At 67.4% G+C, this 111,638-nt stretch carries 105 protein-coding genes, 1 tRNA gene, 1 other RNA gene and 1 pseudogene (1 of these 108 running past the window's edge); 67 read left to right on the forward strand and 41 right to left on the reverse strand.

The window, feature by feature from the left end:
• Positions 1-422 precede the first annotated feature (422 nt).
• A complete protein-coding gene (locus D578_RS0109585) occupies positions 423-1,268 on the reverse strand; it encodes an SDR family oxidoreductase (protein ID WP_018949746.1) in 846 nt (281 codons plus the stop codon).
• Between the two features lie 130 nt (positions 1,269-1,398).
• On the opposite strand from D578_RS0109585, the gene D578_RS14920 reads away from it, so the two are divergent.
• On the forward strand, positions 1,399-1,806 hold the full coding sequence (locus D578_RS14920; RefSeq protein ID WP_042798426.1) for a YchJ family protein: 408 nt from the start codon (positions 1,399-1,401) through the stop codon (positions 1,804-1,806).
• Positions 1,803-2,408 (forward strand): DNA-J related domain-containing protein, encoded by a 606-nt coding sequence (locus D578_RS0109595; protein WP_018949748.1) that lies wholly within the window; start codon positions 1,803-1,805, stop codon positions 2,406-2,408. The genes D578_RS14920 and D578_RS0109595 overlap by 4 nt, the downstream gene beginning before the upstream one ends.
• Before the next feature lie 19 nt (positions 2,409-2,427).
• On the opposite strand, the gene D578_RS0109600 is transcribed toward D578_RS0109595, so the two are convergent.
• The 3 genes from D578_RS0109600 to queG all read right to left on the reverse strand — a co-directional run bounded on the left by D578_RS0109600 (position 2,428) and on the right by queG (position 7,087).
• Positions 2,428-3,219, reverse strand: coding sequence for a ferredoxin--NADP reductase (locus D578_RS0109600; RefSeq protein WP_018168056.1), 792 nt, complete (start codon positions 3,217-3,219; stop codon positions 2,428-2,430).
• A 110-nt stretch (positions 3,220-3,329) separates the two neighbouring features.
• Positions 3,330-5,774, reverse strand: a complete 2,445-nt coding sequence (locus tag D578_RS0109605; protein ID WP_018949749.1) for an EAL domain-containing protein — start codon at positions 5,772-5,774, stop codon at positions 3,330-3,332.
• A gap of 143 nt (positions 5,775-5,917) precedes the next feature.
• Entirely contained in the window at positions 5,918-7,087 is a 1,170-nt protein-coding gene (queG, locus tag D578_RS0109610; RefSeq protein WP_018949750.1) for a tRNA epoxyqueuosine(34) reductase QueG, read from the reverse strand.
• Positions 7,088-7,105: 18 nt separating this feature from the next.
• Here queG and D578_RS0109615 point away from each other — a divergent pair, with 18 nt between their 5' ends.
• The 7 genes from D578_RS0109615 to hflX all read left to right on the forward strand — a co-directional run bounded on the left by D578_RS0109615 (position 7,106) and on the right by hflX (position 15,295).
• Entirely contained in the window at positions 7,106-8,590 is a 1,485-nt protein-coding gene (locus D578_RS0109615; protein ID WP_018949751.1) for a bifunctional ADP-dependent NAD(P)H-hydrate dehydratase/NAD(P)H-hydrate epimerase, read from the forward strand.
• Positions 8,587-9,072: a tRNA (adenosine(37)-N6)-threonylcarbamoyltransferase complex ATPase subunit type 1 TsaE gene (tsaE, locus tag D578_RS0109620; RefSeq protein ID WP_018949752.1), complete on the forward strand. Its 486-nt coding sequence runs from the start codon at positions 8,587-8,589 to the stop codon at positions 9,070-9,072. The genes D578_RS0109615 and tsaE overlap by 4 nt, the downstream gene beginning before the upstream one ends.
• Before the next feature lie 191 nt (positions 9,073-9,263).
• Positions 9,264-10,568, forward strand: a complete 1,305-nt coding sequence (locus tag D578_RS0109625) for an N-acetylmuramoyl-L-alanine amidase (RefSeq protein WP_051076338.1) — start codon at positions 9,264-9,266, stop codon at positions 10,566-10,568.
• Positions 10,569-10,689: 121 nt separating this feature from the next.
• Complete coding sequence (mutL, locus tag D578_RS0109630) at positions 10,690-12,573, forward strand: DNA mismatch repair endonuclease MutL (protein WP_018949754.1); 1,884 nt, start codon at positions 10,690-10,692, stop codon at positions 12,571-12,573.
• A complete protein-coding gene (miaA, locus tag D578_RS0109635; protein ID WP_018949755.1) occupies positions 12,573-13,541 on the forward strand; it encodes a tRNA (adenosine(37)-N6)-dimethylallyltransferase MiaA in 969 nt (322 codons plus the stop codon). The genes mutL and miaA overlap by 1 nt, the downstream gene beginning before the upstream one ends.
• 128 nt (positions 13,542-13,669) lie before the next feature.
• Complete coding sequence (gene hfq, locus D578_RS0109640; protein WP_018949756.1) at positions 13,670-13,930, forward strand: RNA chaperone Hfq; 261 nt, start codon at positions 13,670-13,672, stop codon at positions 13,928-13,930.
• A gap of 24 nt (positions 13,931-13,954) precedes the next feature.
• Positions 13,955-15,295: a ribosome rescue GTPase HflX gene (gene hflX / locus D578_RS0109645; protein ID WP_026289286.1), complete on the forward strand. Its 1,341-nt coding sequence runs from the start codon at positions 13,955-13,957 to the stop codon at positions 15,293-15,295.
• A gap of 86 nt (positions 15,296-15,381) precedes the next feature.
• Here hflX and D578_RS0109650 read toward each other — a convergent pair whose 3' ends face one another.
• Positions 15,382-16,962 (reverse strand): LysM peptidoglycan-binding domain-containing protein, encoded by a 1,581-nt coding sequence (locus D578_RS0109650; RefSeq protein WP_018949758.1) that lies wholly within the window; start codon positions 16,960-16,962, stop codon positions 15,382-15,384.
• On the opposite strand from D578_RS0109650, the gene D578_RS0109655 reads away from it, so the two are divergent.
• The 4 genes and pseudogenes from D578_RS0109655 (at position 16,961) to D578_RS16310 (ending at position 19,583) form a co-directional block, all read left to right on the forward strand.
• Positions 16,961-17,722, forward strand: coding sequence for a hypothetical protein (locus tag D578_RS0109655; protein WP_018949759.1), 762 nt, complete (start codon positions 16,961-16,963; stop codon positions 17,720-17,722). The genes D578_RS0109650 and D578_RS0109655 overlap by 2 nt on opposite strands.
• On the forward strand, positions 17,715-18,176 hold the full coding sequence (rnhA, locus tag D578_RS0109660) for a ribonuclease HI (RefSeq protein ID WP_018949760.1): 462 nt from the start codon (positions 17,715-17,717) through the stop codon (positions 18,174-18,176). Before D578_RS0109655 ends, rnhA begins: the two co-directional genes overlap by 8 nt.
• Positions 18,177-18,187: 11 nt before the next feature.
• Positions 18,188-18,901, forward strand: coding sequence for a DNA polymerase III subunit epsilon (gene dnaQ, locus D578_RS0109665; RefSeq protein ID WP_018949761.1), 714 nt, complete (start codon positions 18,188-18,190; stop codon positions 18,899-18,901).
• 399 nt (positions 18,902-19,300) lie between these two features.
• Positions 19,301-19,583: pseudogene (locus D578_RS16310) on the forward strand (hypothetical protein).
• A 366-nt stretch (positions 19,584-19,949) separates the two neighbouring features.
• Here D578_RS16310 and smpB read toward each other — a convergent pair.
• Complete coding sequence (gene smpB, locus D578_RS0109670) at positions 19,950-20,429, reverse strand: SsrA-binding protein SmpB (RefSeq protein ID WP_026289287.1); 480 nt, start codon at positions 20,427-20,429, stop codon at positions 19,950-19,952.
• 196 nt (positions 20,430-20,625) lie between these two features.
• Between smpB and D578_RS0109675 the strand changes: the two genes are divergently transcribed.
• From D578_RS0109675 to D578_RS0109685, 3 genes are read left to right on the forward strand one after another with little or no spacing between them, the layout of a single operon-like run.
• Positions 20,626-21,984 carry a sodium-dependent transporter gene (locus D578_RS0109675; RefSeq protein ID WP_018949763.1) on the forward strand — a complete coding sequence of 453 codons (1,359 nt, stop codon included), beginning with the start codon at positions 20,626-20,628 and terminating at the stop codon, positions 21,982-21,984.
• A complete protein-coding gene (locus D578_RS0109680; protein ID WP_018949764.1) occupies positions 21,984-22,424 on the forward strand; it encodes a type II toxin-antitoxin system RatA family toxin in 441 nt (146 codons plus the stop codon). The genes D578_RS0109675 and D578_RS0109680 overlap by 1 nt, the downstream gene beginning before the upstream one ends.
• A gap of 28 nt (positions 22,425-22,452) precedes the next feature.
• Positions 22,453-22,806 (forward strand): RnfH family protein, encoded by a 354-nt coding sequence (locus tag D578_RS0109685; protein ID WP_051076339.1) that lies wholly within the window; start codon positions 22,453-22,455, stop codon positions 22,804-22,806.
• A gap of 36 nt (positions 22,807-22,842) precedes the next feature.
• On the opposite strand, the gene D578_RS0109690 is transcribed toward D578_RS0109685, so the two are convergent.
• Entirely contained in the window at positions 22,843-23,205 is a 363-nt protein-coding gene (locus tag D578_RS0109690; RefSeq protein ID WP_018949766.1) for an outer membrane protein assembly factor BamE, read from the reverse strand.
• A 98-nt stretch (positions 23,206-23,303) separates the two neighbouring features.
• Here D578_RS0109690 and fur point away from each other — a divergent pair, with 98 nt between their 5' ends.
• Complete coding sequence (gene fur / locus D578_RS0109695; protein ID WP_018949767.1) at positions 23,304-23,729, forward strand: ferric iron uptake transcriptional regulator; 426 nt, start codon at positions 23,304-23,306, stop codon at positions 23,727-23,729.
• A gap of 296 nt (positions 23,730-24,025) precedes the next feature.
• Here the strand turns inward: fur and D578_RS16170 are convergent, their stop codons facing one another.
• Positions 24,026-24,232, reverse strand: a complete 207-nt coding sequence (locus D578_RS16170; protein WP_018949768.1) for a hypothetical protein — start codon at positions 24,230-24,232, stop codon at positions 24,026-24,028.
• A 387-nt stretch (positions 24,233-24,619) separates the two neighbouring features.
• Positions 24,620-25,309: a glutathione S-transferase family protein gene (locus tag D578_RS0109705; RefSeq protein ID WP_018949769.1), complete on the reverse strand. Its 690-nt coding sequence runs from the start codon at positions 25,307-25,309 to the stop codon at positions 24,620-24,622.
• A gap of 106 nt (positions 25,310-25,415) precedes the next feature.
• On the opposite strand from D578_RS0109705, the gene D578_RS0109710 reads away from it, so the two are divergent.
• From D578_RS0109710 to D578_RS0109765, 12 genes are all read left to right on the forward strand, one after another.
• Positions 25,416-25,856 carry an RNA-binding S4 domain-containing protein gene (locus tag D578_RS0109710; protein WP_018949770.1) on the forward strand — a complete coding sequence of 147 codons (441 nt, stop codon included), beginning with the start codon at positions 25,416-25,418 and terminating at the stop codon, positions 25,854-25,856.
• A complete protein-coding gene (locus D578_RS0109715; protein ID WP_018949771.1) occupies positions 25,853-26,323 on the forward strand; it encodes an NUDIX hydrolase in 471 nt (156 codons plus the stop codon). The genes D578_RS0109710 and D578_RS0109715 overlap by 4 nt, the downstream gene beginning before the upstream one ends.
• Before the next feature lie 52 nt (positions 26,324-26,375).
• Positions 26,376-27,812, forward strand: coding sequence for a polynucleotide adenylyltransferase PcnB (gene pcnB, locus D578_RS0109720; RefSeq protein ID WP_018949772.1), 1,437 nt, complete (start codon positions 26,376-26,378; stop codon positions 27,810-27,812).
• On the forward strand, positions 27,809-28,351 hold the full coding sequence (gene folK / locus D578_RS0109725) for a 2-amino-4-hydroxy-6-hydroxymethyldihydropteridine diphosphokinase (RefSeq protein ID WP_018949773.1): 543 nt from the start codon (positions 27,809-27,811) through the stop codon (positions 28,349-28,351). Before pcnB ends, folK begins: the two co-directional genes overlap by 4 nt.
• Entirely contained in the window at positions 28,348-28,998 is a 651-nt protein-coding gene (locus D578_RS0109730; protein WP_018949774.1) for a deoxynucleoside kinase, read from the forward strand. The genes folK and D578_RS0109730 overlap by 4 nt, the downstream gene beginning before the upstream one ends.
• Positions 28,999-29,032: 34 nt before the next feature.
• Positions 29,033-29,827 carry a 3-methyl-2-oxobutanoate hydroxymethyltransferase gene (panB, locus tag D578_RS0109735; protein WP_018949775.1) on the forward strand — a complete coding sequence of 265 codons (795 nt, stop codon included), beginning with the start codon at positions 29,033-29,035 and terminating at the stop codon, positions 29,825-29,827.
• Between the two features lie 155 nt (positions 29,828-29,982).
• Positions 29,983-30,861, forward strand: a complete 879-nt coding sequence (gene panC, locus D578_RS0109740; protein ID WP_018949776.1) for a pantoate--beta-alanine ligase — start codon at positions 29,983-29,985, stop codon at positions 30,859-30,861.
• A 329-nt stretch (positions 30,862-31,190) separates the two neighbouring features.
• On the forward strand, positions 31,191-31,571 hold the full coding sequence (gene panD, locus D578_RS0109745; protein WP_018144141.1) for an aspartate 1-decarboxylase: 381 nt from the start codon (positions 31,191-31,193) through the stop codon (positions 31,569-31,571).
• A gap of 68 nt (positions 31,572-31,639) precedes the next feature.
• A complete protein-coding gene (gene sucC, locus D578_RS0109750) occupies positions 31,640-32,800 on the forward strand; it encodes an ADP-forming succinate--CoA ligase subunit beta (protein ID WP_018949777.1) in 1,161 nt (386 codons plus the stop codon).
• Positions 32,797-33,672: a succinate--CoA ligase subunit alpha gene (sucD, locus tag D578_RS0109755; RefSeq protein ID WP_018949778.1), complete on the forward strand. Its 876-nt coding sequence runs from the start codon at positions 32,797-32,799 to the stop codon at positions 33,670-33,672. Before sucC ends, sucD begins: the two co-directional genes overlap by 4 nt.
• 7 nt (positions 33,673-33,679) lie before the next feature.
• Entirely contained in the window at positions 33,680-35,374 is a 1,695-nt protein-coding gene (locus D578_RS0109760) for an NAD+ synthase (RefSeq protein ID WP_018949779.1), read from the forward strand.
• Between the two features lie 352 nt (positions 35,375-35,726).
• On the forward strand, positions 35,727-36,065 hold the full coding sequence (locus D578_RS0109765; protein ID WP_018949780.1) for a P-II family nitrogen regulator: 339 nt from the start codon (positions 35,727-35,729) through the stop codon (positions 36,063-36,065).
• A gap of 265 nt (positions 36,066-36,330) precedes the next feature.
• On the opposite strand, the gene D578_RS0109770 is transcribed toward D578_RS0109765, so the two are convergent.
• Positions 36,331-37,173, reverse strand: coding sequence for an outer membrane protein assembly factor BamD (locus D578_RS0109770; RefSeq protein WP_018949781.1), 843 nt, complete (start codon positions 37,171-37,173; stop codon positions 36,331-36,333).
• Positions 37,174-37,252: 79 nt separating this feature from the next.
• Here D578_RS0109770 and rluD point away from each other — a divergent pair, with 79 nt between their 5' ends.
• The 3 genes from rluD to clpB all read left to right on the forward strand — a co-directional run bounded on the left by rluD (position 37,253) and on the right by clpB (position 41,896).
• Complete coding sequence (rluD, locus tag D578_RS0109775; RefSeq protein ID WP_018949782.1) at positions 37,253-38,212, forward strand: 23S rRNA pseudouridine(1911/1915/1917) synthase RluD; 960 nt, start codon at positions 37,253-37,255, stop codon at positions 38,210-38,212.
• Positions 38,205-38,987 (forward strand): peptidoglycan editing factor PgeF, encoded by a 783-nt coding sequence (gene pgeF, locus D578_RS0109780; protein WP_018949783.1) that lies wholly within the window; start codon positions 38,205-38,207, stop codon positions 38,985-38,987. Before rluD ends, pgeF begins: the two co-directional genes overlap by 8 nt.
• Before the next feature lie 326 nt (positions 38,988-39,313).
• Entirely contained in the window at positions 39,314-41,896 is a 2,583-nt protein-coding gene (gene clpB, locus D578_RS0109785) for an ATP-dependent chaperone ClpB (RefSeq protein ID WP_018949784.1), read from the forward strand.
• A 177-nt stretch (positions 41,897-42,073) separates the two neighbouring features.
• Here the strand turns inward: clpB and D578_RS0109790 are convergent, their stop codons facing one another.
• A complete protein-coding gene (locus D578_RS0109790) occupies positions 42,074-42,553 on the reverse strand; it encodes a cupin domain-containing protein (protein WP_018949785.1) in 480 nt (159 codons plus the stop codon).
• Between the two features lie 232 nt (positions 42,554-42,785).
• Between D578_RS0109790 and D578_RS0109795 the strand changes: the two genes are divergently transcribed.
• The 4 genes from D578_RS0109795 (at position 42,786) to D578_RS0109810 (ending at position 47,713) form a co-directional block, all read left to right on the forward strand.
• Positions 42,786-44,087 carry a triacylglycerol lipase gene (locus tag D578_RS0109795; RefSeq protein WP_018949786.1) on the forward strand — a complete coding sequence of 434 codons (1,302 nt, stop codon included), beginning with the start codon at positions 42,786-42,788 and terminating at the stop codon, positions 44,085-44,087.
• A gap of 112 nt (positions 44,088-44,199) precedes the next feature.
• On the forward strand, positions 44,200-45,351 hold the full coding sequence (locus D578_RS0109800) for a putative zinc-binding metallopeptidase (RefSeq protein WP_026289289.1): 1,152 nt from the start codon (positions 44,200-44,202) through the stop codon (positions 45,349-45,351).
• 69 nt (positions 45,352-45,420) lie between these two features.
• The gene (locus D578_RS0109805) at positions 45,421-47,079 is read left to right on the forward strand and encodes a BCCT family transporter (RefSeq protein ID WP_018949788.1); all 1,659 of its coding nucleotides are present in this window, start codon (positions 45,421-45,423) and stop codon (positions 47,077-47,079) included.
• Positions 47,080-47,428: 349 nt separating this feature from the next.
• Positions 47,429-47,713 (forward strand): hypothetical protein, encoded by a 285-nt coding sequence (locus tag D578_RS0109810; RefSeq protein WP_018949789.1) that lies wholly within the window; start codon positions 47,429-47,431, stop codon positions 47,711-47,713.
• Positions 47,714-47,794: 81 nt separating this feature from the next.
• Here the strand turns inward: D578_RS0109810 and D578_RS0109815 are convergent, their stop codons facing one another.
• From D578_RS0109815 to D578_RS0109840, 6 genes are all read right to left on the reverse strand, one after another.
• The gene (locus D578_RS0109815) at positions 47,795-48,373 is read right to left on the reverse strand and encodes a hypothetical protein (RefSeq protein WP_018949790.1); all 579 of its coding nucleotides are present in this window, start codon (positions 48,371-48,373) and stop codon (positions 47,795-47,797) included.
• Between the two features lie 99 nt (positions 48,374-48,472).
• Positions 48,473-49,465: an NAD(P)H-dependent glycerol-3-phosphate dehydrogenase gene (locus D578_RS0109820; RefSeq protein ID WP_018949791.1), complete on the reverse strand. Its 993-nt coding sequence runs from the start codon at positions 49,463-49,465 to the stop codon at positions 48,473-48,475.
• A gap of 15 nt (positions 49,466-49,480) precedes the next feature.
• On the reverse strand, positions 49,481-50,008 hold the full coding sequence (gene secB, locus D578_RS0109825; RefSeq protein WP_018949792.1) for a protein-export chaperone SecB: 528 nt from the start codon (positions 50,006-50,008) through the stop codon (positions 49,481-49,483).
• A 111-nt stretch (positions 50,009-50,119) separates the two neighbouring features.
• Entirely contained in the window at positions 50,120-50,410 is a 291-nt protein-coding gene (gene grxC, locus D578_RS0109830; protein WP_018949793.1) for a glutaredoxin 3, read from the reverse strand.
• Positions 50,410-50,838 carry a rhodanese-like domain-containing protein gene (locus tag D578_RS0109835; protein ID WP_018144124.1) on the reverse strand — a complete coding sequence of 143 codons (429 nt, stop codon included), beginning with the start codon at positions 50,836-50,838 and terminating at the stop codon, positions 50,410-50,412. The genes grxC and D578_RS0109835 overlap by 1 nt, the downstream gene beginning before the upstream one ends.
• Before the next feature lie 28 nt (positions 50,839-50,866).
• Positions 50,867-51,202, reverse strand: coding sequence for a helix-turn-helix transcriptional regulator (locus tag D578_RS0109840; RefSeq protein WP_026182005.1), 336 nt, complete (start codon positions 51,200-51,202; stop codon positions 50,867-50,869).
• A gap of 74 nt (positions 51,203-51,276) precedes the next feature.
• Here D578_RS0109840 and D578_RS0109845 point away from each other — a divergent pair, with 74 nt between their 5' ends.
• From D578_RS0109845 to D578_RS0109855, 3 genes are all read left to right on the forward strand, one after another.
• Positions 51,277-52,458, forward strand: a complete 1,182-nt coding sequence (locus D578_RS0109845) for a murein hydrolase activator EnvC (RefSeq protein WP_042798428.1) — start codon at positions 51,277-51,279, stop codon at positions 52,456-52,458.
• A 126-nt stretch (positions 52,459-52,584) separates the two neighbouring features.
• Positions 52,585-53,862, forward strand: coding sequence for a S41 family peptidase (locus tag D578_RS0109850; RefSeq protein WP_018949795.1), 1,278 nt, complete (start codon positions 52,585-52,587; stop codon positions 53,860-53,862).
• Between the two features lie 25 nt (positions 53,863-53,887).
• Complete coding sequence (locus D578_RS0109855; protein WP_018949796.1) at positions 53,888-54,430, forward strand: DJ-1 family glyoxalase III; 543 nt, start codon at positions 53,888-53,890, stop codon at positions 54,428-54,430.
• A gap of 379 nt (positions 54,431-54,809) precedes the next feature.
• On the opposite strand, the gene recG is transcribed toward D578_RS0109855, so the two are convergent.
• Together recG and D578_RS0109865 are read right to left on the reverse strand one after the other, a co-directional pair.
• Positions 54,810-56,963, reverse strand: coding sequence for an ATP-dependent DNA helicase RecG (gene recG / locus D578_RS0109860; protein ID WP_255349550.1), 2,154 nt, complete (start codon positions 56,961-56,963; stop codon positions 54,810-54,812).
• Positions 56,896-57,285: a RidA family protein gene (locus D578_RS0109865; RefSeq protein WP_018949798.1), complete on the reverse strand. Its 390-nt coding sequence runs from the start codon at positions 57,283-57,285 to the stop codon at positions 56,896-56,898. Before D578_RS0109865 ends, recG begins: the two co-directional genes overlap by 68 nt.
• Positions 57,286-57,460: 175 nt before the next feature.
• On the opposite strand from D578_RS0109865, the gene D578_RS0109870 reads away from it, so the two are divergent.
• Positions 57,461-57,928, forward strand: coding sequence for a CopD family protein (locus D578_RS0109870; RefSeq protein WP_018949799.1), 468 nt, complete (start codon positions 57,461-57,463; stop codon positions 57,926-57,928).
• Positions 57,929-57,933: 5 nt separating this feature from the next.
• Here the strand turns inward: D578_RS0109870 and D578_RS0109875 are convergent, their stop codons facing one another.
• Positions 57,934-58,431 carry a DUF3293 domain-containing protein gene (locus tag D578_RS0109875; RefSeq protein ID WP_018949800.1) on the reverse strand — a complete coding sequence of 166 codons (498 nt, stop codon included), beginning with the start codon at positions 58,429-58,431 and terminating at the stop codon, positions 57,934-57,936.
• A 158-nt stretch (positions 58,432-58,589) separates the two neighbouring features.
• Here D578_RS0109875 and D578_RS0109880 point away from each other — a divergent pair, with 158 nt between their 5' ends.
• Positions 58,590-60,320: a diguanylate cyclase domain-containing protein gene (locus D578_RS0109880; protein ID WP_018949801.1), complete on the forward strand. Its 1,731-nt coding sequence runs from the start codon at positions 58,590-58,592 to the stop codon at positions 60,318-60,320.
• A gap of 15 nt (positions 60,321-60,335) precedes the next feature.
• Here the strand turns inward: D578_RS0109880 and D578_RS0109885 are convergent, their stop codons facing one another.
• Together D578_RS0109885 and cls are read right to left on the reverse strand one after the other, a co-directional pair.
• Complete coding sequence (locus D578_RS0109885; RefSeq protein WP_018949802.1) at positions 60,336-63,236, reverse strand: EAL domain-containing protein; 2,901 nt, start codon at positions 63,234-63,236, stop codon at positions 60,336-60,338.
• A gap of 172 nt (positions 63,237-63,408) precedes the next feature.
• The gene (gene cls / locus D578_RS0109890; protein WP_018949803.1) at positions 63,409-64,830 is read right to left on the reverse strand and encodes a cardiolipin synthase; all 1,422 of its coding nucleotides are present in this window, start codon (positions 64,828-64,830) and stop codon (positions 63,409-63,411) included.
• Between the two features lie 126 nt (positions 64,831-64,956).
• On the opposite strand from cls, the gene parC reads away from it, so the two are divergent.
• Positions 64,957-67,218 carry a DNA topoisomerase IV subunit A gene (parC, locus tag D578_RS0109895; protein WP_018949804.1) on the forward strand — a complete coding sequence of 754 codons (2,262 nt, stop codon included), beginning with the start codon at positions 64,957-64,959 and terminating at the stop codon, positions 67,216-67,218.
• 111 nt (positions 67,219-67,329) lie between these two features.
• The gene (gene htpX / locus D578_RS0109900) at positions 67,330-68,217 is read left to right on the forward strand and encodes a protease HtpX (RefSeq protein WP_018949805.1); all 888 of its coding nucleotides are present in this window, start codon (positions 67,330-67,332) and stop codon (positions 68,215-68,217) included.
• Positions 68,218-68,300: 83 nt separating this feature from the next.
• Here htpX and D578_RS0109905 read toward each other — a convergent pair whose 3' ends face one another.
• A complete protein-coding gene (locus D578_RS0109905) occupies positions 68,301-68,984 on the reverse strand; it encodes an MBL fold metallo-hydrolase (RefSeq protein WP_018949806.1) in 684 nt (227 codons plus the stop codon).
• A gap of 367 nt (positions 68,985-69,351) precedes the next feature.
• Here D578_RS0109905 and D578_RS0109910 point away from each other — a divergent pair, with 367 nt between their 5' ends.
• The 7 genes from D578_RS0109910 (at position 69,352) to D578_RS15530 (ending at position 74,438) form a co-directional block, all read left to right on the forward strand.
• Positions 69,352-70,827, forward strand: coding sequence for an ATP-binding protein (locus tag D578_RS0109910; RefSeq protein ID WP_018949807.1), 1,476 nt, complete (start codon positions 69,352-69,354; stop codon positions 70,825-70,827).
• The gene (locus D578_RS0109915; protein ID WP_018949808.1) at positions 70,824-72,254 is read left to right on the forward strand and encodes a sigma-54 dependent transcriptional regulator; all 1,431 of its coding nucleotides are present in this window, start codon (positions 70,824-70,826) and stop codon (positions 72,252-72,254) included. Before D578_RS0109910 ends, D578_RS0109915 begins: the two co-directional genes overlap by 4 nt.
• 304 nt (positions 72,255-72,558) lie before the next feature.
• Positions 72,559-73,062, forward strand: a complete 504-nt coding sequence (locus D578_RS0109920; RefSeq protein ID WP_018949809.1) for a DUF4168 domain-containing protein — start codon at positions 72,559-72,561, stop codon at positions 73,060-73,062.
• A gap of 237 nt (positions 73,063-73,299) precedes the next feature.
• The gene (rplM, locus tag D578_RS0109925) at positions 73,300-73,728 is read left to right on the forward strand and encodes a 50S ribosomal protein L13 (RefSeq protein ID WP_018144106.1); all 429 of its coding nucleotides are present in this window, start codon (positions 73,300-73,302) and stop codon (positions 73,726-73,728) included.
• 31 nt (positions 73,729-73,759) lie between these two features.
• Positions 73,760-74,152, forward strand: a complete 393-nt coding sequence (gene rpsI / locus D578_RS0109930; RefSeq protein ID WP_018144105.1) for a 30S ribosomal protein S9 — start codon at positions 73,760-73,762, stop codon at positions 74,150-74,152.
• A gap of 40 nt (positions 74,153-74,192) precedes the next feature.
• A tRNA-Gln gene (locus D578_RS0109935) sits at positions 74,193-74,266 on the forward strand.
• Positions 74,267-74,303: 37 nt separating this feature from the next.
• A non-coding RNA gene (locus D578_RS15530) (RtT sRNA) lies at positions 74,304-74,438 on the forward strand.
• Between the two features lie 185 nt (positions 74,439-74,623).
• Here the strand turns inward: D578_RS15530 and D578_RS15930 are convergent.
• The gene (locus D578_RS15930; protein ID WP_155996782.1) at positions 74,624-75,205 is read right to left on the reverse strand and encodes a hypothetical protein; all 582 of its coding nucleotides are present in this window, start codon (positions 75,203-75,205) and stop codon (positions 74,624-74,626) included.
• 212 nt (positions 75,206-75,417) lie between these two features.
• On the opposite strand from D578_RS15930, the gene D578_RS0109940 reads away from it, so the two are divergent.
• The 4 genes from D578_RS0109940 (at position 75,418) to D578_RS0109955 (ending at position 81,617) form a co-directional block, all read left to right on the forward strand.
• Complete coding sequence (locus D578_RS0109940; protein ID WP_018949810.1) at positions 75,418-76,335, forward strand: MBL fold metallo-hydrolase; 918 nt, start codon at positions 75,418-75,420, stop codon at positions 76,333-76,335.
• A gap of 88 nt (positions 76,336-76,423) precedes the next feature.
• Positions 76,424-76,573, forward strand: coding sequence for a DUF3096 domain-containing protein (locus tag D578_RS15535; RefSeq protein WP_018144103.1), 150 nt, complete (start codon positions 76,424-76,426; stop codon positions 76,571-76,573).
• 181 nt (positions 76,574-76,754) lie between these two features.
• Entirely contained in the window at positions 76,755-80,597 is a 3,843-nt protein-coding gene (locus D578_RS0109950; protein ID WP_018949811.1) for a DUF3683 domain-containing protein, read from the forward strand.
• 186 nt (positions 80,598-80,783) lie between these two features.
• Positions 80,784-81,617: a rhodanese-like domain-containing protein gene (locus D578_RS0109955; protein ID WP_018949812.1), complete on the forward strand. Its 834-nt coding sequence runs from the start codon at positions 80,784-80,786 to the stop codon at positions 81,615-81,617.
• A 78-nt stretch (positions 81,618-81,695) separates the two neighbouring features.
• Here the strand turns inward: D578_RS0109955 and D578_RS0109960 are convergent, their stop codons facing one another.
• Together D578_RS0109960 and rpiA are read right to left on the reverse strand one after the other, a co-directional pair.
• Positions 81,696-81,905 (reverse strand): DUF2905 domain-containing protein, encoded by a 210-nt coding sequence (locus D578_RS0109960; RefSeq protein WP_018949813.1) that lies wholly within the window; start codon positions 81,903-81,905, stop codon positions 81,696-81,698.
• A gap of 19 nt (positions 81,906-81,924) precedes the next feature.
• Positions 81,925-82,587 (reverse strand): ribose-5-phosphate isomerase RpiA, encoded by a 663-nt coding sequence (gene rpiA, locus D578_RS0109965; protein WP_042798429.1) that lies wholly within the window; start codon positions 82,585-82,587, stop codon positions 81,925-81,927.
• A gap of 91 nt (positions 82,588-82,678) precedes the next feature.
• Between rpiA and ilvA the strand changes: the two genes are divergently transcribed.
• Positions 82,679-84,205 (forward strand): threonine ammonia-lyase, biosynthetic, encoded by a 1,527-nt coding sequence (gene ilvA / locus D578_RS0109970; protein ID WP_255349551.1) that lies wholly within the window; start codon positions 82,679-82,681, stop codon positions 84,203-84,205.
• A gap of 925 nt (positions 84,206-85,130) precedes the next feature.
• Here the strand turns inward: ilvA and D578_RS0109975 are convergent.
• The 8 genes from D578_RS0109975 to D578_RS0110010 are packed head-to-tail and all read right to left on the reverse strand — an operon-like array spanning position 85,131 to position 93,593.
• Positions 85,131-85,964 (reverse strand): symmetrical bis(5'-nucleosyl)-tetraphosphatase, encoded by an 834-nt coding sequence (locus D578_RS0109975; protein ID WP_018949816.1) that lies wholly within the window; start codon positions 85,962-85,964, stop codon positions 85,131-85,133.
• 8 nt (positions 85,965-85,972) lie between these two features.
• Positions 85,973-86,371 carry a Co2+/Mg2+ efflux protein ApaG gene (gene apaG / locus D578_RS0109980; protein ID WP_018144096.1) on the reverse strand — a complete coding sequence of 133 codons (399 nt, stop codon included), beginning with the start codon at positions 86,369-86,371 and terminating at the stop codon, positions 85,973-85,975.
• A 58-nt stretch (positions 86,372-86,429) separates the two neighbouring features.
• On the reverse strand, positions 86,430-87,407 hold the full coding sequence (locus tag D578_RS0109985) for a glucokinase (protein ID WP_018949817.1): 978 nt from the start codon (positions 87,405-87,407) through the stop codon (positions 86,430-86,432).
• A 34-nt stretch (positions 87,408-87,441) separates the two neighbouring features.
• Positions 87,442-88,245 carry a 16S rRNA (adenine(1518)-N(6)/adenine(1519)-N(6))-dimethyltransferase RsmA gene (gene rsmA, locus D578_RS0109990; protein ID WP_018949818.1) on the reverse strand — a complete coding sequence of 268 codons (804 nt, stop codon included), beginning with the start codon at positions 88,243-88,245 and terminating at the stop codon, positions 87,442-87,444.
• Positions 88,242-89,300 carry a 4-hydroxythreonine-4-phosphate dehydrogenase PdxA gene (gene pdxA, locus D578_RS0109995; RefSeq protein WP_018949819.1) on the reverse strand — a complete coding sequence of 353 codons (1,059 nt, stop codon included), beginning with the start codon at positions 89,298-89,300 and terminating at the stop codon, positions 88,242-88,244. Before pdxA ends, rsmA begins: the two co-directional genes overlap by 4 nt.
• Positions 89,266-90,708, reverse strand: coding sequence for a peptidylprolyl isomerase (locus D578_RS0110000; protein ID WP_018949820.1), 1,443 nt, complete (start codon positions 90,706-90,708; stop codon positions 89,266-89,268). Before D578_RS0110000 ends, pdxA begins: the two co-directional genes overlap by 35 nt.
• On the reverse strand, positions 90,692-92,944 hold the full coding sequence (locus D578_RS0110005; protein ID WP_018949821.1) for an LPS-assembly protein LptD: 2,253 nt from the start codon (positions 92,942-92,944) through the stop codon (positions 90,692-90,694). The genes D578_RS0110000 and D578_RS0110005 overlap by 17 nt, the downstream gene beginning before the upstream one ends.
• A gap of 7 nt (positions 92,945-92,951) precedes the next feature.
• Positions 92,952-93,593 (reverse strand): adenylate kinase, encoded by a 642-nt coding sequence (locus D578_RS0110010; RefSeq protein WP_018949822.1) that lies wholly within the window; start codon positions 93,591-93,593, stop codon positions 92,952-92,954.
• A 240-nt stretch (positions 93,594-93,833) separates the two neighbouring features.
• Here D578_RS0110010 and ppa point away from each other — a divergent pair, with 240 nt between their 5' ends.
• From ppa to lipB, 9 genes are all read left to right on the forward strand, one after another.
• Complete coding sequence (ppa, locus tag D578_RS0110015; protein ID WP_018144089.1) at positions 93,834-94,370, forward strand: inorganic diphosphatase; 537 nt, start codon at positions 93,834-93,836, stop codon at positions 94,368-94,370.
• 113 nt (positions 94,371-94,483) lie between these two features.
• Positions 94,484-96,361 carry a penicillin-binding protein 2 gene (gene mrdA / locus D578_RS0110020; RefSeq protein WP_018949823.1) on the forward strand — a complete coding sequence of 626 codons (1,878 nt, stop codon included), beginning with the start codon at positions 94,484-94,486 and terminating at the stop codon, positions 96,359-96,361.
• The gene (rodA, locus tag D578_RS0110025) at positions 96,358-97,476 is read left to right on the forward strand and encodes a rod shape-determining protein RodA (RefSeq protein ID WP_018949824.1); all 1,119 of its coding nucleotides are present in this window, start codon (positions 96,358-96,360) and stop codon (positions 97,474-97,476) included. The genes mrdA and rodA overlap by 4 nt, the downstream gene beginning before the upstream one ends.
• Entirely contained in the window at positions 97,473-98,504 is a 1,032-nt protein-coding gene (gene mltB, locus D578_RS0110030; protein WP_018949825.1) for a lytic murein transglycosylase B, read from the forward strand. Before rodA ends, mltB begins: the two co-directional genes overlap by 4 nt.
• A complete protein-coding gene (locus tag D578_RS0110035; protein ID WP_081617362.1) occupies positions 98,461-99,468 on the forward strand; it encodes a septal ring lytic transglycosylase RlpA family protein in 1,008 nt (335 codons plus the stop codon). The genes mltB and D578_RS0110035 overlap by 44 nt, the downstream gene beginning before the upstream one ends.
• 83 nt (positions 99,469-99,551) lie before the next feature.
• Entirely contained in the window at positions 99,552-100,799 is a 1,248-nt protein-coding gene (locus tag D578_RS0110040; protein WP_018949827.1) for a D-alanyl-D-alanine carboxypeptidase family protein, read from the forward strand.
• A 14-nt stretch (positions 100,800-100,813) separates the two neighbouring features.
• Positions 100,814-101,701 (forward strand): D-amino acid aminotransferase, encoded by an 888-nt coding sequence (locus D578_RS0110045; RefSeq protein WP_018949828.1) that lies wholly within the window; start codon positions 100,814-100,816, stop codon positions 101,699-101,701.
• Positions 101,698-101,961, forward strand: a complete 264-nt coding sequence (locus tag D578_RS0110050; protein ID WP_018949829.1) for a YbeD family protein — start codon at positions 101,698-101,700, stop codon at positions 101,959-101,961. The genes D578_RS0110045 and D578_RS0110050 overlap by 4 nt, the downstream gene beginning before the upstream one ends.
• Positions 101,958-102,662 carry a lipoyl(octanoyl) transferase LipB gene (gene lipB / locus D578_RS0110055; RefSeq protein ID WP_018949830.1) on the forward strand — a complete coding sequence of 235 codons (705 nt, stop codon included), beginning with the start codon at positions 101,958-101,960 and terminating at the stop codon, positions 102,660-102,662. Before D578_RS0110050 ends, lipB begins: the two co-directional genes overlap by 4 nt.
• A gap of 836 nt (positions 102,663-103,498) precedes the next feature.
• On the opposite strand, the gene lipA is transcribed toward lipB, so the two are convergent.
• The 6 genes from lipA to D578_RS0110085 all read right to left on the reverse strand — a co-directional run bounded on the left by lipA (position 103,499) and on the right by D578_RS0110085 (position 108,231).
• Entirely contained in the window at positions 103,499-104,455 is a 957-nt protein-coding gene (lipA, locus tag D578_RS0110060) for a lipoyl synthase (RefSeq protein ID WP_018949831.1), read from the reverse strand.
• A gap of 62 nt (positions 104,456-104,517) precedes the next feature.
• Positions 104,518-105,723, reverse strand: a complete 1,206-nt coding sequence (locus D578_RS0110065; protein WP_018949832.1) for an HDOD domain-containing protein — start codon at positions 105,721-105,723, stop codon at positions 104,518-104,520.
• Between the two features lie 6 nt (positions 105,724-105,729).
• Entirely contained in the window at positions 105,730-106,941 is a 1,212-nt protein-coding gene (locus tag D578_RS0110070) for an HDOD domain-containing protein (RefSeq protein ID WP_018949833.1), read from the reverse strand.
• A 74-nt stretch (positions 106,942-107,015) separates the two neighbouring features.
• On the reverse strand, positions 107,016-107,570 hold the full coding sequence (locus D578_RS0110075) for a hypothetical protein (RefSeq protein WP_018949834.1): 555 nt from the start codon (positions 107,568-107,570) through the stop codon (positions 107,016-107,018).
• The gene (locus tag D578_RS0110080; RefSeq protein WP_018949835.1) at positions 107,567-107,971 is read right to left on the reverse strand and encodes a hypothetical protein; all 405 of its coding nucleotides are present in this window, start codon (positions 107,969-107,971) and stop codon (positions 107,567-107,569) included. The genes D578_RS0110075 and D578_RS0110080 overlap by 4 nt, the downstream gene beginning before the upstream one ends.
• 20 nt (positions 107,972-107,991) lie before the next feature.
• Positions 107,992-108,231 (reverse strand): BolA family protein, encoded by a 240-nt coding sequence (locus D578_RS0110085; RefSeq protein ID WP_018949836.1) that lies wholly within the window; start codon positions 108,229-108,231, stop codon positions 107,992-107,994.
• A gap of 216 nt (positions 108,232-108,447) precedes the next feature.
• Here D578_RS0110085 and D578_RS0110090 point away from each other — a divergent pair, with 216 nt between their 5' ends.
• The 3 genes from D578_RS0110090 to D578_RS0110100 are packed head-to-tail and all read left to right on the forward strand — an operon-like array spanning position 108,448 to position 110,901.
• Positions 108,448-109,200 (forward strand): MBL fold metallo-hydrolase, encoded by a 753-nt coding sequence (locus tag D578_RS0110090; protein WP_018949837.1) that lies wholly within the window; start codon positions 108,448-108,450, stop codon positions 109,198-109,200.
• Positions 109,201-109,243: 43 nt separating this feature from the next.
• The gene (mazG, locus tag D578_RS0110095) at positions 109,244-110,176 is read left to right on the forward strand and encodes a nucleoside triphosphate pyrophosphohydrolase (protein ID WP_018949838.1); all 933 of its coding nucleotides are present in this window, start codon (positions 109,244-109,246) and stop codon (positions 110,174-110,176) included.
• On the forward strand, positions 110,173-110,901 hold the full coding sequence (locus D578_RS0110100; protein WP_018949839.1) for a ferredoxin--NADP reductase: 729 nt from the start codon (positions 110,173-110,175) through the stop codon (positions 110,899-110,901). The genes mazG and D578_RS0110100 overlap by 4 nt, the downstream gene beginning before the upstream one ends.
• 30 nt (positions 110,902-110,931) lie before the next feature.
• On the opposite strand, the gene nadB is transcribed toward D578_RS0110100, so the two are convergent.
• Positions 110,932-111,638 carry the 3' portion of an L-aspartate oxidase gene (nadB, locus tag D578_RS0110105; protein WP_018949840.1) on the reverse strand. 934 nt of this gene lie beyond the right edge of the window, so 707 of the gene's 1,641 nt are visible here — the last part of the coding sequence; its start codon lies off the right edge, out of view; the stop codon is at positions 110,932-110,934.

Genomic DNA, 111,638 nt, shown 5'->3' on the forward strand with positions numbered 1-111,638 from the left:
TTTCGCACGGCGTGGGAGATGGTGCGTTTCGCTGCGCTCAACCGCACCCTACGGGATACCGTTTGTTTTGACCGTCGCCTCCCGTATGGAGCCCCTTGCGGAAGGGTGCTCGGGCCGGGAGAAGGCGCTGGATGTCTGAGCGGAGCCGAAGGCGCAGCGAGGTCAGCGCCGCCGGCCCGAGGGCCCTGGAGCAAGGTTCCCGGGCGGAATCCGGGGGCCCTTCTTTGGGTACTTTCTTGGGCAAGCAAGAAAGTACCTCGCGGTGCGCTCGCGAGAGAGCGCCTGGCAGGCGGCCGGACGAAGCCACCGTAAACACCTGATGACGAACCCTGGCCAGCCACCGTGGGGCTGGCGGTGGACCAAAGGCAACATAAACACGAGAGGATGAATACGTCCGAGCCATTGCGTGGCGAGGAGGCGGCTCAGGTGGTGGTGATCTGGTCGAGCAGGGCGCGGTAGCCGGTGCGGTAGTCGGGATACTGGAGGCGATAGCCACTGGCATGCAGGCGCTTGTTGCAGCAGCGCTTGCCGGAGACTCCGCCCTCGGGCATTGGCGGTGTGCCGGGCGGATCGATCTCCATCGCCTGTGCCAGCCAGGCGAGCAGCTCGTGGCGCAGGGCGGGCTCGTCATCCACGCCCAGATAAATCGGGTCGGGGTCATCCAGATGGAACAAGTGGGTCAGCAGGCCTACGCAGTCATCGCGGTGAATGCGGTTGGTCCAGACCGGCGCTTCGTGCTGGCCGCGGATGCCCTCGCAGACCTTGCGCAGGTGGTACTCGCGCCCGGGCCCGTAGATGCCGCCCAAGCGCAGGACCACGCCCGGAAACGGGCTGTCGGCCAGCAGCTGCTCGGCCTCGCGCAGGCAGCGCCCGGAGAAGCGGGTGGGTTCGGTGGGGCTGGTCTCGTCCACCCAGCGCCCGTCGTCGGCGCCGTAGACCGAGGTGCTGGAGATGAATACAACGCGGCGCGGCTGCTGGTTGGTCCGTTCCAGGGCGGTCAGGGTGTTGCGCAGGCCGTCGACATAGGCGCGCCGATAGGCGGACTCGGTGAACTCGCCCGGGGTAGCAATGAAATAAACGGTGTCGAGCGCCGGCGGCAGCTCCGGCAGGCCGTCCGCGACGCCGAAGTCTCCGGACAGGGGCTGGATCGGCTCTGGGATGTGCTCCGGCTGGCGGCGCAGGCCCCAGACGGAGTGTCCGGCGTTGGCGAGATGCTCGCCAACGGCACAGCCGAGATCGCCGCAGCCCATGATCAGAATGTTGGCCATTGTTCCCTCCGGGATCGTGCTTCGCACGCTACCGATTTCAATGGCGAAAGACCAGCCCCAAAGTGAGGGTTCGACCGCGGCCGGCGGCTCGGGCATGCTGATTGGAGTGGAGATGAACGGGAGATGGGGCTTGGGCAAGGCCAGCCAAAAGAAGGTCGATACGTGTGCCTGCGGGTCCGGGCAGGACCGGGCCGCCTGCTGTGGGCCGTATCTGGAGGGCACAGCGTCGGCGCCCACGGCGGAAGCGCTGATGCGGTCGCGCTACACGGCGTTTGTGGAAGGGCACGCGGACTATCTGCTGGCGACCTGGGCGGCCGCGACGCGTCCGGCATCCGTGGAGCTGGACCCCGAGCAGCGCTGGCTGGGGCTCGCGGTACGGGCGACCGAGGCGGGTGGGCCGGACGACGAGGAAGGCTGGGTCGAGTTCATTGCACGTTCGCGGGTGCGCGGTCAGGGCGTACGCCTGCACGAGCGCAGCCGTTTTCGCCGCGAGGACGGGCGCTGGGTGTATGTCGACGGGGAATTTCCGGGGGCATGACGGCCGTTCCGGAGGCGGCCGCATCGCCGGTCCATCCGGCGTTGCTGGAGCGAGTGCTGGAGTGCCTGCGCACGCAGCCGGACGGGCTGACCGAGCACGCCCTGATCACGCAGTTGCGCGACGCGGGCGTGGAGCCGTTTGCCGGGGCGCGGCTGCAGGAGTCGCTGAGCCTGTTCCAGACGCACTTCCTGTTGTTCCACTGCCTTTACCGGTTGCGCGACCGCCTGGCGGAGCGGGGCGAAAGGCTGCGCATTCACTGCCTGGATATCGGGATCGAGCCGGTGCGGGACGGTGGCGCGGTCGAGGGGCTTCCGGCGATGCACGATCCACTGCGCGCCTATTACCTCGACCTGGCGCAGCTGGAAACCATGGATGCAGCGGCGGTGGAGGTGCTTCTGGGCGAGTTCTGGTCGCGTCTGGGACGTGACCAGCAACGTGAGCAGGCGCTAGAGGTGCTGGAGCTGGCGGACCCGGTGGATGCCGACACGATCCGCCGGCAGTACCGCCGGATGGCCCAGTGTCACCACCCCGACCGGGGTGGTGACACGGCCAAGCTGCAGCGGATCAACGCGGCCCGTTGGGTCCTGCTGGTCCGGGGCTAAGGGCTGTCCAGGGCAGGGCTTAGTCGTCCGAATCGGACATCGTGGTCACGAAGGCCTGCTCCACGGTGAAGGTGCCCACGCCCTTGTAGTTGGTCTGGGTCCAACCGTGTTCGGTCAGCCATTCGCTCATCTCGCGGTTCATCGCCGGGTTGCCGCACAGCATTACGCGGTCGTGTTCCGGGTCCGCGGGTGGCAGATCGAGGATCCGGCTCAGCTCGCCGGAGCGGAACATGTCAGCGCCGCGCTGGTTGTTGTCGTAGGGTTGCTGCGCGATCGGGCAGGCGAAATCATGGTTCTCGCGGGTTACGGTCGGCACGTAGCGAAGGCGGTCGCTGATGCGCGACTCGATCTCCTGGCGATAGGCCAGCTCCTCGACGGTACGCACGCTGTGCACCAGCACCGCGTTGTCGAAGTGCTCGAACAGTTCCGGGCTGCGGATCAGCGAGATGAACGGGGCCAGTCCGGTGCCGGTGGCCAGCATGTACAGGGTGCGACCCGGCTGCACGTAGTCGAAGGTCAGTGAGCCGGTGACCTTGGTGTTGATCCAGATCGAATCACCCGGTCCAGCCTCGGCCAGGCGGCTGGTCAGGGCACCGTCCGGTACGTGGATGCTCAGGAATTCCAGTTCCTCGGCCTCGGGTTCGGAGACGATCGAATAGGCACGCGGGATCAGTTTGCCCTCGGGGCGGAGACCCAGGGTCACGAACTGCCCGTTCTTGAATTCCAGACCCTCCGGGCGCGTGGTGGTGAAGCTGAAGGTCTTGTCCGACCAGCGGCGCGTGGAGGTGATGCGTTGTTCCGAATAAGGCATAAGTGCGTGGTTTTCCGATTATTGTTTGGTCATACGCTAGCAAGTCCCCGTGCCGGGCGCGAAAGCGCCGGCAAAAACCAAGGAAAACACTCGGAAATGCATACCGATGGTCAGCGGATGTTGCTGTCGATGAGCGTGAGGTGTTGCTCCAGCGGGGCCGGTTCCGACAGGTAGAAGCCCTGCACGAAGTCCAGGCCGATCTCGCGCAGGCGGTCCATGGTCGCCGCTGATTCCACACACTCGGCGATGGTGCGCAGGCCGAGGACATGACCCACGCGATGGATGGCGGTGACCATGGCCGAGTCCACCGCGTTGTGGGCGATATCGCGCACGAAACTGCCGTCGATCTTGATGAAGTCCACCGGCAGATTCTTCAGGTACCCGAACGATGACAGGCCGCTGCCGAAGTCGTCCAGGGAGAAACGACAGCCCATGTAGCGCAGGGTGCGGATCAGACTCTGGGCGCGTTCGTGGTGGCTGATGGCCGCGGTCTCGGTGATCTCGAAGATGATGCAGCGCGGCGGGATGGCGTAGTGCTGGAGGCGCTCGAGGACGAACTCCAGCATGCTCTCCTGGGCCAGAGACTGGCCCGAGAGGTTGATCGCCAGGGTGGGGTCGCAGTGGGATGGGTTCTCGCGCGGCGCACGATGCCGGGCGAGCATGGCGAAGGCGTTGTCGATGATATGGCGGTCGATATCCGGCATCAGGTGGTAGCGCTCCGCGGCCGGGATGAAGCTGCCCGGCGGGATCAGCCGACCATCCTCGTCGCGCAGGCGCATCAATACCTCGACATGGGCAAGGTCCGGATCGACCGGGCCCAGCGGGTGGACGGCCTGGCCGAACAGCGCGAAGCGCCCTTCCTCCAGCGCCGAGCGGATGCGGCCGACCCATTCCATCTCCCCGCGTCGGCGGCGCAGGGCCTGGTCGCTGGGTTGCCAGGCGTAGACCTGGTTGCGGCCGTTTTCCTTGGCGGCGTAGCAGGCGGAGTCCGCCTGGCTGAGGATCTCGGGAAGGGTCTGTTCCGGGCCGCTGACCGGCACCAGGCCGATGCTGACGCCGACATCGAAGCGCCGGCCCTCCCATGCGAAGCGCAGGGATTGCACGGTCTCCAGCATCTTCCGGGCGATTGCCTCGGCGCGTTCGGGCGGGCAGTGGCACAGCAGCACGCCGAATTCGTCGCCACCCAGCCGGGCCAGCGTGTCGTTCTCGCGGATCAGGTGCCGCAGGCGTTCGGAGAGTTCGCGCAGGAGTTCGTCGCCGGCCTGGTGACCGCAGGTGTCGTTGATGATCTTGAACTGGTCGAGGTCCATGTAGAACACCGCATGCGGCGTCTCGCCCTCCTCCAGGGTGTGCAGGGCCTGGTCCAGCCGCCGCTCGAATTCGCGGCGGTTGCACAGGCCGGTGAGGTCGTCATGGGTCGCCTGATGGTTGAGCTGCTGGGTCATCTGCCACAGCTCGGTGTGATCGTGCATTACGATCACCACACCCTGGGCCTCGCGGTTCGGACGTTGCAGGGGCGAGGCCAGCATGCGCACCACGCGGGTTCCGCCGTCGGCGCGATGGAGTATGCGTTCGGGCGATTCCACGGTACCGCCCAGGTTCAGGCATTGTTCCACCGGGCGGAGCACGCTGGTCCCCGTCCGGGTGTCTTCCAGGTCCAGGAGTTCGTCCACCAACCGGCCCTGGGCGCTCGTGGCGTCCAGCCCGAGGAGCACCTGGGCGGCAGGGTTCAGGTAGGTCAGACGCCCGTGGGTGTCTGCGGTGAGGACGCCGTCGCTGATCGACTGCAGCGTGGTCAGCAGGCGGTCGCGCTCGGCCCCAGTGGCGGCTTCGGCGGCCCGCAGCGAGGTGATGTCCCAGGCCACGCCGAGTACCCCTTCCGGGCCCTTTACCGGGTCTTTCATGGGGATCCACGAGACGCTGAGATGCGTACCGTTGATGGTGTCCTCGAACTGGAAGGCATCGCCCGCGAGGGCGCGTTCAGCAGCCTCCAGTGTGCCGGGTTGGTCCGCGTAGACGTCCCGAAAATTGCGCCCGACCACCTCGCCGGGGCTCAGGCCCAGGGCCTGCAGCCCGGCCCCCTCGGAAAGAGTGAACCGGCCGTTGGCGTCCAGCGCGAACAGGATCAGCGGGGCATGGCGCACGGTTGCGCCCAATTGCGTCTCCACGTTCCTGAGGGCTTGCTCCGACTGGCGCTCGCGGGTGATGTCGCGCACCGTCGTGAAGACTTCGATCTCGCCGTCCGTGCGGATCGCGTTGATGTGTACCTCGGCCGGGAATTCGCTGCCGTCACGGCGCCGGTAGCGGCTCTCGAAGTGCGCGGGGAGGTGCTGTTCGGGTTTGGAGTGCGCCTGGTCCACGTCGTCCTGGGTGGCCTGCAGGTCCAGCTCGGTGATGTGCACGCCGCCGGTCAGTTCGGCGCAGGTATAGCCCAGCAGCTCGCAGGCCGCCTGGTTGGCCGCCACGATCCCGCCCTTGCGGCAGAGGACCAGATGGGCCTCGGGCGCCTGTTCGAAGATCCGCTGGTAGCGCGTGGTGTCCGGGTGATCGGGCATAGCGGCGGGCTGAACCTTTGGTGGCGGGCCGGGCCCGGCATCGGGGTGCGATTCGGCTCCGGAGTGTCGCCGGTCGCGCCGGCACTGGCAACCTTGGGAGGCGCTGATTTGCGTCTGCGCGGGGCGGTTTCTGTTTGCCCGGCTTACCCGGGCGCCTGGGTGAGCCGGGACAGGGTCTCCGGGGGCAGGGGAGCGGCGCGCGGGGGGTTGCGCAGTTGTTCGCGCGCCCAGGCGACGTGCTCGCGCACCAGCTCGGAGGGGTGCTCGGCGCGGGCGGCCAGGGCCGCCTCCGCATCGGGTGTGGCCGGACCGTTGCCGAGGGCCACAGCGAGGTTGCGCAGCCACTGGGTATGCCCGATCCGGCGGATGGCCATGCCCTCGGTATGGGCGAGGAACGTGCCCTCGTCCCAGGCGAACAACTCGACCAGGCTGGCGCTATCCAGGCCGTGGCGGGCGATGAAGTCGGGTTCCGCCGTGACCTCGGCAAAGCGGTTCCAGGGGCAGACCAGCTGGCAGTCGTCACAGCCGTAGATGCGGTTACCGATCAGCGGTCGCAGGTCCTCGGGGATCGCACCCTTCAGTTCGATGGTCAGATACGAGATGCAGCGCCGGGCGTCCAGGTCGTATGGCCCGCGGAAGGCCCGGGTCGGACAGACATCGAGACAGGCGGTGCACTGGCCGCAGTGCTCGTCCACGGGTTCGTCCAGTGGCAATGGCAGGTCGGTAAACAGCTCCCCGAGAAAGAACCAGGAGCCGCTTTCGCGCGCCAGCAGGTTGGTGTTCTTGCCAATCCAGCCCAGTCCGGCGCGGGCGGCCAGGGCCTTTTCCAGGATGGGCGCGCTATCGGTGAAGGCGCGATAACCGAACGGCCCGACCTCCGCCTCGATCCGCCGCGCGAGGGTGGTCAGGCGCTTGCGCAGCAGCTTGTGGTAGTCGCGGCCCAGGGCATAGCGCGAGACATAGGCGTGACCACGTTCGGCCAGCTGGATCGCCGGGCGGCGGGTGGCCGGCGGGAAGTAGTCCATGCGCACGCTGATGATGCGCTGTACGCCGGGCACCAGGGCATCCGGGGCGTGGCGCAGGGGTGCGCGGTCGGCCATCCAGCCCATTTCGCCGTGCGAGCCCTGGGCCAGCCAGTCGTCCAGATGCCGACGATCCGCCTCGGGCACCTCGGCGGGGGCGATGCGCACGGCCTGAAAGCCGAGCTCGCGTCCCCAGTCGCGGATGCGTTCGGCAAGCTCGGTGGATTGGCGTGGATCGAGGCGCTGAGGCACGATTTCGGCTTCCGCGACGGAGGTGATGGCGTGAATCATGAACCCGACCCACAAGCATTGACCAGCGCACTGTTCGATAACGCGGGCATGCGCGCCCTGGATGCCGCCGGCCTGGCCCTGCCGGGGATGGCTCCGGGCGAGCTGATGGAGCGTGCCGGGCAGGCCCTGCTGGCGGTGGTGCGCCGCGACTGGCCGCAGGCCCGCCGCATCGGCATCCTGTGCGGGCCCGGCAACAACGGCGGGGATGGCTACGTGCTTGCGCGGCTGGCCGCCGCGGCCGGGCTGGAGGTCCGGGTCCATGGCGGTCCCTCCCGGGCGCGCCCCGAGTCCGATGGTCGCCAGGCCCATCGGCGCTGGCAGGAGGGCGGCGGCGAGGTGCATTCGCTGGAGACCTTCGACCCGGCGGCCGCGGACCTGTGGGTGGATTGCCTGTTCGGGATCGGGCTGGAGCGGCCGCTCACCGATGCCTATGGCGCGGTGATCGAGCAGCTGAACGCGAGTGGTTGTCCGGTGCTGGCGGCCGATGTGCCCTCGGGTGTGGACATCGATCGCGGCCGGATCCTGGGAGAAGCGGTTCGGGCCGCCCACACCCTGACCATGATTGCCGACAAGCTGGGGCTGCATACTGGGGCCGCGGTCGACCGGGTCGGCCGGGTGGAGGTGGCCTCGCTCGATCTGCCCGCCTCGGTAGCCGATGGCATCGCGCCGGTCGCGCGCCGTGTCGGGCCAGCGGACTGGCGTCAGCGCCTGCCGGTGCGGCGCCCGGGGGCCCACAAGGGCGACTGCGGGCATGTGCTGATCGTGGGTGGCGCGCCCGGGTACTCGGGGGCCGCGCGGTTGGCGGCAACGGCCGCCCTGCGCGCCGGGGCCGGCCGCGTGACCCTGGCCACGCACCCCGAGCACGCGGCCTGGGCCAACCTGGAACGACCCGAGCTGATGGTGCGTGGCGTGGCGGACGCCACCGAGCTGCAGGCCCTGATGCGCCGGGTCGATGTCGTCGCGGTGGGGCCTGGGCTCGGGCAGGACGCCTGGGGCCGGGGCCTGTGGCTGGCCGTGGCGGATGCCGAGCTTCCGCGGGTGGTGGATGCCGATGCCCTGAACCTGCTGGCCGAGGCCCCGCGCCGGGGCGAGGACTGGGTGCTGACCCCGCACCCGGGCGAGGCCGCACGCCTGCAGGGGCAGGATGCGGCGGCCATCGAGGCCGATCGCCCCGGGCACGTGCGGGCGCTGGCCGAGCGCCTGGGCGGGGTGGTGTTGCTGAAGGGGGCGGGCACGCTGGTCGCCAGCGCGGGTGCGGAGCCGCTGGCCTGTGTGACCGGCGGCCACCCGGGTATGGCCACCGCCGGCAGCGGGGACGTGCTGACCGGCATCATCGCGGCGCTGCGCGGGCAGGGCGCGGATGCGCGCAGTGCCGCGGAGATCGGGGCCGCCTGGCATTGCGCCGCAGCCTGCATCGCGCGCGATCGCCTCGGCGGGTCGCGCGGGATGCTGGCCGGGGATCTGGCCGAAGCCCTGCCGGCCGCGGCCGGGGGTGGGGCATGACGGCGGCGTCGACCCCGCTGGTGCTGCCGCATTTGGAGGCGACCGAGGCGGCCGGGGCCGCGCTGGCGGCGCTCGATGCCCCGCATATCGTGTTCCTGGAGGGCGATCTCGGGGTGGGCAAGACCACCTGGGTCCGCGGCCTGCTGCGCCGACTCGGGTATGAAGGTGCGGTGCGCAGCCCGACCTACACCCTGGTGGAGCCGTATGCGCTGGCGGGGCGCGAGGTCCTGCACTTCGACCTTTACCGCCTGGGCGATCCCGAGGAACTGGAGTATCTGGGGGTGCGCGAGGCCTTCGGGGGCGACGCCCTGTGGCTGGTGGAGTGGCCGGAGCGCGGTGCCGGCTGGCTGCCGGCGCCGGATCTGGTGGTGCGCCTGGCGCATCTCGAGGATGCTGCCGAAGGCCGGGAACTCCGGCTGGAGGGCCCGCTGGCGGCGGTCTACCACCGGGTCCTTCGGGACCAGGGGATCGTGACAGGGTGACGCGCCGGCGACGTCCCGGAGTTGGCCCGCCACGCTCAAAAGGTGCGATATCTCGCTCATAAAGAAAGAAAACCGCTATTGCTTTTCCAGAAAAAGCGTCCACAATGTAGTCAGAACCCCTGATTACAAAGGGAAACGCCGTGGGCCAACCAACATCGCCGGATCTGCGCCGCCGCCAGCTGCTGCGCGCCATGACTGCCCTCGGGCTGGTCGGGTTACCTTTGCCGGCCTTGGCCCGCACGGACGTGCGGCGCGTGCGCATGTCCGTGGATGGCGAAACCACCCGTCTGGTCTTCGACATGGACGGCGAGGCGGAATACTCCCTGTTCCACCTGCAGTCTCCCGATCGTCTCGTGGTGGATCTGGAGAACGCCCGGGCCGTGGAAGACCTGGCCATCAGTGACAACCCGCGTTCGGCGATCAAGGCCGTGCGCCATGCCGCGCGCAATGGCTCCGATCTGCGTGTGGTGTTCGACCTGCGCAAGCCGGTGGAGCCCAGCAGCTTCATGCTGATGCCGGCGCAGGGCGCGCCGCATCGCCTGGTTCTGGATCTTGCCAGCGGTGAGGCGCCCGCTGCGCCGCGCTCGGCCGAGAACAACGGCTCCCGCCGTGGGCGTTCGCAGGAGAACCTGCGCGATGTTGTGGTCGCCATCGATGCCGGTCATGGCGGGCACGACCCGGGCGCGATCGGTCCCGCCGGCACCCGCGAGAAGGACGTGGTCCTGCAGATATCAAAGCGTCTGGCCGAACGCGTGAACAGCGAGCACGGCATGAAGGCCGTGATGACCCGCAGCGGAGACTACTTCCTGCCACTGCGCGAGCGCATCGAGCGGGCGCGCAAGGCGGATGCCGATATCTTCGTGTCTATCCACGCCGACGCGATCGCCAATCGCAGTGTCCAGGGCTCGTCGGTGTACATGCTGTCCGAACGCGGGGCCTCCAGCGAGGCGGCGCGCTTCCTCGCCCAGCGCGAGAACCAGGCGGATCTGAGCCTGGGCGGGGTGCCGATCAACGGCAAGGACGACTCCCTGACCAACGTGCTGCTGGACCTGGCCCAGAGCGGCAGCCTGGAGGCCAGCAACACCCTGGCCGAGCGGATGATCGCGGAGCTCCACCGGGTGGGCAAGGTGCGCAAGCCGGAGGTGGAGCGTGCCAACTTTGCGGTCCTGCGCTCGCCGGACGTGCCGTCGGTCCTGGTCGAGGCGGCCTTCATCTCCAATCCCTCCGAGGAGCGCAAGCTGCGCAGCGCCAGCTTCCAGAACTCGCTGGCGGACGCCCTGCTGACCGGGCTGCGGTCGTATTTTTCCACCCATGCCCGTCCGGGCACGCTGATCGCCGACGGCCAGCCGGACCAGCACATCATCCGCCCGGGCGAGACCCTCTCCGGGATCGCGGATCGCTACAGCCTGTCGCTGGCGGACCTGCGCTCGGCCAACAACGTCCGCGACGACCGCATCTACGCCGGTCAGGTCCTGCGCATCCCGCGCGACTCCTGAGCCCAGTACCTCCCGGGCAGCCCATCACGTCTTGCGCGCGCCGTTCAATCGGTGGCTAGGCACTCCGGCGCTGCCCCGGTTAGGCTAGGCACCCGGTTCCCGTCCCTCCCAGGTGTCGCGCGTGGCGATCGCAAAGCTCTCCGAACAACTGATCAACCAGATCGCCGCCGGCGAGGTCATCGAGCGCCCGGCCTCGGTGGTCAAGGAACTGCTGGAGAACGCCCTGGATGCCGGGGCGACGCGGGTGGATGTGCGCCTGGAGCAGGGCGGGGTGCGCCTGATCCAGATCAGCGACAACGGCAGCGGGATCTATCGCGACGAGATGCCGCTGGCCCTGTCGCGCCACGCCACCAGCAAGATTGCCTGCATGGACGACCTCGAGGCCCTGCATACCCTGGGCTTCCGCGGTGAGGCCCTGCCCTCGATCGCCTCCGTCTCGCGGTTGTCGCTGACCTCCATGGTGGCGGACGAGCGCAACGGCTGGCGCCTGACCGGGGATGGCTCCGATGTCTTTCGCGAGGCCGCCCCGGCGTCGCACCCGGTGGGCACGACCGTCGAGGTCCGCGACCTGTTCTTCAACGTCCCCGCGCGGCGCAAGTTCGTGCGTACCGAACGCACCGAATACAACCACTGCGAGAACGTGATCCGTACCCAGGCGGCCGCCTGTCCCGAGGTCGCCTTCAGCCTGCGGCACAACGATCGCGTGACCCTGGACCTGCCGGCGGCCGCCGACCCCGGCGAGCGCGTACGGGCGCTTCTGGGCGATGCCTTTCTCGAGCATGCGACCCCGGTGGACGAACAGCGCGCCGGGCTGGCGCTGTCCGGCTGGCTGGGCTCGCCAACCCAGTCGCGGGCCCAGCCCGATCAGCAGTTCTTCTTCGTCAACGGCCGTGCGATCCGCGACCGCGTGCTGGCCGCGGCCGTGCGCAAGGCCTATCAGGACGTGCTTTACCACGGGCGGCACCCGATGTTCGTGCTGGACCTGGAACTGGATCCGACCCAGGTGGACGTGAACGCGCATCCGACCAAGCAGGAGGTGCGCTTTCGCGAGTCGCGCATGGTCCATGACTTCATCTTTCACAGTCTGCACAAGGCCCTGGCCGCGCTGCGTCCGGGGGATGCCGGGCATGCCGCGGCGGTGCCCGAAATGGGTGCGCCGGCCCCCGCCGGTCGCTCCATGCCCCTGCCGGCGCACACGGATCGGCCGCTGTCCGGACTGGGTGTACCGGGTGCGGGGGGCGGGTACACGCCACCCCGCGAACCGCGACTGGAGGCGGTCGGGCGCGATCCGGCATTCGGTGCGGCTTGGGCCGAGTTCCGCGGGGCGGCCGCGGTGGCCGAGGCCCGGCCCGCTGCCTATGACCACCAGGCAGTTGCCGCTGCGGCGGGCGCCTCCGCGGCGGCCGCGGATGCGGACAGCATGCCGCCGCTCGGGTTTGCCCTGGGGCAGGTGGCCGAGACCTTCATCCTGGCCGAGAGCCCCCGCGGCCTGATCGTGGTGGACATGCACGCCGCCCACGAGCGCATCACCTACGAACGCCTCAAGCGCGAGTGGGAGGGGGCGCGGGTGACCTCGCAGCCGCTGCTGGTGCCGGAGACCCTGGACGTCACCCCGGCCGAGGCCGAATTGGCCGAGGAACGCGCGGACCTGCTTGGGGAGCTTGGCTTCGAGCTCGACCGTGCCGGCCCCGAGACCCTGACCCTGCGTGCGGCGCCCGCGTTGCTGCGCGGGCAGGACACCGCACAGCTGGTGCGCGATGTGCTGGCGGACCTCGCGGCCGAGGGTTACAGCCATCGTGCCGAGGGGGCGACGAACGCGGTACTGGGAACGATCGCCTGCCACGGTTCCGTGCGTTCGGGGCGGCGCCTGACCCTGCCCGAGATGAACCAGTTGCTGCGCGACATGGAGGCCACCGAGCGTTCCGGCCAGTGCAACCACGGTCGCCCGACCTGGGTGGAGCTGGACCACTCGGCGCTGGACCGGTTGTTCCTGCGAGGGCGCTGATGGCCGGACTGGATGGGGACCGACCGCCGGTCATCCTGCTGGCCGGTCCCACCGCGACCGGCAAGACCGCGTTGTCGCTGGCGCTGGCCGAGGCGCTGGACGCGGAGATCGTCAGCGTCGATTCCGCGCTGGTCTATCGCGGCATGGATATTGGCACCGCCAAGCCGGACGCCGCCGAGCGTGCCCGCGCCCCGCATCACCTGCTGGATATCCGCGACCCGGAAGACACCTACAACGCCTCCGACTTTGCCCGCGATGCCCACGCCGCGATCGCCGCCATCCACGCGCGCGGCCGGGTCGCCCTGCTGGCGGGTGGGACGCTGCTTTACCTGCGCGCCCTGCTGGACGGCTTCGACCCGATCCCGCCGGTACCGGATGCGGTCCGCGAGTCCGTGCGTGCCCGTCTGGAACACGAGGGGGCCGTGGCCCTGCATGCCGAGCTGGCCAGCGTGGATCCGGAGGCCGCCGCGCGCATCCACCCGAACGACCCGCAGCGCATCCTGCGGGCCCTGGAGGTGTACGCGGCCAGCGGCCAGCCATTGTCGGGCTTCCAGAGTGGCGCGGCCGCGACGGTCCCGGCCGGCTGGGTGTCGCTGGCCCTGTGGCCGGCGGATCGTGAACGCCTGCGCACCCGCATTGCCGCCCGCTTCGACACAATGCTGGAGGCGGGTTTCGTTGATGAACTGATGACCCTGAGCCGGCGCCCCGGCCTGACGGCAGAGCATCCTTCGCAGCGGGCGGTGGGGTATCGCCAGGGCTGGCAATGGCTGGCCGGCGAATGCGACCTTGCGACCTTTCGCGAGCGGGCCATCGCCGCGACCCGCCAGCTCGCCAAGCGCCAGCTCACCGGGCTGCGGCGATTCCCCCTGCATGCCCGGTTGAACGCCGAGGGCGCGGATCTGTCGCAGGCCCTGCAGGCGATCCAGGCTGCGCGGATGGCGGCCCCCGCAGCGGCGACGCCCGAATAACGCCCGGTGTACGCGTGGAACGGCGCCGCGAAGCCGGTATGCTACGCTTCAAACTGACCGTCCGACGGGCCGACCACGAGCCGTGGGCGCGGGTCGAGAACCAATAATAACGATGAAGGAACACACCGATGGCCAAAGGGCAAATGTTGCAGGAACCCTTCCTGAATGCGCTGCGCCGGGACCGAATCCCGGTCTCTATCTATCTGGTGAACGGGATCAAGCTGCAGGGGCAGATCGAATCCTTCGACCAGTTCGTGGTGCTGTTGCGCGGTACGGTCTCGCAGATGGTCTACAAGCACGCCATCTCCACGATCGTCCCGGCCCGCCAGGTGAACATGAATCTCGAGGGCGAGGCAGCGGCTCCTGCCTCCGCCGAGGCCGAGTCCTGAACATGAGTGGAGGTCTCCGCCAGTTTGTTTGAGCGTCCGGAGAGTGCCGGCGACGAGCGCGTCGGCAATGGTGCGGTCCTGGTTGCGCTGAATGTCGGGGACAACCCTGACATCGAGGCCCAGGTACAGGAATTCGACGAACTCGTGCGCTCCGCCGGGGCCGAGATCATGGCGGTGGTGCGCGGCTCGCGCGACCGGCCGCACCCGAAACTGTTCGTCGGGGCCGGCAAGGCCGACGAGATCCGTGATGCGGTCGAGGCTTCCGGGGCCGACGTGGTGATCTTCAACCACGCCCTTTCGCCCAGTCAGGAACGCAACCTCGAGGCCCACCTGAAGGCCCGGGTACTGGATCGGTCCGGCTTGATCCTGGACATCTTCGCCCAGCGCGCCCGTTCCCACGAGGGCAAGCTGCAGGTGGAGCTGGCGCAGTTGCGCCACATGTCCACGCGCCTGGTGCGCGGCTGGACCCACCTGGAGCGGCAAAAGGGCGGGATCGGCCTGCGCGGTCCGGGGGAAACCCAGCTGGAGACCGACCGCCGCCTGCTGGCCGGGCGCATCAAGCACATCGAGCGCCGGCTGGAGAAGGTCGAACGCACCCGCGAACAGGGCCGCCAGGCCCGCCTGCGCAACGAGATCCCCACGGTCTCGCTGGTGGGCTACACCAACGCCGGCAAGTCGACCCTGTTCAATCGCCTCACGGATTCCGACGTCTACCAGGCGGATCAGCTGTTCGCGACCCTGGACCCGACCCTGCGCCGCCTGGACCTGGCCCCGCACCAGTCGCTGATCCTGGCCGACACCGTCGGCTTCGTGCGCGATCTGCCGCACGAGCTGGTCGCCGCGTTCAAGGCGACCCTGACCGAGACCCGCGAGGCGGCGCTGCTGCTGCACGTGATCGACGCCGCCGACCCGGAACGCGACGCACGCATCCGTCAGGTCGAGGAGGTGCTCGAGGAGATCGGTGCCGAGGACGTCCCCTGCTGGCGGGTGTACAACAAGATCGACCAGCTGGAGAACCCGGCCGAGGACCCGGACGACCGTTTCGGCATCGCGGACGACGCCTTCTGGCTGTCGGCGCATACCGGCGAGGGCGTGGAGCGCCTGGAACAGCGCCTGGCCGAGACCTTCACCGAGTCCATGACCCAGGGCTGGGTCGAGCTCCCGGCCTCGGCCGGGCGCCTGCGCGCCCAACTCTACGAGGAGAAGGCCGTGGAGGCCGAGCAGACCACGCCGGACGGGGCGATCCAGCTTCGCCTGCATGTGCCGAAGCGGCGTTTCGAGCAGCTCTTCCGCGCGGCCGGGTTGGACCCCGAGACCGTCCGCCTGCAACCGGAAGCACCGGGGGCGGCCTCCGCCGACCATTGAAGCCCGCCGCGGCTCCGGCTCGCTTGCCTACGAAAAAGGCCCCGGTCAACCGGGGCCTTTTTCGTAGGCATACACGTCGTCGCGGTTCAGGCGTCGCTCTGGGCGATCGCCTCTCCGTCGGCGCTGGCCAGGTACAGGGTCAGGGTCTCGCCGGCACGGATCCCGTCGCCGTTGAGGCCGTTCCAGCGGCGCAGGTCGTCAATGCTGACCTGGTGGCGGCGCGCGATGGTCGACAGCGAGTCGCCGGGGCGGACCTCGTACTCGACGCGCTGGCCGTCGGGCCCGCGGTCGGGATCGGCGTGCACCACCTTCAGGGTGTCGCCCGGGTGGAGGATCGCGTCCGGCTCCAGATCATTGGAGGCGCGCAGGGCGCCGATCGACATGCCGGTGCGCTGGCTGATGTGCCACAGGCTGTCGCCGGGCTGCACCTGGTAGTCCTCCGCCAACTGGCTGTTGTCGCCGGCCACCTGCAGCGGAGCCTCTTCGCTCGGGGCGGAGGCCGGCAGGCGCAGGGTCTGACCGGCGCGGATCATGTCGTCGTCGAGGTTGTTCATGTCGCGCAGCACTGCGACGCGGGTGCCGGCGTGCTGGGCAATCTGGCCGAGGTTGTCGCCCGAGCGCACGGTGTATTCGCGGAACCGGAGCAGCGGTTCATCGTTGCGCGTCTCCAGTGCCGCCTCGAGAGTGGGCAGCGCCTCGCGCGGGACGAACAGGTGCTGGGCGCCGCCGGGGTGGGTGGCGTGGCGGTGGTAGCCCGGGTTGAGCTGCTTGAGGGTCTCGGTATCCAGATCGGCGAGTTCCGCGATCAGCGAGAGGTCGGCCTGCTGGCCAGGTTCGATCATCTCCAGCGCCGGCTCGTTGGCGATGGGCGTGATGGCGATGTCGTGGGCGTCGGGGTCCAGGAACAAATGGCGCAGGGCCAGCAGTCGCGGGATGTATGCGGTCGGCTCGGACGGCAGGTCCAGGCTCCAGTAGTCGGTGGGCTCGCCGCGCGCCGCATTGCGGTCGATCGCGCGCTGGATGTTGCCCTGACCGTAGTTGTAGGCGGCCAGCGCCAGGTACCAGTCGTCGAAGCGCCGATGCAGCGCCTGGAGGTAGTCCAGTGCGGCCAGGGTGGATTTGTAGACGTCGCGGCGGCCGTCGTACCAGTGATCGCGCGACAGATCGAAATAGTCCCCGGTAGCCGGCATGAACTGCCAGATCCCGGCCGCACGGCTGCGCGAGGTCGCCTGGGCGACGAAGCCGCTCTCCACGATCGGCAGCAGCAGGAGCTCGGCGGGCATGTCGCGCGCCTCGATCTCGGACAGGATGAAGTAGGCGAACGGCTCGGCGCGCCGGGTGCTGTACTCGATGATCCGTGGATGGTCGCGGTAGTGCTCGATATAGCGACCGACGCGCTCGTGGTCCAACGCGTCGTTGAAGCCGAAGCCCAGGCGCGCGCGCTCCCACAGGTCGTCGGTCTCGGCGGCGCGTTGCGCGGCGTCGCGCTGCTGGCGTTCCATCGCGGCCTGCACGTCCTCGGTCGTGCGCGGTTCCACGATCGGCCGATCCGCCGCCGAGGTATCCAGCGTGCGCTCGGAGTCGTGTAGGCTACAGGCAGAGGCGAAGATCGCCGTCAGGCCGAAAACCAGGGCGGTGGTCAGTCGTGTGCGGAGGCGTGGTTTCATGGCGCTGGAGGATAAACCAGAGATGGGGGATCACCAAGACCCGTTCCTGACTTGGTTGGCGCACTGGTATGCCCAGCCGCAGGGGCGGAGGGTCCGCGAGCGCTTTCTGGAACGCATTCGGTGTTATGGCGATCCGGGCCCCGGGGAGCTGGCGGTGGAGCTGGCGCCGGTGCCGATCCTGGAGGACAGCGATGCCCTGCAGGCGCCGCTGATCCGGATCGCCTCGGCGCGCGCGGCGCTGCGCATGGACCCCGAGGCCTGGCCGCTGGAGTCCGCCTGTGCCGGGCGCATCGTGCTCGCCCATCCCTGCGCCCAGAGCGCGCAACCGGCGGCGGTGGTGGCCGAGGCGGCGCGGGTGCTGGAGCCCGAGGGGCGGGTGTTTCTGCTGGAAGGCAACCGCCTGCAGCGCGCCGGGCTCAATGGGGTGCGGGCCTCGCCGCTGCCCGAGGGCCTGCGGCGGCGCCAGTACCGGGAACTCCTGGAGGCGGCGGATCTCGAGGTGCTGGACCAGTGGAGCCTGAGCCTGCTCCCACCGGGGCTGCCCGCCGCCTGGCAGAAACGCCTGGCCACCATGGATGCGTGGACCCTGCGCGGCCTGCCGCCGCTGGCGAGCATGATCCTGACCGTGGCCCACAAGCGGGTGAACATGCCCCTGCGTCCGGAGCCGCGTTTCCGCTTCGCCATGCCCAACCCCGCGATGCGTCCGGGGCTGGTATCCTCGCGCTCCTCTCATTCTGGAGTCCGCCGAACGCATGGCTGACGAACGCGTGTACATCTATACCGACGGGGCCTGCCGCGGGAACCCCGGGCCCGGCGGCTGGGGCGCGATCCTGCGCTTCGACGGGCGCGAGCGCGAGCTCTACGGGGCCGAGGCCGAGACGACCAATAACCGCATGGAGATGACCGCGGCCATCCGCGCGCTGGAGACCCTGAAGCGCTCCTGCAAGGTGGAGCTGGTCACGGATTCCAAGTACGTGAAGCAGGGCGTGACCGAGTGGATGCCCGCCTGGAAGCGGCGCAACTGGAAGTCCGCCAGCGGCGCGCCGGTGAAAAACCGCGATCTCTGGGAGGAACTGGATGCGCAGGCCCAGCGCCACGATATCGAGTGGTTTTGGGTGCGCGGGCACAGCGGTCACCCGGAGAACGAGCGCGCCGACGAACTGGCCAATGCGGGCATTGATGCCCTGCTGGCCGGTGAACCGATCGAGAACTGAAGGAAACCGCGATGCGCCAGATCGTGCTGGATACCGAGACCACGGGCCTGGAGCCCTCCGGCGGGCACCGCATCATCGAGATCGGCTGCCTGGAACTGGACAACCGTCGCCCCACCGGGCGCAGGCTGCACGAATACCTGCAGCCGGATCGCGAGATCGACGCCGGCGCGATCGCGGTGCACGGGATCACCAATGAGTTCCTGGCCGACAAGCCACGGTTTGCCGATGTCGTCGGCGAATTCGTGGACTTCATCCGCGGGGCCGAGCTGATCATCCACAACGCGCCCTTCGATGTTGGTTTCATCAATCACGAACTGGGCTTGCTGGGCGATGTGGCCCCGGCGCGCGAGGTGACCGAGGTCAGCAGCGTGCTCGATACGCTGGTGATGGCGCGGCGCATGCACCCGGGGGCGCGCAATTCCCTGGATGCCCTGTGCAAGCGCTACGAGGTGGATGGCTCCGGGCGCACCCTGCACGGGGCGCTGCTGGATGCCGAGCTGCTCGCGGATGTCTATCTGGCGATGACCGGCGGGCAGGTGGCGCTCACCCTGGATTCCGGAGGCGACGGCGACGCCGCGGCGGGTGGGCCCGTGCAGGCCCGGCGCTCCGGCAAGCCGTTGCCGGTGATCGAGCCGACACCGGAGGAGCAGGCGGCCCACGAGACGCTGATGCAGATACTCGATGATGCGGCAGATGGCCCCTGCCGCTGGCGCGCGAACGCCTGAGGCCCGCACCAGCGGCTCTAGCGGCTCGCCCGGACTTCGCCGCGGGCTCGTCCTCGTTCATTATCTGGTGTTTACGTGCCTTTGTCCGGCCGCCTGCCAGGCGCTGACTCGCCAGCGCGCCGCGCCCGTTTTTGATCAACAACTGGCTTCTTTGCTCGTGCAAAGAAGTACCCAAGAAACACGCCCGACTGCCGCGACCCCGGCCCGCTGCGCGGGCCGGGGTTTCCCTCGCTCCGAGGCTTTTCGCGGGCGGCGCTGAACTCGCTGCGCCTGCGGCTCTGCTCAGACATCCAGCGCCCCGTGTCCATTTAGAATCGTCCCGCGAAAACCCTCTCCACTCGGCGCGACGACAACGGGGAAAGGTCCAAACAACGGCCGTCCCGACCACTGTGCTCATGGATGAAGGCTAGGTCTTCGGACATCTTGGGCACGCTCGGGCTGCGGCCATGGCGTGCCGCGCCCGCGAAGCGGGCGCCGGGGGGGGCGTAGGATGTGATGAGCGAAGCGAATCGCATCAGGGTCTCGCACGGCGTGGGGATGGTGCGTTTCGCTACGCTCAACCGCACCCTACGGGGCACGGGCTGGCAGGAATGTCGGGATAGCGTCTGTTTTGACCTTCTCCTCCCGTATGGAGCCCCTCGCGGAGGGCGTGATGGGCCGGGAGAAGGTGCTGGATGTCTGAGCGGAGCCGCAGGCGCAGCGAGTGCAGCGCCGCCGGCCCAGCGCGTCCGGAGCGAGGTTCCCGGGCGAAATCCGAGTGTCCTTCTTTGGGTCCTTTCTTGGGCAAGCAAGAAAGGACCTCGGGGCGCGCTGGCGAGTCAGCGCCTGGCAGGCGGCGGACCGAGGGCACCGTAAACACCGGATGTCGAACCGGGGCCAGCCGCAACCTCGCAGGCGGCGGACCGAGGGCACCGTAAACACCGGAGGACGAACCAGGGCCAGCCTGGTTGGCAGGTGGCCAGATGAGGGGCCACCGTAATCAGCGAATGACGAAGCGGGCGTGGCCGGCGCGAGCCGGAATGGGGATGGTGGGCGGGGTGGGGCGGCGTTAGCCGTGCTTCAGGATCCGCGCCCGTTCGCGCTCCCAGTCCTTGTCCTTCTTGTCGGCGCGCTTGTCGTATTCCTTCTTGCCCTTGGCCAGGCCGACCTCGAGCTTGGCGCGCCCGCGCTTCCAGTACAGAGCCATGGGCACCAGGGTGTAGCCCTTGCGTTCCACCGCGCCGACCAGGCGATTGATCTCCGCGCGATGCAGCAGCAGCTTGCGCGTGCGGCTGGGATCCGGATTGATATGGGTGGAGGCGGTAGGCAGCGGGGTGATGTGGGCCCCGAACAGGAAGGCCTCGCCGTTGCGCAGCAGCACGTAGGCCTCGCTCAGCTGGGCCCGCCCGGCGCGCATCGACTTGACCTCCCAGCCCTCGAGCTCCATCCCTGCCTCCAGGCGGTCCTCGATGAAGAATTCGTGGCGCGCCTTGCGGTTGAGGGCGATGGTGCTGGACGGTTCCTTGGCTTGTTTCTTGTTCTTTCCCATAACCCGCGCAGTGTACTGCAGGTGGGCGGCCGAAGCAGTTCGAATGTCCGGGCGCGCGGGGTGAAAGTTGAGCCGGGCGACCCGCTGCCCCACAATTCCGGCGGACCCGGCGATGCGCTTGCGCGACCGGCCCTGGCCGATCCCGGGGGCGGCGGCCGCGCGAGCGCCCCCGTCTCCGTTCAACAAGGAGCCACTGATGCCAGCCACGACCTCGATCCACGGGCAATGGACGACCCGCCTGGCCTTCATCCTCGCGGCCACCGGTTCGGCTGTTGGCCTGGGCAACATCTGGCGTTTCCCCTATATCGCCGGTGAGAACGGGGGTGGCGCCTTTGTGCTGGTTTATCTCGGTTGCATCCTGCTGATCGGCCTGCCGGTGATGATGGCGGAGATCCTGCTGGGCCGGCGCGGGCGGCAGAGCCCGATCAATACCATGTCGGCCCTGGCGCGCGAGGAGGGCCTGACGCGCGCGTGGGGCATGATCGGCTGGATCGGGGTGCTGGCCGGTTTCCTGATCCTGTCGTTTTACAGCGTGGTCGCCGGCTGGTCGCTGTCGTACGTCTTCAAGTCGGGGACCGGCGGTTTTCTCGGGCTGGATGCAGATGGCTCGGAGTCGATGTTCGGCAACATGCTGGCGGACCCGGAGGCCCTGCTGGCCTGGCACACGATCTTTATGGTGATGACCGCGATGGTGGTCGCGCGAGGGGTGCAGTCCGGCCTGGAGAAGGCGGTCACCATCCTGATGCCTTTGCTGTTCGTGATGCTGGTGGTGATGGTCGGCTATGCGATGGTGGAGGGGCAGTTCCTCGCCGGACTGCAGTTCCTGCTGTATCCGGACTTTTCCGCGCTGTCCGCTAACGCGGTGCTGCTGGCGATGGGGCAGGCCTTCTTCACGCTCAGCCTCGGCATGGGCGCGATCATGATCTATGGCAGCTACCTGCAGAGCGATGCGTCCATTGCGCGCACCTCTGCGGCGGTGGTCGGGGCGGACACCCTGGTCGCGATCATGGCCGGGCTGGCGATTTTCCCCATCGTGCTCGCGGCCGGGCTGTCGGCGGAGCAGGGGCCGGGGCTGATCTTCGTGACCCTGCCGCTGGCCTTTGCCGACATGCCGGGCGGGTTGTACTTCGGCACCATGTTCTTCGTGCTGCTGGTGTTCGCGGCCTGGACCTCGGCGATCTCCATCATCGAGCCGGCGGTTGCCTTCCTGGTCGAGAACCTGGGGCTCAGCCGGGTGATGGCGACCTCGATGATCGCCATCGGCGCCTGGGTCCTCGGCATCGGTGCGCTGCTCTCGCTGAACGTCTGGTCGGACTACACCCTGTTCGACATGGGATTGCTGGATCTGCTGGATTACGTGACGGCCAACATCCTGCTGCCGCTGGGTGGGTTCCTGATCGCGATCTTCGTGGGCTGGCGCATGACCGAGCGGTCGGTGCAGTCCGAGCTGCGCATGAAGCACCCGGTGCTGTACCAGGTCTGGTACTTTCTGGTGCGTTTCGTCGCGCCGGTCGCGATCCTGTTTGTGTTCCTGCGCGCCGTGGAGTTGATCTGATGGCCTCGAAGATTCGCCGCTACGCGGACGTGCCCTACAGCCGTGAACAGATGTTCAATCTGGTGAATGACGTCGACGCCTATCCGCAGTTCCTGCCCGGCTGCCGCAGCGCTTCCGCGCGCCCGCGTGGGGAGCATGAGGTGGAGGGCACGATCGAGCTGGCCAAGGGGGCGCTGCACAAGTCGTTTACCACCCGCAATACGCTCAAGCGGCCCGAGAGCATCGACATGCGTCTGGTCTCCGGGCCGTTCCGACGCCTGCACGGGACCTGGAGCTTTACCCAGGTCGAAGGCGGCAAGACCCGCATCGCCCTGGAGCTGGAGTTCGAGTTCGCCAACCGAATCATGGCCTTCGCCATCGGCCCGGTGTTCACTCAGATCGCCAATTCGCTGGTGGATGCCTTTGTCCAGCGCGCGCGCGAGGTCCACGGTGGCGGATAGCCACGTGGCGCCGGCCGCAGAGGGCGGCATGATCCGGGTGGAGGTGGCCTACGCGCGGCCCGACCGGCAGGTGATCCTGCCGCTGGTGGTGCCCGAGGGCACTACGGTCGATATCGCGCTGCGCCAGTCGGAGATCGAGCTGCAGTTCCCCGAGATCGATCTGGACAACGCCAAGGTCGGGATCTTCGGCAAGATCACCCGTCGGGACACTGTGCTTCGCCCGCGCGACCGTATCGAGATTTATCGCCCGCTGATTGCGGACCCGAAGGAGGTGCGTCGCCAGCGCGCTGACAAGGGGCGCAAGAAGAAGCCGGGCAAGGGCGACGCAGACGCCGCCGGCGAGAGACCCAAGGGCGAGACGGCGGACAGCGCGAAGGAGTAGCAGGGGCTCGCGGCGGCGAGATGCCGCGCGCGGGTGTCAGTCGTTGTCTCTGTCTACCGGATGCTCGTCCAGCGCCACCGGCTGCGGGATGTCGGTATCCACATGGCTGACTACGCCGTTGTCGAAATGCACGGTCACTCGCTGGCGTTCGGTCGCGCCGAAGCCCGGTCGGCGATAGTAGACGTAGTCCCAGCGGTCGTCGGCCCGGAAGGCGGGCTCCAGCTGGGGCGATCCCATCAGGAAGCGGACCTGCTGCGGGGTCATGCCGGGCTGGATCTGAGCCACCTGGACGGGGTCGATCACATTGCCCTGCTGGACATCCAGACGGAACTGGTTGAGGCCGCCGCAGGCGCTCAGCAGGCTTGCGGCCACGGCGATAGAAATGAGAATCTTGATCATCTGAGCGGGCGGTCCTCGGCGTCTGGTGGGCCGTGAACGCGCATGGTACACCAAAGCGTCCCGCCTCTCTCAAGCGGACGGGACCGGGAAAACGGGCAATGGAAACGAGCAATCTCAAGAAGGCCGGACTCAAGGTCACGTTGCCGCGGATGAAGATCCTCGAGATCCTGGAGAGCTCGGAAACCCGTCATCTGACGGCCGAGGCGATCTATCGCGAGCTGCTCGATTCCGGCGAGGAGATCGGTCTGGCCACGGTGTACCGCGTGCTGACCCAGTTCGAGGCGGCGGGGTTGGTCTGCCGGCTGCATCTGGAGGGCAACCAGGCGGTATTCGAGCTGGAGCGCGGCGGGCACCACGACCACATCGTCTGCAACCAGTGCGGGCGAGTCGAGGAGTTCTTCGACGAAACCATCGAGCGCCGTCAGCGGGAGATCGCCCAGCATCACGGTTTTGCCATCAAGGACCATGCCCTGGTCCTGTACGGCGACTGCAACGACAGCGCCTGCCCCCACCGCCCCGCCTGACCACGCGCTTCCCGTAGCCGCTGTCCCAGTCGCGCCAATGCGTCACACACGGCGTGTGATGCCTGCCCGCTTGCGGGCTATTGTTCGCCCAGGAGTGGCTGGTCCCGGTTCGGCGATCGGTGTTTACGGGGGCTTCGTCCGGCCGCCTGCCATGCGCTGACTCGCCAGCGCGCCCCGAGGTACTTTCTTGCTTGCCCAAGAAAGTACCCAAAGAAGGGCACCCGGATTTCGCCCGGGAACCTCGCTCCGGACGCGCTGGGCCGGCGGCGCTGAACTCGCTACGCCTGCGGCTCCGCTCAGACATCCAGCGCCTTCTCCCGGCCCATCACGCCCTCCGCGAGGGGCTCCATACGGGAGGAGAAGGTCAAAACCAACCGTATCCCCACGCTTCCGCCTAACCATAGGCATTGCCGCCCGAAAGCCCCCGGCGCCCGCCGCGCGGGCGCGGCACGCAACGGCCAAAGGCCGAGCGTGCCGAAGATGCTCGAAGACCTAGCCATCATCCACTGGCAAGAACGCTGGGATAGCCGTTGTCTTGACCTACCTCCCCGTTGTCGTCGCGCCGAGCGGAGAGGCTTTTCGCGGGATTCAAGGCGCTGGATGTCTGAGCGAAGCGCAGCGTAGCGAGTTCAGCGCCGCCCGCGAAAAGCCTCGGAGCGAGGGAAACCCCGGCCCGCGCAGCGGGCCGGGGTCGCGGCAGTCGGGCGTGTTTCTTGGGTACTTCTTTGCACGAGCAAAGAAGTACCTCGCGGTGCGCTCGCGAGAGAGCGCGTGGCAGGCGGCGGACCGAAGCCAGCGTAAACACCAGATGTCGAACCATGACCAGACTCAACCCGGCGGTTGATGGGCCGAGTCCGACCACCGGGGTAGGCGGTCGGGTGAAGCCTCGGTCAGGCGGACGCGTCGAGCTGCGGCGCGAAATGCGCTGGCGCAAAGCCGTCCTGCTGGCGCAGGTAGTCGGCCAGTTGCGCCGCAAAGTCGGTCGGGACCGAGTCCCGCACGGCCGGCATCTCGCGCAGCTGGTCCCAGCGCGCCGCCAGGCGCGGGAAGGCTTCGGCCTCCCAGGGGCTGTCCGGATCTTCGAGCAGCGCGTAGCGCATCAGGATGGGGGCCAGGGTGGCGTCGATCAGCGAGAAGCCGGGCGCGGCCAGGCGGTCATCCTGCGTCATCTGCTGTTCCAGACGCTCCAGCCCGCGCGCGGCGGTGTGCCGCGCCAGCTCGAAGGCGTCCTCGGTGGCCGCGGTCATCCAGTGGTACTGGGCAAAGGTCTGCTCCGAGAGGTACTCGATCCAGGCCCGGGTGCGCGCCTGTTCCAGCGGGTCGGTCGCCATCAACGCGGGCGGGGTAATGGCATCGATGTATTCGTTGATTACGGCCGACTCGAACAGCACGGTGTCGTGGTCGACGATCAACAGCGGCACCTTGCCCAGTGGCGAGCGCGTGCGGAACCAGTCCGGCGGGTCAGCCAGATCGATCAGGCTCAGCTCGAACGGCGCCTCCTTGTATTTCAGCGTGATCACGCTACGCTGAACAAACGGACAGATGGCGAAACTGATCAGGTGCAGATGCGGCAGATTCATGGTGGTCTTCGGCGTCCGCAGGTGGGGCAGGGGCCCGATCCGGGTCGCCGGTTCCTCGCTTTCAAAGGTGGCGCATTGTCTCCCCTCGTGATGCCGCGGGAAAGCCTTGGGCAAGGGTAACGGCCGCAACGGGGCCCCCAGTGCCGGGCTGCGGATCGACAAATGGCTATGGGCGGCGCGCTTCTACAAGACGCGCGCCCTCGCCAGCGAGGCGGTTGGCGGCGGCAAGGTCCACGTGAACGGCGAGCGCTGCAAGCCGGCGCGCCGGGTGCACACCGGTGATCGCCTGACCATCCACCGCGGCCCGCAGGTCTGGGAGCTGGATGTTGTCGATTTGAGCGATCAACGCCGGCCGGCGCGCGAGGCCCAGGCGCTGTACACCGAGACCGAACAAAGCCAGACCCGGCGCGAGGCCGAAAGCGAACGCCGGCGCGCCCAGCGCGCGGTCGCAGACAGCGCCCCCAGCCGGCGACCGGACAAGCGCGAGCGGCGCAAAATCCGCCGCTTTATTCGCCAGGACGGCAGCGACAGGAGTGAATCCGAGTGAACAACCCCGAAGGCTCGAGCGGTCCGCCCGTCACGCCCCGGCTGGCGGTCGATATGGTCATCCACCACCCGGCGCAGCCCGGTCGTGTGCTGGTGATCGAGCGCCACAACCCCCCGCACGGCTGGGCCTTGCCCGGCGGCTTCGTCGACGTCGGTGAGTCGACCGAGCATGCCGCGGTGCGCGAGGCGTGCGAAGAGACCGGGCTGGAGGTCGAGCTGGAGGCGTTGCTGGGGGTGTATTCCGACCCGGAGCGCGACCCGCGCGGGCACACCGTCAGTGCGGTCTACATCGCGCGGGGCCGGGGCGAGGCCAAAGCCGGCGATGACGCCGCCGACTGCGCCTGGCTGGACCCGGAAGATTCGGGCCAGGTGCTGGTCTTTGACCACCGACGCATCCTCGACGACTATCGGCGCTGGCGCCTGACCGGCGAAACCGCCGCCCCGCGTCCGGTGCAAAAAGCGGGATGAATTCGGCCAAGCTGTTACCATACGGCGCTTTCGACCACCGATACGGTATCGCGTGACAAAGGCTGACCCCGCAACCCCGTCCCGGCCCGACAGCGAACTGCCGGAACCGCGCGTCTACGAGCGTGCGGATCACGGCATCTCGCGCGCGGCAATCGACGACAACGCCCTGAAGGTGCTCTATCGCCTGCGCGAGGCCGGCTACCGCGCCTGCCTGGTCGGCGGTGGCGTGCGCGACCTGCTGCTGGGGCGCGAGCCGAAGGACTTCGATGTCGCCACCGACGCCACCCCCGAGCAGGTGCGCGGCCTGTTCCGTAACTGCCGTTTGATCGGGCGTCGCTTTCGTCTGGCGCATGTGCTGTACGGGCGCGAGATGATCGAAGTGGCCACCTTCCGCGCGCCGCACGACGACGAGTCAGAGGACGAAGGCCAGGTCGCGCTGAGCGAGGAAGGCCGTATCCTGCGCGACAATCGCTACGGCACCATCGAGCAGGATGCGATCCGCCGCGACTTCACCATCAACGCGCTGTATTACGACATCGAGGACTTCTCGGTGCTGGACTACACCGGTGGCTTTGAGGATCTGCGTGCGGGCGAGCTGCGCCTGATTGGCGACGACGTCGAGACCCGGCTGCGCGAGGACCCGGTGCGCATGCTGCGTGCGGTCCGCTTCGCCGCCAAGCTGGGTCTGACCATCGCGCCGGAGGTCGAGGCCGGCATCTTTGATCTGGCCTCGCTGATGCAGGCCGTGGCCCCGGCGCGGCTGTTCGACGAGGTGATCAAACTGTTTCACAGCGGTGCGGCGGTCACCTGCCTGGACGAGCTGGAACGCTTCGGCCTGTTCGAGCCGATGTTCCCCGAGGCTGCGGCCTGCTTTGCCGATCCGGACGTCGGCCCCGAGCGCCGCCAGTTCCTGGTCGAGTCGCTGCTGAATACCGACAAGCGCATTAACGAGGGCCTGGGCGTGAACCCGGCGTTCCTCTATGCGGCCATCCTCTGGGCCCCGGTGCAGGTAGCGGCGGCCAAACGGATCGCGGCCGACGAACAGGAGATCCCGGCCTGGCAGCAGGCGATGGCCGAGGTGCTGGATCGTCAGGTGAAGACGGTCTCCATTCCCAAACGCTTCAGCCTGATCGTACGCGAGATCTGGGAACTGCAGGCACGGCTGGAGCGCCACCGTGGTGGCCGCGCGTTGCGCCTGCTGACGCATCCACGCTTTCGTGCCGGCTATGACTTTCTCTGCCTGCGCGCCCGCGCCGGCGATGCCGACCCCGAGCTGTGTAGCTGGTGGACCGAGATCCAGGAGCTGGACGAGGACGCACAGAAGGCCATGGCGGGTGCCCAGGGCAAGGGTGCTCCCAAAGGGGATGGCAAGGCTGGAGCCAAGAGCAAGTCACGCCGTGGCGGCCGGCGCCGGCGTCGGGGGCGCAAGGGCGGCGCCGGCGAGAGCGCCGATTCGGGGGCAACCCCGGAATCGGGGGGTGGCGAATGAGCGTGCCTGCCAGCGGCGTGCACGCGTACATCGGGATCGGCGCGAACCTGGGTGATCCCGAGACGCAGGTGCGGGATTCCTTTGCCCGGCTGGCGCGCGAGTTGCCGCAGACGCGTCTGATCGGGCGCTCGCGGCTGTTCCGGAACCCGCCGATGGGCCCGCAGGACCAGCCCGACTACGTGAACGCCGTGGCCCGTCTGCACACCCGGCTGGAGCCGCTGGACCTGCTCGCGGGGCTGCAGGCAATCGAGTGCGCCTGCGGGCGCGAGCGGGACGGTACCCGCTGGGGACCGCGCCTGCTGGATCTGGACTTGTTGCTGTTCGGCGAGCAGTCGCTGGATCTGCCGGGGCTGAGGGTGCCGCACGCCGGGATCGCCGAGCGCGACTTCGTGATTCTGCCGCTGCTCGAGCTGGCCCCGTCGCTGCAGATCCCGGGAGCGGGTCCGCTGGAGCGGCTGGCGCAGCGCTTCGACGGTGCGAGCCTGATCCCGATCGCGGAACCGGAGGAGGCCGTGGCGACTGCGGAGGGGCGCGGATGAGCCTCGCCGATTTCGATTTCATCGCGGTGGAGGGCCCGATCGGGGTCGGCAAGTCGAGCCTGGCGAAGCGCCTGGCCGAGCACCTGCGGGCCGAGGGCATCTTCGAGGAACCGGACGACAACCCCTTCCTGGATCGTTTCTATCAGGAACCGGACAAGCACGCCCTGGCGACCCAGCTGCACTTCCTGGTGCAGCGCGTGCGCCAGCTGACGCCGCTAGCGCAGAAGGGCCTGTTCGAGCAGCGCCATGTGTCCGACTACCTGATGGACAAGGACCCACTGTTCGCTGAACTGAACCTGCATCCGGACGAGCTGGAGATCTACCGCGAGATGTTCCGCCATCTGCGCGGCGGTCTGCCGCGCCCGGACCTGGTGGTCTACCTGCAGGCCCCGGTGGAGGTTCTGCAGGACCGTATCCGCCGTCGGGCAAGACCGTACGAACGTCACATCGAGGCCGGTTATCTGGAGCGACTGAACGCGGCCTATGCGGAATTCTTCTATCATTTCGAAGGACCGGCGCTCGTGATTGTGAACGCCACCGAGATCGACTGGGTGAACAACCCGGCCGACTTTGACCAGCTGGTGCAGTTCCTGGAGCCGATCCAGGGCGGGCGGCACTACTTCAACCCGTTGCCGATCTCGCTCTGAGGCTGGCAAGCCGGACTGCCCGGGAGGCATGAGCATGCGTCCGATTACCGTGAACACCCTGGCCAAGCGCAAGCAGGCGGGCGAGCCGATCGTCTGCCTGACCGCTTACGACGCCGGCTTTGCCGGGCTGCTGGATCGTTGCGGGGTCGACGTGATCCTGGTCGGCGATTCCCTGGGCATGGTGGTCCAGGGGCATGCGACCACTCTGCCGGTTACGCTGGAGGACATGGTCTACCATGTAGCCAACGTGGCCCGCGGCAGCGAGAACGCGCTGATCATGGCCGACATCCCATTCCTCGGCGATGTCGATCCCGCTACCGCGCTGGCCCAGTCCGGCGCGCTCCTGCGCGCCGGGGCTCACATGGTCAAGGTGGAATGCGGCGGGATGGAAGTCGCCGTGGTCGAGCGCCTGGTCGCCGCCGGGATTCCCGTCTGTGCCCATCTGGGCCTGACCCCGCAGGCGGTGCACCGTCTGGGCGGGCACCGCGTGCAGGGGCGCGACCCGAAGGCGGCGGCGGAGCTGGAATCCCTGGCCGCGCAGCTAGAGAACGCCGGGGCCCAGGCCCTGCTGCTGGAGGGCATCCCCGAGAGCCTGGCCGATGTCATCGTGCGCAGCGCAGGGGTCCCGGTGATCGGGATCGGCGCCAGCCCGCGCTGCGATGGCCAAGTGCTCGTCTTGACCGACGTGATCGGCCTGACGCCCGAGCCGCCGCGTTTCGCGCGCGATTTCCTTGCCGATGGCGGTTCCCTGGAGGGCGCCGTGCGCGGATACTGTGACGCCGTGCGAGCGCGAACTTTTCCCGAATCCGGCGTGCATACCTTCAGTTAAGGAGCCGCTGATTGATGTACATGTTTGCGTTAGTACCCCAAGTGTTCCGAGACAAGCGGCGCAACGCAGGATCTGGGAACATGGGGCACCAACGCGAGCGTGTACATGAATCAGCGTCTCTTTAACCGCGTCTCCCAACGGATGGATCCTGGCCTATGAGAATTCTGCGTGATCGGCCGCAACTGGTGGCCATGCATCGAGAGTGGTCGCGCAAGGGGCGCGGCACCGTGGCCCTGGTACCCACGATGGGTAACCTGCACGAGGGCCATATGACCGTGATCCGGCATGCCCGGGCACGTGCCCAGCGGGTGGTGGTATCGATCTTCGTGAACCCGCTGCAATTCGACCGCGCCGAGGATCTGGAGCGCTATCCGCGCACCCTCGACGAGGATGCCCGGCTGGCGACCGAGGCCGGTGTGGATGCCCTGTTCTGTCCCACCGACGAGGACATGTACCCTGCCGACGGCATGCCCCCGGTGCAGGTGGTGGTGCCGGTGCTCTCGGAGATCCTGGAGGGTAACTACCGCCAGGGGCATTTCGAGGGCGTGGCCACCGTGGTGACCAAGCTGTTCAACCTCGTGCGCCCGGATCTGGCCCTGTTCGGCGAGAAGGACTACCAGCAGTTCAAGCTGATCGAGCGCATGGTGCAGGGGCTGGACATCCCCACCCGGGTGGAGGCAGTCCCGACCGTGCGCGAGCCGGACGGGCTGGCCTTCAGTTCACGCAACAGCCAGCTGTCGGAAGAGGCGCGGGCCGTGGCACCCGAGCTCAAGCGGGTGCTGGACGAGGCGGCGACCGTCTGCCGCACGGCCACCAAATTCGATGCCGACCGCATCGGCGAGGTGGAGGCCCGCGCCAGCGATCGTCTGCGCGAGGCCGGCTTCGACCCCGAATACCTCTCCATCCGCCGTGCGGAAGACCTGATGGAGCCGAAAACCGATGTGCCCCTGGCCGAGCAGGACCTGGTGGTCCTGGCCGCCGCCTGGCTGGAAGGCGTCCGCTTGATCGACAACGTCCGCACCCATACCGACTGACCCCGTTTGTTTGGGCTATCACGAAGCGCACGAAGACACGCAGAAGGTCAGGGGCAACTCACTGGAGAACGGGAACGTTAAACGGTAACGATTGAGATGCGTAATGCCGAAAGGAGGCCATGTTCTTGCTGGCCCCCGAGCGCCGTCGACCGTTCTGTTCTGTGACTCTTCCGGTACTCAGCCTTGCTGTAAATCGCCCTTGAAGTTCTCCGTGTCCTCCGCGTCCTCTGTGGTGAAAAACCATCGACCCGAGAAGGCACGTTTGCCGTAGCCGCCAGGATCGCGGATAATTTTTCGCCCTTCCGAGGTTCAAGCCGGGAATTCGCCGTATGTTTGTCACCATGCTGAAAGGCAAGCTGCATCAGGGCCGGGTCACGCATTGCGAGCTGGAATACGAGGGCTCCTGTGCCATCGACACTCGCCTGCTGGACGCCGCCGGCATCCTGCCGTTCGAGCAGATCCAGATCTACAACGTCGACAATGGCGAGCGCTTTACCACCTACGCGATCGAGGGCGAGGCCGGCTCCGGGATCATCTCGGTTAACGGCGCGGCCGCGCACAAGGCCGCGGTGGGCCATCGCGTGATCATCTGCGCCTATGGCCAGATGGAGGCCGCCGAGGCCCGCGAATTCACGCCCGACCTGGTCTATCTCGACGCCGGTAACCGCATCGTGCGTACCGGTAACGGCATCCCGGTCCAGGCCGCTTAAGAACACTCTCCTTCGCGCGCGCCTCCCGCAGTTGTCGGGCCGGTGCTGCGCCGCTATCCTCGACGCCCATGAATCTCCACGAATTCCAGGCCAAGGCCCGCTTTCGCGACGCCGGCATCCCCGTCCCCGAAGGTCAGGTGATCGACGCCGCCGAGCAGGTCTCCGAGGCCTGGCATGCGCTGGGTGCCGAGCGCGGGCTGGTCAAGGCCCAGGTGCACTCCGGCGGCCGCGGCAAGGCCGGTGGCGTGGTGATGGTGGATTCCGTCGATGCCGCGCGCGAGGCGGCGGAAACGCTGCTGGGCTCGCGCCTGGTGACCGGCCAGAGCGGCCCCGAGGGGCTGCCGGTGGACCAGTTGCTGCTGGAGCCGGCGGCGGACATTGCGCGCGAGTTCTACTTCGCGATGCTGGTGGATCGCTCGCGCGAACGCCTGGCGCTGGTGGTCTCCGCCGAGGGCGGCATGGACATCGAGACCCTGGCGGCCGAGCGCCCGGAGGCGGTTGTGACCCTGCCGATTCATCCGGCCACTGGCGTGATGCCGTTCCACGGCCGCCGGGTCGCCGCCACCCTGGGTCTCTCCGGCGATGCGGCGAAGGCGGTGGCGCAGCTGGTGACCAATGCCCATGCCCTGTTCCAGCAACTCGACGCGCAGCTCCTCGAGATCAACCCGCTGGTGCTGACCCATGAGGACCAGTTGCTGGCGATCGATGCCAAGCTGACCATCGACGACTCCGCGGCCTACCGCCAGAAGGCGCTGTTCGCGGAGCGCGACGTGCGCCAGCGCGACCCCGCCGAGGAACAGGCGCACGAACACGACCTCAACTACATCCGTCTGGACGGCTCGATCGGCTGCATGGTCAATGGCGCCGGGCTGGCGATGGCGACCATGGATCTGATCCAGCTCCACGGCGGATCGCCGGCCAACTTCCTCGATGTTGGTGGCGGCACGACGGTGGAGCGGGTCACCGCGGCGTTCAAGCTGATCCTGTCGGATCCGTCGGTGGAAGCGGTGCTGGTGAACATCTTCGGCGGCATCGTGCGCTGCGACCTCATCGCCGAGGGCATCATCGCGGCAATCCGCGAGGTGCAGATTCAGGTGCCGGTGGTGGTGCGCCTCGAGGGCACCAACGCCGAGCAGGGCCGTGAGGCCCTGGCCAATTCCGGCCTGGACGTGATCCCGGCCGCCGATCTGGATGCGGCGGCGCGCGCCGTGGTGGAGGCCGTGGCATGAGCATCCTCGTCGACCGCGACACGAAGGTGATCTGCCAGGGCTTCACCGGCAAGCAGGGCAGCTTCCATTCCGAACAGGCCATCGCCTACGGGACCCGCCTGGTCGGCGGCGTGACGCCCGGCAAGGGCGGACAAAGCCACCTGGACCGGCCGGTGTTCGACACCGTGGCCGATGCGGTGGAGAAGACCGGTGCCACGGTCAGCATGATCTACGTCCCGGCGCCGTTCGCAGCGGACGCGATCTGCGAGGCGGCGGACGCGGGGATCGAGCTGGCGGTCTGCATCACCGAGGGCATCCCGGTGCAGGACATGGTGCGGGTCAAACAGGTGCTGGCCGGCAGCCCCACCCGGCTGATCGGCCCGAACTGCCCGGGCATCATCACCCCGGATGCCTGCAAGGTCGGGATCATGCCCGGTTACATCCACAGTCGCGGGCGCATCGGCATCATCTCGCGCTCGGGCACGCTGACCTACGAGGCGGTCAAGCAGACCTCGGACCTCGGGCTCGGTCAGAGCACCTGCGTGGGCATCGGCGGCGACCCGATCCAGGGCCTCGACTTTGTCGACTGTCTGCGCCTGTTCCGCGACGATCCGGAGACCGAAGGCGTGCTGATGGTGGGCGAGATCGGCGGTGATGCCGAGGAACGCGCCGCGCGCTACATCGCGGACGAATTCGACAAGCCGGTGGCCGCCTATATTGCCGGCGCCACGGCGCCGCCAGGCCGGCGCATGGGCCATGCCGGCGCGATCATCGCCGGCGGACAAGGCACCGCGGAGCAGAAGATGACGGCCCTGCGCGAGGCCGGCGCGACCGTGGCGGAGAGCCCGGCCGAGCTGGGTGCCGCGATGCAGTCCGCGCTCGCCCGCGCCTGACTCGCCGATGGCCCCTGACCAGCCCCTGCGTCTGGCCCTGGCCCAGATCAATCCGGTCGTGGGTGGGCTGGACGACAACCGCCACCGGATCCTGGAGGCCATCGAGCAGGCCCGCGCCGGTGGCGCCCGCGCGGTGGTTTTCCCGGAACTCGCGGTTACCGGTTATCCCCCCGAGGACCTGTTGTTGCGCCCGGCATTTCTGCTGGGCGTGGACCGTGCGGTGGCGGCGATCACCAAGGCGGCGCGGGGTATCGACGTGATCCTGGGCGCCCCGGTGCGCAGCGAAGCCGGCCTGATCAACGCGGCCCTCTGGCTGCGCGACGGGGCCTGTATCGCGCGCTACGCCAAGCAGGTCCTGCCCAACTATTCGGTGTTCGACGAGCAGCGCTATTTCGTCGCCGGCGATGCCGCCTGTGTGGTCGAACTGGACGGCTGGAGCATCGGGCTGACCGTTTGCGAGGACATCTGGCAGCCGGGTCCGGCTGCCGGGGCACGAGCTGCCGGGGCCGGGGTCCTGCTGAATCTCAACGCCTCGCCCTATCATCGCGGCAAGGCCGAGGAACGCCTGCAGGTGGTCGGGGCGCGGGTCGCCGAGACCGGCTGCCCGGTGGTCTACGTGAACCAGGTGGGCGGGCAGGACGAGCTGGTATTCGACGGCCGCTCGTTCGTGCATGACCCGGTCAGCGGGGCCCGCGCCGTACTGCCCGCCTGGGCCACCGGCCAGGGCCAGGTGGAGGTAAGTCGCAGTGCGCAGGGGCCGGTCCTTCGGCCTCGTGACGAACACATGCACCTGTCCGCCTGCGGCATCCTTCCGACCCTGACCGATCCCGGCCCGGAACCGGACGAGGCGGACGCACGCGATCTCTACCAGGCGCTGATGATTGGCATCCGCGACTACGTGGCCAAGAACGGCTTCCCGGGGGTGTTGCTGGGCCTGTCCGGCGGCATCGACTCCGGCCTGACCGCGGCCTTGGCAACGGATGCGCTGGGTCCGGCCGCGGTCACGGCCGTGATGATGCCCTACCGCTATACCGCCTCGATGAGCATCGAGGACGCGGAGGCGCAGGCGCGGTTGCTGGGGATCGAGTACCACGAGATCGCCATCGAGCCGATGGTGGAGAGTTTCATGGCCGGGCTGGGGGATGCCCTGGCCGCCTACCCGGCCGGGGCGGGGGACGTGACCGAACAGAACCTGCAGGCGCGTGCCCGCGGCGTGCTGCTGATGGCATTGTCGAACCGCAGCGGCAAGCTGCTGCTGGCCACCGGCAACAAGTCCGAGATGGCGGTGGGCTACTCCACGCTGTACGGCGACATGAACGGCGGTTTTGCGCCGCTGAAGGACGTCTCCAAGCAGTGGGTGTACCGCCTGGCGCGCTGGCGCAACACGCGCGGCGCGGCGATCCCGCCGCGGGTGATCGAGCGTCCGCCCAGCGCCGAGCTGGCCCCGGACCAGCAGGATGCCGACTCGTTGCCGCCGTACGACGTGCTGGACGCGATCCTCGAGGCGTTCGTCGAGCAGGAGCAGTCGGTTGACGAGATCGTCGCCCAGGGCTTTGACCAGCCTACGGTGGAGCGAATCGCGCGCATGGTATTTATTGCCGAGTACAAGCGGCGCCAGGCCGCGCCGGGGGTGCGGGTCAGCCCGCGCGCCTTCGGCCGCGACCGGCGCTACCCGATTACCTCGGGCTATCGCCCGGACTGAGTGATCCCCGACGCCGTACCTGGCCCCCGTCATTGCGAGGAGGCGAAGCCGACGCGGCACAAAAGCAGCGAAGCTGCGTTGAACGGCCGCAGGCCGGCCCGAAGGGCGAGCGTAGCGAGTAACCTCCGTCCGGAACCCCCGACGTTCGCTTTGGCCGGCGTCGCGGTCGCCCAGCGAGATCGCCACGGCGCTGCGCGCCTCGCGATGACGGTGCTTCGTCGCTGCGTTCCTCGCAATGGCGGGGGCACGGGACGCGCGCGGGGTTGGATCTATCAGCGCAGGGCCGGGGGTTTGATACACTTCCAGATGTGAGACAAGCGCTCGCGCAGCGGGCTCAACCAAAGGGATTCGCATGAAGAAGATCGAGGCGATCATCAAGCCGTTCAAGCTGGAAGATGTCCGCGAGGCCCTGACCGAGATGGGCATTGCCGGTATGACCGCGACCGAGGTCCAGGGTTTCGGCCGCCAGAAGGGCCACACCGAGCTCTACCGGGGCGCGGAATACGTGGTCGACTTCCTGCCCAAGGTGAAGCTGGAACTGGTGGTGGATGACGACCGTGTCGATCCCTGCATCGATGCCATCGTGAAGGCCTCACGTACCGGCAAGATCGGGGACGGCAAGATCTTCGTGTCGGCCATGGACCGCGTGGTCCGCATCCGCACCGGCGAAGAGGGCAGCGAAGCCCTCTAGAACGGCGGAGTTACGGGCACCGTCATTGCGAGGCCCCGCAGGGGCGGGGCCTCGCACAAAAGCAGCGAAGCTGGGTTGAACGGCCCCAGGCCGGCCCGAAGGGCGAGCGTAGCGAGTAACCTACGTCCGGAACCACCGGATCCTGACGCTCTGCCAGCGTCAGGAGGTTGCCGCGTCGCTGCGCTCCTCGCAATGACGGTGCCACCCCCAAGGTGGTGCGGGGTGCTGGCCAGGGATGGCTTTACTGTTGAGCCGCTTTCCCCGCTTAATTCGTCAGGAAGGGGATGCGGTCCATGACGCGCCACAGGCCGCGGCGTTCCTCGCCTTCCAGTTCCACCGGCTCGCCGGCGCGCACGGCGACGGCGGCATCCGGGTAGTTCAGTTCCAGGACGGTCATGGTGTTCTCGGCGTGGTCTTCCAGGCCGAGCTCGGTGTAGGCGCGGTGCAGCACGGCCAGGGCCTTCGGCATGACCTCGGCCCCGGGGTAGGTGGCGATCACGTTGCGTGCGCGCTGGGCCCCGGCGACCCAGGCGGTACGCTCCATGTAGAACTCCGCCACGCGCAGTTCATAGGCGGCCAGCGCATTGCGGATGTAGAGCATGCGCTGGTACGAGTCCGGCGCGTAGCGGCTGTCCGGGAATTCGCGGATCAGGCGGTCGAAGTCCTGGAACGCCTGGTCGAAGGGCTCAGGGTCCATCTCGGCCGGGTCGCGCGGGAACAGGTTGGCGAGAAAGCCCTGCTGGCGGTTGAAGTTGATCAGCCCGCGCAGGTAGTACGCATAATCCAGGTTAGGATGGCGCGGGTTCAGCTGCACGAAGCGGTCCACGGCCGCCAGGGCGGGTTCCGGCTCGCCGGCCTTGTAGTAGGCGTAGGGAATCTCGATCTGCGCCTGCTGGGCGTAGCGCCCGAACGGGTAGCGCGCCTCGAGTTTTTCGTAGTATTCGACGGCCTGATCGTAGTTGCCCTCGTTCAGGGCATTCTTGGCCTCGCCGTAGAGCTGACTGGCAGACCAGCCGAGCGTGGGGTCTTCGCGCCCGGCGCAGCCGGCGACCACGAGCGCCACGAACAGAACGACGAACAGGCGCGACAGGTGCGGGACAGAAATCACGGCGAGGCCTCACAGATGAACCAAAGTCCAAGGATTCTACAACATCAAGCCCCGGTGGCGACGAGCGGGAGGGCGCGCAATGAGTGAACCGCGTGAGGCCCATCTTCCGGAGGAGGCGGCCGGGCAGCGCCTGGATGCCGCGCTGGCGCAGCTGTTCCCCGAGTATTCGCGCAGCCAGTTGACCCAGTGGCTGAAGGAGGGGGCGTTGCGGGTGGACGGCGCCTCGCCGCGCCCGCGCACGCCGGTTCGAGGGGGCGAGCGGGTCGAGCTGCTGGCGCCGGATGCCCCGGTGCTGGCGGCGCAGCCCGAGGCCATTGCACTGGATGTCCTGTACGAGGATGCGGCGGTGCTGGTGATCAACAAGCCGGCCGGGCTGGTGGCCCATCCAGCGGCCGGGCATCGTGACGGCACACTGGTCAATGCCCTGCTGCATCACGCCCCGGAGCTGGCGCAGCTGCCGCGCGCGGGCGTGGTCCACCGCCTGGACAAGGACACCACCGGACTGATGGTGGTCGCGCGCACCCCGGAGGCGCAGACCGCCCTGGTGCGCCAGTTGCAGGCGCGCACCGTGCACCGTGAATACCGTGCCCTGGTCCAGGGTCGGGTGATCAGCGGTGCCACCATCGAGGAGCCGATCGGGCGCCACCCGGTGGATCGCAAGCGCCAGGCGGTGACCGGCGGCGGCAAGCCCGCGGTCACGCATTACCGCGTGGCCGAGCGCTTCCCCTCCCATACCCTGCTGAATGTGCGCCTGGAGACCGGCCGCACCCACCAGATCCGCGTGCATATGGCGCATATCCGTCATCCAATCGTCGGGGACCTGACCTACGGCGGACGCCCGCGTCCGGTCAAGGGCATGGGCGAGGCGGCCAAGGCCACGGTGGCGGCCTTCAAACGCCAGGCCCTGCACGCGGCGCGCCTGGAGTTCGAGCACCCGACCAGCGGCGAACCTTGCGCGTTCGAGGCCCCGCTGCCGGAGGACTTCGAGGCCCTGCTCGCGGCCTTGCGCGCCGATGCCCGGGAGGCCGGTGATGCCTGAGGCCCTGCCCCTGCTGGCGCCATCCCCCGGCGAGTTGCCCGCCGGCGTGCGCGCGCTGCAGACCACCCGGGCGGGCGGCGTCAGCACCGGGCCCTGGGCCGCGCTGAACCTGGCGCTGCATACCGGCGATGCCCCCGAGCATGTGGCGGAGAATCGGCGTCTGCTGGAACCGTCTTTGGGGCTGGCCGCGCCGATCGCCTGGCCGCGCCAGGTCCACGGCACCGGCGTGATCACCGCCGATGCGCTGCATGCGGCGCTGGAGGCCGGCGACGGGGGCGAGGCCGACGCAGTGGTCAGCGACCAGCCTGGGGTGGTTTGTGCGGTGCAGACTGCCGACTGCCTGCCGGTGGTGCTGGCGACCGCCGATGGGGCGGCGGTCGGGGTGGCGCATGCCGGCTGGCGCGGGCTGGCCGACGGTGTGCTGGAGGCCAGCGTGGAGGCCCTGCAGACGCTGCGTCCGGGGATGCCGATCCAGGCCTGGATGGGGGCGGCGATCGGCCCCGCGGCCTTCGAGGTCGGCCCCGAGGTGCGCGAGGCCTTTGTCGCGCACGACCCGGAGGCCGTTGCCGCGTTCTGCCCCGGCGCCGAGGGCCGCCTGCTGGCGGATCTCTACCTGCTGGCGCGGCAGCGCCTGCAGCGGGCCGGGGTAGCGCGGGTCGCCGGTGGCGGGCATTGCACCTTCACCGAGGCGGATACCTTTTTCTCCTACCGCCGCGATGGTGAGACCGGGCGCATGGGCACGCTCGTCTGGGTCGATCCCGGACGCCTGCGATAACCCCGACGCTCGGTCCGGCGTGTGGTTGCCCATGGAGATCGCCGCGTCGCTGCGCTCCTCGCGATGACGGTGCTCCTGTCCCCGTCGTTGCGAGGCCCTGCAGGGGCCGTGGCACAAAAGCGCGAAGCGCGTTGAACGGTCGCAGGCCGGCCCGAAGGGCGAGCGCAGCGAGTAACCGCTGGACGGAACGCCCGGCGTTTGTTCGGGACGGCGTTGGCGTTTGTCTGATGCGGGGGTTTCCGTCCGTCTATCCTTGAAGGTCAGGGGATTGTCCCCATCATTGGTGTCAGTTCATCCAGATTTGACCGAGGGGTTTCCCAATGCGAATGGATCGCCTGACGACCAAGTTCCAGTCCGCCATCGCGGATGCACAATCACTCGCGGTAGGCCGCGATCACCAGTTCATCGAACCGGCCCACCTCCTGCTGGCCCTGCTGGACCAGGAGGGCGGCACTATTCGGCACGTGCTCGACCGTGCCGGCGCCAACGTGCGCCAGCTGCGTTCGGCACTGGGCGAGGCGCTGGACCGTTTGCCCAAGGTGGAGGGCGCCGCGGGCGAGGTGCATGTCTCCAACGACCTGGGGCGCTTGCTGAATGTCTGCGACAAGCTCGCTCAGGAGCGCAAGGACCAGTACATCCCCAGCGAGCTGTTTCTGCTCGCGGCGATCGCCGAGAAGGCTGGCGTGGGTGAGATGCTGCGCAATGCCGGCGCCAACAAGGACTCGCTGGAGAAGGCCGTGGACGACATGCGCGGCGGCGCCCAGGTGGACGACCCGAACGCCGAGGAGAACCGCCAGGCGCTGGATAAGTACACCATCGATCTCACCGAGCGCGCCGAGCAGGGCAAGCTGGATCCGGTGATCGGGCGTGACGAGGAGATCCGCCGCTCGATCCAGGTCCTGCAGAGGCGCACCAAGAACAACCCGGTGCTGATCGGCGAGCCCGGTGTCGGCAAGACCGCGATCGTCGAGGGCCTGGCCCAGCGCATCATCAACGGCGAGGTGCCCGAGGGGCTGAAGGACAAGCGCGTGCTCGCGCTGGATCTGGGCGCCTTGCTGGCCGGGGCCAAGTACCGCGGCGATTTCGAGGAGCGGCTGAAGTCCGTGCTCAAGGAGCTCTCGCAGGAAGAGGGTCGCGTGATCCTGTTCATCGACGAGATCCACACGCTGGTCGGCGCCGGCAAGGCCGAGGGCGCGATGGATGCCGGCAACATGCTCAAGCCGGCTCTGGCACGCGGCGAGCTGCACTGCATCGGCGCGACCACGTTGGACGAATACCGCCAGAACATCGAGAAGGACGCCGCGCTGGAACGTCGCTTCCAGAAGGTGGTGGTGGACGAGCCCACGCTGGAAGACACCATCGCCATTCTGCGCGGGCTGAAGGAGCGCTACGAGGTCCACCACGGGATCGAGATCACCGACCCGGCGATCGTTGCCGCCGCGCAGCTGTCGCAGCGCTACATCACCGACCGCCAGCTGCCCGACAAGGCGATCGATCTGATCGACGAGGCCAGCTCGCGCATCCGTATGGAGATCGACTCCAAGCCCGAGTCCATGGACCGCCTGGAGCGGCGTCTGATCCAGCTGAAGATCGAACGCGAGGCGCTGAAGAAGGAATCCGACGACGCCTCGAAGAAGCGGCTGGATACCCTGGAGGGCGAAATCGATCGCCTGGGGCGTGAGCTCTCCGATCTGGACGAGGTCTGGAAGTCCGAGAAGGCCGCGGTGTCCGGAGCCGCCCAGTTGAAGGAAGAGCTCGAGCGTGCGCGTACCGAGCTGGAGACCGCCCGCCGCGCCGGCGATCTGTCGCGCATGTCCGAGCTGCAGTACGGGCGCATCCCGGATCTGGACAAGTCCCTGGCCATGGCCCACGAGATGGAGAGCCAGGAAACCCAGTTGCTACGCACCAAGGTGACCGACGAAGAGGTCGCCGAGGTGGTCTCGCGCTGGACCGGCATTCCGGTCTCCAAGATGCTGGAGGGCGAGAAGGACAAACTGCTGCGCATGGAAGAGGCCGTTGGCGACCGCGTGGTCGGCCAGACCGAGGCGGTGCACGCAGTGGCCAACGCCATCCGCCGTTCGCGGGCGGGCCTGTCCGACCCGAACCGGCCGAATGGCTCGTTCCTGTTCCTCGGCCCGACCGGGGTCGGCAAGACCGAGCTGACCAAGGCGCTGGCGTCATTCCTGTTCGACACCGAAGAGTCCATGGTGCGCATCGACATGTCCGAGTTCATGGAGAAGCACTCGGTGGCGCGGTTGATCGGGGCGCCCCCGGGCTATGTCGGCTACGAGGAGGGTGGTTACCTGACCGAGGCCGTGCGCCGCAAGCCGTACTCCGTGATCCTGCTGGACGAGGTCGAGAAGGCGCACCCGGATGTCTTCAACGTGTTGCTGCAGGTGCTGGATGATGGTCGTCTGACCGACGGTCATGGTCGCACCGTGGACTTCCGCAACACGGTGATCGTGATGACCTCCAACCTGGGCTCGCAGCAGATCCAGGAGATGGCCGGCGAGGCGAACTACGATGCAATGAAGGCCGCGGTGATGGAGATCGTCGGGCAGCACTTCCGCCCCGAGTTCATCAACCGCGTGGACGACGTGGTGGTGTTCCACCCGCTGGAGCGCGAGCAGATCCGGGCGATCGCTGGCATCCAGCTGCAGTTCCTGCGCGACCGCCTGGAGGAGCGCGATCTGGGGCTCACCATTACCGACGCCGCGCTGGATCACCTGGGCGCCGCCGGTTTCGACCCGGTGTATGGCGCGCGTCCGCTCAAGCGGGCGATCCAGACGCAGATGGAAAACCCGTTGGCGCAGTCGCTGCTGTCCGGCGAATTCGGCCCCGGCGACACCATCGAGGTGGATATGGCCGGGGACCAGCTCACCTTCACGAGGGCCGCGGTTGCAGCCTGACCGGTCCGCCTTGTCCCCCGGACGAAAAGGCCCGCCCCTGTGCGGGCCTTTTTTTGTCCGGGGCTGAGCGGGGGCAACGGACTGCGGGGCGGATTCTGCGCGGGGGCGGGAGTCGAGTGAAGAGGCCGGATGCGGCAGATGGCCGCATCCGGCGGTGGTGGTTGGGTAGTGACGGGCTCAGGGGTCGTGGGTGGCCTGGGCGTCCACTGGTTCCTCGAAGGCGATGAACAGGATGCAGTCCTCGTCCGACATGCAGTGGGTGGTATGTGCCAGCCGGGCCGGGCCGTAGGCATAGGTGCCCGGGCGGAGCACGACCGGGTCCTGGTCGTCGTAATCGACCTGCATCTTGCCTCTGACGAGCACCATGCGTTCGGCGCTGGTGTGCCAGTGGTGGGGCGCGGTGGTGTTGCCGGGGAGGAGGAAGAAGACGTCGGCATTGGGCTGCGCCGGGTCACCCTGCAGCACGGCGAGCCGGCAGCCGTCCGGCATGAAGGCCGGGCACCGGCCCCATTCGAGGTCGGGGGAATCGGGTTCGTGGATGAAGGCCGGGCCTTGGTCCGCCGTCACCGCCGTCCAGGCGGCGACCAGCGCGAGGGCGGCTGCGGCCGATGCAAGGCGGGGTATGGCCCCGGTGGGCCGGATATCGTGTTTGGACATGATGCACCTCCTGTGGGGCATGGCTTCACCCGGCTGCGCTCCGGGTGGGCGTTGTCGTGGTGTGGCTGACCGGGCGGGCTTTTGCCTGTAATCCTGGCTGGTTCCAGCCGGGGTGGCTTCCATGATCTTGCGGTAGGGGGGCGGATGTTGCGGTTGGTGGGCACCGGGCAGCGCCACGATTGCCGGGTCGCTACACTCGGGGTCTGGGAGTTGTCGGATAGGGATGTTCGGAATGGCTGTGTTGCGGGTGTGTGCCGTCCTGGCGGTGGTGTTGGGGCTGATGGGGTGTTCGCTGCTGGATGCGCGAGAGCAACTGGCGCGCATAGGCGGGGCCTGCGTGATCAGCGGTACGGTAGGGTCGAACGAAGGGGCGGATAGCCTGGAACGGACCGGGCCCTATGTGGTGGCGGTGTTCCGCGAGCCGGGCGCCGGCGCCGTTGTGCCCGAGCCGGCGGATCATGTGGTGAGCGCGCGCGGCGGGAGCTGGTTCTTTGCCCTGGAGCCCGGTCGTTACAGCGTGCTGGCCTTCCGCGACGAGGATGGCGATCGCGCGCATCCGGCCGGCGCACCGGTCCAGCACGTCGCGGGTGGCGATTCGCTGGATTGTGGCCCTGGCGGACGGCTGACCGGGATCGATATCCGCGTGAACGGGAATGATCGCCTGGCGCACGCCATTCGCCTGCCGGATACGCGTGGTCCTGCGGACGGCGCGGCGCCGGACGCCGTGCCGCTGAGCTTGGGCCGGGTGACGGCCTACGGCGAGATTGCCCATCTGGATGATCCGCGCTTCGCGACCGAGGTGGCGCGGGGCAGCCAGTGGCGCCCGCTGGATTTCGTGTTGGCGGGGTATGCCGGGGTGTACTTTCTTGAGCCGTACGATCCCGCACGGACGCCGGTGCTGTTCGTGCACGGGATGAACGGCTCGCCGCGGGACTTCGCCGGGCTGCTGGAGGCCCTGGACCACGAGCGCTACCAGCCCTGGTTCTACTATTACGCCTCCGGGCTGCCGCTGCAGTCGGCCGCGGCGCACCTGGCACAGGTGGTCGAGGAGCTGGAGGTGCGCCACGGCGTCGAGTCACTGCCGGTGGTGGCACACAGCATGGGCGGACTGGTCGCCCGCGGCTTCCTGAACGAACGTGCTCAGCGCGGGGCCGCGGCGACCGTTCCGGCCATGATCACCCTGTCCACGCCTTGGGCCGGGCACGAGCGCGCTCAGCGGGGTGTCGACCGCTCGCCGGTGGTGGTCCCGGTATGGCGCGACATGGCGCCGGGCAGCGCCTACCTGGAAGGCCTGTTCGCGGATGCCGGCGCGGCGGCGACCGAACTGCATCTGCTGTTCGGCTACCAGCGCGGGGAGGGGGGCGCGCGCGCCACCGCGGACGGGGTGCTCACGCTGGCGAGCATGCTGCACCCGCCCGCGCAGCGCGAGGCGGCCTCGGTCTTCGGGGTGGCGGCCACTCACGCCGGCATCCTGTCACATCCACTGGTGCTGGAGCGGGTGGACGGGCTCCTGTCCGGGGTGCCTGGGGACTGATCTTGTGTCGGCGTCTTGGGTCTGTGGCCGCGACGGCGCAATGGGATCAGCGTAGTCTGAAGGCATGCCTGCCGCCTGGACGTCCTCGGCAGGCCAGCCAGCGGGGAGCGCGATGCAGTTATTCGAGTGCGAGGTCTGTGGGCAGGGGGTGTATTTCGACAACACCTTCTGTACCCGCTGCGGCCACCGGTTGGGGTTTCTTCCAGACCGTCTGGAGGTCTCTGCCATGGCGCCGGCGGGGGAGGCTGTGGGTGCCCGTGGCCGACCGATCCCCGGTGGACTGTGGCGGGTGGCGGACGAGCCGGACGGGCGGCTTTATCGCCAGTGCCGGCACTACGCGGTGGACGCGGTGTGCAACTGGATGGTTCCGCATGACGAGTCCCAGCCCTTCTGCCAGGCCTGCCGCCTGAATCGCACCATCCCGGACCTCAGCGTGCCGGGTAATGCGCGGCTGTGGGAGCGCCTGGAGACCGAGAAGCGACGCCTGGTATACGGCCTGCTGCGCCTGCGCCTTCCGGTGGTGCCGAGGAAAAGCGATCCCGGGGGGATTGCGTTCGATTTCCTGGCCGACCCGGCCCCCGAGTTTCGCGAGGGCGGTGGCGTGGTCACCGGTCACGCGAACGGGCTCATTACCATCAATATCGCCGAGGCCGACCCCGCCGTGCGTGAACGCATGCGCGAGGCGATGGCCGAACCCTATCGCACCATTCTCGGCCACTTTCGCCACGAATCCGCGCACTACTACTGGGACCGTCTGATTCGCGGCACCCACTGGCATACCGACTTTCGCGAGCGCTTCGGCGACGAACGCGCGGACTACGACGAGGCCCTGCGGCGCCACTACGCCGGCGGTCCGCCGGCGGACTGGCAGGCGTCGTTCGTGTCTGCCTATGCCAGTTCGCACCCCTGGGAAGACTGGGCCGAGACCTGGGCCCACTACCTGCACATCGTGGATACGCTGGACACGGCCTCCGCCTACAACATGGACATCGAGCCTGTCGCCGGGCCCTCGGCGCGGCTGGGGGCGCAGGGGAATCTACCGGCCTTCGACGCCTATGCCACGGCCGACTTCGACCTGTTGCTGGAGCACTGGCTGCCGCTGGTCAGCGCGCTGAACAGCCTCAACCGCAGCATGGGCCACGCGCATGTCTATCCCTTCGTGCTGACCGCCACCGCGATCGCCAAACTGGCATTCGTGCATCAGGTCATTCAGGATTTCCGCACGGGCACCCGTGCACAGCCGGTGGGCGCCGCCGCTCCCTGATCGGTCGGCCACGGACCGGCAAACACCCGGTCCCCGAAAGATACCCAACCGCAAGCGAAAGGACGCGAGATGTACAACGTTGCCACCCGCGGCCCGTTCAAGGGGCTGAACCCGCGTGTTGCGCCGCTGGCGCTGATCCTGGTGGTGATCATCGCCCTGCTGGGGGTCTATCGCACCGAGCAGCTGGGCGCCGTGGTGGGGGATGCGCGGGCCTTCGTGACGCCGCTTCTGGAGTGGTACTACGTGGTGATCATGGCCTTCTTCCTGGTCATGGTGATCTGGCTCGGGGTGGGGCGCTACAAGGACGTTCGCCTGGGGCGCGACGACGAGGTGCCGGAGTTCACCACGCTGTCCTGGTTGTCGATGCTGTTCGCCGCCGGCATGGGCGTCGGGCTGCTGTTCTGGGCGGTGGCCGAGCCACTGTCGCATTACGGCGGCAATCCGTTCCTGCTCGAGAACGGCGATCAGGCGGCCGCCGCGGACATGTCGATGGTGCTGACGTATTTCCACTGGGGGCTGAACGCCTGGGGCGTGTTCGCGCTGCTGGCGCTGATCCTGGCCTATTTCAGCTTCCGCAAGGGTCAGCCGCTGGCGTTGCGCTCGGCCCTGCACCCGCTGATCGGAAAATACAGCCATACCTGGCCGGGCGATCTGGTGGATCTGCTGGCCATCGTGGCCACGGTCTTCGGGATCGCGACGACCCTGGGGCTGGGAATCCAGCAGCTGGAGGCCGGGTTGGCGCACACCGCCGGCATCTCGCTGGAAGGGGATCGCGGTCTCCTGCTGCTGACGGCGCTGCTGACGGTGACCGCGATCGTGTCGGTGGTGGCCGGGATGCAGGCCGGGGTGCAGCGGGTCAGCCAGGCCAACCTGTGGCTCAGTGTCGCGCTGCTCGGACTGCTGCTGGTATGGGGGCCGACCCAGTACCTGCTGGCGCTGGTGGTGCAGTCCAGCGGCAGCTACATGCAGAACCTGCTGGGGTTGTCGCTGTACACCCATGCCCACCACCTGGACGGGTGGCACTCCGACTGGACGGTCTTCTACTGGGGCTGGTGGCTGGCCTGGGCGCCGTTTGTCGGGCTGTTCATCGCACGCATCTCGCGCGGGCGCACGCTGCGCGAGTTCGTGATGGGTGTGCTGCTGGTGCCGACGCTGATTACCTTCTTCTGGCTCGCACTGCTGGGCGGTACGGCCCTGCACGCCGAGGTCGAGGGCATCGCGAACATTGCCGATCAGGTGGCGGAGGACCTGACCATGGCGACCTTCGCCACCATGGAGACCCTGGAGCCCTGGTTGATCGCGCAGACTGGCGCCGTGCTGATTACGGTGCTGATCGCCACCTACCTGCTGACCTCCGCCAATGCCGGCATCGTGGTCATCAACACCCTGCTGGCCCATGGCTCCACCGAACACCGGGCGATCCACCTGATCCTGTGGGGCGCGATGATCGGGCTGGTGACCGGCGTGCTGCTGCTGGCGGGCGGGCTGGAGGTCCTGCAGAACGCGGTCATCCTCGCCGCACTGCCGTTCTCGCTGGTGATGCTGATGATGGTGGTCGGCCTGATGCGTGCCCTGGAAGACGAACGCTATGCCCCGCGCCCGGGCGAACATACGATCGCCCCCAGCGAGCCCTGGACGGTCCCCCCGGACCGCGTCCACGAGGACTTCGACCAGGAAGACGACGCCCCCGAGGCCCGCGACGAAGACGATGACCCTCGCCGTTCCTGACGCGGCCCCCGTTTTCCACCACGAAGCACACGAAGGCACGAAGAAGGTCAAAAGCCTGCTACCACAGAGGGCACGGAGGACACGGACAAAATCTGGGTTGAAGGGAAAAGCGCATCGAACTGCGCCTTCGCTACCCAGGCGTTACCACGTTCGTTTCTTTTCTCTGTGTTCTCCGTGGTTCAAATCGCTCTTGAAGTTGACCTTCTTCGTGCCTTCGTGTGCTTCGTGGTGAACACACAACCAGCCCTGAACCGCGGAGAAAGGCCCGCGCATCCTGCGTCCACTTTCGGGGTGGCGGGGCTTGCCGTAGCCTGTGCGCAACGATTTCACGAACCGCGAGAGGAACCCCATGAGCGATACCCTGCAGTTGTCCGGCGAGTTGATTCAGAAGGTCCAGGATCTGCTGGTCGAGGTGGACCCGAAGGCGCAGCAGCCCATTGTGGCCGTGCAGTACCTGAGTGCGATTACCGGGTTCATGGTCGCGCAGATGCCGGAGTCGGTGAACGAGCGCAAGGAGTATCTGAAGCAACTCTCCGAGTTCGCCGAGTCGGTGTTCGTGGACGTCGAGAGCCGCAAGCAGGCGGCCCCGCCGCCGCAGGAGGCCAGTGGCGTGTGGCGCCCCGGCGAGAACTGATCGCCATCGGCCATGCCGCTGTTGGGTGTGGCCGCAGTCGGGTGCGCCGCAACCCCGGCGATTTTGTGAAGGCGGGGCGGGTCAGCCGTCTCCGCCGCCTTCCTTCTTGTCCTTGCGCATCTGGCGCAGCATGGCTTCCTGCTCGTTGAAGCTCGGCATGCGGCGCTTGCCGCCGGCGTCGCGGGCCGGGTCGCTGCGACCGGCCAGGCCCGACTGCCCGGGCTTTTCGGCTTCCTTGAGCTGCTGGTACTCGTCCAGTTCGCGGCGGGCGTCTTCGTCGCTGGTGTAGCGGCCACGGTAGTCCTGCGGTGGCTCTTGGCCCTTGCGCAGGAAGAGCTTCTTGCGCAGCTCCTTGTTGTAGTCGGTCACCCGGCGGTCGATCCACCACAGATCCACCAGTGCCCATGGCACGCCAATAATCAGCGGTAGCAGCCACCAGGAGGCGGGGCCAAACCCGGCGAGGGCCAGGGTGGCAGCACTGAGCACCAGGAAGCCGGCGCCGCCCAGGGGCTCGCGCAGGTAGAAGCGATGCAGCCCCAGCGGGAACAGGATCCACGCAGCGTAGGCTGCGGGCCGGGTGCGCATCTCGCGGGCGAGGCGGGCGTTGACCGCCTGCAGGCCGCCACCTTCCAGGTCCAGTTCCTTCCAGGCCTTGCTCATGCGAGTCTCCGTTGCGTTCGCGTATGAGGGCCACGGTAGTCCGACCGGCGCGCGTGGGCGATTGCGCGGGTGTCGCGCGGGGCTTTTACGGGCGTGGTCTCAGCCCTCTTCGCGGGTGGCATCGCGCTCCAGCAGCCGGCGCACGGTGTCGTGCACCGGACGGCCCTGGTAAAGCACAGCGTGCACCTCGGCACAGATCGGCATGTCCACCTCCAGTGCCTTTGCCCGCGCGACGGCGACTCGGGCGGTCTCCACGCCCTCCACCGACTGCCCCACCCGCGCGCGGGCGGTGTCGAGATCCAGGCCTTCGCCCAGCATCCGGCCCAGGCGGCGGTTGCGCGACTGGTTGTCGGTGCAGGTGAGGATCATGTCCCCCAGGCCGGAGAGGCCGGTGAGGGTGGTTGGGTTGGCGCCGACCGCCGCGCCGAAGCGCTGGATCTCGGCTAGCCCGCGGGTCATCAGCGCGGCGCGCGCGTTGGCCCCGAATCCGGCGCCATCGGCGATCCCGGTGGCCACCGCGAGAACGTTTTTCAGTGCCCCGCCCAGTTCCACGCCGATCACGTCGGTGTTGCGGTACAGGCGCAGCGAGCGACCGTGCAGGGCCTCCACCAGGCAGTCCATGTGGGCCTCGTCGCTGGAGGCCACGGACAGCGCGGTCGGTTGCTCCTGCGCCACCTCGGCGGCGAAGGAGGGGCCGGAGATCAGAGCTGGCGGGCGCTCGGGCCCCAGTTCCTGTTCGGCAATCTCGTGCAGCCAGGCCCCGGTTGCCGTCTCCAGGCCCTTGGTGGCCCAGGCGACCACCTGTTCGCGCGCGAGGCGCGGGGCGATCCAGCGCAGGGTTTCGCGGAAGGCACCGGAGGGGACCGCGATCAGGACCAAGTCGCGGCCCTCGATGATCGCGGGGTCGGCGCTGACGCGCAGGTTGTCCGGGAAGCGCAGGTCGGGGAGGAAGCGGGCATTCTCGCGTTCGCGTTCCAGTTGCCCGGCTGTGGCGTCATTGCGCACCCACAGGGCGACGTCGGCATGCAGGCGGGCCGCATGCACGGCCAGCGCCGTGCCCCAGCAGCCGCCTCCGAGGACCGCGATACGCATCGGTTGCGCCTCGCGTCAGGCCTGCTGCGTGGGTTCGGCCGGGTCGCCGCCGGCCTGCTGCTTCTGTTCCTGCAGGTGCTGGGCATACAGCGACTCGAAGTTGACCGGCTGTAGCAGGAGCTGCGGGAAGCCGCCCTTCAGCACCAGGTCGGCCACCGTTTCGCGGGCGAACGGGAACAGCACGTTGGGGCAGTAGGCACCCAGCAGGTGGTTGCGCTGATCCTCGGCAAAGTTGCGCAGGATGAACACGCCGGCCTGCTTGATCTCCACCAGATAGGCGGTCTTGCCTTCGGATTCGGTGGTCACGGTCAGGCCCAGTTCCACCTCGAAGGCGCCGGCGGCCTCGTCGATCGGGCGTGCGTTGGTGTTGAGCTGGATGTTGGTCTCGCCCTTCCATTCGCGCATGAATACCTCGGGGGATTCCGGTGCCTCGAAGGACAGGTCCTTGATGAAGACCTTCTGGATGGAGAAGTCGGGCCGGTCGTTCTGTTCGGCCTGGGCCGCGCCGTTGCCGCTTTTCGGGGAATTCTTCTCTTCAGCCATGATGTTGTCTCGCAGTCGTCTGGAATCGGGGCATTGTAAGGGGGATGGGCGGTGTTTTTCGGGGTGGCCTGAGCGATCCCGTTTGCCACCCGTTGCCGGCGGCGGCGCGTGTTATCCGGAGGCGTTGTCGGTCGGGGATTCGAGGCCGGCCTCGCTGGCCAGGCGGGCCAGTTCGCCGCTACTGTCCATCGCCTGCAGTTCGTCGAAGCCGCCGATGTGTGTGTCGCCTAAAAAGATCTGCGGGACCGAGGTGCGGCCAGCGGCGCGCTGCTCCATCTCGGCGCGCAGGCCGGGCTCGCGGTCGACGGCGTACTCCGCGAGCGGGTAGCCACGCTGGTTGAGCAGGCGGCGGGCGAGCAGGCAGAACGGGCAGCGCCCGCTGGAGTAGACCTCGAACTGCATTACTTCTTCTTGATGGGCATGTTGGCCGATTGCCAGGCCTGGATGCCACCCTGCAGGTTGACCACGTCCTCGAACCCGGCCGCGGTCAGCTGCTGCGCGGCGCTGGCGGAGCGGTTGCCGCTGCGGCAGTACACCACTACCGGCTTGTCCTTGTACTTCTCGATGTCGCCCATGCGCTTTTTCAGGCTGCCGAGCGGGATGTGCTTGGCGCCGCCGATGCGTCCGGAGGCGACTTCGTTGTCCTCGCGCACGTCCAGCACCAGGGCGTCGTCCTGGTTGATCACGCGCACCGCCTCGACCGGGGAGAGCGAGCGATACTTGCGGTTCAGGCGTCGCAGTTCGACGAACAGGATCATCCCGATCACCGCCAGCAGGGCGCCGGTCAGGATGGGGTGGTTGGCGAGAAATTCAGGCAGGCGTTCAAGCATTCGGGAGACCGGATCGGAGGGGTGGGTGTCAGGAACTGCAGAAAACGTCCTGCATCATACCGATCAGGCGCAGGGTCCGGGAGTCCCCCACCCGGTAGTAGACCCGGTTGGCGTCCTTGCGCGTGGCGAGGATGCCCTTGTCGCGCAGGATGCCGAGATGCTGCGAGATGTTGCTCTGCGACGTCCCGACCTGATCGACGATTTCCTGTACGCTGATTTCGCGATCGCCGAGAATGCAGAGGATCTTCAGGCGCAGCGGGTGGGACATGGCCTTGAGCGAGCGCGAGGCCCGCTCGATGTCTTCGTCCTGGGACATCAAACCGTCTTCGACGTACATTTCGTCTTCAACCGTTTCGTTGCTCACGGCATGCCTCTCTTGCTCGCGAGGGAAGGCCCTCGCAACTGGGTAAGAATATAAGAACCTAAACGTACCCCGATATGCGAATTTGCGCAATCTTGAGTCATCCAAGCGGTTCACGCGCCCTTTTGTGGTGCGGTGTGCTGCTCTGTTTTTTGTTGCCGGTCAGCGCCCTGGCGCTGGAACCGGAGGCGGAGCTGCGTGAGACGCGCGAGGCCATCCAGGACCTGGAGCGCAGCCAGGAAGAGCGCTACGCGGCCCTGCAGCAGCTGGAAGGGCTGCTCGCGGAGGCCGCTCGTGGGACCGAGGCCTCGCGCCAGGAGCTGCGCGAGCTGGCGCGGGCGCGTTCGCGTCAGGAGGCGGTGGTCGCCGATCAGGAGGAGCGTGTGGACGAGGCCCGGGAGCGGCTGGAGGCAGAACGCCGCGCTGCGGCCCGCCTGGTGCGCGACCAGTGGCAGCGCGAACGTCATCCCGGGCGGAGCGACGGCCAGGCCGCGGAGCATCGCCATCAGGCCGCGTTTGCCGCGCGCATCCGCGAGGCGCGCGAGCAGGCCCTGGTCGTGTTGCGCGATCGAATCGAGGCGCTGGAGACGGCGCGCGAGGAACTCGCGCGGGAGCGGGCGGTGCTCGCAGAGCGGGAAGAGCAGGCCCGTTCGGCGGTCGCGGATCTGGAGCGCGAGGAGGCGCACCAGCGCCAGGCGATGGCGGAGCTGGAGGCGGCTATCGAGGACGAGTCGCTGGAACTGGAACGCCTGGCGCGCAATGCCGAGACCCTGGAGGCGGTGATCGAGGAGGTCGAGGCACGCAGCGCGGCGCGTGCCGCGGCACCCCGCGAGTCCACCCCCGAACGGCCGGACGTGGCCTTCGTGGAATTGGAGGGCGAACTCCCGCGTCCGGCCGAAGGCCGAGTGATCCGCAGTTTCAACGAGTCCCGTGGTAGCCGCCTGCGTTCGCGCTGGCGCGGTGCGGTGCTGGAGGTAGATAACGGCACGGCGGTACGTGCGGTGCACTACGGCCGGGTGGTCTACGCCGACTGGATGCAGGGCTACGGCTTCCTGGTGATCGTGGACCACGGGGAGCGCTACCTGACCCTCTACTCCAACGTGGAGGAGATCCTGGTGGCGGAAGGCGAGACCGTGGGCGCCGGCGAGCAACTGGCCGTGGCGGGCGAGGGCAGCGAGGCGATCGCGCCCGGGCTTTACTTCGAGATCCGTCACAACGGCGGACCATTGAACCCCGAAAGCTGGTGGCCCTCTCAGTAGAGGAAGAAAGATGGAATGCGCCCGTGCCCCGGAAAAAGGCGGATCGGCGGCGTGCATTCAGGCAGCCGTCACATTGCGGGTGCTACCATCTTCACACTAATCACCTCAAGTGAACGAGGAAGAGTAATGAGCAAGTCTTGTCGCACCGGATACTCCCTGATCGTCGGACTGGTTGTCGGGGTCATGCTGAGTGTCTCGGTGGCCGTCTACGCCGACCGCGACAATGGCGCGCAATCCGCCCTCCCGGTGGAGGATTTGCAGCGCTTTACTGACGTGTATATGCGCATCAAGCGCAATTACGTCACCGAGGTCGAAGACAAGGATCTGCTGGACAATGCGATCCAGGGGATGCTGTCGGGTCTGGACCCTCACTCGGCCTATCTGGACGAACAGGACTTCGAGGACATGCAGGTCGGAACCTCCGGCGAGTTCGGCGGTTTGGGTATCGAGGTCGGTATGGAAGACGGCTTCGTCAAGGTCATTGCCCCGATCGATGACACCCCGGCCAGCCGTGCCGGGGTCGAGGCCGGTGACCTGATCATCCGCCTGGATGGCGAGTCGGTGAAGGGCATGTCTCTGTCCGACGCGGTCGCCAAGATGCGCGGCGAGAAGGGCTCGGACATCACCCTGACCATCCTGCGCGATGGCGAGGACCGCCCGAAAGAAATCACCATCACCCGCGACGTGATCAAGGTGCAGAGCGTGCGCTCCGAGATCCTGGAGGACGGCTTTGGCTATGTACGGGTCAGCAACTTCCAGCAGCGCACCGCACGCGACCTGGTGCGGGCGATCGAGGATCTGCAGGAGAAAGGCGAGCTCAAGGGCTTGGTGCTGGACCTGCGCAATAACCCGGGCGGTATCCTGAACGGGTCCGTGGGCGTCGCGGATGCGTTCCTCGAGGAAGGTCTGATCGTCTACACCGAGGGCCGTCTGGAGGACTCGCAGTTCCGCTACCGCGCCTCCCCGGGGGATGTCCTCAAGGGCGCGCCGATGGTGGTGCTGGTCAATCGTGGCTCTGCCTCCGCCTCCGAGATCGTGGCCGGCGCGCTGCAGGATCACAAGCGAGCCGTGATCATGGGCCAGAACACCTTCGGCAAGGGTTCGGTGCAGACCATCCTGCCGCTGACCCAGAACACCGGCATCAAGTTGACCACCGCGCGCTACTTCACGCCCGATGGCCGTTCGATCAACGAGGACGGGATCGACCCGGATATCCGCTTGCAGCAGCTCGTGGTGCAGCGCTCCGACAGTGACAATGGCGGCGCCCGCATGGGCCGTGATGGCCTGCCGGAGGCCGTTGATGGGGACGAAGAAGATAACGGTGAGACCCTGGCCGAGCGCGACTACGGCATGAGCGAGGCGCTGAACCTCCTCAAAGGCCTGGACTTCTATAACCGCCGCTGAAGTGACCGTACACCCGGGAGGATCCATGCCGAATGTACTGGTACCCTTGGCCGCCGGTTCCGAGGAACTGGAGGCGGTCACGATCATCGACCTGCTGCGCCGGGCGCAATTCGAGGTCACCGTGGCCGGGCTGGAGCCGGGGCCGGTGACCTGCTCGCGGGGCACGGTGATCCAGCCGGATACCACAGTCGATCAGGTGCTGGATCGGTCCTTTGACCTGATCGTCTTGCCGGGCGGCCTGCCCGGCGCCAATCACCTCCGCGACGACGCCCGGGTGCAGGGTTTGTTGCGGGCGCAGGCCGAACGCGATGGCTATCTGGCCGCGATCTGCGCCGGCCCGAAGGCGCTGGCCGAGGCCGGACTCCTGGAGGGGCGTCGCGTGACCGCCTTCACGGGCGCACTGGAGGAGGCGGGAATCCCGTCCACCGGCGCTTTGGTGGAGATCGACGGGCGCCTGATCACCGGCCGCGGCCCGGGTGCGGCGATGGACTTCGCCCTGACCCTGATCGAACAGCTCGCCGGCCGCGAGGCCCGCGACGCCGTCGAGGGCCCGCTGCTAAGACCCTGATGGGTTTAACCACGAAGCGCACGAAGACACGAAGAGGGTAGAGGGTAGGATGTGTTGAGCGCAGCGAAACGCATCGGGGCCCGAATCATTCCGTGAGGCCGATGCGATTCGCTGCGCTCATCCGCATCCTACCCGCTGCAAAACGATCGTCACCTCTCCGCGCCGATCGTATCCTCCCATTAAACAGTTTGTAAGCGTTGGTTTTGTCTACGACGTTTTTGGCCTTTCGGATGCGCCTCAAAAGGTCCGATGGCGGTCATCAACACCCGCTGTTTCCTGCGCGATAGCGCGTCGTCCCCGGACGGGGCGCCAACTCTGTGGTGAAAAGCTTTTGACCTTCCTCGTGCGCTTCGTGGTGGATTCGCCCTTCGTTCTTGGGCTATCCCACGGTCGCGTAGCGGGTCGCGGAGCCCAGCCAGCGTTCGATCAGGGCGGCGGTGCGTGGCGAGTCGTTCTCGATATGTGCGGCGAGGGTAGTGGCCTCGTCGAGCAGATCCTGGTCGCGTGACCAGTCGGCGACGCGGAAGCTGCGGTCGCCGGTCTGGCGCGTGCCCAGCAACTCCCCCGGGCCGCGCAGCTTGAGATCCACCTCCGCAATCTCGAAACCGTCGTCGGTGCGCCGCATCGCCTCCAGGCGTTCGCGCGCGGTCTCGCCCAGCGGCGGCCGGTAGAGCAGCACGCAGGCCGAGGCGGTGTTGCCACGCCCAACCCGGCCGCGCAGCTGGTGCAGCTGCGACAGGCCCATGCGCTCGGCGTTCTCGATGATCATCAGGCTGGCGTTGGGGACGTCGACGCCGACCTCGATGACGGTGGTCGCCACCAGCAGGTCAATCGCGCCGGCGCGGAAGCGTTCCATCACTGCGTCGCGCTCGGGCCCCTTCATGCGTCCGTGGGCCAGCCCGATGGCCAGCTCCGGCAGCGCCTCGCGCAGCCGTTCGGCAGTGGCCTCGGCGGATTCTGCCTCCAGTTGTTCCGAGTCCTCCACCAGCGGGCAGACCCAGTAGGCCTGGGTGCCGGAGCCGCAGGCGGCGCGGATGCGCTCGATTACCTCGTCGCGACGTTCGTGGCTGATCAGCGCGGTGCGCACCGGGGTGCGCCCGGGCGGGCGTTCGTCAATCACCGAGTTGGCCAGCTCCGCGTACAAGGCCATCGCCAGGGTGCGCGGGATCGGGGTGGCGGTCATGATCAGCTGGTGCGGCATCCGGCCGTTGCCCTTGTCGCGCAGGGCCATGCGCTGGTGCACGCCGAAGCGGTGCTGTTCGTCGATGATCGCGAGCCCCAGATGATGAAACCGCACCTCCTCCTGGAACAGGGCGTGGGTGCCGATCGCCACTTGGCGCTGCCCGCTGGCCAGTTCCGCAAGCAGCTGGCCGCGCTCGCTGGCGGTCTGGCGCCCGCCCAGCCAGGCGATCGCCACGCCCAGCGGTTCCATCCACTGGGCAAGATTGCGCCCGTGCTGGCGGGCGAGTAGCTCGGTCGGGGCCATGAAGGCGACCTGGTAGCCGGCCTCCACCGCCGCCAGCGCGGCTGCGACCGCGACCAGGGTCTTGCCGGAGCCGACATCGCCCTGGACCAGACGGTTCATCGGCTGCGGCCGCGCGAGGTCGGCCAGGATCTCTGCGGTAACTCGCTCCTGTGCGCCGGTCGGCTGGAAGGGGAGCTGCTCGCGCAGTTGTTGCCACAGGGCGCCCGGGGGCTGGATGATCGGGGCGCTGCGTGTGTCTTCGGGCATCCGGCTCTGCTGCATGCGTGCGAGCTGATGGGCGCACAGCTCTTCCAGGGCCAGTCGCGTGCGTGCCGGACTGCGATTTTCGGGGGTGTCGAGGGCGGCCAGGGCCTCGGCCTGCGCCGGTGGGTGATGGAGCTGCTCGAGGGCGCTATGCAGGCCAGGCAGGCCCTGCCGGGGCAGTTCTGGAAGCAGGTCGGGCAGGGCCTGCATCCCCGGCAGGGCGTGTGCGACCAACTGGCGCAGCAGCTTTTGCGAGACGCCCTCGGTGGTCGGGTAGATCGGGGTCAGGTGTGACTCCATCGCCGGCGGGCTATCGCCCACGGTCTGGATCTCCGGGTGCACGCACTCCAGTGCGCCGGGCATGCCGCGGGGCTCGCCGAAGGCGCGGATGCGTGTGCCGGGGCTCAGGCGGCGTTGCTGGTTGGCCCCGAAGTGGAAAAACCGCAGCAGGATCTGCGCCTGGTCGTCGGCCAGGGTGACCACGAGCATGCGCCGGCGGCGGTGGACCACCTCGGCGTGGGTGACGCGCCCCTCGAAAAGCGCGGCCAGCCCCGGGCGCAGCGCGGCAATCGGGGTTAGTCGCGTGCGATCTTCGAAGCGCAGGGGCAGATGGAACAGCAGATCCCCGGCTTGTTCCAGGCCAAGACGTTCCAGCCGTTCGGCCACAGCCGGGCCGACACCCTTCAGCGCGGTCAGCGGGACCTGCAGCTCCACCGGTTTGGCCCGCGCGACGCGATCAGCCGCGCGGGCACCAGGCGATCGCGTCCATTTCCACCTGGGCGCCCTTGGGCAGAGCGGCCACACCGATCGCGGCGCGCGCCGGGTAGGGCTCGCTGAACACCTCGCTCATGATCTCGTTCACCAGCGGGAAGTGGGCCAGGTCGATCAGGAAGATGTTCAGCTTGGCGATGTCCGTCGAGCTGGCACCTGCCGCCTCCAGGACCGCCTTGAGGTTGTTGAATACCTGGCGGATCTGGTCCTCGATGCCACCGCCGACCAGTTCCATGGTCTTCGGATCCAGCGGGATCTGGCCGGAAAGGTACAGGGTGTCGCCGGTTCGCACGGCCTGCGAATAGGGGCCGATGGCGGCCGGGGCGTTTTCGGTCTGGATGATCTCGCGCGACATGCGGGCTCCTTGGTACGGCCGGATTGAATTTCGAAAGGGTGGCAAACGTTTTACGCTAACGCATCATTCTACTGATCAATCCGCACGCGTGTGGTGTCGGGGGGGGGGCTCGGCAGCCTGGAGCGCGGACGGCTACACTGCGGGCCACATCCGAAATGATAAAAGGAAGCAGGCAATGACGGGATACGCACTGGCAAACGTGCTGCATGTACTGGCCGTGGTGATCTGGGTGGGCGGCATGTTCTTCGCCTACATGTTCCTGCGCCCGGTGGCCGGGCAGCAGCTCGAGGGGCCGGCGCGGCTGAAGCTCTGGGAGGGTGTGTTCTCGCGCTTCTTCCCTTGGGTCTGGGCCTCGGTCCTGGTGATCCTGGTGACCGGCTTCTACCTGATCTTCGGTGTGTTCGGCGGCATGGGTGATGTGCATCCCAGCGTGCACACCATGCTGCTGCTGGGCCTGATCATGATGGCGATCTTCGCCCATGTGTTCTTCGCCCCTTATCGGCGCATGCGCAAGGCCATTGCGGCGAACGATACCGATGAAGGCCTGCGCCGGCTGGGGCAGATCCGCATCCTGGTCGGGATCAACACCGTGATCGGCCTGGTGACCATCGTGGTCGCCTCGGGCGGTCGCCTGCCGCTGTAGGCACGCTACTTTCCTAGCCCCGGGTGCCACACCAGCCGGGGCGGGGCTGGCGGTTCCAGCAGCACGGCCGCGTTCTGGCCGAAGGCCTCCAGCCAGCGCGCCAGCAGGTCGTCGGGCAGGTCCGCGATGGCCAGGCCCGGTTCGTCCGGCCAGTGCCCCGAGGGGTCGCGGTTGCAGGCGGGCCAGGCCTGCAGGCCCCGGTGGGCGACTGCGGCCTCGAGCGTGCGGTGCTGGCGTTCGTTTTCAGCGCGTGGGGCCCGCTGGCTGCCCGGGTTGCTGGCGGTGAACACGACCAGCCGCTGTATGCCATGCCCGGCCATCCAGACCGTGACATCCTCCGCGGGCCGGTCGATATACAGGACTCGCCTGCCGTCCTCGGTCTCCAGGCAGTAGTCGGCGCTCCGGTAGGCTTGTTCCAGCTCCGCCCGCTGCGCCGCCGAAGGTGTCGATTCGGGGGCTTGGGCGTGCCGCCCGGCCGTGTTTTTGCTTGAGTTTGCGGACATCTCGGGGCACCCTCCCGGCTGGATCGCACGGATGCGATCGATCAAACAGGGGGAGCGGGATGCGCGTCAAGGATGTGACAGCGGTTTGTGGTGCCTCGCCGGGTGCTGGTAGGGGTGCGTCCATGGGGCGGCCCTCTCCCGCTGGGGATTGACCCGCGATGGCTCCGCGCCCCTTCGTCTCCGGCCTTACGGGTGCCTTTGTCGTGGTGCTGCTGCTGGTTGCGACCGTGGCGATTGCCAGTTGGTTGCGCGTCCAGCAGCTGCAACATGATGTCCAGGCCCTTACCGAGGAATACGTGCAGAAGGTGGACCGCGTCCACCGCATGCGCAGCCTGGTGCGCGAACGCATGCTGCGTGCCTCGTTGGTCATCAGCGCCGAGGATCCCGCCTTGCAGGATCGCTACCACCGGGACTTCCGGGATCTGGCCGAGCGCTTCCTGGAGGCACGCGAGGGGGCGGAACTGCTGGCCCGGACCCCGCGTGATGCCGCGTTACTGGCCGAGTTACGCGAGCTGATTGCGACCGGTGCGCCGATCCTGTCCGAACTGGTCGACATCGCCCTGGTAGGTGGGCGCAACGAGGCGTTGGCGATCCTGTTCGCTGATGCGATGCCGGTGCAGGAGGAAGTGCTGGAGCAGATGGAGATCATCCTCCGGGCCTTCGAGCGCGATAACGAGGAGGCGGTGGCGGCCATGGCGCAGCGCCACGAACAGGCGCAACAGGTGATGCTGGTGGCCACCGTTCTGACCATGCTGATGATTGTGCTGATGTGGGTTTGGGTGCGCCGGCGGATCTGGCGTGATCACGCTGCCTTGCACAAGGAACTGGAGGGGCGCCAGCAGATCGAGGCGCGTCTGCGCGAGACGCAGGCCGGACTGGAGGCCGCGGTGGCCCGGCGCACCGCGGCCTTGCAGGAGACCACCGGGCGCCTGGAGGAGGCCCAGCGGATTGCCGGGGCCGGCTACTGGGACTGGGATATTCGAGGTCTGCGGATGAACTGGTCCAAGCACGTCTTCGAGCTGTTGGGGCTCGACCCGAAAATCGATATGGCGGGCTTCGAGGCCTACATACGGGCCGTCCACCCGGACGACCGCACGCGTGTTCGCCGCGCCACCAACGAGGCGCTGGATCACCAAGCCTATTATCAGGTGGATCATCGAGTGGTGCGCGTGGACGGCGGGTTGCGCCATGTTCGGGTGGAGGGCGAGATCGAGCGCGATGCCGAGGGCCGCGCCGTGCAGGTCCTCGGGATGGTCCGCGACATCACCCGCGACAAGGCCTCCGAGGAGCGCCTGTGGCACCAGGCCCATCACGACTCCCTGACCGGCCTGCCCAATCGCAGTCTTCTACAGGAGCACATTCAGCAGGCCCTGCGCCGGGCGCAGCGTGCCGGCACCGGCCTGGCCCTGGTGGTCTGCGATCTCGACGGGTTCAAGCCGATCAATGACCGCCTGGGGCACGATGCCGGCGACGTGATGCTCGTGACCGTGGCGCGGCGTCTGCGCGAGGGCGTGCGCGAGAGCGACGTGGTGGCCCGCGTGGGCGGCGACGAATTCGTGCTGCTGCTGGAAAACGTCCGTGATCCGGATGCGGTGACCGGGATCGGACTGAAGCTGATCGAACGCTTCGAGGAGCCGGTGGAGGTGAACCGCGAGTCGGTTCGCGTCGGGCTCAGTATGGGGGCGGTGCTCTACCCCGAGGATGGGGACGAGGTGGAGGCGTTGTTGCAGCGCGCGGACCGCGCGATGTACGTGGCCAAGGAGGAAGGCGGCAGCCGGATCGTGTTGTACCAGGAATGCTCCGGAGAGGAACGCCGCCAAACGGATCTGTCCCTGCGCCGGCGCGGTGCGCTGGGTTGCGGGCTGGAAGACCCGCCCGCTCGCGACTGAATCGGCAGGCCTCGTCTACGGCCGAAGTCGTGCGAGGAATTGTTGGCGCGTCAGCGGTTCGCTGAACAGGAAGCCCTGGAACCGGGTGCAGCCCAGGGCCAGGAGCTGCTCCCGCTGTTCCGGATGCTCCACGCCCTCGGCGATGACGTCCAGCTCCATGTTGCGGGCAATGTCCACGATGTTTTCGATCAGGGTCCGGTCGCCGCCGGACAGCAGCTCCTTGACGAAGGATTTGTCGATCTTCAACTCGTCCACCGGCAGGTCGCGCAGGTAGGCGAGCGAGGAATAGCCGGTCCCGAAGTCGTCCAGGGCGATGCGCATGCCCAGCCGGCGCAGCGCGCCCAGCTTGGCGATGGCGTCTGGCAGGTCGCGCAGCAGGCCGGACTCGGTGACCTCCAGGGTCAGGGCGTGGCCGTCCACCCCGTGTCGGCGCAGCCGCGCCTGGAACTGGTCGACGAAGTCCGGGCGCGCCAGTTGCCAGGGCGAGAGATTCAAGGCCAGGCGAGGTGGCTGGAGGCCCTCGGCCTGCCACTGTGACAGCTGCATCAGGGCGTGTTCCAGGACCCAGTTGCCGACCCCGTGGATCAGGCCGGTCTCCTCCGCCACCGGGATGAAGAGATCCGGCGGTACCTGGCCCATCTCCGGGTGCTGCCAGCGCAGCAGGGCCTCGGCCCCGATCAGGCGCTCGGCGGTGTCGAACTGCGGCTGGTAATGCAGGTCCAGCTCGCCACGGGCGGCCGCCTGACGCAACCCGTCCTCGATCTGCAGGCGGGCATGCGCCTCGTCCTGCAGTGCATGGCGGTAGAATTGCACGCCGCCGCGGCCGGCACGCTTGGCCTGGTACAGGGCGATATCGGCGTGGCGCAGGGCTTCTGCCGAGCTCTCGCCGGCGTCGGGATAGCATACGCAGCCGAGACTGGCGCCGACCCCGAAGGTGCGCTCGCCGATGATAATCGGGCGCTGCAGGGCCTCCAGGATGCGCTCGGCGATTGCGTGCAGTTCCGGTTCCAGGGTCTCGCGCACCCGGGCACAGGGGGGCAGGACAACGGCGAATTCGTCGCCACCCAGACGCACGATCAGCGCATCCTCGGGGGCATGGCTGCGCAGGCGATCCGCCACCGCGCCCAGCACAGTGTCGCCTACCGCATGACCCAGGGCGTCGTTGATGGTCTTGAAGTGGTCCAGGTCGATCAGGATCAGCCCGCCATGCAGGTGGCCGGCGGTGGCTTCCTCGATGTGGCGGGTCAGGTCGTCGTGCAGCCGGGTGCGGTTGGCCAGCCCGGTCAGGGAGTCGTGGTAGGCCAGGGCATGGATGTGTTCCTCGGTGTGCAGGCGTTCCAGCTCGGCACCCGCGCGGTCGGCCATGATCCCGAGGATTTCCATTGCCTTGTCGACATCTTCCACCGGATGTCGGTTGACCATGGCGATGTGCCCCAGCAGTGTGCCCTGGCTGTCCAGCAACGGGGCCCCCAGATAACTCTCGGCGTCCATCTCCGCCAGCATCTCGTCGCTTGGAAACCGCTGCTGCACGGCGCAGGGGTAGATGCAGGTACCGATCTCCAGCACGCGCTCGCAGGGGGTCTCGGCGAGGTCGTAGCGAAAGTTCTCCACGATCTGGCCCGCGGTGCACAGGGCGGCAGTCTCCACGACGCCGGGTTTTTTCGGGTCCTGGATGCCGATCAGGGCATAGTCGGCAGCGAACAGGTTGCTCAGCTTGAGAACCAGCTGCTGGAAGAACTCCTCGCGCGAGCGCGCCTGCAGCCCCTCGGCGATCAGGCGCAGGGCGTCCTCGCTGCGGTGCGCGGCGGTGATGTCCTCCTGCATCACGATCACGTCCTGCACCTCGCCGCGGGCATCCTGCAGGGGGTAGATGCAGCCGCGCAGCCAGCGCTCGAGGGTGATGATCGGGGCGGTCTCGGCCGCAGGGTCTGTGTCGGCGGGTTCGGCCGATTCGTTGGGGCGGGCCGGCGGGGTGTAGGGCAGAGGACCGATCTCGCGGTAGTGTCCGCGCAGGGCATCCTTGAGTGGTTCGCGGATGTGCCGGTCGATGGCATCCGGGCGGTCCAGGACATGGCCGCCCGGCAGGGAGGCTTGTGCGCCGTGCATGTTTTCCCAGGCGGCGTTGCTCTGGCGGATCTCGCCCTGCGGTGTGAGTACCTGGATGCCGACCGGGGATTGCTCCACCAGCGCCCGAAAACGACTTTCCGAGTCACGCAGGCGTTCGCCGGTCTCGCGGTTCAGTACCAGGCTCATCATGATGACCATCACCACGTAGCCGAACGGCGCGAGCTGGGGCATCTCCAGTGCGCCTCCCCGGGCCAGGACGCCCTGCAGCGTGAACAGGACGAAGACCCCGATCCCGCCCAGCAGGAGCAGGGTGGTGGTCTGGCGATAGCGCCGGTAGTGCCGGATCAGTGTGGTGAGGGCGAACCCCAGGACCAGAAAGACCGCGATTACGCCAAACCCGAACCAGGGACTGATGGTGCCCACCGCCAGGGCCACGGTTTCGCCCCAGGGGAGTTCCAGGGGGCGGAGTTCGTCGATCACCCGGTACTGCATGCTGTAGGGCTGCAGGGTGTTGACCACCCAGGTGATGACCAGCAGCACGAGCAGACCGGAGATCAGCCAGCGAGCGGAGGTGCGCGTATGGGCCGCGACGAAGGCGGCGAACAGCACGTAGAACGGTCCCAGCAGATAGACGTTGAGCGTGAGCGCGCGGGTATAGGTCTCGACGGTGCTGGCCTGGTAGGTCTGGGCCGATCCGATGGCAAGCACCGCCATCAGGGCGCACATCGCGGCGAACAGCCGATGCTCGGTGCTCCGTGCGCTTTGCCGGCTGTGCAGCAGGTGGCTGAGCGTGGCATAAATCGCCAGCCCCGCTGCAAGGTAGAGCGATGGCGCAAGGATCCCGTTCATGGGTTCCTCGCGCGTGCGTCCGCGTGCCGTGCCATCCCTTGCCCCCCTGCGGTGAAGCGATGCGGGGCTCGTGTCCGCGCTCAGCCCCTGTTCCTACACCTACAGTACATCAAAGACGGTTGAGGCTGTCTCGCTTCGCGTGACAGCCTCAACCGAGGTTGGATCGTGTGAGCTACAGGTAGGGCGTGAGCAGGCGCGCGGCCCCATCGCGCAGTTGGGACACGAGCGGCCGGGCACGGACCTCGTCGAGCGTCAGGGGGTGCGATTGTTCGCGCAGCGCGTCGGTCCAGGTGGCCAGTTCCTGGCCCAGGCCGGCATCCAGGCATTCCAGGTTGAACTCGAAGTTCAGGCGCAGGCTGCGCGGGTCCCAGTTGGCGGAGCCGACCAGGGCCCACTCGCGGTCTACCAGCATCAGCTTGGCGTGGTTGAACGGTGGTGGTGTGAGCCACAGCCGGCAGCCGCGCTCCAGCAGTTCGGCCTGCTGCGGGCGGCTGGCCCATTCCACCAGGCGCAGGTTGCTTCGGGCAGGGATCAGGATGTCGACCTGCACCCCGCGCAGGGCCGCGGCCTTCAGCGCCCCGGTCAGCGCCACGTCGGGCAGGAAATACGGGGTCACGATAGTGACCTGTTCGCGCGCCTCGGCCAGGGCCGACTGCAGGGTGAAGTTCAGGACCTCGAAGTCCTCGTCCGGGCCGTCCGGCAGGCCGCGGCAGGCGCGGGCGCCAGCGGGGTCTACGGACTCCGGAAGCCAGAGCGGACCATCCAGGCGTTCGCCGGTGGCGAATTGCCAGTCTTCCGCGAACACCCGCTGCAACTGAGTGCAGGCCGGACCCCGCAGCTCGAAGTGGAGGTCGTGTATGGGGTGCGGACCGGGGTTGGTGTGGCTGTGGCCGCGGCGGATGTTCATGCCACCGGTGAAGGCGCGGGCGCCGTCGATCACCAGCATCTTGCGGTGATTGCGCAGGTTGAAGGCGGCCAGGCTGCTCGGCAGGTGTACCGGCATGAAGGCGGCGGCCGGCAGGCCCACCCGGCGCAGCTGGCGCAGCGTGTTGCGACGGCTGTAGCGGGCGCCGATGGCATCGATCAGGATGCGCACCTGCACGCCCCGGTCCTGCGCCTGCTGCAGGTGGGCGACGAAGCGCTCGCCTACCTGGTCGTAGTCGAAGATGTACGTGGCCAGGCTGATGCTGTGACGGGCCGCGTCGATCGCGGCTAGCATGTGCGCGTAGGCGCGATCACCGTCGAACAGCGGTTCGATCGCGTTGCCACCCACCAGACGGAACGGGCTCAGGCGGTCCCCGGAATGCAGCAGGCGCTGCCAGCGTTCCGGTGGCTTGGCCAGGCTGGCCCCGTCGGCGCTGGGGTCGGCGATCAGATAGCCCTCGCGCAGGGCGTGGGCCCGCCGGCGAATACGATTGACGCCGAACAGCCAGTAGAGCAGCGAGCCGGCCAGGGGCAGCAGCACGATCAGCCCGACCCAGGCGATGACGGTCCCGGTATCGCGGCGTTGCAGCAGCGCATGCACGACGCTGATCACCGCCAGGGCGAAGATGGCGATGGCGACGATACTGGCGATCCAGCCTGTATCCGGCACGGACGGACTCCTTGTCGATGATGCGTTTTCCGACCGCACCCGTGGAACGCCGGGCGCGTGCCCGCTACAGTACGCGGGCCCGACCCGGCGTAAAACCCCGGCCCATCCACGTCCGCGAGACCGTCGATGACCGATATCGAGACCCCCAGCCTGTTCGCCAACAGCGGCGAGCAGCTGCCGCTGAAGGACTTCACCGAGAAGGCGTACCTGGATTACTCCATGTACGTGATCCTGGACCGTGCGCTGCCGCATATCGGCGACGGCCTGAAGCCGGTACAGCGGCGGATCATCTACGCGATGAGTGAACTGGGGCTCTCCGCCACCGCCAAGTACAAGAAGTCCGCGCGCACCGTGGGCGACGTGCTCGGCAAGTTCCACCCGCACGGGGACAGCGCCTGCTACGAGGCGATGGTGCTGATGGCGCAGCCGTTCTCCTATCGCTATCCGTTCGTCGATGGGCAGGGCAACTGGGGTTCGCCGGACGACCCGAAGTCCTTCGCGGCGATGCGCTATACCGAGTCGCGCCTGTCGCGCTATGCCCAGCTGCTGCTCTCCGAACTGGGTCAGGGCACGGTGGACTGGGTGCCCAACTTCGACGGCGCGCTGGACGAGCCGAAGATGCTCCCGGCGCGGTTGCCGAACGTGCTGCTCAATGGGGGGTCCGGGATCGCCGTGGGCATGGCCACCGACATCCCGCCGCATAACCTGCGCGAGGTGGCCGCTGCCTGCGTGCACCTGCTGGAGCACCCGCAGGCGACGGTCGAGGAGCTGTGCGCGATCCTCCCGGCGCCGGACTTCCCGACCGAGGCCGAGATCATCACCCCGCCAGCCGAGCTGCGGAAGGTCTACGAGACCGGCCAGGGCTCGATCCGGGCCCGGGCGCGCTACGAGCGCGAGGGTGACGACATCGTGGTTACCGCCCTGCCGCACCAGGTCTCCGGCGCCAAGCTGCTGGAGCAGATCGCCGGCCAGATCCGCGCGAAGAAGCTGCCGATGGTCGAGGATCTGCGCGACGAGTCCGACCACGAGCACCCGACGCGCCTGGTGATTACCCCGCGCTCGAACCGGGTGGACGTCGAGGGCCTGATGGCGCACCTGTTCGCGACCACGGACCTCGAGAAGACCTACCGCGTGAACATGAACGTGATCGGCCTCGACGGGCGCCCGCGGGTGCGCGACCTGGCGGGCTTGCTCGGCGAGTGGCTGCAGTTCCGGATCGAGACAGTGCGCCGGCGCCTGCAATGGCGGCTGGAGAAGGTGCAGGCCCGGCTGCATGTGCTGGAAGGCCTGCTGATCGCCTATCTCAATATCGACGAGGTGATCGCGATCATCCGCGAGTACGACCGGCCAAAGCCGGAACTGATGAGCCGCTTTGGCCTCAGCGATATTCAGGCCGAGGCGATCCTGGAGCTGAAACTGCGCCACCTGGCGAAGCTCGAGGAGATGAAGATCCGCGGCGAGCAGGACGAGCTCAGTCAGGAGCGCGATCAGCTGGAGAAGACGCTGGGCTCCGAGCGCCGCCTGCGCACCCTGGTGCGTCGCGAGATCGAGAAGGACGCGAAGGAGTATGGCGACGAGCGTCGCTCGCCGCTGGTCGAACGCGCGGCCGCTCAAGCGCTGGACGAGTCGGCGCTGGTGCCGACCGAGCCGCTGACCATCGTGCTCTCGGAGAAGGGTTGGGCGCGCGCGGCCAAGGGCCACGATGTCGATCCCCGCGGGCTCAACTACAAGGCCGGGGATGCCTTCCAGGCGGCGGTCATCGGGCGCAGCAACCAGCCGGTGGCGTTCATCGACTCCACCGGTCGAACCTACACTATTGCGGCCCACACGCTGCCCTCGGCGCGTGGCCAGGGCGAGCCGCTCTCCGGTCGGGTGAACCCACCGGAGGGGGCACGTTTTGTCGGCCTGGCCACCGGGGCGGAGGAAGACCGCTGGCTGCTGGGCTCGGATCACGGCTACGGCTTCATAGCCAAGCTGGGTGACCTGCTCGGCCGGCAGAAGGCAGGCAAGAACGTGCTGAGCGTGCCGGCCGGCGCCGCCGTGCTGCAGCCCGCGCCGGTGCGCAACCCGCACGAGGACCACATCGCGATCGTCACGACCCGCGGCTATCTGCTGGTGTTCCCGGCCGCCGGGTTGCCGGAGCTTGCGCGCGGCAAGGGCAACAAGCTGATCGGCATCCCGTCCGCCGCCCTCAAGGACGGCTCCGAGCGGATACTCGGGGTGGCCGTGCTGGCGCCGCAGGACACCCTGGTCGTGCATGCCGGAAAGCGGTTCAAGGCGCTGGCCCCGGCGGAATGGGCGGAGTATCTTGGCGACCGCGCGCGCCGTGGGCGCCAGCTCCCGCGTGGCTATCAGAACGCGGACAGCCTGGACGTGCGAGCGGCCTGAACCCACGCGTACCCGTGTGGTCTGTGAACGCGGCGGTGCTTGAATGTGGCCGCTGCGCCCCGATTGTTGGTTCAACCCTTAGAGTTTATTAATGGAGTACAGGAAAGCTTCATGAAACGTATTGTGCTGTTTCTGGCGACCAACTTCGCCATCCTGATCGTCCTCAGTATCACCCTGCGCATCCTCGGGGTAGAGAGCATCCTGGATGACCAGGGGGTCAATCTCGACCTGACGGCGCTGCTGATCTTCGCGGCCGTCTTCGGTTTCGGTGGGTCGTTCATCTCGCTGGCCATCTCCAAGTGGATGGCGAAGAAGACCATGAAGGTCCACGTGATCGACAAGCCACGCAATGCCAGCGAGCAGTGGTTGCTGGAGACGGTCACGCGCCAGGCCAAGCAGGCCGGGATCGGGATGCCGGAGGTCGGCATCTACGACTCGCCGGACCCGAACGCCTTCGCCACTGGCATGAGCAAGAACAACGCCCTGGTGGCGGTCAGTACCGGCCTGCTGCAGAACATGGGGCAGGGCGAGGTCGAGGCCGTGCTGGGGCACGAGGTGGGCCATGTGGCCAATGGTGACATGGTGACGCTGGCGCTGATCCAGGGTGTGGTGAACACCTTCGTGATCTTCCTGTCGCGCGTGATCGGTCACTTTGTCGATCGCGTCATCTTCAAGAACGAGTCCGGTCACGGGCCGGCATTCTGGATCACGGCCATCGTGGCCGAGATCGTTCTCGCGATCCTGGCCTCCATCATCGTGTTCTGGTTCTCGCGTCAGCGCGAGTTCCGCGCCGACGAGGCGGGGGCTCGCTTTGCCAGCCGCGAGAAGATGATCGGGGCGCTGGAGTCGCTGGCGCGCGCCTCCGGTCGCGCGGTGGACATGCCGGACCAGATGGCGGCCTTCGGCATCCGCGGCGGCATGGCCCAGGGGCTGAAGAAGCTGTTCATGAGCCACCCGCCGATCGAGCAGCGCATCGCGGCGCTGCGCGCCAACGGCTGACCGGAGTTCTTCCGTACGCTACGAGCGGGCCGTCCTTCGGGGCGGCCTTTTTCGTTTGCGGTGCCAGGTGGCGGCCGCTCGGATCAGTAGTAGCGACCGCGTCCGGGTTCGCCGCCGGAGGCAGCGATGACGTTGTCGCCGACGAAGGGGTTGCTGCGGCGCTCTTCGCCGAAGGTCGACTCGGGGCCATGGCCGGGCACGAATCGCGTGTCGTCCCCTAGGGGCCAGAGCTTGCCGGTGATGGAGTCCAGCAGCTCGCGGCCGTTGCCGCGCGGAAAGTCGCTGCGGCCGATCGCGCCGTGGAACAGGACGTCACCGACCAGGGCGAGCCGGCCCTCCGGATCGTGGAAGACCACGTGGCCCGGGGTGTGGCCGGGACAGTGCAGGACGCGGAGGGTGGCTTGCCCGAGCTCGACGGTGTCGCCATCTTCCAGCCACTGATCGGGCACCAGCGGCTGGACCTCGGAGAAGCCGAAGATCTGCGCCTGCGCCGGGAGCTGGTCCAGCCAGAAGGCATCGTCGCGGTGCGGGCCGATGATCGGCGTGCCGGTACGTTTGGCCAGTTCGGCGGCCGCGCCCACGTGGTCCAGGTGACCATGGGTCAGCAGGATCTTCTCCAGGTGGACGCCCTGATCCCGCGCGATCCGTTCCAGGGCCGCGGCATCCGCGCCGGGATCGACCCAGGCCGCGGCCCCGGTGACATCGCACCAGATCAGGGTGGCGTTCTGGGCAAGCGGGGTGACGGGGTGACTCAGATGGCGAAGCATGGCAGTGGATCCGTGAACGAATTCGAATTTTGAAGGCAAGGGGGGGCTGGATTGCGCGCACCCGGGAATAGATCCGGCGAACGTGCGTCATACGGGGTATGCAGGTCTTCAAAGCTACGTGATATGACGATGCGGTGAATTTGCGACCCCCTGCGCATCCACCGGTTGACAAGAATATCGTCATATTAGAAGATTTGCATACGCTAATCGCTGTCCCCCCTGTCAGTGGTTAGTGGACTCCTCCATCCTCCTTTGGTGGTTTTCTTGGCGCGGGCTTCGACCCGCGCTTTTTTTTGCCTGCGATTCGCGTCATGCCGGCCGGCGTGTCTACCATGGTGGCCCCCGAAGACGCTGTGAATCGCCCTTCATGACTCGACGCCTGAACAGTCTGCGCACCGCGGTGTTGTCGTTCGTGCTGCTGCCGCTGTTGCTGTTGATGGCCGCGGTGGTGGCGCTGGGCCTGCATGAATTTCAGACCCAGATGGAAAACCGGATGCAGGAGGATATCGAGCTGGTGGCGCGCTCGATCCGCCTGCCCGTGGCCGGTGCGATGCTGCAGGACGACGCGGCCGGCGTGCAGCAGTCACTGGACTCCCTGTTCCAGATCGAGGAGGTGTTCGGGGTCTATGTCTACGATGCCGACGGCCGGATGGTAGCGGCCAGTGGCCCGCCCAGCCCGACCCTGCAGCGCCGTGGCGAGGCGCAGGTCATCAGCGAAACCGGGAGTCTCGGGGCTTTCGGCGAACATCAGGGGCGCGAGACCTTTTCGTTCTTTCTTCCGTTGTCCGATCCGGCCGGGCGCATCGTAGGGCTGTTGCAGGTGACGCGCGATGTGACGCCGTTCCGGGCCTTCGTCGCCCAGCTCCAGTGGCAGGGTGGGTTGTTGATGCTGGCAGTTAGCGGGCTGTTTCTGCTGGTGGTGCTGTTCGGGTACCACCGGGCCGTGGGGCGGCATGTGTCTCGGTTGATGGCCGCGATGCGCGCGATTGGCGACGGCCAGCGCGGATTGCGGGCGCCGGAACAGGGGCCGGCGGAGCTGCGCGGGCTGGCGGTGTCGATGAACCGCATGATGGAGCGTCGCGAGGCCTCGGAGGCCGAACTGGAGGCGCAGCGCCGCGAGCAGGTGCGGCTGGAGGAGAAGCTGCGGCACTCGGAGAAGCTGGCGGCGATCGGCCAGCTGGCGACCGGCGTAGCGCACGAACTGGGGACACCCCTTGGCATCATCGCCGGACGGGTACAGCGCGCCATCCGGCACCTGCCGGAGGCGGACCCGGCGCGCACCGAGATGGAGGCGCTGAAGGCCGAACTGGAGCGGGTGGAGACCATTGTGCGCCAGCTGCTGGACTTTGCCCGGCGCAATCCGTTGCAGGAACGCTCGCTGGATCTCGCGCAGCTGGTGGGCGAGCTGGTCGAGCGCGTGCGCGAGCGGCATGCCTCCGGCGGGGTGGAATTCCGGCTCGAAGGCCCCGAGCTGACCATCGCCGCGGACCGGCTGCGCTTGGGGCAGGCCCTGGAGAATCTGCTGGAGAACGCCGCGCAAGTGGCCGTCCACGAGGTCCGGGTCCGCTGGCACGCCGAGTCCGACCGGGTCGAACTGGTGGTGGCGGACGACGGTCCCACGGCCGGACGTGGGATTGATGACGCGCAGGCCGAACGCCTGTTCGAGCCCTTCTTTACCACCAAGCCCACCGGCGAGGGGACCGGGCTCGGGCTGGCGGTGGTGCAGGTGGCGCTGGAGGACCACGGGGGTACGGTGATGCTGGATCGCAGTGTCGCGGGGGAGACCCGTTTTGTTGTGGATCTGCCCGTGGCCGCGGGCGCCCAGGAGGATTTTCTTCGATGAGCAGCAAGGCACAAGTCCCCGCAATGCCCCCGGAGTCGGTCCTGGTCGTGGAGGACGATCGCGGGCATCGCGAACTCTTGAACGAAGAGCTGACCGAGGCCGGCTACGCGGTCACGGCGGTGGGCAGTGCCGAGGATGCCGCGCAGGTGCTCGCGCAAGAGTCCTTCAGCCTGGTGGTGAGCGACCTGCGCCTGCCGGGCGCAGATGGCTTCCAGGTGCTGCAGGACGCCCGCGCCCGGGTGCCGACCCCCGGGTTCATCATGCTCACCGGTTTCGGAACCATCGACCAGGCGGTGGCGGCGCTGAAGGCCGGCGCCGACGATTTCCTGACCAAGCCGGTGGACCTGGATCACCTGCGCCTGGCCGCCGACCGGGTGACCGAGGCGCGTCGCCTCAAGGACGAGGTGCGTCGGTATCGCGAGGTCCTGGCGCAGGCCGATGGCTTTCACGGCATGCAGGGGCGCAGTCCGGCCATGCTGCAGTTGTTCGACCTGATCCGGCGGATCGCAGTCGCCGATGGCAGCGTCCTGATTACCGGGGAGTCCGGCACCGGCAAGGAGCTGGTCGCGCGGGCGCTGCACGCGGAAAGCGAGCGGGCCCATGGGGCGTTCGTGGCGATCAATTGCGCGGGCATCCCCGAGGCCCTGCTGGAGTCGGAGTTGCTGGGGCACGTGGCGGGTGCGTTCAGCGGGGCCAAGGGGGCCCGGCGCGGCCTGTTTACCGAGGCGGACGGCGGGACCCTGTTCCTGGACGAGATCGCCGAGATGCCGGTGGCCATGCAGAGCAAGCTGTTGCGTCTTCTGCAGGACGGTCGCGTGCGCCCGGTGGGCGCCAACGAGGAAATCGCGACCGACGTGCGTATCGTCGCGGCCACGCATCAGGACCTGCGGGCGCATATTGCCGACGGGCGCTTCCGCGAGGATCTCTACTATCGCCTGGAGACCTTCCGCATCGAGATCCCGCCGCTGCGCGAGCGTGGCGATGACATCGAACGCCTGGCTTTGCAGTTCCTGCGCCAGCAGGCCCTGGCCCGCGATCTGCCCGAGCGGCGCCTGAGCCCCGAGGCCCTGCGCGCGCTGGTACGTTATTCGTTCCCCGGGAACGTGCGCGAACTCGCGAGCCTCATGGAGCGCGCCGCGACCCTGGCCGCGGGCGAGGTGATCGAAACCCGCGATCTGCCCGAGCGCGTATTCCAGGTGCCCCCCGAGGAGAGCCCCGGCGGGGCCGCGGGCGACCGCCAGGACGGGCCGGCGCCTGTTCCGGGGGTGGATGACGACAGCCAGTGGCCAACGCTGGAGGAACGCGAACGCGAGTATATCCGGCGGGTGCTAAGGCATGTGGAAGGCAACAAGCAGCGGGCGGCCCGGATCCTCGGCATCGGCCGCAAGACGCTGTACCGCAAACTCGGGGAATCCGACCCATCGTGACATCCTGACCCGGGTCGACCTGACTCATGTGTCATTCTGACCCGGTTTACCGCTGGGGCGCGCCCCGGTGCCTCCAGGATAGCGAACTTATAAGCTACTGTTTCAAGGTGTTTTGTTTATCCTTTTCCAATCTTGGCACGATGCCTGCTCCTCCTTGGGCAGCAATCGAGGAATCGGAACCGCAGTGATGGCCCATTCCTCCTCACACGGTTGCAACGAAATCGGGCGTGCGGAAGGCCGACCTTGAGTCGTGGTCCCTCTCGCGCCGAGATCCGAACGATCCAAAGGTAAAAGGAGCAACATGATGAATATGCGCAAGACGATGCTCGCGATGGCCCTGACTTCCCTGTTTGCCGTGGGTGGTGCAGCCTCCGCCCAGTATGGCGGTGCCGAAGGTGGCGCCGGTGGTGGCGACATGGGCGGTGCCCAGGGCGGCCAGCCGCCGGCTCAGGAAGGCGGTGCCGGTGGTGGCGCTCAGGGCGGTCAGCCGCCGCAGGGTGGCGCGGCCCAGGGTGGCGCCCCGATGCAGGAAGCCCCCGAGGTGGATCTGAGCGAGGAAGACATCGACACCTTCGTCTCTGCCTTCGTTGCGGTGCAGGAAGTGCGCGAAGACTTCGCCGACCGCTTGCAGAGTGCCGAGGACGAAACCGAGGCCCAGTCCATGCAGCAGGAAGCACAGGACGAAATGGTCAATGCAGTTGAAGACTCGGGCATGAGTGTCGAGGAATACAACGAAGTGGCCATGGCCCTGCAGAACGACCCCGAGCTGATGCAGGAAGTCCAGGAGCGCGCTGAAGCCCAGCTGTAACGGGCAGCGCAAGACCTCCCCGGGCATTGCGCCCGGGAGTCTGCAGGGGCCGGCCTTCGGGGCGGCCCCTTGTTTGTGCCCGGGGGCATGAACGCGAATGTGCACATTGATCCGTGATTCCCGGGAGGGTAGACGCCTTCGCGTCTCGGGAATTGTCCCTGTAGCTTGAACTGGGCGGAGGGAAGCGTTATTCTTGCGCGCTTTCTGAATCGCCCCGACCTCGGAGCATCGAACATCATGAGTACCATTAGCGCCAAGCCGGCCGAAGTCGAACGCGACTGGTTTCTCGTCGACGCCGACGGCAAGACCCTCGGTCGACTCGCCACGGAAATCGCACATCGCCTGCGCGGGAAGCACAAGCCCGTGTACACGCCGCATGTCGATACCGGTGACTACATCGTCGTGATCAACGCGGAGAAGATCCGCGTCTCCGGCAACAAGGCCATGGACAAGAAGTACTTCCACCATTCCGGTTACCCGGGTGGTATCAAGGAAGCCAACTTCACCCAGATGATCGAGCGTCATCCGGAGAAGGTGCTGGAGCTTGCCGTCAAGGGCATGCTGCCGCGCAACCCGCTTGGCCGGGCCATGTTCAAGAAGCTCAAGGTCTACGCCGGTACCGAACACCGGCACACGGCCCAGCAGCCGCAGCCGCTCGAAGTCTGAGCCGCCAGAATCAGCAAGGGAATCGATCCGAATGGCTATCAATCAGTATTACGGCACCGGCCGCCGCAAGACCGCCTCGGCGCGCGTCTTCCTGCGTCCCGGCACGGGCAACATCACGGTTAACGAGAAGCCGCTGGACGACTTCTTCGGCCGCAAGACCTCGCGCATGGTGGTACGCCAGCCGCTGGAGGCGACCGAGTCGACCGGAAACTTCGACGTGATCGCGACCGTTGAAGGCGGTGGCGGAAACGGCCAGGCCGGCGCGATCCGTCTGGGCATTGCCCGCGCCCTGGTGCAGTACAACGAAGACATGCGCCCGTCGCTGCGTCGTGGTGGTCATCTGACCCGCGATGCCCGCGAGGTCGAGCGCAAGAAGATTGGCCTGCGCAAGGCCCGTCGTGCAACCCAGTACTCGAAGCGCTAAAATTCGCGCCGAGTTTCGGGCTGCACCCGACCCGGTTTACTGGGGGATCGTCTAGCGGTAGGACTGCGGACTCTGACTCCGCCAACCCAGGTTCGAATCCTGGTCCCCCAGCCATTCATGGAAGAAGGCCCCCTTGTGGGGCCTTTTTTCATGAATGGCTGGAAGGTTTCAGGATGAGAACCTGCAAGGTTCGACGGTGAGGCGTAGCCGAGCCGAACAGCGCCGTATGCGGCGCTGGCCCGAAGGGCGAGGCGCATAGCGCCGAGTAATCCTGGTCCCCCAGCCATTCATGGAAGAAGGCCCCCTCGTGGGGCCCTTTTCTATGGATATTTGAGCGGACCAGGGTTCGAACCTGGAAGGTTCGGCGAAGCGCAGTGAAGCACTGCACGCGCGCAGCGTGTGCAGCCCCTAAGGGGTGAGGCGCCGCAGCCGCCGAATCATCCTGGTCCCCCAGCCATGGGAGCATGACCACTACTCGGGCCAGAACGCCAGGGCTCTTAGAAAGGGGAATTCGTCTCCGCAGTGCGCAACGATGGCGTTGTGGATAAAGGCATCGTGCCCATGTCTTCCCAGTGCAAGGTAGTAGCGGGTCACTCCGTGTTCCGTATAAATCAGCCAGTCACCAGTCAGTCGATTGCGTTCACGTTCTGCTCTGAAAAAACGTGGAACCTCGTTCGGGGGCACGCCTCTGTGCATTGCCCTCTCTAGCAGGTATTGAAACGTCTCTGGGTCGAGAAAGTGGTGGTGCTTCAAGCCTTCCAGGAGTGGCCCGCGAAAAGTGCTCTCGGATTGCGCGTTGTCGGGTGATTTGAAGCCCATGATCCCGGGCCTGCCCTGATCGAGGGCCGCGATTTCTTCGACAAGTCCAACCGGACGCCCGAGATCGCGTATGCCCCAGTGGAAGAGCTGAGCCACGAGTAAGGATGAATATCGCCCAGCGACCGTGTCTTTAAGTCCAAGGGTGGTTGCGATCTCGTCAATCTCTGCGGGTGATGGAACCTTATGTGAGCCATCAGGCCGCGGAATGCTATATCGGTACAGTTCAGAATCCATGCCCTTTACTCTAGCCGGTCAAAAACCGATTGGAAGCAAGGTAGAGGGCGGAAGATTTCTCGGGGACATCAACCCCACGCTGACTCCGCTACAATCCCTCGACAGTGATCGGGAAATGCAGGGAATTCTCCCGCCCTTTTTCCGTCCAAGTCCGCAGAGCCCGGCCGTACCGGGGCGGATCGATCAAAACGCGAGAGAAGAGAGGAGTGACCATGTCGGTACCCGAGAATCCCTACGAGCCGGTCAGCGTGGATGTGACAGCCCACGAGGTCGAAGGGCTGGACACCTGGTACATGATCGGGATCGCCGGTATCCCGGATCCCGACAACGAGGGGCATACCTCGAATGCGGGGTTCGTCGTGACCGACGAGGGCGTGGTTGTCTATGACGCCCTGGGGACGCCACCGCTTGGCTTCGAGATGATTCGCCGGATCCGCGAGGTGACCGACCAGCCGATCAAGTACGTGATCGCCGGTCATTATCACGCGGACCACATCTATGGCCTGCAAGCGTTTGCGGACCACACTGATGCGAAGATTATCGGGCAGGCTCGTGCGCGGGACTATCTGGGCGGTGCCGGTGCGGTGGCGCGGCTCGAGCAGCGCCGCGGCGTGCTGGCCCCGTGGGTGGACGAGGACACCCAGATCATCCCGCCGGACGAGTTCTTCGAGGACGAGTACACCATCCGCCTGGGTGGCAAGACCTTCCGTTGTGTGCACGCCGGCCCGGCCCACTCGCCGGACGACATCATCATGGTGGTGGAGGAGACCGGCGTGGTGTTCGCCGGCGACATCGTGTTCGACGGCCGCATTCCGTTTCTGGGCGATGACGCCCTGGATTCGGAGAACTGGGTCAAGCGCCTGGAAGAACTGATGGAGATGGACCTGAAGTTTCTGGTCCCGGGGCATGGCGAGGCGACCGATCAAGCGGCCCGGGCAGTCAAGTTCACCCGCGACTACCTGGTGAAGCTGCGCGAGCACATGGCCGGGGCGGTCGAGAACATGGATTCCTTCGACGAGGCCTACGCCTCGATGGACTGGAGCGAATACGAAGACCTTCCGGCCTTCGAGCAGACCAACCGCAGCAACGCCAACGCGGTCTATCTGGAAATGGAAGAGAAGCTCTTTTGAGATCGGCCCCTGGGGAAGCGCAGTCAGTGCTTCCCTTGCGGGCCCTTGATGTATCCCTGAACCCCACGAGCGAAAGGAATGATCGCCAATGACGCTGAATATCGAACCGGGCCTGCTAATGGCCATCCTGTCCCTGGTAGCGGGCATCCTGATCCTGATCCGGCCCCGCCTGCTGAACTACATCGTCGCGATCTATCTGATCGTTATCGGGGTGCTGGGTCTTCTGGCTTATTTCTAGGGAGATCTAAAGGGGCGCCAGCGCGGACGCGTGAATTGATCAGCGTCTCCCTGGCGACGTAAAGGCCCCTCGCCACCGATAGTTTGGTGCCCAAAAGCATGGACCAACAGTGCGACTTCGTGCGCAGGGCGTGCGGACCCGTTACTCTTTGGCCACATTCTGATCGGGGGGCTACGCCTCAATGACCGCCGAACGCGTCCGAGAAATACCCTATAACTACACCTCATTCTCCGACCGCGAAATCGTTATCCGTTTCCTCGGTTCCGATACCTGGGACCTCCTCAACGAGCTGCGTGGGGAGCGTCGGACGGGCGTGTCCGCGCGCATGCTGTTCGAGGTTCTCGGGGACATGTGGGTGGTCACCCGAAACCCGTACATCCAGGATGATCTGCTGGAGGACAAGAAGCGCCGCAAGGCGCTGATCGACGCCATGCAGCATCGTCTGGGCCAGATCACGGCCCGGGCCGACGGCAACGAGAAGGCGCTCAAGCTGGGTCAGCGCGCGCAGGCGGCGGTGTCTGCCTTTGCGCAGGAGTTCACTGATACCGCCGCGCTGCGCGATCAGGTGCGCAAGCGCATGAAGGCCCTGACGCACAAGGACAACATCCAGTTCGGCGGCCTGGCGCGGGTCTCCCACGTGACCGATGCGACCGACTGGCGTGTCGAGCTCCCGTTCGTGGTGCTCACCCCGGATTCCGAGGAAGAGATGGGCCCGCTGGTCGCGGCCTGCATCGAGCTCGGCCTGACGGTGATCCCGCGTGGCGGTGGCACCGGTTACACCGGTAGTGCCGTCCCGCTGTCCAAGCGCTCGGCGGTTATCAACACCGAGAAGCTGGAGGGCCTGGGCGAGGTCAAGCGCCGGCCCTTGCCGGGCGTGGAGCATGACGTACCGGTGGTGCGGGTAGAGGCCGGTGTAGTCACCAAGCGCGTCTCCGAGTTGGCCGATCGCAACGGCCTGGTGTTCGCGGTGGATCCGACCTCGCAGGACGCCTCCACCATCGGTGGCAACGTCGCGATGAACGCCGGCGGGAAGAAGGCCGTGCTGTGGGGCACCGCGCTGGACAACCTGGCCGCGTGGACCATGGTGACCCCCGAGGCGGAGTGGATGTATGTCGAGCGCCTCGACCACAACCTCGGCAAGATCCACGATGCCGGGACGGTGCGCTTCCGCGTGAATCGCTATCAACCGGACGGCAAGACCCCGAAGGGCGAGCCCGAGATCCTTGAAATGCCGGGGCAGAGCTTCCGCAAGCTGGGGCTCGGCAAGGACGTGACCGACAAGACCCTGATGGGAGTGCCGGGCATCCAGAAGGAAGGCTGCGACGGTCTGATCACCTCGGCCGAGTTCATCCTGCACCGGATGCCGGACAACATTCGCACCGTGTGTCTGGAGTTCTACGGGACCGATCTGCACCAGGCCGTCCCGGCGATCGTCGAAATCAAGGATGCGGTGGACGCCGAGGAAGAAGTCCTGCTGGCGGGCCTGGAGCACCTCGACGAGCGCTACGTGCGCGCGGTGAAGTACACCCCGAAGGGTGCCCGTGGTGACCTGCCGAAGATGGTCCTGGTCGCCGACATTGTCTCCGACAACGAGGATGCCCTGGGCAAGCTGGCCGCCAGGATGGTGCGCGCGGCGAACGCCCGCAATGGCGAGGGTTTCATTGCGGTCAGCCCCGAGGCGCGCAAGCGCTTCTGGGCGGATCGTGCGCGTACCGCCGCGATTGCTCACCACACCAACGCGTTCAAGATCAACGAGGACGTGGTGATCCCGCTGGAGCGCCTGGCGGAGTACACCGAGGGGATCGAGACCCTGAACGTGCGCGAGTCGCTGAAGAACAAGCTCCGGATGGTCGACGAGATGCAGGAGTGCATGCGCGGTGACCATCCGGAGTTGCGCGAGTTGCTGGACGACACCGGTGGCGAGGGCAAGCAGTGGTTCGAGGCCAAGCGCGAGCGCGCGGTCGAGGTCCTGGAGACGGTGAAGAAGCGCTGGGAGGCAATCTCGGACAACTTCTTCACCCAGGCCTCGGAATGTGACGAGCTGCTGGACGAGCCGGCCCGAGCGGATCGGCGCGACCACGACAAGCTGATCAATGTGCTGCTGCGGCGCAGCCTGCGCATCTCCTACCGCGCCGAGGTCGAGCGCCCGCTGTTCGAGATCTTCGGCGGGCACCAGCTGGAGCCGGTGCGCAAGCGCCTCACCGCGATCCACGACCGGGTACTGACCAGCCGCCTGTTCATTGCCCTGCATATGCATGCGGGCGACGGCAACGTGCACACCAACATCCCGGTCAACTCCAACGACTACCAGATGATGCACCAGGCCGAGCGCCTGGTGGATGAAGTGATGCGGCTGGCACGCGAGCTCAACGGGGTGATCTCCGGCGAGCACGGGATCGGGCTGACCAAGATGCAGTATCTGGAGCCCGAACGCATCGAGTCGTTCGCGAAGTACAAGAAGGATGTCGACCCGAATGGCGTGTTCAACGCCGGCAAGCTGCTGGTGGGCTCCGGGTTGTCCAATGCCTATACGCCGTCGCTGCGCCTGGTAAAGCAGGAGGCGCTGATCCTTGAACAAAGCGAGCTGGGCGATCTCAACGACGAGATCAAGGACTGCCTGCGTTGCGGCAAGTGCAAGCCGGTGTGCAACACGCATGTCCCGCGCGCCAACCTGCTGTACTCGCCGCGCAACAAGATCCTGGCGACCGGTCTGATCGTCGAGGCCTTCCTCTACGAGGAGCAGACCCGTCGCGGCCTGTCGCTGAATCACTTCGAGGAGATGAACGACGTCGCGGATCACTGCACGATCTGCCACAAGTGCCTGAACCCGTGCCCGGTCGATATCGACTTCGGCGACGTGACCATGCACATGCGTTCGATCCTCAGCAAGAAGGGCAAGCGCAAGGCAACACCGGCGACCATGATGTCCATGGCCTTCCTGAACGCGAAGGACCCGGCCACCATCAAGGGCATCCGCATGGGCGCGATCCAGATGGGCTACGCCGCCCAGCGTTTCGGGCACGCGGTGTTCAAGAAGCTGAACCTGACCGGCGAGGGCAAGCGCCCGCGCTCGACCACTGGCAAGGCGCCGATCCACGAGCAGGTCGTGCACTTCGTCAAGAAGCCGATGCCGGCCGGACTGCCGAGTCAGACCACGCGGCAGATGCTGGGGCTGGAGGATTCGCGCTACGTGCCGATCCTGCGCGACCCGGTCAAGACCGATCTGGATTCGGATGCGGTGTTCTACTTCCCGGGTTGCGGCTCGGAGCGCCTGTTCAGTCAGGTGGGCCTGGCCACGCTGGCCATGCTCTACGACGTCGGCGCGCAGACCGTGTTGCCGCCCGGCTATCTGTGCTGCGGCTACCCGCAGAATGCTGGTGGCGATTTCGAGAAGGGCCAGCAGATCAGTACCGAGAACCGGGTGCTGTTCCACCGCCTGGCGACCACGCTGAACTACCTCGACATCAAGACCGTCGTGGTGTCCTGTGGCACCTGTATGGATCAACTCCTGAAATACGAGTTCGAGCGGATCTTCCCGGGTTGCCGGCTGCTGGACATCCACGAGTACCTGATGGAGAAGGGCGTCCATCTCGAGGGGCTAGAGGGTGTGCAGTATATGTACCACGATCCCTGCCATTCGCCGATGAAGTCGCACAAGCCGACCGATGTCGCGGCCAAGCTGCTGGGCCAGGAGGTTCTGCAGTCCGACCGTTGCTGTGGCGAGGCCGGGACCTTTGCGATCAGCCGTCCGGATATCGCCACCCAGGTGCGTTTCCGCAAGCAGGAAGAGCTGCACAAGGGCATCAAGGAGCTGACCGGCGAGGAGAAGGCGAAGGACGGCAACGTGAAGATGCTGACCTCCTGCCCGGCCTGCCAGCAGGGTCTGTCGCGCTATCGCGAGGACACCGGGATGGATACCGATTACATCGTGGTGGAGATGGCCAACCGTCTGATGGGCGACGGCTGGCAGAAGGCCTTCATCGAACGGGCCCGCGAGGGTGGGATCGAGAAGGTCCTGCTGTAGGGCCACCGGCTGTGTTCCGTCTGGGGCTCCACATGGCGCGCCGGGGTTGGCTACAATCGGGGCACCGGGCGGTCGCGGCGGAATAAAGGATCGTAACGCCGCGTCGCCCCTAAGGGCGTACGCAATGCCCGTCAAGGCCGCGGCAGTGCGTGCGGCATGTCCATCCGTCCATGCAAGGGAGTTCGCATGACCTTTCGCTCTTTGAGTCCCCGCCTCGCCGTCATGGCCCTTTGTTTCGGGCTGGCGGCGGCCCCCGTCGTGGCCAGTGCCCAGGCCTTTGTCGAATTCCCCGGTCGCAGCCTGTACGAGCGCTTCGGCGTGGATGCCGTGGACCTGTTCGATCTGCGTGGCCAGCTGTCGCGCTCTACGGTGATCGATGTCCGCCCGCGTCTGGAATACGACATTCTGCACATTGAGGGGGCCCATCATGTGCCGCTGGGCGCCCCGGATTTCGAGGATCAGGTACGGGCCCTGGAAGAGCAGCATGGCGGGCCCCTGGTGTTCTACTGCAACGGGCGCGAGAGCTACATGTCCTATCGCGCTGCCGCGCGGGCCAACGCGGCCGGACTCGGCCCGACCCAGGCCTATGACGCCGGCGTCGCCGACTGGGCAGACCGCTACCCGGGGCTGGCAATGCTCCGCGGCGAGCCGATCGAGGATCCCGAGACCCAGCTCATCACGGACGAGGCCTTCGAGGCGCGGTTGCTGGATGCCGACACCTTCGCCCGTCGTGTTCGCAACGACGACAATGCGGTGGTGCTGGACGTACGCGGCAACGAGGAGCGTGACGAGATCTCGCTGTTTGCCGGGCGCGAGATGTCGGCCCCGTTGGAGAACATCGATACGCTTAACCGCATCATCGGTCAGGCCAACCGGGACGGTGATGCGCTGTTGATCTTCGACCAGAACGGTCAGCAGGTGCGCTGGTTGCAGTATCACCTGGAGGAACGCGGCATCGAGAACTACCGCTTCCTGGAAGGCGGCCTGCAGCAGTTCTACGATGAGGTGATGGCGCGCTGATTGTCGGTCTCACCGCTTCTTGCCCACGTTAAAAAGGGCCGGGATCATATCGATCCCGGCCTTTTTTCTGGAGCGGTATCAGCGACGAAACAGCGCCAGGAGGATCGAGATCCCCACGCTGATGATGATCATCGTGGTAAGCGGGAAGTAGAAGCGGGCGTTCTCGCGTTCGATCACGATGTCACCCGGGAGCCGGCCCCAGGGGATTTTTCCGAGCCACGGCCACAGCAGACCGATCAGGACGATCAGCCCGCCGATGATGATCAGCCACTTGCCCGTCGCGTTCACTGTGGCGGACCCGACCCACTTAACCGGCGGTCATCTCCTCGACGCCCGAGGCGGAGCCCACCAGCATGACATCCGCCGAGCGGCGGGCGAACAGGCCGTTGGTCACGACGCCGGCGATATGGTCCAGCTCGGATTCGAGCTCCACCGGGTTCATGATGCGCAGGTTGTGCACGTCGAGGATCACGTTGCCGTTGTCCGTCTTGAAGCCCTCGCGCAGTTCCGGGTTGCCGCCCAGCTTCGACAGGGCGCGGGCCACGTGGCTGCGCGCCATCGGGATGACCTCGACCGGTAGCGGGAAGGCTCCCAGGTAGTCGACGACCTTGGTCTCGTCGACCACGCAGACGAAGGTCTTCGACGCCGCTGCGACGATCTTCTCGCGGGTCAGCGCGCCGCCGCCGCCCTTGGTCAGGTGCAGATGCCGGGTCGCCTCGTCGGCCCCGTCGACGTAGATCGGCAGCGGACCGGCGGAGTTCAGATCCAGAACCTCGATACCGTGGCCGCGCAGGCGCTCGGCGCTGGCCTCGCTGGAGGCCACGGCGCCATCGATCTTGCCCTTGATGCCGGCCAGGGCATCGATGAAGTAGTTCGCGGTGGAGCCGGTGCCCACGCCCACGATCCAGCCGCTTTCGATCCGTTCCAGCGCCGCCTCGGCGACCGCCTTTTTCATTTCGTCCTGATTCATCACCGTCTCCCGAAGTTTCTGTCCGTAACCCATTGAGGATACCGACTGCTCCGTCCCCGGGACAAGCGGAACCGTTAGGGCCTCGCATGCTATCGTTCGGGCCATGAAATTCCCCTATCTCGAGAAGATCCTGACGGCACGCGTCTACGACGTCGCGCGGGAGACGCCGCTGGACCCGATGCCGAACCTGTCGGAGCGTCTTGGCTCCACGCTGTGGCTCAAGCGCGAGGATCTGCAGCCGGTGTTCTCGTTCAAGCTGCGTGGCGCCTACAACAAGATCGCCCAGCTGACCCCGGAGCAGCGTGTAAAGGGCGTGGTCGCCGCCTCTGCCGGCAACCACGCGCAGGGCGTTGCGTTGGGGGCCAGCCACCTCGGCATCAAGGCCGTGATCGTGATGCCAGTGACCACGCCATCGATCAAGATCGACGCGGTGCGCCGGTTCGGTGGCAAGGCCGTGCTGCACGGGGACTCCTTCGACGAGGCCGCCGCGCACGCCCGCGAGCTGGAAGAGAAACACGGCTACACGTTCATCCATCCGTTCGACGATCCCGACGTGATTGCCGGGCAGGGCACGGTGGCGATGGAACTGCTGCGCCAGCACCCGGGCCATCTGGACGCGGTGTTCGTCTGCATCGGGGGTGGTGGGCTGGCGGCCGGGATGGCGGCCTATATCAAGCGCCTGCGCCCGGAGATCAAGGTCATCGGCGTGGAGCCGGACGATGCGCCCTCGATGTACAAGGCGCTACAGCAGAACCGCCGGGTCACCCTCAAGCAGGTCGGGATCTTTGCCGACGGCGCGGCCGTGCGTCAGGTGGGCAAGGAGACCTTCCGCCTGTGCCGCGACCTGATCGACGAGGTCCTCCTGGTGGACACTGATTCCATCTGCGCGGCCATCAAGGACATCTTCGATGACACCCGCGTGGTGGCCGAGCCGGCCGGGGCACTGGCGGTCGCCGGGATGAAGCAGTACATCCAGCGCGAGGGCCTGCAGGGTGCGAATCTGGCGGCGGTGCTCAGCGGGGCAAACATCAATTTCGACCGCCTGCGTCACGTGGCCGAGCGCGCCGAGATCGGCGAGCACCGCGAGGCCCTGTTTGCGGTCACCATCCCCGAGCGTCCGGGCAGCTTTCGTCAGTTCTGTCAGGCCATCGGCAAGCGCGGCATCACCGAGTTCAACTACCGCTACGCGGATGACGAGCATGCCCAGGTCTTTGCCGGCATCAAGCTGGAGGGGGGCGACGCCGAGCGCCAGGAGATCCTGACGGCCCTCGGGGGGGCCGGTTACGAGGTCCTGGACATGACCGAGAACGAGGTGGCCAAGCTGCACCTGCGGCACATGGTCGGCGGTCACGGAGGCGAGATCCGCAACGAGCGGATCTACCGCTTCGAGTTCCCGGAACGTCCCGGCGCGCTGCTGAATTTCCTCACCCATATGGGCCAGACCTGGAACATCAGCCTGTTTCACTATCGCAACCATGGCGCGGCCTATGGGCGCGTGCTGGTGGGTATACAGATCCCCTCCGAGGATCGGGCACGCTTTCGCGACTTCCTCAAGGAAGTCGGCTATGCCTGGCACGAGGAGACCGGGAATCCGGCGTACTCGCTGTTCCTGCGCTGATCTTGCGCCCCGATAGGGGTTAGCTCGTCTAGGCTGGCGCCGGTTTGTTCTCCGGTTTTTACGGTGGCGTCCGGTTCGTCGTCGGTGTTTGCGTGCCTTTGTCGGGCCGCCTGCCCGGCGCTGACTCGCCAGCGCGCCGCGAGCTACTTTCTTGCTTGCCCAAGAAAGTACCCTTCGAGGCGCCCCCGGATTCCGCCCGGGAACCTCGTTCCGGACGCGCTGGGCCGGCGGCGCTGAACTCGCTACGCCTGCGGCTCCGCTCAGACATCCAGCGCCCCGTGTCTATTTTTTGACTGGCCGGCCCATCACGCCCTTCGCGAGGGGCTCCATACGGGAAGGGAAAGTCAAAACAGACGGTATCCCGTAGGGTGCGGTCGAGCGCACCGAAACGCACCATGCCCCACGTCGTGCGAAACCCTGATGCGATTCGCTTCGCTCATCACATCCTACGTCCCCCGGCGCTCGCTACGCGGGCGCGGCACGCAACGGCCGTAGGCCAAGCGTGCCCAGGATGTCCGAAGACCTGGCCTTCATCCATTGGCGCGATCCTCAGGACAGCCGTTGTTTGGACCTACCCCCCCGTTGTCGTCGCGCCGAGTGGAGAGGGTTTTCGCGGGACGATTCAAAATAGACACGGGGCGCTGGCGCTGGATGTCTGAGCGGAGCCGCAGGCGTAGCGAGTTCAGCGCCGCCCGCGAAAAGCCTCGGAGCGAGGGAAACCCCGGCCCGCGCAGCGGGCCGGGGTCGCGGCAGTCGGGCGCGTTTCTTGGGTACTTCTTTGCACGAGCAAAGAAGCCAGTCGTTGATCAAACACGGGCGCGGCGCGCTGGCGGTTCAGCGCCTGGCAGGCGGCCGGACGGAGGCACGTAAACACCGGATGCCGAACGAGGATCCGCTTCGGGAAGGGCAATCTCCGACCGGAGGATCAGGTGGGGCAGGGTGTCTGCCAGGTTGTCACGCGGGCGGGGTCGCCGTCGGTGTTGTCCAGGCGGGCGAGGGTCATGCGGTTGCCCCAGACGCAGCCGCTGTCCAGGGCCAGCCAGTCCGGCCCGACGCGATGTCCGAGGGCGGCCCAGTGGCCGAACACGATCGGGTGGCCGGCGGCCGCACGGCCGGGCACCTTGAACCAGGGGGTGAGGTCGGATGGGGCCTCTTCCGGCGGGCCATTGCCGGCGAATTCCAACCCCCCGTCGGCGGTGATGTAGCGCATGCGGGTGAAGGCGTTGATGGTGTAGCGGGAGCGGTCGTAGCCGTCGAGATCGGGGCTCCACAGCGTCGGTTCATCGCCGTACATGACCTTGAACAGCGCCTGACGACGGGTGGGGTCGCGTAGATCGGCCTCCACGCGCCGTGCCTCGATCTGCGCTGTGCCCGGGTCCCAGGCCGGCGGGAGGCCCGCATGCACCAGGGTCCAGCCGCTGGACGCGTCGGAATGCAGTAGCGGGCGCCGCGCCAGCCAATCCAGCAGGTCGCCGGCGTCCGGGGCGTCCAGCACCGGGCGCAGGGTGTCCTTGCCGCCGGGTTTGCGCACGCCTTCCGCGGTAGCCAGCAGGTGCAGGTCGTGGTTGCCCAGTACCGTGGTGGCGGCATCCCCCAGCGCCCGGACCCGGCGCAGGCAGCCGAGCGAGTCCGGGCCGCGGTTGACCAGGTCGCCAACCAGCCACAGATGGTCGACCGCCGGGTCGAAGCGCACCTGCTCCAGCAGGCGTTCCAGCGGGTCCAGGCAGCCCTGGAGGTCGCCGACGACGTACAGTGCCATCGGGCAGCCTAGTGCAGCGTGCGCGGGACGGAGAGCGTGAACGGCGGGATCGGCGCGTCGAAGGTGTTGCCGCGTTCGTCGCGCATGCCGTAGCTGCCCTCCATGGTGCCCACCGGGGTCTCGATCACCGTGCCGCTGGTGTACTCGAAACTGTCACCGGGCTCGATGCTGGGCTGTTCCCCGATCACGCCCTCGCCGCGGACCTCCTGCGTCTGATCGCGGCCATCGCGGATGATCCAATGGCGGTTGAGCAGTTGCACGGTCAGCGCGCCCGCGTTGCGGATCACCACGTGATAGGCGAATACATAGCGGTCGTCATCGGGTTCGGACTGGTCTTCCACATAGGCGGTGGAGACCTCGATCTCGATGGTGTGGGCTTCGGTGTCGTGCTCTTGGGGCTGGTTCATGCGGTTGCGGCTCCAGATTCGTGAGCGGGAAACGCCCGTGCGCGGGGCAGGCCCGACATCAGGGTTTCACGGACCGGCTGGCGTAGACGGCAGCGCCGAGCAGGCCCGGTTCGGGGTGCATGATAAGGGCCACGGGCAATTGCTCAAGCAAGTGGGTCATCGGTGGGCGATTACGGAAGGCGCTGCGAAAGCGCGGTCCACGGAACGCCTCGACCCAGCGCGGGGCGATGCCGCCAGCCAGGAAGACCCCCCCGGTGGGGAGTGCGGTCAGGGCCATGTCGGCCAGTTGTCCGGCGTAGACGCCGATGAAGCGATCGATCACGGCCTGCGCCGCGGGGTGCCCGGCGAGCGCCAGTTCGCCAATCGCCGCGGCGGGTTCGGCGGTCTCCAGCGCCTGCGCCAACTCTGGGTCGGGCTGGCGGTCGAGCTCGAAATGCCCGATGCGGGCGATCCCGCGACCGCTGAGCAGGTGCTCGCGCGTGCAGTATCCCAGTTCGCGGGCCACGAAATCGCCCAGTGCGGCCTCCTCCGCCCCGCTGGGCGAGAAGCGCGCGTGGCCGCCCTCGCCGGGAAAGATGGTGGCCGCGCCGGTCGGGCCCACCAGGCAGGTGCCGAGTCCGGTGCCGGCGCCCGCGACCAGGCGCAGGCCGGCGGGATCGTGCGCTCCTTCCTGCAGGGTCTCGCAGTCCTGTGGTTGCAGGGCATCGAGGCTCGCCCCGATGGCGGCAAAGTCGTTCAACAGGGTGATGGGTATGCCCAGGCGTGCACCGAGCGTGGTGGTGTCCAGCGGTGGCCAGGGCAGGTTGGTGACGCGCGCCCGGCCGTGATGCACGGGGCCGGCCACCGCGAGGCCCGCCGCAGCAAAGGTATCCACTGTCGCAACCTCGGTGCGCCAGCGTTCGAGGATGACGGCCAGGTCGAGGTGCTCGTGGCTGCGGTAGCGCTGGGCCTCGTGCAAAGACCACCCGTCCGCATCGCGGTGGGCGCGGGCAACGCGGGTATTGGTCCCGCCAACATCGGCAACGATCAGGTCCATGGGCCCATGGTAGCGGATCGCGGCCGCTGGCTGTTCAGGGGGCGGCGGGGTGGATGCGTCGAGCCAGGGCCTCGAAGCCGGCGATGTCGATGTTTTCCGGGCGCTCGCCCGGATCCAGGCCGGCGGCCTCGAGGTCGGCGATCTCGGCCAGGCCCGAGAGCCCGCGGCGCAGGGTCTTGCGGCGGCTCGAGAACGCCTGGTTCACCACCCGTGCGAAGGTAGGGTATAGCGCCGGCGCGACGCGCGGTTCGGCCAGGGGCGTGATGCGCACGACGCTGGAGTAGACCTTGGGCGGGGGGTGGAAGGCCCCGGGGGGCACGGTGAACAGGGCGGTGGCCTGGGCGCGGGCGGCCAGCATGACTGTCAGGCGCCCGTAGCGCTTGCTGCCGGGGGCGGCGGTCATGCGCTCCACGACCTCGCGTTGCAGCAGGAAGTGCATGTCGCGGATCGCACCGACCTGATCCAGCAGGTGGAACATCAACGGGGTGGAGATGTTGTAGGGCAGATTGCCGACCACACGCCAGCCCCGCTCGGGCAACGTGCCGAGTTCGGATAGCTGCATATGCAGGGCGTCGCCCACGTGCAGCTCCAGGCGCTCGGGGGGGAAGCCGGCGCGCAGGCCGGCCGCCAGGTCGCGGTCGATCTCCACTGCGACCAGGTGCTCCAGGCGTTCCAGCAGGGCGGCGGTCAGGGCGCCGCGGCCGGGACCGATCTCCAGCACGGCATCGCCTGGTTGCGGGGCGATCGCCGCGACGATGCGCGCGAGGATGCCGGCATCGTGGAGGAAGTTCTGGCCGAAACGCTTGCGGATCGGCGACGAGGTCTTGATTCGGGTCATGCCCAGGGGATACTCCGGCGTGCGGCGGCTCGCGCCGCGAGGGTTTCGGCCAGGCGTTCGGCGGCCTGGAAGCTGCCGACCTCGGCGAGCCCGGTGCCGGCCAGATCCAGCGCCGTGCCGTGGTCCACCGAGGTGCGGATGAAGGGCAGGCCCAGGGTCACGTTGATGGCGCTGCCGAAGCCGGCATGCTTGAGCACCGGGAGGCCCTGGTCGTGGTACATGGCGAGCACGGCATCGACGCCTTCGAGGGCGCGCGGGGTGAACGCGGTGTCGGCCGGGAGCGGCCCGCGCAGATGCAGGCCGGCTTCCCGCAGGCGGTCCAGGGTGGGGGTGATGATCTCGATCTCCTCGCGTCCGAGGACACCATCCTCGCCGGCATGCGGGTTCAGCCCGCAGACGGCGATCACCGGGGCGGCTATACCGAAGTCGCGCTGCAGATCGTGATGCAGGACGCGGGTCACGGTCTCCAGGCGTTCTGCGGTGATGGCGTCGGGGACCGCGCGCAGTGGCAGGTGGGTGGTGACCAGCGCGACCCGCAGGCCCTCGGTGGCCAGCATCATCACCGGCATCGGGGCGCCAGCGCGCTCGGCCAGCCACTCGGTGTGACCACTGAAGGCGATCCCGGCGCGGTTGATCACGCCCTTGTGGACCGGCCCGGTGACCATGGCCTCGAAAGTGCCGTCGAGGCAGCCGTCGGCGGCCGTGGCCAGCAAGGCCAGCACGTGCTCGGCGTTGGCCGGGTCCAGGGTGCCGGCGACCACCGGGGTCGCCACCGGTACTGGCAGGATCTCCAGGGTGTGGGCCGGGGTGACTGCGCGCGGGCGTTTCGGGTCGAAGTGCACCAGGCGCAGGGATTCGCCGAGCTGGCGGGCACGGGCCTCCAGGATGTCCGGGTCGGCGATGGCGACGCGTTGCGCGTGGCCGCGCTGCCGGGCCATGGCGATCAGGAGATCGGGCCCGATGCCGGCGGGGTCGCCGGCGGTCAGGGCCAGGCGCGGGACCGGGTGGGCCCCGCGCGGATCAGGAACCGAAGCCGTCGACCCGGTATTCGACATAGGCCTCGTCCCGCAGGCGGCGCAGCCACAACTCGAGTTCTTCCTCGCGCTTGCGGTTTTGCAGGATCTCGCGGGCACGGGCCCGGATCTGTTCGCGCGAGGTGTCCACCTCGCGGCGTTCCAGGACCTCGATGATGTGCCAGCCGAACTGGCTCTCCACCGGTTCGCTGACCACGCCCGGTTCCAGGGCGTCCATGGCCTCCTCGAAGCCGGGCACCAGCTCGCCTGGGCTGACCCAGCCGAGGGTGCCGCCCTGGGCGGCCGAGCCGGGGTCGTCCGAGTTGGCGCGCGCGAGGTCCTCGAAGCTCGCCCCCTCGCGGATGCGGTTGTGCAGCGATTGCGCCTGGCGCTGCGCGTCCTGTTCACTGCGCACCTGGTCCGGGCTGATCAGGATGTGACGCACGCGGGTCTGCTGCACGCGGGTCTGGTCGCCGCCCTCGCGGTCCAGCAGCTTCATGATGTGGAAGCCGCCGGGCGAGCGCAGGACCTCGCTGATCTCGCCCGTGCGCATCAGCACCGCTTGGCGGGCGAACATGCCGGGGATCTCGCTAGCCGAGCGCCAGCCGAGGTCGCCGCCTTCCAGGGCCTGAGGGCCTTGGGACTCGCTGATGGCGACGGTGGCGAAGTCCTCGCCCTCGCGCACGCGCTGGCGCAGAGACTCGGCCTTCTCGCGTGCCGCGGCGATCTGGCCGGCATCGGCGCCCTGGGGCAGGGGGACCATGATCTGCGCAATGCGATAGCGCACGCCGCGGTCGATTGCGCCGCTCTCGGAGGCGATCAGGTCGGCGATTTCCGGGTCGGAGACGCGGATGCGCTGATCGACCTGGCGCCGCTGCAACTGGTTGACGGTGAGCTCGTGGCGGATCTGCTCGCGAAAGGCGTTGAAATCCACCCCGTCCTGCATCAGGGCCCGGCGCAGCTGCGGCAGGGTCATGCGGTTCTCGCGGGCGATGTTCTCCATCGCGCGGTTCAGGGTCATCTCGTCGATGTTGATGCCGACGCGCTCGGCCTCCTGCAGCTGTACGCGTTCGACGATCAGGCGCTCCATGACCTGACGCGCCAGGGTGTCCTGGTCCGGCGGGCGGTTGCCGCGCTCGACCATCTGCTGGGCGATCAGGTTCATGCGTTCCACCAGCTCGCGCTGAGTGATCACGTCGTCGCCCACCACGGCCAGGATGCGGTCGGTGAAGCGGTCGCCCTCGGGGGTGATGGGGGCGGCTGGGGTGCCGCCCTCGCTGGCGGCCCCCGGGGTCACCGGGGCCTCGACCGCGTCCTGCGACAGCCCACCGGTTGCCGGTCCGGATGTCTGGGCCATGGCCGGCAGGCCGAGGCCGTAGACCAGGGCGGCCAGCAGCGGCAGCAGGGAACGGGCCCCGCTGCGGCGGCGTTGTTCAGGGACGTGCGTCATATCCGGAAATACCCTCGCGCAGTAGCGAATCCACGCCGGAATCGAACCGTGCCAGGCCGTCCAGCGTGAGTTGGAAGTAGATCGAGTTGTCGTAGGTCTCGTCGAAGGAATACGCGCGGCGCGCAACCACGCGGACACCATAGCAGCAACTACGATACTGAAGCCCGGCCAGAAGTTCGAGATCGCGTTCTTCCTGCAGGCTGTAGTTCCAGCGTCCGATGGCGTCGATGCGCTCGGTGACGGGCCACATCACGGAGACGTCGGTCTGGTCGATGGAGCGGGCGCCGGCCTCGCGCTGGCGGTAGCCCACGTTGATCCGGGCGCGCTCGCGCGGGCTGTAGCCGACCGAGACCGCCGCGAGGGTGGTTTCGCCACGATCCTGGTTGTAGAGGATGGAACCGCGGCCATCCCAGGCATCGCCGATGCGGACCCGGCCTTCCAGCGCCAGGTCGGAGGTGGAGGCATCCAGCGCCGGCGCGTTCGGGTTGCGCCGGACCTCGCGATCGGCGAGGTAGTAGATCTGCCCGGCGGACAGGCTCAGGCGTTCGCGGCCGGTCTGCTGGTCGAAGATGCGCGTGGTCAGGGCGGTGGTGACCTGATGGGTGTCGCCCACCCGGTCGGCGCCGACGAAGCGGTCGAGGCTGAACAGGTTGTCGAAGCTGAAGGCGGCCTCGCCGGTATCGAAGATCGGGATGTCGTCCTGGTCCCGGTAGGGCACGTAGCCGTAGAAGATCCGCGGTTCCAGGGTCTGGAGCCGCTGCCCGCCCGCGATCGGGCGCTCGAAGATCAACCCGGTGTCGATGGAGCCGCGCGGCACGGTGCGGCTGATGGATTCGGGGCGGTTGTTCTGGCCGCGGCGGTCCAGTTCGTAGCGGGTGTGGCGGACCCCGACGGCGGGTTCGAAGAAGAAGCCGCCGGTATCAAAGCGCCAGCGGACCTCGGGATTCAGGTCGATACGGGTGCCAAGCGGGCGTGTGGAGACGTCCTCGTCGCGCTCGAAGCGGACCAGCTCGGTGGCGAGATCCCAGGAGAGGCCGTGGCCCAGGTATTCCCCGGCCTCCAGCGTGATCTGTGGCAGTCGCTGGTAGGGCTCGCCCGCGTCGCGCAGATCGGGGTCGACGATCTGGTAGTCCTCGATGCGTGTACGCAGGCGATAGGCCGGCTGGTTCCAGGTCAGGTCGGCGGAGCGACGCAGATAGGGGGTGGAACCGGCGTAGCGATCGGAGTTGGCGAAATCGACGAAATACTCGCGGTCGGAGACGTCCGCGGCGTCGAGGCGCAGGTTCAGGTTGGAGGTGATCCGGGTCTGGTGTCGCCACTGGGCGAAGTGGCGGTCTTCCCCGGTCTCGCGGTCACCCGGCAGATAATGGACGTCGAGGATGCCATTGTGCCGGGGCTGCAGATAGCGGAACTCGGTGCCCAGCATCACGCCGCGTTCTTCCATAACGCGCGGGGTAAAGGTCGCGTCGTAGTTGGGCGCGATGTTCCAGTACCAGGGGGTCGCGAGATCGAACCCGGTGCGTCCACCCGTGCCGGCGCTGGGTAGCAGGAAACCGCTCTTGCGGCGATCGTCCAGCGGGAAGTTGATATACGGCGTGTAGGCGATGGGCACACCCTTGAAGCGGATCGTCGCGTTGCGGGCCACGCCGACGCCGCTTTCGCGGTCCAGCTTCAGGTCGCTGGTGCGCAGCCACCAGGAGTCGTTGCCCACCGGGCAGGTGGTGTATTCGGCGTCCTCGAAGTCGTGGCGGTGCGGGGCATGCTGGATGCCGCGTTCGGCGCTGCCGCGGGCCGGGATGGACTGCACCAGGAAATCGATCCTGCGGAATTCGCCGGTCTCTTCGTCCAGGCGATATTCGCCGCCCTCGGTGTGCAGCAGCAGGTCGCCGTCGAACAGCCGGGTGTCACCCTCGGTGAGGGCGGTGCCGGAGGCACGGTCATATTCGAGGAAGTCGGCATCCAGCCGTCGCCCGGCCTCGAACAGGTGCACGTTGCCCGAGGCCGAGATACGGTCGCCATCGCGGCGGACGTAATCCGCGTCAATCTCGGTCAGCCGGCCCTCGAGGGTGCGCAGCTCGGGCCATTCGATCCCCGGGGCAAACTCGCATCCCGACGGGCGTTCGTCGGCGGGTGCGGTTACGGGGATCAGGCCGGCGGCCGCCAGACCCAGGCTCACCGCGACCTGCCGCGCGATCGGATGACGGCGAGGCGCGGAGCTGGCGGGCCGGCGGCTCATCCAGTATTCAGGACAGCAGCTGGCGGATCTCGTCGAAGATCAGCTCGATATCGCGGGTACCGTTGATGTGCTTGAGCAGGCCGTGGCCGTCGTAGTACTCGATCAGCGGCTGGGTCTGCTCCTCGTAGACCTTGAGTCGGTTGACCACGGTCTCTTCGTTGTCGTCCGCGCGGTGGAGCAGTTCGCCGCCGCACAGGTCGCATACGCCTTCCTTTTGCGGCGGGAAGGTATGGGTGTTGAACACCGCGCCGCAGTCGCCGCAGGAGACGCGCCCGGTCAGGCGCTGCTTGAGCTCTTCGAACGGGACGTCGATCTGGATTGCGCGGTCCAGCGGCGACTCGATGTCGGACAGCATGGTGTCCAGGGCCTCGGCCTGGGCGACGTTGCGCGGAAAGCCGTCGAGGATGAAACCCTTCTGCGCATCGGGCTCCTGCAGGCGATCGCGGATCAGCCCCAGCACCAGGTCGTCGGGGACCAGCTGGCCGGCATCCATTGCGCTCTTGGCCTGCTTGCCGAGTTCGGTCTCGGCAGCGACGGCGGCGCGCAGCAGGTCGCCGGTGGAGATCTGGGGGATGCCGAAGGTGGCGACCATCTTCTTGGCCTGGGTGCCCTTGCCGGAACCGGGGGCGCCCATCAGGACGATTCGCATAGCTGACTCCTGCCGGGTGCCGCGCCGAACCGCAGGACTAGCCGGGAACGGGGGCGGCACGGTGAATGGCGGTGGCGAAACGGGGCTCGTCACTGACGACGCAAACCGTTTCCCGAGCGCGGTCTTATACCGCCTGAAGGTGCTTGCCCGCAACCGTTGGGGCCGGTGGCCGGGTGCCCTTGAGGTGCGTGTCCCCTGTATAATGCCTGGCTAGCCAAACAAACTTTTCGGGAAGCAAGCATGGACATGAACCAGATCGAAGCCGGCAAGGATCTCCCCAATGACGTTAACGTCGTGATCGAGATCCCCGCCCACGGGCAGCCCGTCAAATACGAGATCGACAAGGACAGCGGGGCCCTGATGGTCGATCGCTTCATGACGGTCGCGATGTTCTATCCGTGCAACTACGGGTTTGTTCCGCACACCCTGTCGGAAGACGGCGATCCGGTGGATGTGCTGGTGGTCACCCCGGTGCCGCTGATGCCGGGTTCCGTGGTGCGTTCGCGTCCGATCGGCGTGTTGCAGATGACCGACGAGGCGGGCGTGGACGCCAAGATCCTGGCCGTGCCGGTGACCAAACTGCATCCGCAGTACGAAAAGTATCAGGGGCCGGAGGACGTGGGTCAGGAACTGCTGGACTCGATCAAGCATTTCTTCGAGCACTACAAGGAGCTGGAGAAGGGCAAGTGGGTCAAGGTCGAAGGCTGGGCGGACGCCGAGGCGGCCAAGGCGGAGATTGTTGCCAGCTACAAGCGTTTCCAGAAGAGCAAGATCTGACGTCGCCACCCGCTGCCTGCAGCGAGAGGCAAGCGCCGGGCCGCCCCCTTGGGGCGGTCCGGTCTTTGCGTGGGCGGCAGTCAGCGCCGGTCACGGCCCCGTGACCCCCTGAAATGGCCGAACGCGACGCCTACGGCGAGGAACAGCAGGACCGCGAACGCTTTGCCGTGCGCATCCTGCTGGCGCTGGTGATCCTGGCGGTCATTCTGTTGGCGCTGGGCTGGCGGCTTTCGGGTCTGCAGGTCGGTGCGCACACGCACTTCACTACGCTCTCGGAGAACAACCGCCTGCGGGTGGAACCGATTGCCCCCACTCGAGGGGTGATCCGCGACCGCAATGGCGTGCTGCTGGCGGGCAATCGCGCCTCCTATCAGCTGGAGGTTACGGTCGAGCAGGCCGGCAATCTCGATTCCCTGCTCGCTCGCCTGCGCGGTTACGTGGAGTTGAGCGAGGCGGACGTGGAGCGGTTCCAGCGCGGGGTGAGGCAGCGGCGGCCGTTCCAGCCGGTGTTGCTGAAGGCCGGGCTGGACGACGAAACGGTGGCGCGGATCGCGGTTTCGCGCCACGAACTGCCGGGGGTGGAGATCGAGGCGCGGCCGCTGCGGTTCTATCCGCTGGGGTCCGAGTTCTCGCATGCGGTCGGCTATGTCGGACGTATCAACCGGCAGGACCTGCAGCGGGTCGACGGGCGTGCCTATGCCGGCACCTCGCATATCGGCAAGAGCGGCGTCGAGCGCTACTACGAGGATCTGCTGCACGGGCAGCCGGGCTATCGGCAGGTGGAGGTGAACGCCCAGGGACGCGTGATCCGCGAACTCTCTGTGACCCCGCCGCAACCGGGTACGGACCTGACCCTGACTCTGGACGTGAACCTGCAACAGGCGGCCTATCGGGCGCTGGATGGGCGGGACGGGGCCATCGTGGCCGTGGATCCGAACAACGGCGAGGTGCTGGCGCTGGTCAGTGCCCCCGGTTTTGATCCCGAGTCGTTCGTCCACGGGATCTCGCAGGCCGACTTTGCCGCGGTGCGTGACGACCATCGCCGGCCCCTGTTTAACCGTGCCCTGAGTGGCCAGTATCCGCCGGGTTCGACGATCAAACCCATGGTGGGTCTGGCGGCGCTGGATGAAGAGGTGACCACCGCCGAGCGCGAGATGTTCGCCCGCGGGTATTTCCAGCTCCCGGGGCATGAGCGTCGCTATCGTGACTGGCGCCGCGAGGGGCATGGTCGCGTGGACATGTCGCGCGCCATCGCGGTGTCGTCGGACGTCTATTTCTACGACCTGGCCCACACCATGGGGATCGACCGCATGGTCCCGATCCTGGGGGCCTTCGGGATCGGGCAGCGGACCGGCATCGATTCCACCGGGGAGCGCTCGGGCATCCTGCCCAGCCGCAACTGGAAACGGGCCACGCACGACCAGGTGTGGTTCCCCGGCGAGACCCTGATCACCGCGATCGGCCAGGGCTACATGCTGTCGACCCCCCTGCAGATGGCCGACTTCACCGCGGCCCTTGCGGCCCGTGGCGAGCGTTATCAGCCGCACCTGCTGCGCTCCATGGACAATGGGGTGGGGGAACCCGAGTATCGCCTGCCCACGTTGCGGGATCCGGTGACGGTCGACGCGAAACACTGGGATGCCATCCACGGCTCGCTGGTGGAGGCCGTGAACGCCCGTCATGGCACCGCCTGGGGTAGCGTCGGTAGTACCCGGCCGGAGTACACCATCGCCGGCAAGACCGGTACCTCGCAGGTATTCAGTCTGGGCGAGGACGAGGAATACGACGAGGACGAACTGGCGCGGCGCCTGTGGGACCACGCCCTGTTCGTGGGGTACGCCCCGGCCGAGGATCCGCGCATCGCGGTGGCGGTGCTGGTGGAGCACGGCGGTTCCGGTGGCCGGGTGGCGGCGCCGGTGGCCCGCGAGGTCCTGGATGCCTATCTGCTGGAGGGGGCGGGCATGACGATCGATGCCCCGGAGGACGAATGATCAGCGTGACCGGTCGCGAGATGTCTGTCAGCCAGTGGGTATTGCGCAGCCTGCGTCTGGACAGTGTGCTGCTGGTGCTGCTGTCCATCCTGCTGCTGCTGGGGCTGGCGGTACTGTTCAGCGCCACCGGCGAGAGCGTGGTCGCCCTGGAGCGTCAGGTCATGCGCATTGGCCTGGGGGTGGCAGCCATGCTGCTGGTCGCCCAGGTGTCCATGCATGCCCTGCGGGCGTTCTCGCCATGGCTGTTTGTAGCCGGCGTCCTGCTGCTGCTGGCGGTGATGTGGGTCGGCGACGTCGGCAAGGGCGCGCAGCGCTGGCTGGATCTCGGTTTCATGCGCTTCCAGCCTTCGGAGATCATGAAACTCGCGGTGCCGATGATGGTGGCCTGGTACCTGTCGCAACGGAATGGTCGTCCGCGCTTCCAAGACCTGGTGGTGACCGCGGCGCTGATCCTGGCGCCGGTCTATTTGATTATGCAGCAACCGGATCTGGGTACCTCGATGCTGGTCGGGGCCGCCGGGTTCCTGGTGATCTTCCTTGCGGGGCTGGGCTGGCGCTGGTTCGTTGGGCTTGGGGTCACGGCGGCCGCCGCCATCCCGATCCTGTGGTCGCAGATGCTGGACTATCAGCGCCAGCGGGTGCTGACGCTGTTCAACCCGGAGTCCGATCCGCTGGGCGCCGGCTATCACATCATCCAGTCGAAGATCGCCATTGGGTCCGGCGGGCTGTATGGCAAGGGCTGGCTGAACGGGACCCAGTCGCAACTGGAGTTTCTGCCGGAGCGTTCCACCGACTTCATTTTTGCGGTCTACGCCGAGGAATTCGGCTTTATTGGTGTCGCGCTGCTGCTGCTGCTGTATTTTGCGATTGTTGCGCGCGGGCTCTGGATCGCCGCACTGGCACAGGACCGCTACGCCCGGTTGCTGGGCGGGAGTATCAGCCTGACCTTTGCGGTCTACATGGTGGTCAATATCGGCATGGTGACCGGCCTGTTGCCGGTGGTCGGCGTGCCGCTGCCCCTCGTTAGTTACGGGGGTACTTCGCTGGTGACCCTGATGGTCGCCTTCGGTATTCTCATGAGCATAGCCTCCCAGAAACGCCTGGTGAATCGATGAGCCTGAACTTGCGCCCCGTGTGGGCCCGCATTGTCCGCCCGACCCTGTTACGTACCGGGCTGGTCCTGTCCCTGGTGGCCGTGTCCCTCCCGGTCGCGGCCGAAAGCGAATTCCGTGCCGGCGACCCGCCGTATCTCGAACGCGACGAGGTGCAGGCGTTCATCGACGAGCAGGTGGAGGCCGGCCGCGATCGCGAGGCGCTGGAGGCGATGTTTGATGCCGCCGACCCGCAGCAGCGCATCCTCGACCTGATCTCCAGCCCGGCCGAGGCGCGGCCGTGGAAGGACTATCGTCCGATCTTCATTACCGACGAGCGCATCGAGCGCGGCCGCGACTTCATGGAAGAACACGGCCACTGGCTCAAGCGCGCCGAGGATCGTTTCGGTGTGGAGCAGAAGATCATTGCCTCCATTATCGGGGTCGAGACCTACTACGGCCGCAACACCGGTGGCTTCCGCGTGTTCGATGCCCTGGTGACCCTGGGCTTCGACTACCCGCCGCGGTCGGATTTCTTCCGCCGCGAGCTGGGCGAATTCCTGACCCTGGTGGACGAGGAAGGCCTGGATCCGCGCGAGACGCGCGGCTCCTACGCCGGGGCCATGGGGCGCGGCCAGTTCATCTCCTCCAGCTATCGCCACTACGCGGTGGACTTCGACGGCTCCGGTCAGCGTGACCTGTTGAACTCCTGGCCGGACGCGATCGGCTCGGTGGCCAACTACTTCCGCGAGCACCACTGGAACCGTGGCGAGCCGGTGGTGGCGAAGGCGCGGGTCGAGGGTGATGCCCACGAGGCCCTGATCAGCCGCAACTACCAGGCTCGTTTCGACCTCGACGAACTGGCCGAGCACGGCATTTACCCCGACGAGGCCGTGGACGAGGATGGTGAGTATTCCTTCATTCGTCTCGCGGGCGATGACGGTTACGAGTATTACCTGGGATACCCGAACTTCTACGTGATTACCCGCTATAACCGGAGCCCGCTGTATGCGATGGCCGTGCACCAACTTGCCGAGGCACTGGCCGACTAGTCCGGCCTCCGGGCCTGCGCCCGGGGCGCTCCTGCTGGGGTTCGTGTTGCTGGCGCTGGCTGGCTGTTCCGGCACACCGGAGCGCGACCCGCGCCCGCTGGGTGACGCCGCCTATGACAGCTATCCCGATGCGGCCGACGTGCCGCAGGACCTGGCCTTGATCCCGGAACCGACGCCGCGCGCCGAGCCGCCCAGCCGCTATGGCAACCCGTCGGAATACGAGGTGTTCGGGCAGCGTTATCGCACCTTGCGGACCAGTGACGGCTTCGAGGAAGAGGGCATTGCCTCCTGGTACGGCACGAAGTTCCACGGCCGGCGGACTTCCAGCGGCGAGCCCTACGACATGTATGCGATGACTGCGGCACACAAGTCCCTGCCGCTGCCGAGCTATGTCGAGGTCACCAACCTGGAGAACAACAAGCAGGTGGTGGTGCGGGTGAATGATCGCGGGCCGTTTGTGGATGGGCGCATCATCGATCTTTCCTACGCCGCGGCCCATCGCATCGACATGACCGATGCCGGTGTGGCTCGCGTGCGTGTGCGCTCGGTGGGGCCGGGTGATACCGAGCCCGACCGTGTTGCGGCCGCGCCGGCATCGGAGCCCGTCGATGTGGCCGCCGTGACATCGCCGGAACGGGTGGCGGAGCGAGTCCCCGAACCGGTACCTGAAACAGCAGACTCCGCGATGTCCGCCGCCGGGTCCAACGGCGAGGTCGCCGGGGGTGGGCGTTTTGTCCAGGTCGGGGCGTTTTCCGAGCGCCAGTCGGCCGAGCAGGTGCGCGAGGATCTGCGCGCCCTGGGCTTCGGCCCGGTCCGCATCTCGACCCTGGGGCGGGACGACGGTGCGGACCTCCATCGCGTGCGGATCGGCCCGCTGGCGGATGGCGATGAGGTCCGCGCGATCACGGATCGCCTGCAGGGTGCGGCGCACGTTGATTACCGCGTGGTCGAGAACGCCCGGTAAAGGCTGCTGCCGCTGTTTTTCCGGCCCTTCCCGGGCCCCACTCTGCTATCGTAGACCGGTCCTTAAGGAGGTCCTTCCCAGCCATGACTCTGTCCGTCCGCACTCCCTTTTTGCCGCTCCTGGTGGCCTGCCTGCTCGCGCTGCTGGTGTTTGCCCCGGTGCACGCGCAGGAACAGCAACTGCCCGTGGCCGGGGACGGGGCGAGCACCCCCAGCGGGATCCCGCGCCCGCCATCGGATGTGACGGCGGCGAGTTATGCGCTGATGGACTTCGACTCCGGTCTGATGCTGGCCAGCCGCGATCCGCAAGTGGAGCGCGAGCCGGCCAGCCTGACCAAGGTGATGACCGCCTACGTGGTGTTCGGCGAGATCACCGAGGGCCGTATGGCGCTGGACGATACGGTCACGGTGAGCGAGCGCGCCTGGCGCACCGGGATGACCGGGGCATCGCGGATGTTCATCGAGGTCGGCGAGGAAGTCGCAGTCGAGGACCTGTTGCGCGGCATGATCGTCCAGTCGGGGAACGATGCCTCTACCGCGCTGGCCGAGCATGTGGCCGGCTCCGAAGGGGCCTTTGTCGACATGATGAACGCCCAGGCTCGTGAACTGGGGATGCGCCAGTCCTATTTTGCGAACCCGCATGGCCTGCCATCCGACGAGTCGCAGTACACCACCGCGCAGGACATGGTGCTGCTGGCACGGGCGCTGATTCGCGATTTCCCGGATCTCTATGGCTACTACAGCGAGCGGTCCTTCGAGTACAACGACATCTCCCAGAGCAACCGCAACATGCTGCTGTGGCGCGATTCCGGCTTTGATGGGCTGAAGACCGGCTGGACGTCGAATGCCGGGTACAACCTGGTGTCCTCGGCCAAGCGCAACGATCGTCGCGTGGTGGCCGCGGTCATGGGCATCGAGGCGGCCGACCATCAGCAGGGCGGGACCCGCCGTGCGAACGAATCCCAGGCGCTGGTGAACTGGGGTATCCGTTTCACCGCGACCCGCAAGCTGTTCGAGGGGGCGCACGAACTGGGCACGCCACGAGTCTATCGCGGGGCGGATACCGAGGTCGCCGTGGGGCTGGCCGAGGACTTCTGGGTCATGGTTCCGCCCGGGCGCGAGGATGACCTGGACGCCTCGATGGAGGTGCACCAGCCGCTGGAGGCACCGCTGGCGGCGGGCGATCCGGTCGGTGAGGTGGTCGTGCGCCTGAATGGCGAAGTGATCCGTACCCAGCCGCTGGTTGCGTTGCACACTGTGGAGCAGGGTGGCGTCGTACGCCGCCTGTGGGATGGTGCAGCGCTGGGTATCCAGGCGGCCTGGCCGTTCTGAAACGCAGGTCGCGCGTGACTATTGCCTACTTCAACGGGGACTACCTGCCGCTGGATCAGGTGCGGATCTCGCCGCTGGACCGCGGTTTTCTGTTCGGAGATTCGGTCTACGAAGTGATCCCCAGCTACGCGGGCGAATTCTTCATGCTCCCCGCGCATCTCGAGCGCCTGGATCGGTCCCTCGCAGCCATTCGCATCTCCAACCCCTTTGACGCCGGGCAGTGGACTGCGCGTCTGGAAGATCTAGTGGCGCGCAATGCCGACCCCGCCACCCCGGATCTGGGGGTGTACCTGCAGGTGACCCGCGGCGTCGCCCCGCGCGATCATGCCTTCCCACCGGATGCCCGGCCGACGGTCCTCGCCATGGTGAGCCCGATCCGTCCCCTGCCGGAGACGGTACGGACGGAGGGCGTGGCGGCGGTGACCGCCGAGGACCGACGCTGGGGCCACTGCGACATCAAGGCGACCACGCTGCTGGCCAACGTCCTGAGCCGCCAGGCCGCGGTCGAGCAGGGTGCGGTCGAGGCCATCCTGCTGCGCGACGGGCAACTCACCGAGGGTGCCGCCAGCAACGTCCTCGTGGTTCTCGACGGCCGGCTGGTTACCCCGCCTCTGGCGCCTTCGGTACTGCCCGGGGTGACGCGTTCGCGCGTTCTCGATCTGGCGCGCGAGCTTGGTTACCCGGTGGAGGAACGCGCAGTGAGTGCGAGCGAGCTGATGCGTGCCGAGGAGATCTGGCTGACCAGCTCGACCCGCGAGATCTTGCCGGTGACACGCCTGGATGATCGCGTCGTCGGCACGGGGCGGCCCGGGCCGGCTTGGGAGGCGGTGCATGCGGCCTATCAGGCTGCCAAGCCGGGTTCCCCCGTGGGTGAACGATTGCAGTCCGGAGGTGCGGCATGACTGAACGCGAGACCCTGATCGAGTTTCCCTGCCGGTTCCCGGTGAAGGTGATGGGGGATGCCCATCCGGAGTTGATGGAGGCCGTGGAGGGCTGCGTGGCCGAACACCTGGATGCCGATGACGCGGTGATCGAGCAACGGGCCTCGCGCGCCGGCCGTTACGTCGGTATCACCATCACCTTTACCGCGACGAGCCAGGAACAGCTGGACGCCTTCTATCGTTCCCTTGGCCGCTGCGACCGGGTGCGCATGATCCTGTGAGTCCGGTCTGGGTGGAGGTTCGCGAACTGGGGCTGCAGCCCTACATCCCGGTGTGGCAGGCGATGCAGTTGCACGGGCGCGAACGTGCCGCGGATGCGCCCGATGCGCTGTGGTGCGTCCAGCATCCCCCGCTCTTTACCCAGGGGCGCAATGGCCGTCCCGAGCACTTGCTCGATCCCGGCGCCGTTCCGGTGGTCGCGATCGACCGTGGGGGGCAGATCACGTATCACGGGCCGGGCCAGCTGGTGGTCTACACCTTGCTGGATCTGAAGCGGCTCGGGGTGGGCGTGCGGCGTCTGGTCGAGTGTCTGGAACAGGCCATTATCGATACGCTCGCCCAATGGGGTATCGAGGCCGAACGCCGGGCGAACGCACCCGGTGTCTATGTCGGCCACGCAAAGATCGCAGCGCTCGGTTTGCGGGTGCGCCATGCGCGCAGCATCCATGGCCTCGCCCTGAACGTGGCGCCGGTGCTGGCGCCGTTTGCGCGGATCAATCCCTGTGGCTATGCGGGCCTGGCGACGACCTCCATGCAGGGCCAGCTTGCTGGTCCGGTCGCAATGGACCGCGTTCGAGACGCGCTCCTGGCGAATCTCGCCATCCAGCTGTTCGAGGGGGCGGATCTCCCGCTTCAGCACGAGGCGGCGCTGCCCGCCGAACTGGTGCGAGTCCTGGCGCTGGGGCGTTGTCCGGCACCGTGATGGCTCCCCGGCGATAGCGTTCCGCTGGATCAGGCTTGCCGCCGCGTTTCTGAAGGCTGGCCTTGGTTCATCTTCTGGTGTTTACGTGCCTTCGTCCGGCCGCCTGCCACGCGCTCTCTCGCGAGCGCCCCGCGCCCGTTGTTGATCAAAAACTGGCTTCGCTCTTGCAAAGAAGTACCCAAGAAACACGCCCGACTGCCGCGACCCCGGCCCGCTGCGCGGGCCGAAGTTTCCCTCGCTCCGGGGCTTTTCGAGGGCGGCGCTGAACTCGCTGCGCCTTCGGGTCCGCTCAGACATCCAGCGCCCCCGTGTCTATTTAGAATCGTCCCGCGAAAACCCCCTCCACTCGGCGCGACGACAACGGGGGGTAGGTCCAAACAACGGCTGTCCTGAGGATCGCGCCAATGATTGAAGGCTAGGTCTTCGGGCATCCTGGGCACGCTTGGCCTACGGCCGTTGCGTGCCGCGCCCGCGCAGCGGGCGCCGGGGGACGTAGGATGTGATGAGCGAAGCGAATCGCATCAGGGTTTCGCACGGCGTGGGGAATGGTGCGTTTCGCTGCGCTCAACCGCACCCTACGGGGTACCGTCTGTTTTGACCTTCTCCTCCCGTATGGAGCCCCTTGCGGAATCCGGGTGCCCTTCTTTGGGCACTTTCCTTGGGCAAGCAAGAAAGTGCCTCGGGGCGCGCTGGCGAGTCAGCGCCTGGCAGGCGGCGGACCGGAGGCACCTAAACACCCGATGCCGAACCAGGGCCGGCCTTCTGGGTAGGACACTGGCGCACGCCGGATTTTGATCAAGGGTGGCCGCCCGTGCCGGGCCACCGCCCGCGGCGGGTCAGGCGGTTTCGAGGCCCTGGGCCTGGAGGTCGGCGTGGTAGGACGAGCGGACCATCGGGCCGCTGGCCACCTGCTTGAAGCCCATCTCGCGGGCGCGGTCGCCGAGTTCGTCGAACTCTTCGGGAGACAGGAAGCGCGTGACGGGCAGGTGATGGCGTGAGGGCTGCAGGTACTGGCCCAGGGTCAGCATGTCGCAGCCGTGGTCGCGCAGGTCCTGCAGGACCTCTAGCAGCTCCTCGCGGGTCTCGCCTAGCCCCAGCATCAGGCCGGATTTGGTCGGCACCCCGGGGTGTTGTTCCCGGAACTGCCGGAGCAGCTCCAGCGACCAGGCGTAGTCAGCGCCTGGGCGTGCCTCGCGGTACAGGCGCGGGACCGTCTCCAGGTTGTGGTTGAAGACGTCTGGTGGGGCCTGGTGCATGATTTCGAGCGCGCGATCCATGCGGCCGCGAAAATCCGGTACGAGGATCTCGATCTTCATGTCCGGATTCAGGGAGCGCACCTCGCGGATGCAGTCGACGAAGTGCCCGGCACCCCCGTCGCGCAGGTCGTCGCGGTCCACCGAGGTGATCACGACATAGTTGAGGCCAAGTGCCTGGATGGTCTCGGCCAGGTGACGGGGCTCGTCCGCATCCAGGGCATCGGGCCGGCCGTGGGCGACGTCGCAGAATGGGCAGCGGCGGGTGCAGATGTCGCCCATGATCATGAAGGTGGCGGTGCCATGAGCGAAGCATTCGCCGAGGTTCGGGCAGCTCGCCTCTTCGCAGACGGTGTGCAGTTTCTGCTCGCGCAGGATGCCCTTGATGCGCTGCACCTCGGGCCGAGCCTGGCTTTGCGCGCGGATCCACTTGGGCTTGCGCTGGGGTTTCTCGGTGGGATGGATCTTGACCGGGATGCGCGCGACCTTGTCGGCGGCGCGCTGTTTTTCACCGGGCTGGGGGCGGATTCGAGTGTCCATGGACCTTCCCTGAATTTCGTGGCGGCCGGATTGTGTGGCCGGCGTGGGGCGATCGGGCGTGCTCAGGCAACCTCGCGGATCAGCGCCTCGACTTCCTGCCTTGCCGTCTCGATGGCGGGCAGGTTGTCGTCCTCGTCGAGGATGAAGCCGAGGCGTTCCACTGCCCGCAGGTCGGCGAGCGGGATGCGGTCGGCGAGCAGGTCGTCTTCGGCATCCCGCGGGCACGCGGCGCGGGCGATTCGCACGATGTCGGTCAGGGCGTGAGCCTCCGGGTTTTCCGGGCCGCCGGAATCGCGAATGGCCTTTATGATATCGGATGCCAGGCCCCATTGCTGGGCAACCAGTTCGCCGATCAGGCCTTCCAGTCGGAACAGTACGCGTTCCACTTCCCCGAGTGTTCGGCCCGGATGGGTGCGGGCTACCTCGGCGATGACCGGCAAGGCCCCGACTCGGTGCAGGAGTCCGGCGAGCAACGCACTCTGCGGATCGGCGGCCTCGCACTGGTCGGCCAGCACGCAACTGACCGCGGCAATGCGTGCGGAGCGCCGCCACAGGCGTTCCAGCAGTTCGTGGTAGGGGTTGTCGCGATGGATGAAGACCTGGTGCATCGCCAGGGCCATCACCAGCTGGCGGGTGCGTTCCAGTCCAAGCCGGGCGACGGCATCCTGAAGGCGCGAGACGACACGGCGGCTGCCCATGGCCGGGCTGTTGGCCACACTCAGCAGGCGGCCGGCAACACTGGCATCTTCCTCGATGATGCGGGTGGCCTCGGCGATCGAGACATCCGGGTCCTTCAGGGCCCGCTGCAGGTGCAGGGCGACCTCGGGGAGCTGGGGCAGGGCCAGTTCCCCGGAGTAGGCATGGGTGTAGATACTGCTGAACAGTTCGCCCTCGAGATCGGACAGCTCGATCTCGCTGACCTCGACGCTGTCCTGGCCGCCGCCGTCGATCAGGGTTTCATAGACCTTGCGATCAAGCATGGCGAGGGTCGAGCGAGTCGCGGCGATGGCATGGCTGTGGTAGTCGTGCGGATCGAACAGGGGGTTCAGCGCTTCGCTGCTGTCGCCTTTCAACATGACCGAATGGCGCCCGCTGGCCAGGATCATGCGGCCTTCCAGCAGGAAGATCATGCTGCGGAATTCGTCGCGTGCATGCAGCTTGAAGCCCGGGTCCACCGTCATGGTCCGGGCGTGCTTCAGCAGCTTGTCGCGGGCCCGGTCGCTCAGCTCGGCAAACGGGCGCAGCTGGGGAAGGCGTTGCGCGATCACCGCGGTTCAGACGTTGAACATGGCGCGGAGTTCCGCCAGATCCTCGGCACGCTCTTCCAGGAACGCGATCGGCTCGCCGGGTGGGGGCGGGGTGATCCCGAGGACCTCGAAGGCCGCGACATCGGTGGCATCGGGCACGGCCTCGCCTTCGGCGCGGCGGGCCGCCCATTCCGCCACCAGGGCGAGGCTGGCGTAGTCCGGTTCGCTGGCGCGATAGCCCCAGTCTCCGGCGTGTTCAGCGACCGTTACCAGGTCACCGCCCAGATCCCAGTAGTTGATCACCAGGACGCCGGCAAGATTGCTCAGGCGCCGCACCAGCGACTGTACGCGCTCGCGGTCGGGTTGATCCTCGCGCAGTTCCACGAACTGGATGATCGGGACCGCGCCGATCCCGGCGACCAGCCCGGCCAGCAGCGCCCGCTCGCGGTCCAGCTGCTTCAGCGAGTCCGCGATGAGGTAGCTGTAGGCCGATTGCAGGGCGCCGTGTTTCCAGCTGGCCTCCATCGCGTCGCGGGTCGCGGCGTGCTTGGCCTTGAATGCCTGGCGCAGGGCCATGTTCATCGCCAGCATACGAGTGTTGCGAAAGCCCAGGCGGTTCACGGCGTCGCGCACGGACTGGATCTGCTTCGCGGCGCGAAACAGCGGGCTGTTGGTGGCGTGCAGCAGCGCACCGGCGATGGTCCCGTCGCGCTGGATGACCTCGGTGAGCTTGTCCAGGTCGGCATCCGGATCGTTGGTCAGTTCCTGGATGCGCAGCGCGATCTCCGGCATGGTCGGCAATTCCAGCCGATTGCTGGTGATCAGGTCGTAGAGCTCGCCGAAGAAGGCGCCCTCGGTGTCGTCCAGGTCGGTGTCGTGTACCACCAGCGAGGCACTGTGGGCCTTCTTCAGCGCCGCTGTGGGGATCTCCAGCAACTGGCAGGTCTTCTCGGTAATGAGGAAGTCCTGTTGCCCGATGTTCTGGTCGAACATCTGCAGGGGGCCGTCCGGATCGGTCGAATCCAGGGTGATGCGGGCCGGACTGCCACCGCTGACGCGGACCAGCTGGCCGCGCACCAGAAACAGGTAGCGATCCTCGACTTCCTGCGGACGCAGGCGCCGCCCGGCGTCCAGCTCCCGGGCCTGGCAGGCCGCGGCCAGTTCGCTGCGGGCTTGCTCCGACAGGCTGGAGGTCAGGTCCAGGTCCTGAAGCAGGGCATCAATGCTGGTGCTATCCATGGGGCGGTTCCCGATCCGTGCTGTGCCAATCCGTTCCCGCGCTGCAGCGCCGCGGGGCGTACCCGCCACGCGGGTTACTCGACTGGCGCCAGTGTAGCATCCGATCCGGCGGCGGGAAGCGCTGACGCCGCCCCACGGCAGGCGAAGCGCGGCCGGTCGTCGGCGTCGATCAAGTCATGGGCTTGCAAAAAAACCCGTGCGTCGGCGGCATCTTCGCGGAACCAGGCGGCGGTGCTTTCCAGGCGGAAGCTGTAGCCCCAGGCGTCCATGTCCCGCATCAGCCGGTCGCGGCCGACGCCGGGGATCTCGTCGGCCAGCAGGATCTGCAGATAACATACCCCGCACTCCTCCAGGTCGTCGCCGCCCGCATTGGTATGCAGGGCGGCGCGCCGCCCTGCATCCATGCAGATGACGTGTCCGGCCTCGTGCAGGGCCGAGTGGATGGGGGTGTCGGGGCGCACATGCACGTCATGGCCGACGATCCCGGCCTCGGGTTCGCCCCACCAGCTGCCGGGCAGCGGCGCCTGGGCCGGGTGCATGACCAGGCCCAGGCCGTAGCGGGCGAACAGGGTCACGAGCGCGTCCTGCAGGCCCGGCTCGCCACAGGTCTGGATCGCGGGGTTGTTCATGTATCGGAGTCGTCGGGCAGGGCCGTGGTGCGCTTGCGGCTGCGCCGCGGGCATTCCTCGGGGTGCTCGCGGCACCAGGCGTCGACCCGCTCGGTGAGGTCGTCCTGAAAGCACAGCAGATAGAACCGCGCCTGCTCGCGGTTGGCGATGGCGGGCCGCCCCAGGGTGTCCACTACGCCGGTGCGCAGCGCCGCGATGATCGCGTTGGCGGCCTTCCTCTGCGGCCAGGCGGTGATCTGCTCCCAGGCCTCGGGCGTGAAGTACAGGCGCAGGAGGTCGGGGCGGGTGGTCAGCAGCATGCGCGTCACGTTGCGCAGGGTGGTCTCGGCCTCGCCCCAGTCGTGTACCAGGCCGCCCTCCAGCAGGCGTTCGATCTCCTCGCGACCCTTGGGCGACAGCATCGACACGTGCGCTGAACGCCTCAGGCGTTCGGGGCATCCTCGGGGGTGAAGGCGCGGATGGACAGGGCGTGGACCTCGCCGGAGTCGATCTGCTCGCGTACGGTGGCGTAGACGGTCTGGTGCTTCTTTACCGCGTTCATGCCGGCAAACTGCGGGCTGACGACCAGCGCCTCGAACTTGCCCTCGCCCCCGGTAACTTCTACCTTCTCGGCCGACGGCAGGCCGGCGCGAATGAGTTCGGCCACTTGATTGGCATCCATGATGAGTCCTTTGATTGGTGCGAATGGGTCAGCCGCGGATGATAGCCGGGCGATGGGCCGGACAGAAGTGCCCCCACGCCGGGAACTCGTTCCCGCGGCGCGGGTTCGTATGAAAACACCTGCATGGATTGTCGGGCTGGTTTGGGTTGCTCCGGGTTGGCTGCGCTAGCATCAGGTCACTAACATTCGGCCCACCGGGCCATGGAGGCAATCGCAATGATCTTCAAGCAACTGTTCGAGGACGAGTCGTCCACCTATACCTATCTTCTGAGCTGCCCGGATACCGGTAAGACCGCATTGATCGACCCGGTCATCGAAACCGTCGACCGCGATATGCGCGTGCTGCAGGAGATGGGCCTGAGTCTCGACTACGTCATCGAGACCCACATCCATGCCGACCACATCACCGGCGCCCGCATGCTGCGCGAAAAGACCGGCTGCAAGCTGGGCGGGCCGGCGATGGACGAACTGCCCTGCCGCGATTTCGGCCTGCGCGAAGGCGAGCCCTTCCAGGTGGGTAACCTGGTGGTCAACCCGCTCTATACCCCGGGTCACACGGATGCCCACCATGCCTACCTGATGGATCACGTGGGCATGAAGATGCTGTTTTCGGGCGATGCGCTGCTGATCGAGGCCTGCGGCCGCACCGACTTCCAGTCCGGCGATGCCAAGACCCTCTACCACTCGATCCACGACAAGTTCTTCACCCTGCCGGACGAGACCCTGGTGTATCCCGCGCACGACTACGAGGAGCGCCAGATCACGACCATTGGTCAGGAGAAGATGCGCAACCCGCGCCTGGGCAAGGGCAAGCCGGAGGCCGAGTTCGTGAAGATCATGGACGAGATGGATCTGCCCTATCCGAAGAAGATCGACTGGGCCCTGCCCGGTAACGAGGGCTGCGGGATCTGCCCGGACAACCTGCCGGAAGAGAAGCAGCGGCTCTGCGAGACCGACCAGCAGGGCTAGTCTGCCCCTGTCCGGTGGCTCCGCTCGGAGCCACCGGTCCCCAATGTTCATCCGGTGGGCGGTTTTTTCGGTCCACCGGACCCCGTACACTCCCGCGATGGTCGACTACACACCAGTTGATGCGCAGGGCCCGCTTGATTTGCTGGGCCCGCTGGACCGCCTGCGCGCGATCATGGCGCGGCTGCGTGATCCCGAATCCGGCTGTGCCTGGGATCGGGCACAGACGGCCGGGACCATCGTCCCGTTCACCCTGGAAGAGGCCTATGAACTGGCCGACGTGATTGCCCGCGACCAGGGCGCGGCGGCGGACACCCGCGAGCTGCGCGACGAGCTGGGGGACCTGCTGTTCCAGGTGGTATTCCAGGCGCGCATCGCCGAGGAGGCCGGGCGTTTCGATCTGGATGATGTAGCGCGCGCGATCGGCGACAAGCTGGTGCGCCGGCATCCGCACGTGTTTGCCGATGTCGAGCATGCCTCGGATGCGGAGCGCGAGGCGGCCTGGGAGGCGGACAAGGCCCGGGAGCGTGCCGATCGCGCGCAGACCAGCGCCATGGACGACATCCCGCTGGCTCTGCCGGCCCTGTCGCGGGCGGTGAAGAGCCAGCGCCGCGCCGCCCGGCTCGGTTTTGACTGGGACGATCCGGCGCCGGTGGTCGCCAAGATCCACGAGGAGCTGGCCGAGGTACAGGAGGCCGTGGATCAGGGCGAGGCCGAGGCGCGCATCGCCGAGGAGGTCGGTGATGTGCTGTTCGCGGTCAGTAACTGGGCGCGCCACCTGGGCGTGGACCCGGAAGGCGCGCTGCGCGGGAGTACGCGCAAGTTCGAGGCCCGCTTCCGACATATGGAGGCCCTGGCCGCCGAGCGCGGCGAGACCCTGGGCGCGCTGGACTTCGCGGCCCAGGAGGCCCTTTATCAGGAGGCGCGGCGCCGCGAGCGCCAGCCTTACGACGAATTCGAGACCAAGGACCCGACATGAGCGACGCCGTCGAACTGCCCGACCATTTCCTGCCGGCCCGGATCGAGATGATCGAGCAGGTCACCCCGCTGATCAAGGTGTTCACCCTGGCCGCGGACCCGCAGCGCTTTACCAGCAAGGCCGGCCAGTGGCTGGATCTGGTGATCCCGCAGCCCGAGGGCAAGCCCTTCGTCGGTGGCTATTCGGTGGTCTCTGCGCCGCGCGCGGATGGCCGCTTGCAACTGGCCATCAAGTACGCCGACCACCACCACGCGACGCATCACCTGCACGCGATCGCGCAGGAAGGCGACACCGTGTACATCACCCCGGGGCAGGGCAGCTTTTTCTTCGAGCCTGGCATGGCGAAGAACGTAGTGCTGCTGGGGGCCGGCATCGGGGTCACGCCGCTGTTCGGCATCCTGCGCGCGATCCACGCCGACATGCCCGAGGTCTATGCGCATCTGGTGTATAGCGTGGCGCACCAGGACGAGGTGCTGTTCCCGCAGGAGCTGGAGGCGATGGCCACGGCGCCGAATATCGACGTCAGCCTGACCGTGACCCGCGAGGCCGAGGATTGGCTGGGCCACACCGGGCGCATCAGCCATCGGCTGCTGGAGTCGCTCGATCTGCCGCGCGACGCGCTGTTCTACTTTTGCGGTTCGCGCGAGTTCATCGAGGACATGGCCACCCTGCTGGCGGAGTGGGGCATCCCCGAGGGGCAGCTGAAATACGAGAAGTGGTGGTAACGCGCCGCGCGGTGCTCGAAGTCAGAAGGCTTACGGCCGGCGGGTGTCGCCCGGGCGCAGTGCGTTTTCTGGGGCGAGGATGGTTGGCTGGCTGTCCAGGGCCGGGTCGGTGTCCGGGTAGTCGCGGATAAAGTGCAGCCCGCGGCTCTCCTTGCGTGACAGGGCACTCTTTACGATGATCTCCGCGACCATGGCCAGGTTGCGCAGCTCCAGCAGGTCCGGCGAGATGCGGAAGTGGCTGTAATACTCGTGGATCTCCTCCTGCAGGATGCGGATGCGCCGCTCGGCGCGGTGCAGGCGCTCGCGGGCGCGCACGATGCCCACGTAGTCCCACATCAGCCGGCGCAGCTCGTCCCAGTCGTGGGCCACCACCACTTCTTCCTGCGACTCGGTCACCCGGGATTCGTCCCAGGCCGGCGGCACCGGGAGCTTCTCGGGAGTGGGAAGGTCGGTCTGCGACAGGATGTGGTCGGCCGCGGCACGGGCATACACCAGGCACTCCAGTAGTGAGTTGCTGGCCATACGGTTGGCACCATGCAGGCCTGTGTAAGAGGCCTCGCCGGCGGCGTACAGCCCCGGCAGGTCGGTCTGGCCGAAGTGATTCACCATCACACCGCCGCAGGTGTAGTGCGCGGCCGGCACCACCGGCAGCGGCTCGCGGGTCATGTCGAAGCCGAATTCCAGGCAGCGCTCATGGATCGTGGGGAAGTGCTCGCGGATGAATTCGGCCGGCTTGT

The sequence above is a fragment of the Thioalkalivibrio sp. ALMg11 genome, from assembly GCF_000377905.1.
GTDB lineage: Bacteria > Pseudomonadota > Gammaproteobacteria > Ectothiorhodospirales > Ectothiorhodospiraceae > Thioalkalivibrio.

Excerpts from the sequence above, each read along its gene's own strand:
- panD (WP_018144141.1), top strand. The coding sequence starts at position 31,191 with ATGTTTGTCACCATGCTGAAAGGCAAGCTGCATCAGGGCCGGGTCACG.
- D578_RS0110035 (WP_081617362.1), top strand. The coding sequence starts at position 98,461 with ATGCGATGGCCGTGCACCAACTTGCCGAGGCACTGGCCGACTAGTCCG.
- D578_RS0109955 (WP_018949812.1), top strand. The coding sequence starts at position 80,784 with ATGACCTTTCGCTCTTTGAGTCCCCGCCTCGCCGTCATGGCCCTTTGT.
- D578_RS0109655 (WP_018949759.1), top strand. The coding sequence starts at position 16,961 with ATGGCGCTGGAGGATAAACCAGAGATGGGGGATCACCAAGACCCGTTC.
- D578_RS0109595 (WP_018949748.1), top strand. The coding sequence starts at position 1,803 with ATGACGGCCGTTCCGGAGGCGGCCGCATCGCCGGTCCATCCGGCGTTG.
- rpiA (WP_042798429.1), bottom strand. The coding sequence starts at position 82,587 with ATGAATCAGGACGAAATGAAAAAGGCGGTCGCCGAGGCGGCGCTGGAA.
- D578_RS0109975 (WP_018949816.1), bottom strand. The coding sequence starts at position 85,964 with ATGGCACTGTACGTCGTCGGCGACCTCCAGGGCTGCCTGGACCCGCTG.
- D578_RS0109685 (WP_051076339.1), top strand. The coding sequence starts at position 22,453 with ATGATCCGGGTGGAGGTGGCCTACGCGCGGCCCGACCGGCAGGTGATC.
- D578_RS0110090 (WP_018949837.1), top strand. The coding sequence starts at position 108,448 with ATGATCTTCAAGCAACTGTTCGAGGACGAGTCGTCCACCTATACCTAT.
- queG (WP_018949750.1), bottom strand. The coding sequence starts at position 7,087 with ATGATTCACGCCATCACCTCCGTCGCGGAAGCCGAAATCGTGCCTCAG.
- pdxA (WP_018949819.1), bottom strand. The coding sequence starts at position 89,300 with ATGTCGAATACCGGGTCGACGGCTTCGGTTCCTGATCCGCGCGGGGCC.
- tsaE (WP_018949752.1), top strand. The coding sequence starts at position 8,587 with ATGACGGCGGCGTCGACCCCGCTGGTGCTGCCGCATTTGGAGGCGACC.
- D578_RS0109730 (WP_018949774.1), top strand. The coding sequence starts at position 28,348 with ATGAGCCTCGCCGATTTCGATTTCATCGCGGTGGAGGGCCCGATCGGG.
- D578_RS15535 (WP_018144103.1), top strand. The coding sequence starts at position 76,424 with ATGACGCTGAATATCGAACCGGGCCTGCTAATGGCCATCCTGTCCCTG.
- D578_RS0109875 (WP_018949800.1), bottom strand. The coding sequence starts at position 58,431 with ATGTCCGCAAACTCAAGCAAAAACACGGCCGGGCGGCACGCCCAAGCC.
- D578_RS0109600 (WP_018168056.1), bottom strand. The coding sequence starts at position 3,219 with ATGCCTTATTCGGAACAACGCATCACCTCCACGCGCCGCTGGTCGGAC.
- rpsI (WP_018144105.1), top strand. The coding sequence starts at position 73,760 with ATGGCTATCAATCAGTATTACGGCACCGGCCGCCGCAAGACCGCCTCG.
- D578_RS0109865 (WP_018949798.1), bottom strand. The coding sequence starts at position 57,285 with ATGTCGCGCGAGATCATCCAGACCGAAAACGCCCCGGCCGCCATCGGC.
- D578_RS0110040 (WP_018949827.1), top strand. The coding sequence starts at position 99,552 with ATGACTCTGTCCGTCCGCACTCCCTTTTTGCCGCTCCTGGTGGCCTGC.
- hfq (WP_018949756.1), top strand. The coding sequence starts at position 13,670 with ATGGCCAAAGGGCAAATGTTGCAGGAACCCTTCCTGAATGCGCTGCGC.
- rsmA (WP_018949818.1), bottom strand. The coding sequence starts at position 88,245 with ATGACCCGAATCAAGACCTCGTCGCCGATCCGCAAGCGTTTCGGCCAG.
- D578_RS0109800 (WP_026289289.1), top strand. The coding sequence starts at position 44,200 with ATGCAGTTATTCGAGTGCGAGGTCTGTGGGCAGGGGGTGTATTTCGAC.
- D578_RS0109910 (WP_018949807.1), top strand. The coding sequence starts at position 69,352 with ATGACTCGACGCCTGAACAGTCTGCGCACCGCGGTGTTGTCGTTCGTG.
- D578_RS0109765 (WP_018949780.1), top strand. The coding sequence starts at position 35,727 with ATGAAGAAGATCGAGGCGATCATCAAGCCGTTCAAGCTGGAAGATGTC.
- D578_RS0110000 (WP_018949820.1), bottom strand. The coding sequence starts at position 90,708 with ATGACGCACGTCCCTGAACAACGCCGCCGCAGCGGGGCCCGTTCCCTG.
- D578_RS0109790 (WP_018949785.1), bottom strand. The coding sequence starts at position 42,553 with ATGTCCAAACACGATATCCGGCCCACCGGGGCCATACCCCGCCTTGCA.
- panB (WP_018949775.1), top strand. The coding sequence starts at position 29,033 with ATGCGTCCGATTACCGTGAACACCCTGGCCAAGCGCAAGCAGGCGGGC.
- D578_RS0109690 (WP_018949766.1), bottom strand. The coding sequence starts at position 23,205 with ATGATCAAGATTCTCATTTCTATCGCCGTGGCCGCAAGCCTGCTGAGC.
- D578_RS16170 (WP_018949768.1), bottom strand. The coding sequence starts at position 24,232 with ATGATGGCTAGGTCTTCGAGCATCTTCGGCACGCTCGGCCTTTGGCCG.
- D578_RS0109905 (WP_018949806.1), bottom strand. The coding sequence starts at position 68,984 with ATGCTTCGCCATCTGAGTCACCCCGTCACCCCGCTTGCCCAGAACGCC.
- D578_RS0110085 (WP_018949836.1), bottom strand. The coding sequence starts at position 108,231 with ATGGATGCCAATCAAGTGGCCGAACTCATTCGCGCCGGCCTGCCGTCG.
- D578_RS0109810 (WP_018949789.1), top strand. The coding sequence starts at position 47,429 with ATGAGCGATACCCTGCAGTTGTCCGGCGAGTTGATTCAGAAGGTCCAG.
- D578_RS0109675 (WP_018949763.1), top strand. The coding sequence starts at position 20,626 with ATGCCAGCCACGACCTCGATCCACGGGCAATGGACGACCCGCCTGGCC.
- smpB (WP_026289287.1), bottom strand. The coding sequence starts at position 20,429 with ATGGGAAAGAACAAGAAACAAGCCAAGGAACCGTCCAGCACCATCGCC.
- D578_RS0109805 (WP_018949788.1), top strand. The coding sequence starts at position 45,421 with ATGTACAACGTTGCCACCCGCGGCCCGTTCAAGGGGCTGAACCCGCGT.
- D578_RS0109950 (WP_018949811.1), top strand. The coding sequence starts at position 76,755 with ATGACCGCCGAACGCGTCCGAGAAATACCCTATAACTACACCTCATTC.
- fur (WP_018949767.1), top strand. The coding sequence starts at position 23,304 with ATGGAAACGAGCAATCTCAAGAAGGCCGGACTCAAGGTCACGTTGCCG.
- parC (WP_018949804.1), top strand. The coding sequence starts at position 64,957 with ATGACCGATATCGAGACCCCCAGCCTGTTCGCCAACAGCGGCGAGCAG.
- D578_RS0109880 (WP_018949801.1), top strand. The coding sequence starts at position 58,590 with ATGGCTCCGCGCCCCTTCGTCTCCGGCCTTACGGGTGCCTTTGTCGTG.
- grxC (WP_018949793.1), bottom strand. The coding sequence starts at position 50,410 with ATGCAGTTCGAGGTCTACTCCAGCGGGCGCTGCCCGTTCTGCCTGCTC.
- mltB (WP_018949825.1), top strand. The coding sequence starts at position 97,473 with ATGAGCCTGAACTTGCGCCCCGTGTGGGCCCGCATTGTCCGCCCGACC.
- D578_RS0109625 (WP_051076338.1), top strand. The coding sequence starts at position 9,264 with ATGACTGCCCTCGGGCTGGTCGGGTTACCTTTGCCGGCCTTGGCCCGC.
- D578_RS0109940 (WP_018949810.1), top strand. The coding sequence starts at position 75,418 with ATGTCGGTACCCGAGAATCCCTACGAGCCGGTCAGCGTGGATGTGACA.
- D578_RS0110010 (WP_018949822.1), bottom strand. The coding sequence starts at position 93,593 with ATGCGAATCGTCCTGATGGGCGCCCCCGGTTCCGGCAAGGGCACCCAG.
- D578_RS0109850 (WP_018949795.1), top strand. The coding sequence starts at position 52,585 with ATGAGCAAGTCTTGTCGCACCGGATACTCCCTGATCGTCGGACTGGTT.
- mrdA (WP_018949823.1), top strand. The coding sequence starts at position 94,484 with ATGGCCGAACGCGACGCCTACGGCGAGGAACAGCAGGACCGCGAACGC.
- rplM (WP_018144106.1), top strand. The coding sequence starts at position 73,300 with ATGAGTACCATTAGCGCCAAGCCGGCCGAAGTCGAACGCGACTGGTTT.
- D578_RS0109920 (WP_018949809.1), top strand. The coding sequence starts at position 72,559 with ATGAATATGCGCAAGACGATGCTCGCGATGGCCCTGACTTCCCTGTTT.
- D578_RS0109820 (WP_018949791.1), bottom strand. The coding sequence starts at position 49,465 with ATGCGTATCGCGGTCCTCGGAGGCGGCTGCTGGGGCACGGCGCTGGCC.
- D578_RS0109605 (WP_018949749.1), bottom strand. The coding sequence starts at position 5,774 with ATGCCCGATCACCCGGACACCACGCGCTACCAGCGGATCTTCGAACAG.
- panC (WP_018949776.1), top strand. The coding sequence starts at position 29,983 with ATGAGAATTCTGCGTGATCGGCCGCAACTGGTGGCCATGCATCGAGAG.
- D578_RS0110075 (WP_018949834.1), bottom strand. The coding sequence starts at position 107,570 with ATGAACAACCCCGCGATCCAGACCTGTGGCGAGCCGGGCCTGCAGGAC.
- dnaQ (WP_018949761.1), top strand. The coding sequence starts at position 18,188 with ATGCGCCAGATCGTGCTGGATACCGAGACCACGGGCCTGGAGCCCTCC.
- D578_RS0109835 (WP_018144124.1), bottom strand. The coding sequence starts at position 50,838 with ATGCTTGAACGCCTGCCTGAATTTCTCGCCAACCACCCCATCCTGACC.
- clpB (WP_018949784.1), top strand. The coding sequence starts at position 39,314 with ATGGATCGCCTGACGACCAAGTTCCAGTCCGCCATCGCGGATGCACAA.
- lipA (WP_018949831.1), bottom strand. The coding sequence starts at position 104,455 with ATGGACACTCGAATCCGCCCCCAGCCCGGTGAAAAACAGCGCGCCGCC.
- htpX (WP_018949805.1), top strand. The coding sequence starts at position 67,330 with ATGAAACGTATTGTGCTGTTTCTGGCGACCAACTTCGCCATCCTGATC.
- D578_RS0110070 (WP_018949833.1), bottom strand. The coding sequence starts at position 106,941 with ATGGATAGCACCAGCATTGATGCCCTGCTTCAGGACCTGGACCTGACC.
- D578_RS0109845 (WP_042798428.1), top strand. The coding sequence starts at position 51,277 with ATGCGAATTTGCGCAATCTTGAGTCATCCAAGCGGTTCACGCGCCCTT.
- sucC (WP_018949777.1), top strand. The coding sequence starts at position 31,640 with ATGAATCTCCACGAATTCCAGGCCAAGGCCCGCTTTCGCGACGCCGGC.
- D578_RS0109870 (WP_018949799.1), top strand. The coding sequence starts at position 57,461 with ATGACGGGATACGCACTGGCAAACGTGCTGCATGTACTGGCCGTGGTG.
- D578_RS0109680 (WP_018949764.1), top strand. The coding sequence starts at position 21,984 with ATGGCCTCGAAGATTCGCCGCTACGCGGACGTGCCCTACAGCCGTGAA.
- rodA (WP_018949824.1), top strand. The coding sequence starts at position 96,358 with ATGATCAGCGTGACCGGTCGCGAGATGTCTGTCAGCCAGTGGGTATTG.
- D578_RS0109795 (WP_018949786.1), top strand. The coding sequence starts at position 42,786 with ATGGCTGTGTTGCGGGTGTGTGCCGTCCTGGCGGTGGTGTTGGGGCTG.
- rnhA (WP_018949760.1), top strand. The coding sequence starts at position 17,715 with ATGGCTGACGAACGCGTGTACATCTATACCGACGGGGCCTGCCGCGGG.
- D578_RS0110100 (WP_018949839.1), top strand. The coding sequence starts at position 110,173 with ATGAGCGACGCCGTCGAACTGCCCGACCATTTCCTGCCGGCCCGGATC.
- D578_RS0109760 (WP_018949779.1), top strand. The coding sequence starts at position 33,680 with ATGGCCCCTGACCAGCCCCTGCGTCTGGCCCTGGCCCAGATCAATCCG.
- sucD (WP_018949778.1), top strand. The coding sequence starts at position 32,797 with ATGAGCATCCTCGTCGACCGCGACACGAAGGTGATCTGCCAGGGCTTC.
- miaA (WP_018949755.1), top strand. The coding sequence starts at position 12,573 with ATGGCCGGACTGGATGGGGACCGACCGCCGGTCATCCTGCTGGCCGGT.
- D578_RS15930 (WP_155996782.1), bottom strand. The coding sequence starts at position 75,205 with ATGGATTCTGAACTGTACCGATATAGCATTCCGCGGCCTGATGGCTCA.
- apaG (WP_018144096.1), bottom strand. The coding sequence starts at position 86,371 with ATGAACCAGCCCCAAGAGCACGACACCGAAGCCCACACCATCGAGATC.
- D578_RS0109855 (WP_018949796.1), top strand. The coding sequence starts at position 53,888 with ATGCCGAATGTACTGGTACCCTTGGCCGCCGGTTCCGAGGAACTGGAG.
- D578_RS0110080 (WP_018949835.1), bottom strand. The coding sequence starts at position 107,971 with ATGCTGTCGCCCAAGGGTCGCGAGGAGATCGAACGCCTGCTGGAGGGC.
- pgeF (WP_018949783.1), top strand. The coding sequence starts at position 38,205 with ATGCCTGAGGCCCTGCCCCTGCTGGCGCCATCCCCCGGCGAGTTGCCC.
- secB (WP_018949792.1), bottom strand. The coding sequence starts at position 50,008 with ATGGCTGAAGAGAAGAATTCCCCGAAAAGCGGCAACGGCGCGGCCCAG.
- mazG (WP_018949838.1), top strand. The coding sequence starts at position 109,244 with ATGTTCATCCGGTGGGCGGTTTTTTCGGTCCACCGGACCCCGTACACT.
- D578_RS0109585 (WP_018949746.1), bottom strand. The coding sequence starts at position 1,268 with ATGGCCAACATTCTGATCATGGGCTGCGGCGATCTCGGCTGTGCCGTT.
- ppa (WP_018144089.1), top strand. The coding sequence starts at position 93,834 with ATGGACATGAACCAGATCGAAGCCGGCAAGGATCTCCCCAATGACGTT.
- D578_RS0110005 (WP_018949821.1), bottom strand. The coding sequence starts at position 92,944 with ATGAGCCGCCGGCCCGCCAGCTCCGCGCCTCGCCGTCATCCGATCGCG.
- folK (WP_018949773.1), top strand. The coding sequence starts at position 27,809 with ATGAGCGTGCCTGCCAGCGGCGTGCACGCGTACATCGGGATCGGCGCG.
- D578_RS0109650 (WP_018949758.1), bottom strand. The coding sequence starts at position 16,962 with ATGAAACCACGCCTCCGCACACGACTGACCACCGCCCTGGTTTTCGGC.
- rluD (WP_018949782.1), top strand. The coding sequence starts at position 37,253 with ATGAGTGAACCGCGTGAGGCCCATCTTCCGGAGGAGGCGGCCGGGCAG.
- D578_RS0109985 (WP_018949817.1), bottom strand. The coding sequence starts at position 87,407 with ATGGACCTGATCGTTGCCGATGTTGGCGGGACCAATACCCGCGTTGCC.
- D578_RS0109885 (WP_018949802.1), bottom strand. The coding sequence starts at position 63,236 with ATGAACGGGATCCTTGCGCCATCGCTCTACCTTGCAGCGGGGCTGGCG.
- D578_RS0109705 (WP_018949769.1), bottom strand. The coding sequence starts at position 25,309 with ATGAATCTGCCGCATCTGCACCTGATCAGTTTCGCCATCTGTCCGTTT.
- D578_RS0109915 (WP_018949808.1), top strand. The coding sequence starts at position 70,824 with ATGAGCAGCAAGGCACAAGTCCCCGCAATGCCCCCGGAGTCGGTCCTG.
- D578_RS0110050 (WP_018949829.1), top strand. The coding sequence starts at position 101,698 with ATGACTGAACGCGAGACCCTGATCGAGTTTCCCTGCCGGTTCCCGGTG.
- D578_RS0109815 (WP_018949790.1), bottom strand. The coding sequence starts at position 48,373 with ATGAGCAAGGCCTGGAAGGAACTGGACCTGGAAGGTGGCGGCCTGCAG.